Origin of the sequence: Rhodococcus sp. 21391 (genome assembly GCF_016772255.1) — a bacterium.
GTDB classification, from domain to species: Bacteria; Actinomycetota; Actinomycetes; order Mycobacteriales; family Mycobacteriaceae; genus Rhodococcus_F; species Rhodococcus_F opacus.
Map to the genome: position 1 here is coordinate 1 of NZ_CP063782.1, position 115,343 is coordinate 115,343.

General features: G+C 64.6%; 95 protein-coding genes and 14 pseudogenes (1 of these 109 running past the window's edge). 61 read left to right on the forward strand and 48 right to left on the reverse strand.

The window, feature by feature from the left end:
- Positions 1 to 799 precede the first annotated feature (799 nt).
- Positions 800 to 1,459, reverse strand: coding sequence for a DUF6308 family protein (locus tag GO592_RS34695; protein WP_202715285.1), 660 nt, complete (start codon positions 1,457 to 1,459; stop codon positions 800 to 802).
- A gap of 155 nt (positions 1,460 to 1,614) precedes the next feature.
- A complete protein-coding gene (locus GO592_RS34700) occupies positions 1,615 to 1,806 on the reverse strand; it encodes a hypothetical protein (protein WP_237737273.1) in 192 nt (63 codons plus the stop codon).
- Positions 1,807 to 1,926: 120 nt separating this feature from the next.
- Between GO592_RS34700 and GO592_RS34705 the strand changes: the two genes are divergently transcribed.
- The gene (locus tag GO592_RS34705) at positions 1,927 to 2,169 is read left to right on the forward strand and encodes a hypothetical protein (protein WP_157234175.1); all 243 of its coding nucleotides are present in this window, start codon (positions 1,927 to 1,929) and stop codon (positions 2,167 to 2,169) included.
- Positions 2,166 to 2,735 carry a hypothetical protein gene (locus GO592_RS34710; RefSeq protein WP_157234176.1) on the forward strand — a complete coding sequence of 190 codons (570 nt, stop codon included), beginning with the start codon at positions 2,166 to 2,168 and terminating at the stop codon, positions 2,733 to 2,735. Before GO592_RS34705 ends, GO592_RS34710 begins: the two co-directional genes overlap by 4 nt.
- A gap of 207 nt (positions 2,736 to 2,942) precedes the next feature.
- On the opposite strand, the gene GO592_RS34715 is transcribed toward GO592_RS34710, so the two are convergent.
- From GO592_RS34715 to GO592_RS34750, 8 genes are all read right to left on the reverse strand, one after another.
- Positions 2,943 to 3,881, reverse strand: a complete 939-nt coding sequence (locus tag GO592_RS34715; protein ID WP_157234177.1) for a DUF6615 family protein — start codon at positions 3,879 to 3,881, stop codon at positions 2,943 to 2,945.
- A 105-nt stretch (positions 3,882 to 3,986) separates the two neighbouring features.
- The gene (locus GO592_RS34720) at positions 3,987 to 6,932 is read right to left on the reverse strand and encodes a DUF499 domain-containing protein (RefSeq protein ID WP_007295669.1); all 2,946 of its coding nucleotides are present in this window, start codon (positions 6,930 to 6,932) and stop codon (positions 3,987 to 3,989) included.
- Complete coding sequence (locus GO592_RS34725) at positions 6,929 to 9,688, reverse strand: DUF1156 domain-containing protein (RefSeq protein WP_007295670.1); 2,760 nt, start codon at positions 9,686 to 9,688, stop codon at positions 6,929 to 6,931. Before GO592_RS34725 ends, GO592_RS34720 begins: the two co-directional genes overlap by 4 nt.
- On the reverse strand, positions 9,685 to 12,813 hold the full coding sequence (locus GO592_RS34730; RefSeq protein ID WP_157234178.1) for a helicase-related protein: 3,129 nt from the start codon (positions 12,811 to 12,813) through the stop codon (positions 9,685 to 9,687). The genes GO592_RS34725 and GO592_RS34730 overlap by 4 nt, the downstream gene beginning before the upstream one ends.
- 223 nt (positions 12,814 to 13,036) lie before the next feature.
- Positions 13,037 to 13,357, reverse strand: a complete 321-nt coding sequence (locus GO592_RS34735) for a type II toxin-antitoxin system PemK/MazF family toxin (RefSeq protein WP_039950319.1) — start codon at positions 13,355 to 13,357, stop codon at positions 13,037 to 13,039.
- Positions 13,354 to 13,665, reverse strand: a complete 312-nt coding sequence (locus GO592_RS34740) for a hypothetical protein (RefSeq protein ID WP_157234179.1) — start codon at positions 13,663 to 13,665, stop codon at positions 13,354 to 13,356. The genes GO592_RS34735 and GO592_RS34740 overlap by 4 nt, the downstream gene beginning before the upstream one ends.
- Before the next feature lie 266 nt (positions 13,666 to 13,931).
- Positions 13,932 to 15,335, reverse strand: coding sequence for a hypothetical protein (locus GO592_RS34745; RefSeq protein WP_157234180.1), 1,404 nt, complete (start codon positions 15,333 to 15,335; stop codon positions 13,932 to 13,934).
- Positions 15,336 to 15,530: 195 nt separating this feature from the next.
- Positions 15,531 to 16,049: a hypothetical protein gene (locus tag GO592_RS34750; protein WP_157234181.1), complete on the reverse strand. Its 519-nt coding sequence runs from the start codon at positions 16,047 to 16,049 to the stop codon at positions 15,531 to 15,533.
- Between the two features lie 106 nt (positions 16,050 to 16,155).
- Here GO592_RS34750 and GO592_RS34755 point away from each other — a divergent pair, with 106 nt between their 5' ends.
- Positions 16,156 to 16,530 carry a hypothetical protein gene (locus tag GO592_RS34755; RefSeq protein WP_007295676.1) on the forward strand — a complete coding sequence of 125 codons (375 nt, stop codon included), beginning with the start codon at positions 16,156 to 16,158 and terminating at the stop codon, positions 16,528 to 16,530.
- Positions 16,531 to 16,792: 262 nt separating this feature from the next.
- On the opposite strand, the gene GO592_RS45025 is transcribed toward GO592_RS34755, so the two are convergent.
- Positions 16,793 to 17,266 carry a hypothetical protein gene (locus tag GO592_RS45025; RefSeq protein WP_007295677.1) on the reverse strand — a complete coding sequence of 158 codons (474 nt, stop codon included), beginning with the start codon at positions 17,264 to 17,266 and terminating at the stop codon, positions 16,793 to 16,795.
- A 577-nt stretch (positions 17,267 to 17,843) separates the two neighbouring features.
- On the opposite strand from GO592_RS45025, the gene GO592_RS34765 reads away from it, so the two are divergent.
- Positions 17,844 to 19,730: a hypothetical protein gene (locus GO592_RS34765; protein ID WP_007295678.1), complete on the forward strand. Its 1,887-nt coding sequence runs from the start codon at positions 17,844 to 17,846 to the stop codon at positions 19,728 to 19,730.
- A 340-nt stretch (positions 19,731 to 20,070) separates the two neighbouring features.
- Here GO592_RS34765 and GO592_RS34770 read toward each other — a convergent pair whose 3' ends face one another.
- A complete protein-coding gene (locus GO592_RS34770) occupies positions 20,071 to 20,418 on the reverse strand; it encodes a hypothetical protein (protein WP_039950333.1) in 348 nt (115 codons plus the stop codon).
- Between the two features lie 412 nt (positions 20,419 to 20,830).
- Here GO592_RS34770 and GO592_RS34775 point away from each other — a divergent pair, with 412 nt between their 5' ends.
- On the forward strand, positions 20,831 to 22,093 hold the full coding sequence (locus GO592_RS34775) for a pentapeptide repeat-containing protein (protein WP_007295680.1): 1,263 nt from the start codon (positions 20,831 to 20,833) through the stop codon (positions 22,091 to 22,093).
- 178 nt (positions 22,094 to 22,271) lie between these two features.
- Positions 22,272 to 23,036 carry a phosphoadenosine phosphosulfate reductase domain-containing protein gene (locus GO592_RS34780; RefSeq protein WP_007295681.1) on the forward strand — a complete coding sequence of 255 codons (765 nt, stop codon included), beginning with the start codon at positions 22,272 to 22,274 and terminating at the stop codon, positions 23,034 to 23,036.
- Positions 23,037 to 23,160: 124 nt separating this feature from the next.
- On the opposite strand, the gene GO592_RS34785 is transcribed toward GO592_RS34780, so the two are convergent.
- The 5 genes from GO592_RS34785 to GO592_RS34805 all read right to left on the reverse strand — a co-directional run bounded on the left by GO592_RS34785 (position 23,161) and on the right by GO592_RS34805 (position 26,455).
- On the reverse strand, positions 23,161 to 23,340 hold the full coding sequence (locus GO592_RS34785) for a hypothetical protein (RefSeq protein ID WP_007295682.1): 180 nt from the start codon (positions 23,338 to 23,340) through the stop codon (positions 23,161 to 23,163).
- A gap of 152 nt (positions 23,341 to 23,492) precedes the next feature.
- Positions 23,493 to 23,735: a hypothetical protein gene (locus GO592_RS34790; RefSeq protein WP_007295683.1), complete on the reverse strand. Its 243-nt coding sequence runs from the start codon at positions 23,733 to 23,735 to the stop codon at positions 23,493 to 23,495.
- Positions 23,736 to 23,744: 9 nt separating this feature from the next.
- The gene (locus tag GO592_RS34795) at positions 23,745 to 24,620 is read right to left on the reverse strand and encodes a hypothetical protein (RefSeq protein ID WP_039950323.1); all 876 of its coding nucleotides are present in this window, start codon (positions 24,618 to 24,620) and stop codon (positions 23,745 to 23,747) included.
- A 305-nt stretch (positions 24,621 to 24,925) separates the two neighbouring features.
- The gene (locus GO592_RS34800; protein ID WP_007295685.1) at positions 24,926 to 25,984 is read right to left on the reverse strand and encodes a zeta toxin family protein; all 1,059 of its coding nucleotides are present in this window, start codon (positions 25,982 to 25,984) and stop codon (positions 24,926 to 24,928) included.
- Positions 25,985 to 25,987: 3 nt separating this feature from the next.
- The gene (locus GO592_RS34805) at positions 25,988 to 26,455 is read right to left on the reverse strand and encodes a hypothetical protein (protein ID WP_007295686.1); all 468 of its coding nucleotides are present in this window, start codon (positions 26,453 to 26,455) and stop codon (positions 25,988 to 25,990) included.
- 199 nt (positions 26,456 to 26,654) lie between these two features.
- Here GO592_RS34805 and GO592_RS34810 point away from each other — a divergent pair, with 199 nt between their 5' ends.
- The gene (locus GO592_RS34810; RefSeq protein ID WP_039950342.1) at positions 26,655 to 27,269 is read left to right on the forward strand and encodes an Rv1733c family protein; all 615 of its coding nucleotides are present in this window, start codon (positions 26,655 to 26,657) and stop codon (positions 27,267 to 27,269) included.
- Between the two features lie 132 nt (positions 27,270 to 27,401).
- Here GO592_RS34810 and GO592_RS34815 read toward each other — a convergent pair whose 3' ends face one another.
- Positions 27,402 to 27,572, reverse strand: a complete 171-nt coding sequence (locus tag GO592_RS34815) for a hypothetical protein (protein WP_007295688.1) — start codon at positions 27,570 to 27,572, stop codon at positions 27,402 to 27,404.
- Positions 27,573 to 27,928: 356 nt separating this feature from the next.
- A complete protein-coding gene (locus GO592_RS34820; RefSeq protein ID WP_007295689.1) occupies positions 27,929 to 28,276 on the reverse strand; it encodes a hypothetical protein in 348 nt (115 codons plus the stop codon).
- 875 nt (positions 28,277 to 29,151) lie between these two features.
- On the opposite strand from GO592_RS34820, the gene GO592_RS34825 reads away from it, so the two are divergent.
- Positions 29,152 to 29,460, forward strand: coding sequence for a WhiB family transcriptional regulator (locus GO592_RS34825; protein WP_007295690.1), 309 nt, complete (start codon positions 29,152 to 29,154; stop codon positions 29,458 to 29,460).
- Positions 29,461 to 29,496: 36 nt separating this feature from the next.
- The gene (locus GO592_RS34830; protein ID WP_007295691.1) at positions 29,497 to 29,790 is read left to right on the forward strand and encodes a DUF4193 domain-containing protein; all 294 of its coding nucleotides are present in this window, start codon (positions 29,497 to 29,499) and stop codon (positions 29,788 to 29,790) included.
- Positions 29,791 to 29,908: 118 nt separating this feature from the next.
- Here GO592_RS34830 and GO592_RS34835 read toward each other — a convergent pair whose 3' ends face one another.
- The 3 genes from GO592_RS34835 to GO592_RS34845 all read right to left on the reverse strand — a co-directional run bounded on the left by GO592_RS34835 (position 29,909) and on the right by GO592_RS34845 (position 33,529).
- Positions 29,909 to 30,226, reverse strand: coding sequence for a hypothetical protein (locus GO592_RS34835; RefSeq protein ID WP_007295692.1), 318 nt, complete (start codon positions 30,224 to 30,226; stop codon positions 29,909 to 29,911).
- A 281-nt stretch (positions 30,227 to 30,507) separates the two neighbouring features.
- Positions 30,508 to 31,923 carry a Re/Si-specific NAD(P)(+) transhydrogenase subunit beta gene (pntB, locus tag GO592_RS34840; protein WP_007295693.1) on the reverse strand — a complete coding sequence of 472 codons (1,416 nt, stop codon included), beginning with the start codon at positions 31,921 to 31,923 and terminating at the stop codon, positions 30,508 to 30,510.
- 7 nt (positions 31,924 to 31,930) lie between these two features.
- Complete coding sequence (locus GO592_RS34845) at positions 31,931 to 33,529, reverse strand: Re/Si-specific NAD(P)(+) transhydrogenase subunit alpha (protein WP_237737274.1); 1,599 nt, start codon at positions 33,527 to 33,529, stop codon at positions 31,931 to 31,933.
- 1,271 nt (positions 33,530 to 34,800) lie between these two features.
- On the opposite strand from GO592_RS34845, the gene GO592_RS34850 reads away from it, so the two are divergent.
- From GO592_RS34850 to GO592_RS34870, 5 genes are all read left to right on the forward strand, one after another.
- A complete protein-coding gene (locus GO592_RS34850) occupies positions 34,801 to 35,475 on the forward strand; it encodes a FadR/GntR family transcriptional regulator (protein ID WP_202715265.1) in 675 nt (224 codons plus the stop codon).
- 288 nt (positions 35,476 to 35,763) lie between these two features.
- Positions 35,764 to 36,222: a MerR family transcriptional regulator gene (locus GO592_RS34855; protein ID WP_007295696.1), complete on the forward strand. Its 459-nt coding sequence runs from the start codon at positions 35,764 to 35,766 to the stop codon at positions 36,220 to 36,222.
- A gap of 102 nt (positions 36,223 to 36,324) precedes the next feature.
- Positions 36,325 to 37,365 carry an NAD(P)-dependent alcohol dehydrogenase gene (locus GO592_RS34860; protein ID WP_007295697.1) on the forward strand — a complete coding sequence of 347 codons (1,041 nt, stop codon included), beginning with the start codon at positions 36,325 to 36,327 and terminating at the stop codon, positions 37,363 to 37,365.
- A gap of 185 nt (positions 37,366 to 37,550) precedes the next feature.
- A complete protein-coding gene (locus GO592_RS34865) occupies positions 37,551 to 37,712 on the forward strand; it encodes a hypothetical protein (protein ID WP_157234182.1) in 162 nt (53 codons plus the stop codon).
- Between the two features lie 103 nt (positions 37,713 to 37,815).
- On the forward strand, positions 37,816 to 39,075 hold the full coding sequence (locus GO592_RS34870) for an MFS transporter (RefSeq protein WP_007295698.1): 1,260 nt from the start codon (positions 37,816 to 37,818) through the stop codon (positions 39,073 to 39,075).
- Positions 39,076 to 39,337: 262 nt separating this feature from the next.
- On the opposite strand, the gene GO592_RS34875 is transcribed toward GO592_RS34870, so the two are convergent.
- Positions 39,338 to 39,649, reverse strand: coding sequence for a hypothetical protein (locus tag GO592_RS34875; protein ID WP_007295699.1), 312 nt, complete (start codon positions 39,647 to 39,649; stop codon positions 39,338 to 39,340).
- Here GO592_RS34875 and GO592_RS45030 point away from each other — a divergent pair.
- From GO592_RS45030 to GO592_RS46020, 7 genes and pseudogenes are all read left to right on the forward strand, one after another.
- Positions 39,647 to 39,830 (forward strand): annotated as a pseudogene (locus GO592_RS45030) (ATPase); the annotation flags it as partial. The gene GO592_RS34875 and the pseudogene GO592_RS45030 sit on opposite strands and share 3 nt — an antisense overlap.
- Before the next feature lie 65 nt (positions 39,831 to 39,895).
- Positions 39,896 to 41,026: pseudogene (locus GO592_RS34880) on the forward strand (IS701 family transposase); the annotation flags it as partial.
- A gap of 258 nt (positions 41,027 to 41,284) precedes the next feature.
- Positions 41,285 to 42,161 (forward strand): annotated as a pseudogene (locus tag GO592_RS34885) (IS5 family transposase).
- Between the two features lie 57 nt (positions 42,162 to 42,218).
- Entirely contained in the window at positions 42,219 to 43,352 is a 1,134-nt protein-coding gene (locus GO592_RS34890) for an IS701 family transposase (RefSeq protein WP_007295703.1), read from the forward strand.
- Positions 43,349 to 43,510: a hypothetical protein gene (locus tag GO592_RS34895; protein WP_007295704.1), complete on the forward strand. Its 162-nt coding sequence runs from the start codon at positions 43,349 to 43,351 to the stop codon at positions 43,508 to 43,510. Before GO592_RS34890 ends, GO592_RS34895 begins: the two co-directional genes overlap by 4 nt.
- Before the next feature lie 177 nt (positions 43,511 to 43,687).
- Positions 43,688 to 45,304: a hypothetical protein gene (locus tag GO592_RS34900; protein ID WP_202715266.1), complete on the forward strand. Its 1,617-nt coding sequence runs from the start codon at positions 43,688 to 43,690 to the stop codon at positions 45,302 to 45,304.
- A gap of 99 nt (positions 45,305 to 45,403) precedes the next feature.
- Positions 45,404 to 45,538 carry a hypothetical protein gene (locus GO592_RS46020; RefSeq protein ID WP_272943262.1) on the forward strand — a complete coding sequence of 45 codons (135 nt, stop codon included), beginning with the start codon at positions 45,404 to 45,406 and terminating at the stop codon, positions 45,536 to 45,538.
- A 199-nt stretch (positions 45,539 to 45,737) separates the two neighbouring features.
- Here GO592_RS46020 and GO592_RS34910 read toward each other — a convergent pair.
- Together GO592_RS34910 and GO592_RS34915 are read right to left on the reverse strand one after the other, a co-directional pair.
- A pseudogene (locus GO592_RS34910) lies at positions 45,738 to 45,827 on the reverse strand (transposase); the annotation flags it as partial.
- A gap of 48 nt (positions 45,828 to 45,875) precedes the next feature.
- Positions 45,876 to 47,444, reverse strand: a complete 1,569-nt coding sequence (locus GO592_RS34915) for a tyrosine-type recombinase/integrase (protein WP_007295706.1) — start codon at positions 47,442 to 47,444, stop codon at positions 45,876 to 45,878.
- A gap of 202 nt (positions 47,445 to 47,646) precedes the next feature.
- Here GO592_RS34915 and GO592_RS34920 point away from each other — a divergent pair.
- Positions 47,647 to 47,931 (forward strand): annotated as a pseudogene (locus GO592_RS34920) (transposase); the annotation flags it as partial.
- Here the strand turns inward: GO592_RS34920 and GO592_RS34925 are convergent.
- The 13 genes and pseudogenes from GO592_RS34925 to GO592_RS34985 all read right to left on the reverse strand — a co-directional run.
- Positions 47,909 to 48,766: pseudogene (locus GO592_RS34925) on the reverse strand (hypothetical protein). The pseudogenes GO592_RS34920 and GO592_RS34925 sit on opposite strands and share 23 nt — an antisense overlap.
- A 418-nt stretch (positions 48,767 to 49,184) precedes the next feature.
- Positions 49,185 to 49,970, reverse strand: a complete 786-nt coding sequence (locus GO592_RS34930; RefSeq protein ID WP_007295711.1) for an IclR family transcriptional regulator — start codon at positions 49,968 to 49,970, stop codon at positions 49,185 to 49,187.
- Positions 49,971 to 50,220: 250 nt separating this feature from the next.
- Complete coding sequence (locus GO592_RS34935) at positions 50,221 to 50,358, reverse strand: hypothetical protein (protein WP_157234183.1); 138 nt, start codon at positions 50,356 to 50,358, stop codon at positions 50,221 to 50,223.
- A gap of 168 nt (positions 50,359 to 50,526) precedes the next feature.
- Positions 50,527 to 51,702, reverse strand: coding sequence for an aromatic ring-hydroxylating oxygenase subunit alpha (locus GO592_RS34940; protein ID WP_007295712.1), 1,176 nt, complete (start codon positions 51,700 to 51,702; stop codon positions 50,527 to 50,529).
- Between the two features lie 126 nt (positions 51,703 to 51,828).
- Complete coding sequence (locus tag GO592_RS34945) at positions 51,829 to 52,824, reverse strand: PDR/VanB family oxidoreductase (RefSeq protein WP_007295713.1); 996 nt, start codon at positions 52,822 to 52,824, stop codon at positions 51,829 to 51,831.
- 1,128 nt (positions 52,825 to 53,952) lie between these two features.
- A pseudogene (locus GO592_RS34950) lies at positions 53,953 to 54,121 on the reverse strand (IS3 family transposase); the annotation flags it as partial.
- Positions 54,122 to 54,482: 361 nt separating this feature from the next.
- Positions 54,483 to 54,938, reverse strand: a pseudogene (locus tag GO592_RS34955) (IS256 family transposase); the annotation flags it as partial.
- A 37-nt stretch (positions 54,939 to 54,975) separates the two neighbouring features.
- A complete protein-coding gene (locus tag GO592_RS34960; protein WP_237737170.1) occupies positions 54,976 to 57,408 on the reverse strand; it encodes a tyrosine-type recombinase/integrase in 2,433 nt (810 codons plus the stop codon).
- Positions 57,405 to 58,646, reverse strand: coding sequence for a tyrosine-type recombinase/integrase (locus GO592_RS34965; protein ID WP_202715054.1), 1,242 nt, complete (start codon positions 58,644 to 58,646; stop codon positions 57,405 to 57,407). Before GO592_RS34965 ends, GO592_RS34960 begins: the two co-directional genes overlap by 4 nt.
- A gap of 58 nt (positions 58,647 to 58,704) precedes the next feature.
- Positions 58,705 to 59,541, reverse strand: a pseudogene (locus tag GO592_RS34970) (IS256 family transposase); the annotation flags it as partial.
- A 173-nt stretch (positions 59,542 to 59,714) separates the two neighbouring features.
- Positions 59,715 to 61,138, reverse strand: a pseudogene (locus GO592_RS34975) (IS1380 family transposase).
- Between the two features lie 6 nt (positions 61,139 to 61,144).
- Positions 61,145 to 62,188 carry a DDE-type integrase/transposase/recombinase gene (locus tag GO592_RS34980; protein ID WP_202715267.1) on the reverse strand — a complete coding sequence of 348 codons (1,044 nt, stop codon included), beginning with the start codon at positions 62,186 to 62,188 and terminating at the stop codon, positions 61,145 to 61,147.
- 247 nt (positions 62,189 to 62,435) lie between these two features.
- Positions 62,436 to 62,639, reverse strand: a pseudogene (locus GO592_RS34985) (IS1380 family transposase); the annotation flags it as partial.
- Between GO592_RS34985 and GO592_RS34990 the strand changes: the two are divergent.
- The 4 genes and pseudogenes from GO592_RS34990 to GO592_RS35005 all read left to right on the forward strand — a co-directional run.
- A pseudogene (locus GO592_RS34990) lies at positions 62,638 to 62,988 on the forward strand (transposase); the annotation flags it as partial. The pseudogenes GO592_RS34985 and GO592_RS34990 sit on opposite strands and share 2 nt — an antisense overlap.
- Positions 62,989 to 63,001: 13 nt before the next feature.
- Positions 63,002 to 63,820, forward strand: a pseudogene (locus tag GO592_RS34995) (IS1380 family transposase); the annotation flags it as partial.
- 220 nt (positions 63,821 to 64,040) lie between these two features.
- The gene (locus GO592_RS35000) at positions 64,041 to 65,021 is read left to right on the forward strand and encodes a quinone oxidoreductase family protein (RefSeq protein ID WP_007299704.1); all 981 of its coding nucleotides are present in this window, start codon (positions 64,041 to 64,043) and stop codon (positions 65,019 to 65,021) included.
- Positions 65,022 to 65,075: 54 nt separating this feature from the next.
- Entirely contained in the window at positions 65,076 to 65,606 is a 531-nt protein-coding gene (locus GO592_RS35005) for a MarR family winged helix-turn-helix transcriptional regulator (protein WP_007299703.1), read from the forward strand.
- A 672-nt stretch (positions 65,607 to 66,278) separates the two neighbouring features.
- Here GO592_RS35005 and GO592_RS35010 read toward each other — a convergent pair.
- Positions 66,279 to 67,637, reverse strand: coding sequence for a C40 family peptidase (locus GO592_RS35010; protein WP_039952461.1), 1,359 nt, complete (start codon positions 67,635 to 67,637; stop codon positions 66,279 to 66,281).
- 305 nt (positions 67,638 to 67,942) lie between these two features.
- Here GO592_RS35010 and GO592_RS35015 point away from each other — a divergent pair, with 305 nt between their 5' ends.
- From GO592_RS35015 to GO592_RS35090, 16 genes are all read left to right on the forward strand, one after another.
- Entirely contained in the window at positions 67,943 to 69,046 is a 1,104-nt protein-coding gene (locus tag GO592_RS35015) for an NAD(P)-dependent alcohol dehydrogenase (protein ID WP_007299701.1), read from the forward strand.
- A 49-nt stretch (positions 69,047 to 69,095) separates the two neighbouring features.
- A complete protein-coding gene (locus GO592_RS35020; protein WP_007299700.1) occupies positions 69,096 to 69,890 on the forward strand; it encodes an MlaE family ABC transporter permease in 795 nt (264 codons plus the stop codon).
- Positions 69,891 to 70,022: 132 nt separating this feature from the next.
- Positions 70,023 to 70,808, forward strand: a complete 786-nt coding sequence (locus GO592_RS35025) for an MlaE family ABC transporter permease (protein WP_225927779.1) — start codon at positions 70,023 to 70,025, stop codon at positions 70,806 to 70,808.
- Between the two features lies 1 nt (position 70,809).
- Positions 70,810 to 71,973 carry an MCE family protein gene (locus GO592_RS35030; protein WP_007299698.1) on the forward strand — a complete coding sequence of 388 codons (1,164 nt, stop codon included), beginning with the start codon at positions 70,810 to 70,812 and terminating at the stop codon, positions 71,971 to 71,973.
- On the forward strand, positions 71,973 to 72,980 hold the full coding sequence (locus tag GO592_RS35035) for an MCE family protein (protein ID WP_007299697.1): 1,008 nt from the start codon (positions 71,973 to 71,975) through the stop codon (positions 72,978 to 72,980). The genes GO592_RS35030 and GO592_RS35035 overlap by 1 nt, the downstream gene beginning before the upstream one ends.
- Positions 72,980 to 73,981, forward strand: a complete 1,002-nt coding sequence (locus GO592_RS35040; RefSeq protein WP_007299696.1) for an MCE family protein — start codon at positions 72,980 to 72,982, stop codon at positions 73,979 to 73,981. The genes GO592_RS35035 and GO592_RS35040 overlap by 1 nt, the downstream gene beginning before the upstream one ends.
- A gap of 17 nt (positions 73,982 to 73,998) precedes the next feature.
- The gene (locus tag GO592_RS35045) at positions 73,999 to 75,195 is read left to right on the forward strand and encodes an MCE family protein (RefSeq protein WP_007299695.1); all 1,197 of its coding nucleotides are present in this window, start codon (positions 73,999 to 74,001) and stop codon (positions 75,193 to 75,195) included.
- The gene (locus GO592_RS35050; RefSeq protein ID WP_007299694.1) at positions 75,192 to 76,331 is read left to right on the forward strand and encodes an MCE family protein; all 1,140 of its coding nucleotides are present in this window, start codon (positions 75,192 to 75,194) and stop codon (positions 76,329 to 76,331) included. Before GO592_RS35045 ends, GO592_RS35050 begins: the two co-directional genes overlap by 4 nt.
- Positions 76,331 to 77,818: an MCE family protein gene (locus tag GO592_RS35055; RefSeq protein WP_007299693.1), complete on the forward strand. Its 1,488-nt coding sequence runs from the start codon at positions 76,331 to 76,333 to the stop codon at positions 77,816 to 77,818. The genes GO592_RS35050 and GO592_RS35055 overlap by 1 nt, the downstream gene beginning before the upstream one ends.
- Positions 77,794 to 78,375 carry a hypothetical protein gene (locus tag GO592_RS35060; protein WP_007299692.1) on the forward strand — a complete coding sequence of 194 codons (582 nt, stop codon included), beginning with the start codon at positions 77,794 to 77,796 and terminating at the stop codon, positions 78,373 to 78,375. Before GO592_RS35055 ends, GO592_RS35060 begins: the two co-directional genes overlap by 25 nt.
- A complete protein-coding gene (locus GO592_RS35065) occupies positions 78,372 to 78,902 on the forward strand; it encodes a hypothetical protein (protein WP_007299691.1) in 531 nt (176 codons plus the stop codon). The genes GO592_RS35060 and GO592_RS35065 overlap by 4 nt, the downstream gene beginning before the upstream one ends.
- A 56-nt stretch (positions 78,903 to 78,958) precedes the next feature.
- Complete coding sequence (locus tag GO592_RS35070; protein WP_007299690.1) at positions 78,959 to 79,999, forward strand: ABC transporter ATP-binding protein; 1,041 nt, start codon at positions 78,959 to 78,961, stop codon at positions 79,997 to 79,999.
- A gap of 66 nt (positions 80,000 to 80,065) precedes the next feature.
- A complete protein-coding gene (locus GO592_RS35075; protein WP_007299689.1) occupies positions 80,066 to 81,511 on the forward strand; it encodes an aldehyde dehydrogenase in 1,446 nt (481 codons plus the stop codon).
- 202 nt (positions 81,512 to 81,713) lie between these two features.
- Positions 81,714 to 83,381 (forward strand): AMP-binding protein, encoded by a 1,668-nt coding sequence (locus GO592_RS35080; RefSeq protein ID WP_007299688.1) that lies wholly within the window; start codon positions 81,714 to 81,716, stop codon positions 83,379 to 83,381.
- Between the two features lie 200 nt (positions 83,382 to 83,581).
- A complete protein-coding gene (locus GO592_RS35085) occupies positions 83,582 to 84,904 on the forward strand; it encodes a cytochrome P450 (protein ID WP_007299687.1) in 1,323 nt (440 codons plus the stop codon).
- A gap of 16 nt (positions 84,905 to 84,920) precedes the next feature.
- Positions 84,921 to 85,241 (forward strand): 2Fe-2S iron-sulfur cluster-binding protein, encoded by a 321-nt coding sequence (locus GO592_RS35090; protein WP_007299686.1) that lies wholly within the window; start codon positions 84,921 to 84,923, stop codon positions 85,239 to 85,241.
- 1 nt (position 85,242) lies between these two features.
- Here the strand turns inward: GO592_RS35090 and GO592_RS46025 are convergent, their stop codons facing one another.
- Together GO592_RS46025 and GO592_RS35100 are read right to left on the reverse strand one after the other, a co-directional pair.
- The gene (locus tag GO592_RS46025) at positions 85,243 to 86,445 is read right to left on the reverse strand and encodes a LuxR C-terminal-related transcriptional regulator (RefSeq protein ID WP_272943286.1); all 1,203 of its coding nucleotides are present in this window, start codon (positions 86,443 to 86,445) and stop codon (positions 85,243 to 85,245) included.
- Complete coding sequence (locus tag GO592_RS35100) at positions 86,442 to 87,701, reverse strand: helix-turn-helix transcriptional regulator (protein WP_237720558.1); 1,260 nt, start codon at positions 87,699 to 87,701, stop codon at positions 86,442 to 86,444. The genes GO592_RS46025 and GO592_RS35100 overlap by 4 nt, the downstream gene beginning before the upstream one ends.
- Before the next feature lie 160 nt (positions 87,702 to 87,861).
- Between GO592_RS35100 and GO592_RS35105 the strand changes: the two genes are divergently transcribed.
- The 10 genes and pseudogenes from GO592_RS35105 (at position 87,862) to GO592_RS35150 (ending at position 99,946) form a co-directional block, all read left to right on the forward strand.
- Complete coding sequence (locus GO592_RS35105; RefSeq protein ID WP_007299683.1) at positions 87,862 to 88,842, forward strand: quinone oxidoreductase family protein; 981 nt, start codon at positions 87,862 to 87,864, stop codon at positions 88,840 to 88,842.
- Between the two features lie 108 nt (positions 88,843 to 88,950).
- Positions 88,951 to 89,481 (forward strand): MarR family winged helix-turn-helix transcriptional regulator, encoded by a 531-nt coding sequence (locus tag GO592_RS35110; protein WP_007299682.1) that lies wholly within the window; start codon positions 88,951 to 88,953, stop codon positions 89,479 to 89,481.
- A 197-nt stretch (positions 89,482 to 89,678) separates the two neighbouring features.
- A complete protein-coding gene (locus GO592_RS35115) occupies positions 89,679 to 90,833 on the forward strand; it encodes an acyl-CoA dehydrogenase family protein (RefSeq protein WP_007299681.1) in 1,155 nt (384 codons plus the stop codon).
- Between the two features lie 26 nt (positions 90,834 to 90,859).
- On the forward strand, positions 90,860 to 91,657 hold the full coding sequence (locus tag GO592_RS35120; RefSeq protein ID WP_007299680.1) for an SDR family NAD(P)-dependent oxidoreductase: 798 nt from the start codon (positions 90,860 to 90,862) through the stop codon (positions 91,655 to 91,657).
- Positions 91,658 to 91,807: 150 nt separating this feature from the next.
- A pseudogene (locus GO592_RS35125) lies at positions 91,808 to 92,053 on the forward strand (IS1380 family transposase); the annotation flags it as partial.
- Positions 92,054 to 92,438: 385 nt separating this feature from the next.
- Complete coding sequence (locus GO592_RS35130; RefSeq protein WP_007299678.1) at positions 92,439 to 95,912, forward strand: serine/threonine-protein kinase; 3,474 nt, start codon at positions 92,439 to 92,441, stop codon at positions 95,910 to 95,912.
- Positions 95,913 to 96,097: 185 nt separating this feature from the next.
- Positions 96,098 to 96,256 (forward strand): hypothetical protein, encoded by a 159-nt coding sequence (locus GO592_RS35135; RefSeq protein WP_157234311.1) that lies wholly within the window; start codon positions 96,098 to 96,100, stop codon positions 96,254 to 96,256.
- 690 nt (positions 96,257 to 96,946) lie between these two features.
- Positions 96,947 to 97,867 (forward strand): LLM class flavin-dependent oxidoreductase, encoded by a 921-nt coding sequence (locus tag GO592_RS35140; RefSeq protein WP_007299677.1) that lies wholly within the window; start codon positions 96,947 to 96,949, stop codon positions 97,865 to 97,867.
- Between the two features lie 34 nt (positions 97,868 to 97,901).
- Positions 97,902 to 99,239, forward strand: coding sequence for a PucR family transcriptional regulator (locus tag GO592_RS35145; protein WP_007299676.1), 1,338 nt, complete (start codon positions 97,902 to 97,904; stop codon positions 99,237 to 99,239).
- On the forward strand, positions 99,236 to 99,946 hold the full coding sequence (locus tag GO592_RS35150; protein WP_007299675.1) for an SDR family oxidoreductase: 711 nt from the start codon (positions 99,236 to 99,238) through the stop codon (positions 99,944 to 99,946). Before GO592_RS35145 ends, GO592_RS35150 begins: the two co-directional genes overlap by 4 nt.
- Before the next feature lie 9 nt (positions 99,947 to 99,955).
- On the opposite strand, the gene GO592_RS35155 is transcribed toward GO592_RS35150, so the two are convergent.
- Complete coding sequence (locus tag GO592_RS35155; RefSeq protein ID WP_007299674.1) at positions 99,956 to 100,741, reverse strand: SDR family NAD(P)-dependent oxidoreductase; 786 nt, start codon at positions 100,739 to 100,741, stop codon at positions 99,956 to 99,958.
- Between the two features lie 122 nt (positions 100,742 to 100,863).
- Here GO592_RS35155 and GO592_RS35160 point away from each other — a divergent pair, with 122 nt between their 5' ends.
- Positions 100,864 to 101,913, forward strand: a complete 1,050-nt coding sequence (locus GO592_RS35160; protein ID WP_039952446.1) for a phosphotransferase family protein — start codon at positions 100,864 to 100,866, stop codon at positions 101,911 to 101,913.
- 5 nt (positions 101,914 to 101,918) lie between these two features.
- Here the strand turns inward: GO592_RS35160 and GO592_RS35165 are convergent, their stop codons facing one another.
- Both GO592_RS35165 and GO592_RS35170 read right to left on the reverse strand, forming a co-directional pair.
- On the reverse strand, positions 101,919 to 102,911 hold the full coding sequence (locus tag GO592_RS35165; protein WP_039952498.1) for an NADPH:quinone oxidoreductase family protein: 993 nt from the start codon (positions 102,909 to 102,911) through the stop codon (positions 101,919 to 101,921).
- A 20-nt stretch (positions 102,912 to 102,931) separates the two neighbouring features.
- Complete coding sequence (locus GO592_RS35170; protein ID WP_039952495.1) at positions 102,932 to 103,384, reverse strand: MaoC family dehydratase; 453 nt, start codon at positions 103,382 to 103,384, stop codon at positions 102,932 to 102,934.
- Positions 103,385 to 103,535: 151 nt separating this feature from the next.
- Here GO592_RS35170 and GO592_RS35175 point away from each other — a divergent pair, with 151 nt between their 5' ends.
- The 3 genes from GO592_RS35175 (at position 103,536) to GO592_RS35185 (ending at position 107,212) form a co-directional block, all read left to right on the forward strand.
- Positions 103,536 to 104,798 carry an acyl-CoA dehydrogenase family protein gene (locus GO592_RS35175; RefSeq protein ID WP_007299670.1) on the forward strand — a complete coding sequence of 421 codons (1,263 nt, stop codon included), beginning with the start codon at positions 103,536 to 103,538 and terminating at the stop codon, positions 104,796 to 104,798.
- 129 nt (positions 104,799 to 104,927) lie between these two features.
- Positions 104,928 to 106,199 carry an MFS transporter gene (locus GO592_RS35180; RefSeq protein ID WP_039952443.1) on the forward strand — a complete coding sequence of 424 codons (1,272 nt, stop codon included), beginning with the start codon at positions 104,928 to 104,930 and terminating at the stop codon, positions 106,197 to 106,199.
- A complete protein-coding gene (locus GO592_RS35185) occupies positions 106,196 to 107,212 on the forward strand; it encodes a DUF7064 domain-containing protein (protein ID WP_007299668.1) in 1,017 nt (338 codons plus the stop codon). Before GO592_RS35180 ends, GO592_RS35185 begins: the two co-directional genes overlap by 4 nt.
- A 65-nt stretch (positions 107,213 to 107,277) precedes the next feature.
- Here GO592_RS35185 and GO592_RS35190 read toward each other — a convergent pair whose 3' ends face one another.
- Positions 107,278 to 107,829, reverse strand: a complete 552-nt coding sequence (locus GO592_RS35190; RefSeq protein WP_007299667.1) for a TetR/AcrR family transcriptional regulator — start codon at positions 107,827 to 107,829, stop codon at positions 107,278 to 107,280.
- Positions 107,830 to 107,874: 45 nt separating this feature from the next.
- On the opposite strand from GO592_RS35190, the gene GO592_RS35195 reads away from it, so the two are divergent.
- The 5 genes from GO592_RS35195 to GO592_RS35215 all read left to right on the forward strand — a co-directional run bounded on the left by GO592_RS35195 (position 107,875) and on the right by GO592_RS35215 (position 112,689).
- Complete coding sequence (locus GO592_RS35195; RefSeq protein ID WP_007299666.1) at positions 107,875 to 108,396, forward strand: thioesterase family protein; 522 nt, start codon at positions 107,875 to 107,877, stop codon at positions 108,394 to 108,396.
- A 398-nt stretch (positions 108,397 to 108,794) separates the two neighbouring features.
- Positions 108,795 to 109,601, forward strand: a complete 807-nt coding sequence (locus GO592_RS35200) for an enoyl-CoA hydratase-related protein (RefSeq protein WP_007299665.1) — start codon at positions 108,795 to 108,797, stop codon at positions 109,599 to 109,601.
- An 89-nt stretch (positions 109,602 to 109,690) separates the two neighbouring features.
- Positions 109,691 to 110,827 (forward strand): acyl-CoA dehydrogenase family protein, encoded by a 1,137-nt coding sequence (locus GO592_RS35205; protein WP_007299664.1) that lies wholly within the window; start codon positions 109,691 to 109,693, stop codon positions 110,825 to 110,827.
- Between the two features lie 29 nt (positions 110,828 to 110,856).
- Complete coding sequence (locus GO592_RS35210) at positions 110,857 to 111,753, forward strand: SDR family oxidoreductase (protein ID WP_007299663.1); 897 nt, start codon at positions 110,857 to 110,859, stop codon at positions 111,751 to 111,753.
- Between the two features lie 72 nt (positions 111,754 to 111,825).
- Positions 111,826 to 112,689: a PaaI family thioesterase gene (locus tag GO592_RS35215; RefSeq protein ID WP_007299662.1), complete on the forward strand. Its 864-nt coding sequence runs from the start codon at positions 111,826 to 111,828 to the stop codon at positions 112,687 to 112,689.
- Here GO592_RS35215 and GO592_RS35220 read toward each other — a convergent pair.
- The 3 genes in view from GO592_RS35220 to GO592_RS35230 are tightly spaced (at most 36 nt apart) and all read right to left on the reverse strand, a layout consistent with a single transcriptional unit that may run on beyond the window.
- Positions 112,649 to 114,178: an acyl-CoA synthetase gene (locus GO592_RS35220; protein ID WP_007299661.1), complete on the reverse strand. Its 1,530-nt coding sequence runs from the start codon at positions 114,176 to 114,178 to the stop codon at positions 112,649 to 112,651. The two genes, GO592_RS35215 and GO592_RS35220, sit on opposite strands and share 41 nt — an antisense overlap.
- Before the next feature lie 36 nt (positions 114,179 to 114,214).
- Positions 114,215 to 115,249 (reverse strand): phosphotransferase family protein, encoded by a 1,035-nt coding sequence (locus tag GO592_RS35225; RefSeq protein ID WP_039952440.1) that lies wholly within the window; start codon positions 115,247 to 115,249, stop codon positions 114,215 to 114,217.
- 36 nt (positions 115,250 to 115,285) lie between these two features.
- Positions 115,286 to 115,343, reverse strand: partial view of an enoyl-CoA hydratase/isomerase family protein gene (locus GO592_RS35230; RefSeq protein ID WP_050998682.1) — the 3' portion only. It continues 794 nt past the right edge of the window; the window shows 58 of its 852 coding nt (coding positions 795-852); its start codon lies beyond the right edge, outside the window; it ends in the stop codon at positions 115,286 to 115,288.

The window sequence follows — 115,343 nt, forward strand, 5'->3', positions numbered from 1 at the left end:
TCGGTCTCCCCACATAATGCCGCCGGCGCCAACGCCGGTATTGCGATGTCGAAGTTCCCGCACGTCCGCATCGATCGCTCCCCGCCAGGGAGCCGCTGCGCGGCTCGCAGTAGGCCTGTCCCGTTGCCGTCGATCGAGTCGCTTCGCTCCTCTGGGTTTCGCAGATTAGGCTCTCACCTGTGTTTTCCATCGTCCCGTTCGATTCGGTACCCGACACCCGAACGAGGCTGGGGAGGCGGGAGGGTGCGCCGGACCCATCGGCCGTTCGCCTTCCCACACCGCTCATCGTCATACCCACAGCATACCACCCACCCCAGGGCACCCCAAACACCACAAAATCCGCAATTACCCAAATATATTGATGAACAACAGATTCCATACATTCAAGTCCTACTGCTGTGCATAGTCAACGAAACTATCTCAATAACAACTGATTACCCAAACATGTTGTAAAACAACATATTTCAAAACTCTCTCAAAACGGGCGAAACGGGCACCGGCGCACCCCGCACCCCGGCGCCGGCACTCCCCCACGAGTGTCGCCGGCCCCCACACATCACAAACCGGGGACATGTCATCACACCAGGTCACAGCCCCATCACAGGCAAGGATGCTATGCCCACAGACGGGCTATCACGCTGATGATTGTCGCCGCGCCTTTCACATGGGCGCCGATCGCAGTGGCGAGCCTGCCCATGCCGAGATCATGGCAACTTCGCAGACATCGCCCCCTCGTCCGCGGTCGGGTCCACGCCGGTCCCGGACCCGACCGCGGTTCTCTCGCGCACCCCGGGACGGGTCATCTTTCCTGGTCAGCGCGCTGCCCGAGGCCCCGGGTCTTGCCGTCCATCCACGCGATCACATCGAAGACTCGCAGCGCCGAGATCTCCTCGGGCAACCCGGCCGCGGCCCGAATCTTCAGCAACCGCCCGTGCAACGCCGCGTCGTCGGCGCGCAACGCTTCCCGCACCGGGTTCAGGTGGGCGCGTGCGGTGCCCACAACGCCCATCACCACCGAGTCCCAGATCGGGTACAGGCGGGGACGTTTGCGGGCGATCAGCTTCGTAGCTTTCGTGCGGCCGATGCCCGGCAGCGCCCAGAGGGCGGTTTCCAGGTCCCAGGCGGGCCACCCCGGGCCGAGCGGGTCCGATTCGTCGACCAGGTCCCGATCCGGGCCTATCGCCCGCAGAAGCGTGTTCAGCGCTTCCGCGTCGGTGTCGAGGATCGCCCGCGCCGCGGTCGGCGGGATCTGCACCGACAGGAAGGTCACCGCGACCAGATCATCGGCGGTGAACCGGTCCGCCTCCCCGGCCTGGTCGCCGGTGCTGGACCAGGAGTCGAAGTGTGCGCCGACGTAGGCGCCCTCGCCCAGGTACGGGCGACCGTAGTACCGGGTCAGCGCCGCGATCGCCGCAGCGTCCGAATCCGTCGCGAGAGTGGTCGGCAGCCGGAAAGTCATACCCCGCACCCTCTCACCTCCGGGCGCCGACTGCCGGGAACCGGGGCTGGAGTGGGTCGCTACACGCCGGTCCGAAATCGGTATCGGTGCCGGTGCCGGTGCCGGCCGCGGCGCGGCGCGGCCGACTGCAGTCTCCGGCAGAAGCGTGCGCGCCTTCACCGCCAGATCCGGCAGCCCAACGCCTCGAGCCAATCCCCGTTGGCCCGCGCCGGCGCGGCCAGAGCGAGTTCCTCATCTACCAACACCACCGGGCCAGTGAGGTACGCGACCCGGGCCACGAACCGGGAGACCTCGCCGGCGGTCAGGATCTGCCCGAGCGGCGGCATGGCTGCGGCACTCCCGGTCATGGCACCTCCCCCAATGGCGAGCCAACTGGACGTGGTGCCGACAGAATCGCGTTGCGGACCTATGTCCTTCGGACGTCACCGGGACATGTCATCGGCCCAGTTCAGTGAAAGGAATGCGCAGTGATCGATGCGGACAAAAGACGGCCCAACGGCGAGGACACCACCACACGATTCTTCGACGGCATCGACCTGATCTCTGGTGACAACGAAGCCGGGCATACAGGTCAGCGCCGCCTTCACGTGCTCGGCTATCTTCCACAACATCTCGCCGACTTTGCGCTCTCGTGTGCTGTCAGGACCCTCTCCAGCGCGAATCACGTGGACTGCCTCGCATGCCGGCGTCTGGGTATTGTCCGCCTATGACTATTGAATCGCTCTCTCGAGGTGTTGCGCCGTGCCCACCATCGTCAAATTTTCGCTGGGCGTGGGTGGGCGTTGAGAATGGGACTGCGGTGGCGGTGTTAACCGCTGCCCTCCGCTTGGAGGAGGAACGTACCGATCCCCCATTTCCGGAATGCGCACGAGTCGAATTTGTCTACTCCATGCGCTCCGGCTGGGGTGCACAGCTTGCTCGCCACGCGTCTACGGCACTCAGTAAGAGCCACGGGTTGACGCTCTACCGAAGCGGATACGCCACGGCCGCGGGATGGAACCTGCTCGCGCGCCGCGTGAAGATGGAGATCGACCCTCTTGCTATCTATCAACATTCGCACTATCTCGACACACTTGAGAGGTGGCAGGACCACGCGAGTCGACAGCCTCCTCGTACAAACATGCCGGCTCCTCAACCTCCGATCCGTCCGTACGACCCCAAGAGCGCCAAACAGAAGGGACGCGAAATCCTCGTCACCGCCGCCAGCTACCTATCCCTCCCGGTACCCGAGCAGACTGCAAACAGTGCCGACGATACGACCATCGACCGTCGATGAATGTACCTTCCTCGGTACATGACGACCCTTCGTTGGAGCATCAGCAATGCGAACACCTAACCGCCGCAGCGTGACGGTCGCGCCGAGCGTGTCGAGCGACGCACTTGCAGGTGTCCCCGTCCCATTACGATGCCCCAAGGAGCCAACCTGTCACGGGCGTGCAAGCGGGCGAGGCGTCGTCTCACGGCCCGCAGGGTTTCGGCGAGTCTACTCAGGGGCGAAAGCGGCGACGTACCTAGGTGCCATACCTAATTCCGCGAGCGGATGGCGACCACTATCCAGCTCGACGTTCGCGTCGTCGACGGGTACGTAGTCTGGCGGCTCACGGAAGACTCCAGTCTCACCCAAGTACTCGTACGCCCAATCGAGCGGTGCATCGGCCGGGGTCTCGCTGCGGAGTAGCATCAGCCTCCATACATGGCGCGCGATCGACACGCCGAGTCCTTCGTCGGCGGAGTCCCCGCCCCGAAGCCCTGACGAGCCGACCATGTCCGACAGCATTGAGTCATAGAGAACAGCTCTGCGGCCTGGGCAATGGGCTAGACATGACCACGGCAGCGACAACCATTGAACATCTTCAACGGCGGCTGGGTTTGAGCCGAACGCCTGCTCAACGGCTTTGGCCGCGATGACGGTGACGCCTTGGCCAGCTGTCGGGGTTACGCAGCCATGGATGTGGCGATGCGCGCTGTATCGGGAGCTTCCGGCCTGGTTATAGAGCGCATATACGGCGGGAATTCCGTCGATGCGTGCGGTATCGATCAAAGTCTGCAGCTGGGACTTGCTCGTCGAATCGACCTTGTAGGAGAAGTCGTACTTGCCTCTACCGGTGCTCGAGTTGAGGAGCTTCTTCGCCTGTATGCGGAACGCGAACCAGCGTCCCGTCGCCGTCGGAATCCACCATTCCCAATCGGCACCATTGGCGGCTTCCCGCTTATGCGTGAACTTGGTGATCTTCAGACCGGGGATCTTGCGGCACAAGTCCAGTAGCACCCGGTCTGTAATTCCTTCTTCGCCTTGGCGGAGGCCGAATCGTTCGCCGTCCCGGACATCCACGCCTATCATTCTCGCGTTGTTGTACAGCGCTCCGGCAAGTTCACGACGTGTTCCAGGAGCGCATCCCGCGAGCCATTTCGGGTTCGTCATCTGTCTTCTCCAGTTGCGCGGATTATCCTGACGCCCTTCACTGCACCGAGGAGAGCAGGGAAGGGTGCCGGGCACGAGACATTGATTTGACCGGAAGCTCGACGTTCAGAAATCATCGTCCTCGACGCGGACCTTGGCACCAATCTGATTCGCCTTGGATTCCAAGGCGCCCTGGTCGCCCTCGGCGGTGGTCAGGGTCAGCGTGAGGTTCAGCAGCTGATGATCGAGGTCGCTGTTGGCGGGGTCGACCACCTTCGATAGTTCCTTGAGTAGTTGCCAGATCTGCTCGCGTGTTTCTGGAGCGGTGATGCTTCGGTTGGCGATCTCGACCGTGTACCGCTTGTACGACTTTGGCCCCACCTGCTCGTCCGTGGCCGGCTGCCCACCTGCATCCGTGCGCTTACCCGGAGCGGGCTTCCCTGTCGCGCGAGGCTTGCCTCCCGGCACCGTGCCGCCGAATAGTCCTTCGTCGTCGTGATCTTCGTCTTCATCCTCAGCGGAGGTTTCGGTCTCGTCAGCGTTGGTGTCGGGCTGCCGTGGACGAAGGGTCTGGCTGATCGAGTTGATTTGGATCTGCCCTGGAGAGCTCAGCGCTAACGGGCTTCCCTCGGCATCGACTAGTTCCCAGTCATCGCTGATCAGGCTGAACATGGCGCGACGTATCTCGTCCGTCGAGGGCACCAGAGGGAAGCCGGGGTTCTTGTAGAACGATTGAACGACCTCGCGTGGAGTGAGCGCGCGAGCGAATGTCGTCAGGAGTGCGGCCAGGTATGTGGCGGAGAGGGTGCCGGATGTTGTTGCGCGACTGTCGGCCACGAGTTGTGTCCATACTTGGTCCCCTCGAAGTGATGTCAGGCTGTCCGAGTCGAACCGCTTGAACTCTACGACCAGTTCGTCTCCCACTCGGATGAGATAGGCGTAGTGCTGGAATGCCTTGGCGACGTCCGTGCGGAGCTTCTTTTCCGCAGCCGCGAGTTTGTCTTTGGCTTCGGTGAGCTCGCCGTCCGTGTCATCATCGATTTGGTTGATGACGTATCGCCAGGCGAGGACATCTCGTGCTCGTTGGTAGGCGTTCTTGCGAAGTTGTGTATTGACTGAAGCGACGACACAGCTCGCTGCGTTGTCGACGGTCAGCGGGCTGACCCCCTGGCCGAGTAGCGCCTTGATTTCCTCCCTGGTGGCGGAGTCCTTGCCGTTGAGCAGCGTCCACCGCCGCGGATCGAGTATGACAAGCCTGTTGGTGGTGTTGTTGTCGATGCCGGCGAAGATCTGTGACACCGATGCGTCGGGATTTTCCGGGCGCTCGATGTGCAGTACGTCGTCGAAGGTGCCCTTGTTCGAGAGGTTCTGGGCGAAAGTCCACACTAGTTCTTCGCGAGCATCGGAGGTTACCTGGGCGGCGGCCGCCGTGAAGTACATCCGTAGTGTCTGCTTGATCGAGAGGTAGTAGCGCGCGGGCGCGTTCGGGGGTGTGGTGATCTCCAATGCCCCGAGCCCTTCTTCCCCGGTCAGTGTGTTGAACACTTCCTCTGCAGCGGTGAAGGTCGTTCCGCCGGGCTCGAAGACGCAGGAGAGAAGTTCGGCCTTGGTGGCGCCGCGTCGCCCTTGCGCTCGACCGACCAACGAGTATGCGAAGAGTGCGGTCGCCATTCGGACTGCAGGGGTGGGTTGTCCGGCGTCGACACCGGCCGCTCTCAAGGCGCTGTCGACGTTGACTGCGCGCCCACCGCTGGTGTCGGTACTGGTGATGTCGGTGCTGGCTACAGCGCGGTAGCCCTGGATCGCTCGATCGTTGCCGAGTAGCAGGCCCGAGGAAAGTACTTGCTCCAGGACAACCGCAAGCGGAATGTCTCCGGAACCGATCAGTGCGGGAGCCCAGCGGCCGGCTTTGTGCTCGGTGACCCAGTGCAGTGCTGTGCGCGCGAAGATTGCCACGGTGGACCGGACCCGCTGGAACCCTTGAACCTGTGCCCATTCCTCTCGCACCAGCCTCATCAGCTCCGGGTGGAATGGGTAGACGGCCTCGACACGATCGGCAAAGCCAAGGGTCCCGCGCTGGGGACCGAGCCGGTCGAACACGCTGTCTTTCCACTGCTGGTCGACCGCTTTGGTGAAGGCTGACGCCAGCGCTTTGGTGGGCAAGGTCTTGTGTTGCTGTTCGAAGAGTCGCCGGCGAATGATGGATGCAAAGTCCTGCGGCTCGGTGACGGCTGCGGTGCGCCCGTTGCGAACCAGCCGGGATGCGATGTACTCGCGGAACTCGGTGGCTTGGAAGGGGTATCCGCGCTCGTCGAGTTCCGACTTGATCATGACCACGACGAATGCCACCTTGGGCACGTCGTCACAAGCGTCCATCAGGGCGTTGAGGAATGCCTTCTCGCTGGGCATCGAAGCGACGTGCTCGGCATCGGAGAGGTGGAGTGCATAGTCCATCAACTCGTCGAGCAGAATGAGCACCGGCCGTGCGGTGTCCATCAGCGCTTGCTGCAGCGTTGCCTTGTTAGGTCCCATGGCTACGTAGTGCTGGTAACGATCCATGTCGGCGTCGACAAGACCCCAGATGAACCGCTCGAAGAGATTTGTGGCCGGGCCGAATACTTCGTTGCGGGCACCGGGCGAAAAGTGGTCGGCGGTCAGAGCCACTACTCGGGTGCCTGTCAGGTCGATCTCTGCGCCACCGCGTTCCGCTTCGGCGAGGATCGTCTGCCCGAGTGGGGTGGCAAAGAACTCGTGCGGGCTGTTCGCAAGATGGTAGAGGCCCACAAGTGCGTGCGACTTTCCACCACCCATTCCCTGGTCGAGATGGAAGAGGGCGACGGCCTGATCACCGCCGCCCAGCCGGCTGGTGATTCGACTGAAGAATCCGATCAGGTTCGGCGTCGGCTCGGTGATGTCGGCGTAGTAGTCGACTTTGCGGTAGGGCACGTCGACCGTCTGGTAGACCGCCTTGTGCAGCGACATCTGCAGGTCGCCGATCGAGCCGTCCGAGGCACGGACCTCCGGCCGAAGTGTGAGCCAGTCGGCCCAGTGCGGCACCTGCTGCGGACTCATGGGTAGATCTCCTCGGTGGTCTCGGGCAGCGTGAGCTGCCCATCTTTGCCTAGGCCAGTTTCGGCGGCTCGGTAGACGAGATTGCCGATGGTGCCGGCATTACGCACGATCGCGGCGAGCGCTTTTGCGATCTGGTCGCTGTCGGGAAGCTGTCGGTTGATCTCGGCGACGACCGCCCACAAGTGGGCGTCGTTCGGATTGCGTTCTGCTGTGGCCATTGTTTCGGCGACGGCTTCGGTGCCACCTGCATCCCAGGCTGCTGCCATCGCTCGTACAGTCTCGAAGGTGGAGGATCTCGGCGATATCTGGGTTGGCTGATCGAGGCGTAGCCGGAATCCTGCTTTCGATTCGGTGAGAAGTGGCCCGCGGAGGTCCTCCAAGCGGAGGTTGTCTGCCTGCGCTTGGAATCGGGCTTCGCCCTTGGGAACGACGGCGCGTGCGTAGAGGCGTTGCCAGAAGACCGCGAATCTCGTTGTTGCGTCGAACGTTTCGAGGGGAAGTTCATCCAGACGGAGGGCTGTCGCGTCTCGGACCGCAGCTCTGGCCAAAGTGAGGTAACGGTCGAGGTCTGCACGAGTGCCGTCCGGCTTCAAGACAGTGCTGTACCGGCCGTACACGGCCATTGCGGGACCGTAGGACGCCATGAGCTGATCGGTGAGAGCGAGGTCTTCTCGATCCCATTCGCGACACGCTGCCTTGACTGCTTCGGTGACCTCGCGGTCGACCTGGGCTGCGGTGGCTACAGACAAGGTGGATGGTGCGACGCGGCATCCTATGGTGACGGTGACTTTGATGCTGGCGACACCGGTTGAGGCGTTCTCGGACCTGGACGGCCACGAGCTTGTCACCACGAATCCGGCTTCTTGCAGGGCACCGAGCAAACGCAGCCATGCGTCAGGGTCCGAGTGTCCGAAGACGACGACGAGATGTCCGTCTGAGCGCAGGACCCTCCGGGCTTCGGTGAAGGCGCGGCTGAGCATCTGCTCGTAGAAGTCGCGGGTGCGGTGTTCGTCGGTTGTGCCACCGCGCTTGACGATGATCTCTTCGGACTTGTCTTGTAGGCCGTCGTCATCGAACAATTCGGGGAGCACGTCGTAGAGGCAGCGTTTGAGCCAGACGTGGAACAAATCCGACGCGTCCGAGTAATCGATCATGTTGTAGTACGGCGGGTCGGTGACCACGGCATCGACGGTGCCGTCGCGGAAGGGTAGTGCAACCGCAGACGCTTTGCGTATGCGGCCGGGAATGCCGAAGGGGGACTCCTCGAGAACCTTCTTCAGAGCATTGACTCCGCTGGTACTGACGCTCGACCATGTTCCGGGCCCGCCGCCGGGGCCGGCTTCGAGATAGTCGAAGTTGAACGATTGCTTGCTTTCGTCCGAGAAGACGTCTCCGACCTGGACGCGGTTCTGTTTGGTCCCGTTGCTCTCACCGTGCGAGAGCAACTTTGCGCCGCGTGTTGCCCTACGCAGCTTCCGGGGCAAGTTCGCCGCCGCGTACGCCGTCAGTACATTCGCGTAGTTCTCGGAATACCCGGCAACAAGGAGCTCCTCTCTCACCTCCCTGATAGTGCGGACCGTCTCCACGAAGTGGATGGTCTGCCGAGCATTCATGAGGTCGCCGTAGGTGGAGTAGCCGTAGGCGCTGGCGCGGATCGTGTCCTGATTTCCTGAAGGGATCCGTTCGGATGGGACGGCGGTGAGTCCGCCGAACGGCTCCTGCTCGCCGAGCACCACACCTTCGGCGGCTGCGATCTCATCAACCCGGGGACTACGCCACTCCTTCTTGGGCGTGTCCCCGCCGTCTGCCACTGCAACGAGGGCGTCCTGGAACTCGCCGATGGCACCCTTGGCTTTGACGGCATCGAGACCGTGGACGTGACCGCAGAACAGACAGTGCGCGCTCTTGCCCTTCTTGCCTGGTGCGGCGGCAAAGGTGGGCGCCTGAGTGGCGACTCCGTCGTGAATTTCCACGTGCCAGGATTCGTCCTCGACGATGAACCGGAACGACTGCCCCGAGTCCTTGGTCTTCTTGTACGGGTGACGCAGCGTTGTGTTTCCTACCAGCGGAAACGGGCGCTTGCATTGGTCGCAGGGGATTGTGACGGCCCACAGGTATGCCCAGGGAAAGGACCCGGTGGCGTCCTTGGGGAAAAGTGATGCCACTTTGTCGGCAACACGTTGCCCGACCTCCGCCAGGACCGTGCGTACATCTCGAAGCAGCCGGGGTTCCTGGTCCGCGAAGAGGGTCTGGTCCGTGTCCAAGGCATCGACGAAGGGCAGCGGCGGTTCGGCGGACCAGTCGCGAAGGGGATAGTCCGTCAGCAGACGCCCGCCGAGAGTGGCCACTGGACTGAGGTCCGTTCCCACGGCGGTGATCCCGAGACGGGCGGCCTCCAGGGGAATGATGCCGCGCCCGGAGAACACGTCGAGAACCACGGGTCGTCCTGCCGGGTACTGTTCGCTGATCACTTTGCGGAGCCGCGCCAATGCGGAGGGGTCACCGGACCGCACGGCGGCTTCCACGTCCTGCTGCAGCCCGTTGTCGTCGGGGAGGAGCGTGGCGAGGACCGCCGCCCGTGCTTGGGCGATCGGCCGTGAGGCGAACCAGGTGAAGAGTGCCTTCTCACTGCGCCCGGAACCGGCGGGTGTCTTGATTGCCTTGTCGACGACGGCGCAGGGAAACCAGCGGTCGATCAGTCGGGAGGCCATGTCGGCGGGTGCATCGGCCTCACCGAGGGATGTACGCGGGGTCACTGTTCGCCTTCCATCAATTTCTTCAGGTCCTTGACCTTGATTTGGAACCGCTCGATGCGGCGCGGTCCTTGGGAGAGCTTCGAGGCCGGGTCCTGTGCGCGGATCCGCACCGTGGGGGACGATGCGCACCCGTCGACGACGTACAGCCAGTAGTCGGCTCCGCGTTGCTGGGCTTGGGCCCATTCATGTTGCTCGAGCCAGACGGGTCGCAGCTCCGTATGCAAGCCTTTGACCTCGATGAGTCGCTGTTCGCCCGAGTGCCGGTGGCGGGCGAATAGGTCGTATCCGACCTTTGCCGTCTGCCGGTCGTCGACGATGAATCCGAGCTTTTCCAGTTCGGTGAGAACGGTAGCGACGGCGATCTTTTCGCTGTCGGGGTCGTATCCGAGATCGGTGACACGTGCGCCGGCAGCCACGGCGACCCATCCGACCAACCGTGGCGCAGTCGGGTTGACCTTCTCGATCTGCATCAGTTGCTCGAGCCGTTGATCCTTCAATGCAGCGAACTGGGTCATGCCCTCTCGACGCGCCGCGAGGGGAAGTTCCTCGAGCTCTTCATAGTGCCGGTACTCGACCTGATCGAGTTGCTCGCGGGCCTTCGCGACCCATGCTCGGCGGTCGTCTCTCTGGCGTTCCACTTCTCGCGACAGCGCCGCCTGCGCTTCGCGGATTCCGTCGTGTTTCATGGCTGGTGTCAGGCCTGCGACCGACTGATCGCTGCCCGAGACGGTAAGGGTCATCAGCGACTCCCACGCAACCTCGAACGCCCCCGCGCCCGAGTATCGCACCAGGATCGGGGCCTTGCGCCGATTTCGGCGGAGGCCATCATGTGCTTCTACCTCGGCGTCGAAGATCAGAAGTGTGTATCCGGTGAGCGAGGCGGTATCGGTCATCACCGAACCACGAATCAGCTCCGTCTCCCCATCGCGCATCGCCAAGTGAATCAGGTCGGCGAACGGCTCCTCGGTCGGGCCGAGAACAATGACGGCTTCCAAGTCGGGGTCGGTTGCACCGTCGTTGATGGCTTGGCGAACCGAGGAACCGTCGGCGGCGACGAGTCCGTCCCGACCACCTCCTAGGGCTTCTGGCAGCAAGCCACCGGTTGAACGGATACGGCGAATGCCCTTCGCCGGGCCGGGCGAGAGCGTCCAGTGCTGAGAACGCGCGAGGGTGTCGAGGAATCCGTCGACGATGACCGGGTTGATGGACTCGAGGCGGTCGTCGCGGAATCGAGCCAGCGCTGCCTCTGTGTTCGCGGGGGTATGGAGGCGGTCTTCGTCGCCCACCAGCTCCCGGGCGGCCGCCACCAGTTCTTCCGGCCCGGGAACATGGATTGCGGCCGGCGACGCGGTTTGAGCGCTCAGGAGGGCCTGGGTGTAGTTGAACCCGGACCGCACGGCGACGGCGTCCAGGAGGTCGAAAATGCGGCCGCTCAATGCGCTTCCGGCGGTTTCCAAGTTGGTCAGCATGACCTCCTGGACTCGCCCTTCGCGGGTCTGGGGTGCGACCAGGTGGTAGATGTGGACCGGTTTGGTCTGCCCGATTCGATGCAGGCGACCCATGCGTTGTTCGAGCCGAACCAGCGACCAGGGGATATCCCAGTCAATCATCACGTTCGCGGACTGCAAGTCGATGCCCTCGCCGCCTGCATCGGTTGACACAAGAACTTGGAAGTCTCCAGCCAAGAACCGCTGCTGTAGGTGATCGCGGGCCTCGTGCCCTACGGAGCCCTCCAGGGTCTCGACGGTGAAGCCGGCGTCGGCGAATTGCGCTGCGAGCCAGACTGCGGTGTCGGTGAACTCGGTGAAGACGAGGAGCTGGCCTTGGCTGGGGGTGATGCCGTGGTCGGCGAGAATCTTTTCAGCGGCTTTCCATTTGGACGAGATGCTTCCCTTTTGTGCGGCCTCGATGGTGGCCAGCACGCCGTCGACCGCGTCGAGTTCTTCGGTTTTGTTCCTCGATTTGGCACCGATCACGATGTCCTCGGCACGCGCCCAGGCATCATCGTCGTCGACTGCTGCGGTGAAGCCTCCGCTGTCAGGGTCGACGAATTCCTCGGGGGTCAGTCTGTCAGTCCGCCCGCTCGCCGGTCCTTTCAGTGCCTCGTGGCGCCGTCGAATGGTGGCGCCGACAGCGGTGAGGGAGGACGCGGCGCGTTTTCCATAGATGGAGCGGGCGAGGGTAGCGCTGTCGGCGTAGAACGCATCCACATAGTCCATGGCAGCGGTGTACGCGGCGTCCTCGGCCGCGGTGAGATCTACCGACACCGTCTGTGCGTATCTGGGCGGGAACAGATTGTTGCCGTCGAGGTCGCGCAGCTCTTCCTTCATCCTACGGAGGAAGGACAGGGCGCCGGGGCGCAACGCCGTCTCGTACTCGCTTTGCCGTGGATCCCAGGGGTAGAGCGTGGGATCGAGGAGGTTCATCAACCCGCGGAAGTAGTGTTCCTTCCCGCGGTGCGGGGTCGCGGTGAGCAACAGCAGATGGTGAGTCCGCGCGGCTACCTCGCGGGCGGCACCAAGATACTGCGAGGTCGGGGTGAGGCGGTGCGCCTCGTCGAAAACGGTCAACGACCAGGATGCACGCGAGCCGGCGATCTTGCGTCGCACATCGGGGTTGTAGGTGTACAGGTCCACACTGACCACCCACACCGTCACGCGGGGATCGAGATCTTTGGGGTCGCGCGCTATCTCTGGGGTGAGTCGCTCGGCGACGATGCCGAAGTACCGCCGAAGGTCGCGGCGCCACTTCTCCACCAGATGTGCAGGCACGATGATGATCGTGTTGCCGGGGATGAGCCCTCGCCGCGTTCCCTCGGCGAGGTACATGCCGGTCATGATCGTCTTACCGGTTCCGGGCTCATCTGCCAGCAAAAACCTCAGCCTCGGCTGCGCCAGCATGTGCGTGAAGACTGCCTCGTCTTGGTGAGCGAACGGGCGCAGCGGGCGAGTGGCAAGGACGGCGGAACGGATCCTCGGAACCGCGTACTGCATCCAGCGGGCCCACATGCCGGACAGAACGCGGTTCGGTTCCCCCCCGGCATCGTTGATGGGAACTGCCGACGAAGCGAGATCAGCGTGGGTGACTGCGGCATCGCCGAGTGAGCCGTCGCCCCGTCGAACCACCAGATCAGCACCGTTTGATGTCTCGGTTACAGCGATCACGACGACCAATTCACCATCGATCGTGATCTGTGTGCCGACGACTGGTATCCGGCCATCATTGTCCGCGTTCACCCAGTACGCCTTTCTAACCTGCTTGCCTCCAGCAACTTTTCACGCCGCCCGTTCACCATTTACACACTGTGCCCGCACCACCTGTGCGGGCACAGCGTTTCGAGCCGCGCGGTCACGGCAGGGCGAGCGCGATAGCCAGGGCTTTGTTCAACTCGACAGTCGTCGACGGCGACAGTGCGCCGCCCGACCTGCTTGCTTTCAGCTCGTCGTCGAACAGTTGAGCGAGGTCATCGGCAAGTATGGATCCGACCAGCGGATCATTGGACCCGAGCGGGACGGCAGTGGGGATACCCGGCTTCGGGGTGGTGGTGATTCGAGCGGCCAGCACTGTGTTCAGGTTGCGGTTTCGAAGGTTGTTGGAGACGACGACCCACGGCTTCTCTCCATACCCCATATCGACCCAGAAAATCTGTCCACGCAATGCCGTCGTCATTCGGCGTACGAGCGATCGACCCGGTTCGCGTACCGCTCACGATGAGCACGCCGGTCTTCACCACTCTCAGCCTGCTCCTCGGCGAGCCTCGCATAACCAGCTTCGAGAGCCTTTTCCCGCAGGGACTCAGCCCCAGCACGCAACAACGCACGGGCAATGCCGGACTCGGAGTTGTCCCGGACCGTGATGTGATGCTGCTGCGCCCATCGCTTCAGAATGTCCGACTCAAGGCGTTCGGGATCGCCGAACACAGCGAGTTCCGCTTGATCCTCGCTGTCTAAAGTGACCGGCAACCGCTTCACATCCACGCTTCACATTATGACTCAAATAGTGGATCACTACAACCCAACTTACCCACAACCGCCACCCTGCAAAGAACGCCCGGCTCACACCCAACTACGTCGAGCCCAACGCCCGTTTGGTCAGACCAATCGTGAGCCAAACAAATCGCCGTCACCTCGCAGGCCGAGTACAGCAGGGTCACGACCTTCTAGCTTCACTTCATTCAGACAGATTTCGACCAGGCACTGCCAGACTTGGTCCTCAGCGGCATCCCAGAGGCCCACCCCAAGCCTCAAGGCTTCAGCGCGACAGGAACCTCCGAGTCTCTCGTATGTCCCGCGATCCAACCCTGCGCGTCGCGAAGCGTGAGTTGCCCAGATTTTTCGCGGAGCAAGTCTCGGACCGACTCCGATGAAACAGCACCAGACTTGATTGCATTGTTGAGGACGAACAGCGCAGGCGTATCAATGGCTAACCCCTGACTGTCTTCAAAGGGACCGAGAACGTCCGACCGAAAGATGTCCTTGTGACGAGCATTCGGGTCCTTTTCGAGCTCTCGATTCACCAACAGCCACCTGCGGGGGCGAAGCCGCGGCCGCTCCTCGAACAGGTAAGCTTCCACATGCGCTCCGAGAATCTGCAACTTTCCGCCCTTGGCTCCCTTCGCCACCCCTGTCGCGTCGGCGATCACTAGCCAACCTTCACAGCCAGGTTCGGTGATGCGGTAGTCTTCGCGACGCGCTCGTTCCTCCCACTTGTCGTCCATCTCGGCTACGTTGTAGCCGAAATTTCGCAGAGCATTACAGACAGCGTCTTCGAGGGACTTGTCCTGACCGGTGAGCAAAACCCGCTCGCCCGCATCGGCCGCCTCACGAGCAGCCGATAACCGTTCCTTCAGGCCGTTGAGGCGTGTTTCATACTCACTGGCGATCCGCGCAAAATTCGCTTCTTCGGAGCGGATCTCGTCAGCGATGACTCGCTCTTCATGCGTCATCCACTCCGCATTCTCCGTCCACCGTGGCAGCGCGGGAAATCGTTCAGGGTGACGCTCGTGCCAGTCGCGAAGAGCTTCTTCGAACCACGGTTCAAAATCTGGTAGATCACGGGGAACAATCCACACGGATGCACCGTCCGGACGCCTGTAGTTGGCGGCCAGAATCAATTCTTTCGGTCCTCTTAAATGAATATCAAAGTTTTCGACGGGCTCACGGCTGAGTCGGCCACCAAATTGATAGCTTCGCTTTTCAACTACGGGGATCAGAGTTCGTTTGACGAGATCCTCGAGGCGGTCCGAGATGCGGCTGGCCATGTGGACTTCGTGGCCAGGGATGTGACCGACCCCTTGCAGCCAAATCGGCGATGAATCGGGATCCGTGCCATCAACCTGATCAACTGCCTCCGATCCTGCAACATCACCGAAAAAAGTGAAAACACATAGATGCTCGGGAACAATCCGTGGTTGATTGTTCAGAACCGCTGCGCCGAGGGCCGACGTGCCCCTCTGCGGACGGCGGGCAAGTGGTGCGTTTGTAATCAGCGCGTCCCACTCCGAAAGTTCCACGTCGCCCAGTGATGCGATGTCCCGATAGGTTCCGGGCAATGACTCAATGAACTCGAAGCGACCACGCAGATCCAGCGGGAGCATGATGAGTACTCGTGGATGCTCCCGACGATTCAAGACAATTGGTTGCTTCAACGGGGTTCCTCAGGAAACTAGGGCAGCTTGAAAACATATGAATTTGGTTGCGTTGTTTGCGATCGCGGCCAAACGTGAGATCTCACGAAGCGTCCGCCCAGGCCCGAGGGAGCGGAACGGCATCTCCCGTCTTACCGGTCGAACACGTTGGGTACGGTTGCCCTGGCTGCGTCACGACGTGCCTCGGGCGGAAGATCACGATCCGAACATCGAGCCCCGCGCTCCCCCACTGCCCGAGCCCACAGTAAACGGCTCCAATGTCAGAGACCTCGAAACCGGACCGCCATTAACGGCGCTGACACAGTGAATCCCAGCAACATAGTCACCATCGGCGATGACCGGAACATTGGCTACGCCCGTCTGGCCCTTGTTCAGATGGATGTAGACATTCCCGCCCAGTTCACCACTTTGATATCCCAAGGCCGGGTGTACAGGCGGACCATTGAACCAGTGCTCAGGATGGTTTTTCAGATCGAGCAGCGGACTCGCCTCAATGAGGGCCGCAGTCGCCGACGTGTGCACCCACGGCCCCGAGCACTGCATATCGCCCTCAGGTTCCGGAACACTGATGGTGACCGTCGCAGAGTTACCATTCACGCCCACCTTCGCATCCGCCCTTTCCGCCGCCGAAGCAGACCCCGGAAACGTAAGAGCCGCGATGGCGGCGATAGCGACCACTGCGGCCCCGCGTTGATCAGTCTTCGACGTAATCATAGATATCCCCTCCGCATCAGAGCACCTCAGCAAATGTTGAGCATCCTATCCAGCGCTCCGAGAGGCGATTTTCGGTACCGCCGTGAAGGGGACTCGACGATGGTCCGTGGTTGTTTCCGAGGGCGGACTCAATCAACTGGGCCGCAACATCGCCGGCCGCATCCACCTCTGCCTCGCCGTCGACCAGATCGACGCCCACCTGCGGCGACCGGTCGAGCACCTCCACGAGATCACCCTCGACGACATCCAGGTCACCGCCATGCAATTGACCTACGCCCGGCACGGCGACCTCGAAATCCTCACCCCTCCGCCTACGCGGCGAGATCGCCGCAGCCGAAGCCTGCACCTCAGCCAGCACCACCACCCGATGGACGAAGGCAGCCCACACCCGGTACGTCTTATCGACATTCTCGTGGCGCCGTTGCGGGTCAGCGTCATTCGCCTGAATGACACCAACCGTCGGCGCGGAGCTTCACGCTGATCATTGGAACACGTCGATGCGCGCGATCGCGCAGGAGATGACAGTACGTACGGGACGCCGCACTCTGCGAAAACGCTACAACGTGACTGCGGTTTCACCCGCCGCCTCCCCGATCCGGTGACGTGGGCGTCCTTCCCGCGCCGATACGTACAAGGCTGGTCGACGCGGTGCCGGCCGTGTCGGCGAATGGTTGCGGTGGTCGGCGGCCGAGCATCCGAGTCGACCAGGAAGCGAGCGGCGGATCAGGCGCGATCGTCTTCCGCTACCGGTTGCCGACGATCCGTGCGACCACCCAGGACGAGGCGCTCAACGCCGCCGCCGACAGGAGCACCACCCACAGTCCCCAGCCCACCCCAGTCGAGACCATCGTGTTCATGAACTCGACCTCGTTACCGTTGACGTCCACCGCATCGACGACTCCGATGACCAGAATAACCACGCCGGCCACCGGCGCAATCCAACGATCACCGAACTTCGTGAATCCGCCCCGCGCGTAGATCGCGAACAACGCAGCGGCGGCCACCGCAGCCAGCACCAACGTGATCACCCCGTCGCCCTCGGTGCCCGCCACCCCATAACTGAGAGATGTCGCCCACGGACCGAGACTGCCGACAACGATCGCCAGACACGCAACCAATCCGGCGACGACGTTCGGCGTATAGTTCGCGGGGAGCGGCGACGGTGGTCGCGGCGGCGGCACACCGACGAAACCGCCCGGAACCGTCAAGTCCACCAAGGGGACGGATGGGACAAAAGGCTCCGGCTCGCGTGACTCGAGGGGCCTACTACTGGCCAACCATCGCTCCACCGGACTCAATTCGGCGTCACCGCCGGGTCCGCTCGCTTGATCCGTCACGTCATGCACCGCCCCTCTCTAGCAACCAGCACGAAGCCGCCCCTCCGAGCGTAAATGGAGTGTAAGGAACATTCGAACTCGGCACAGACGGAATCTGGCGCCAAGGGTGGTTCGGATATTGTTTGGTGGTGGCTCTTAATCACCAGGTGTCATTCGCTGTTCGATGGGCGTGCCTTCGTCGAAAACGTGAGCAACAGGTGAGCGCAATCGACAGCAGTCGACCATGCAAGGACCTCAGATCCACGGGCAGTCATGGCACCCTGGCTTGACGATTCGCGTAGTGCACGCAAGACCACGTTGACACTTCTGCAATTGTTCGCCACGAAATCTGCTCGTTCGTAGCTGCGCTAGGGTTTGGGCCTCTTCCCCGAAACTCGCCCCACCGCGCAGACCCCGACGGCATACCGTGCACAATCGTCACGACCAACACCTGCCATCCACAGCAGAAGAGGCCCTCTTGGCGGACACCCTGACCGAAGACGAGTGGTTCGAGCGCTTGAAAGCAGCCGCGCAAGAGGGCGAGATCGTCAATCTGGTTCCGGCCGACGCCCGACCCACCTTCGCCAATCCGGAGCACGCCGATCTTTGGGACATCACCCGCACAATCCCCTCCAATGCCGTTCGCCGCGTCCTTGCGTTGCCCGAGTCCACGGTGAGGACATTCGCCCCTCGAGGGCTCCAGATCCGAGGGGCATATATCCGTGACGACATCGACTGGAACCACATCGTCTTTCCTAGACCTCTTATGTTCACGCGATGTGCGTTCGCCTCATCAATCGCACTTACCGGCGCACGGATCTCAACCCTGTCCTTGTCGGAATGCGCTGGCCAGGCACTCAGGCTTGAGGGCGCAAAGATCGAGGGAAACCTGAATGCTGACCAGCTAACCCTGACAGGAGACATACGCGCGATCGGACTCCACGTTGGAGAACGGTTCGTCTTAAACAGCACTATCCTCACAAACCCCGACGACGTCGCTCTCAACCTCGATGGCGCCCGACTTGACGATGGCCTGTTCGCTGAGAGAGTGACCGCCACCGGCGAAGTTCGTGCGATCGGTGCTCGCATCGGCGAACTTGTCTTGAATGAAGCCACCCTCATGAATCCCGATGGGGACGCTCTCGACCTAAGTGGAACTCACGTTAGCGACGGCCTCCACGCCTATCGGTTGATTGCCATCGGACATGTCGCAGCGAACGGCGCTCAATTCAATAACGGCCTCCATTTGGATGAAGCGACATTTTCTGTAGCCGCAACCAGTGGGTACACCGCCTTCGATCTCAGCAATACCCGGATTACCGGAGATGTGGAGGCTCGTGACCTAGCCACCTGTGGCACGCTCTCGATGTTGGGCGCCCGTACTCACGGGCGGCTGCTTCTGGACGGTGCCACGTTGACCAACCCATTTGGATACGCACTCGAACTCGACAACGTCCAGATCGATGGAAGCTTGTCTGCGACTCTTCTGACGGCCATCGGTGGAATTCGCGCCGAAGGCGCCAAGATAGCCGATGAGTTTGGCCTACTCGCCACGACCCTGAGCGGCAATAGTCACGAACCTTACGAGACTCCAACTCTTAGGCTCTATTCCGCGACTGTCGGACGATTGACCCTTCTCCCCCAGAAAATCTCAGGCACTGTCGACCTCTCCTCAAGCACAATCAAGACCCTCACGTTGCCGCGAAAGCACAACACGGAAGATGATTGGCAGCCAGAATCGTTCGCTGACGCAGTACTGCACGTAGCGGGGTGGTCAGTTGTCGACATCGAGGGACCAATCCGGAGCGACTGGACAGCTATACGAGACCACCTCTCAACGACCTCATCTACCGAATTCATACCCCAACCCTGGTTCGAGATCGCGAACGTCTATGAGCGCAATGGACACCCCGACCAAGCCCGTGCACTGAGGCTCCACACCGAGAGCCAGATCACCAGAAATACGCGCGGGACAACGAAGGCAATTCGGCGGATATATGCAGCGACTGTCGGATACGGCTACCGCCCCTTCCTTCCAGTGCTGTGGTTGCTCGGAGTCTTAATCATCGCAGGGTTGCTCATCTGGACCAACCATGCGCACTTCCTCAACGTTAACCAGCTGCCGACGACTGCGAACGACGTCTGTACCGACTCCAGCGGGCACGCGTGCTTCAACACCATTGGATACACCCTCCAAAACGTCGTTCCTGCGGCATCGGGGCCGCTCAGACCCGATTGGATTCTGTCGACCAGCGGGTGGTGGCCGATCACCCTGGGTGTCGTACTGGCAGTACTCCGCTTACTGGCGTGGGGTTTTGCCGCACTGACGCTGACTGCGATGACCGGCCTACTGCGCAGGCGCTGACCCTGGGGAAGCTGCAAGGGCGGCTCAGAACGATTCGCTGAAGCAGCGGACAGGTCGTGCCGCCGCTGCTCGTGCGTTCTACCGGTGCCATGGTCGGGTTACCCCTGGAACGCCCACGGCATCCACCAACGCCGCATCGCGCACCCCCACCACCCGGATCACCGTCGCCACGCCCCAGACAACGACAACGGCAACGGTATTGGGGCAACAGCGCCTCACAATCCCCTCACCGTCCCAGCAGGTGAGCTATCGTCCCATCCACCGCCCTACCCGCCCTCGCGGGCCTGGCGATGGCATCTCCACACCGCTGAATGCATCTCACTCGTGTCCAGGGCAGTCGTCACACGCGGCCGAAGAGCTGCCGCACACCACCGTCCTCATCGACCGCATACAGCGCCATCCCCAACAGATCGAGAATCCTTTGAGGCGCCCGCACCGCCGCCTCAACCGACCCCGGCTCGTCCCGCACGACCAAGGCAAACGACACCGACCGATCCGCCTCACTCGGCATGCGCCGAACAAGCTGCCCGATCGCGGTATCGACATCCAACCCCGGCACGGTCGTCACACCTTTCACCTCGACGCAGAGCCGACGACCGTCCTTCTCAGCCACGATGTCAACGACATCCACCTCGGTACGCACCGTCCACCCCTGAGACGACAACCACCCCGCAAAAGCCTCGACCACGCGAGCCTCGTCACCTCTCATACCGACACCGTAAGCCAGACCGCCGATACGGGCGGCATCGCGAAGCACCCGGACCGCCGGTGCACGACCATCTAGCACCGGCCGCGCCTCACTCGCTAGCAGCATGGCCAGCTCTGAGCGTTGTTCGTCGGTGCGCGGGGCCGACCCCAACCTGGCGGCCGACGCGGTCCACCACTGGTACAGATCCATGCTGTTGTAGGTGGCCAACTGCACCCGGGTGGGCAGGAGGTTGTCCCAGTGGTCTCCGCCAAGCTCGAATCGACCGATCACCAGAAATGGGACCATGGCTTGCACTTGGGGCGCGTAATCGACCAGTCGGGGCAATTAATTTCCCGATCTCAGTGTCGGAGTGTTCCCCCGAGTCACTCGACCCAGGTGACATCATTTTCCTGTGATCCTTCTGTTTACTTTTACCGGGGCGCTCTACGGGCTCTTGGCGGCTGCCACCTTCCTCATGCTCTTGTCCACAGACGATCCACCCTACGATCTCGGGGGGTGGGTCATCGCTGCCATATCTCTTGAAATTGTCGTGGTCAGCTCGCTTCTGGGCGCGGGGATTGGGGCACTTTCCCGCCGCCTCGGGTTGCTCGGCGAAAGGCTCAAACCCTCACCGATGACCACAGTTCGGCTAGCTCGAGCCGGAATCGGATTGGTTGCCCTACTTCTAGTGGTCGCTGTGATAGCCGGGGCGATCTTTGTCCATTCGAAATGGGACGAAGAAATCAAACAACCTCAGGCAGTGCTCGGCGCGGGAGTGTGTGCCGTGGTCGCAGCGAGTTTGGCGTTCATTGCGGCGGTCCTTAATGCGGTGGAGACTGGCGCAAACCGAGTCCAGACACACTCGCGGGAGGTCGAACGCGCGTTGCACGAACGATACTCGGATGCGGCCGACCAGCTCGGAGACGCGAAGGCGACCTTCGCCAAGCGGATCGGTGGCGTATACGCCCTGGCAGCAGTAGCTGACGACTGGCTTGAATACGACCCCACCCGCACCTTTGAAGCAGAAGTAGCCGTCGACCTCATGTGCTCCTACCTGCGCGCAAATACCACTTATCGCGACTGGAAAGACGAACTGTCCAAACGAGGCGAAGAATCCGTTCGCGAAGCGCTCATCGTGCTATTCCGAGAGCACACCTATCTTCCGGAAATCAGAGAGAAAGAACAAAAAGGCGGACGCCCTTGGCCATCGCCCGACGTGAGTTTCAATCTCGACGGCGCCGATCTCACTCAGATCGACTGGACAGATCTGCGGCTGCACAGCATCCAACTGCGCGCCAGCGATCTCACCCAGGCGTATCTGAGCGGTTCGGAATTAGTAGACGCGGACCTGACCGGGGCGAAACTCATTGACGCCGAGTTGATCAACTGCGATCTGTCCAATTCCGTAATGGAGTATGCCGATCTGCGGGGAGCAAACCTGACCGGAGCAACGCTAAAAGCCGACCAGCTAACGCACGTCTACTCGGGCCCATCACCGGGGTCGGGCAAGGTCACCATCTGGCCAGGGGGACTGACGCCACCAGCACCACGCAACCCTGACACCGAGACCAAGACCAAGACCAAGACGAGCCCATCACAGCCCCCTCAACCTCACGGAAAAGCTACTCGTCGCTACCACAGAACTCAGACTTCCACCAAAATTGATCCGACCTGAATTCGTGATCTGGGCGAGACGCGCCGCTCCGTGTGTCGGTCTACCGGCTATCAGCACCCATATGGGCTATAGGGTCCTCGTGTCGACGCGGGAGCGGTTCGGTGCTGTGCGGTGGCGGGGTCGTAGCCTGGGCCGCTGTGGTGACGACACCGGACCCAGGCCTGAATATCTCGCGGCGTTGCGCGGGCTCCGGGCACCGTCGGCCAAGAGCAGTGCCGCAGCCATTACGGACATCACCGCCCGGATCGAGGCGCACCTCGCCGCCCATGACGGGTACGTCGCGTTCTCCGGCGGCAAAGACTCCCTCGTCGTCCTCGACCTCGCCCGCCGCGTCGAACCCGATGTGCCGGTGGTGTTCTTCGACTCCGGCCTCGACTACCCCGAAACCTACGACTACCTCACCGAACTCGCAGACCGGTGGAAACTGGACCTGCACCGCATCCCCGCCGACCCGCCACTACTCGACGTGCTGGCGGCTTCTGGTCTCTGGGACCACGCCGCCCCCACCGACGCCGCGGCCGAACGGGTGGACCTGCAGCAGGTGCTGATCACCGAACCCGCCCGCCGCGCCCACGCCTTGCTCGGGCCCGGTGAGCTGTGGGGTATGCGCGCCGACGAATCCACCGCCCGACGCCACCTCTACACCCGCGGCGGCCGCCGCGACGGGACCATCACCCGCGCCGACGGCACCATCGCGTACGGGCCGATCTGGAACTGGACCACCGCCGACGTCTGGACGCACATCGCCCGGCATCGGCTTCCGGCCAATCCGGTCTACGACAGGCTCACCCAGCTCGGCGTTCCCGACAGCCAGCATCGCCTCTCCCACCTGCTCGACGGAAACCACCTCGACCGGGGACGGTTGACGTGGCTGCGCCGCGGATGGCCGGCGCTGTTCGAGGAACTCGCGCACGTCCTGCCCCGCCTCCGGCAACTCACCTGACACCAGGACCCCCGGGCGTGCCCTACGGTGAGGCAGGCGACACCGACAGCTGTGCGGACCTGCGGAGACGACACGTCCCCCGGCGGTCAACGACCGAGACCGATGGCGCCGGCGAAACCCGAGATCACATCCCCGCCCTGCGGAGCACATCGTCGGGCGCTTCCGCGTCGTCGAATCCCTCCCGCACCAGTCGAATAGCCGGGGCGACGACCGTGTCCTCGACATGGTCGATGTGAGCACGCGCCCAGCCGGTGACCCCGCCAGGTCCGGTGGTCTCCGGACCGAAGAGCTGGTCGATGCCCACAGCGCTGTAGCCCCAGTCGCGCAGTTCCGCACGGGTACACTACTCCTCACGGTTTCGGGGCCGAGGGGATGGATGTCCTCATTCGTTGCCGGTCGTTGATCCACGGACCGCACCTGCTTTCTAGTGTTTTCGCGATGCGAGGTTAGAATCAGCTACTGCGGTTGCACAGGATGAGCCGGAGGCGTTCGGCCCTTCTCGGGGTCGGTGTCTCCGGTTTTCTCTTTCGCCAGCCGTTCGGCGGTCACTCGCCGCAGTTGCTCCCGCCGGGCCCGTTGCCGGGGTGTCTGCTCCACCGGCTCGCTCTCGTCGACAGTCCGGAACGTCGCTCGCCCCAGCTTGATGTCCGGGTGCACGACCAGTTCGGGGCGGCCCTTGTCGTCGGTGAACAGTCCCATCCCAACCTCCTAGTCCTCGGTGACGTCTCGTAGTTGCACGATCATCCGCCGGCCGATGCTCCCGTCCGGGCGACGGTACCGACCCTCACCGGCTGAGACGACCTCGAAACGCATCCCCCGCGGCAGCAGATGGGCGGTGTCGTCGACCGAGTCCGACCGGCCCAGATACATGCCCCGGCCGGTCTCGATCTCGAACACCACATCCCGCTCCCCCAGCGTGCTGTCGAGTTCGTGGACGGCGTGGGTGGCCATCGTGTGCCGGTCGAAGTCCAGCCGCGAGCCCGGCTGCAGCGTCGAGGGCAGATTAACCGCCTCCCTGGGCACCGCATGTGGGAGCGAGACGGCGCAGTACACGATGTGACCGCGGTCATTGAACCGTTCCGCGGTCTGAATGGCCCGGTCCACCCGCTGCACCTGCGAGCGCATCGTCTCCTCCAGCTGCTGCGCGTCACCGCGCGCCGTCGACAACGACTCCCCCACGGTGTTCCAGCGCTCCAGGTCGTCGATCAGAGTCCGCACCGCGGTGTAGCCGACCTTCGGCAACGACGACTGCGCCCGGTGCTTGTTGACCGACCGGACCTTCCGCTGACGGGAACTCAGGCCCAGGCGAATCGAATCCGGAATCGGCAACGCCCGCCGCTTACGCTCGGAAACCTCCGGCACCGTCGCTCGCGGGAACGCACGCTCCAGATCCTTCCGAGCTCGAGTGAACTCCGCGTCCTCGACCATCCGGTCCAGCTCCCGCGCCGAATCCCGCTCCACAGCCCGGTCAGCGTACGTGGCGGCCGGACGGTAGCCGGCCGACTTCGACACCGGTGTGATGCTGGCGCCGGCCTCCGGATCCAACCGGGACGGCGGCGCATCCGGGCTCACGCTGTACGCCAAAAGCATTCCTCCCCTTGCCGATCACACCCCCGATATGACGAAGCGTGGCAGGCATGATGTCCCAATTGACGGCCTGCCACGCTCGGACCCAACCCCGGAAGGCGGGTCTACCGCGGAAGCAGCAAACCGGTGACCAAACCAGCAACTCGCTCCCGCGTGTACTTCCGGCGTCTTCGCCGGCGCCTCGAGCTTACCGAACGACTCGGCGGCAGCACTCGAGGCTGGTCACAAGCACATTAGAAGAGCGTTGAGAACGCAATTGCCGCCATCAGACCACACAAAAAGGACCGGCGGCCCTTGGGGTGTCACCGATGGTCGATGTCGGGCTCCGATGTGCGCTCTACGCTCTCGGGGTCCTGCGTCTCCGATGCAGCCCACGTACGTTTCAACTGTCCACCAGCAGTGCGTTCCCGGCGTTCAATGTGCTCCGGTCCCCGGTCCACCGCAAAAGTGCGGTACAGGTCGTAGCGGGTCACTGCTGGCGATTCCTCGCTGACCTCACGGGCATTGACCTCACTGACAGATACTCCGTGCAGCGGAGAGGCGACGGTCTGCGCCTCAGCCTGTGATAGCCCGGGGACGGTATTCCCGTCGGGCAGCCGCGTGTCGGTGAACAGCCGGTCGACTGCCGAGACCGGCAGCCACCGCCCACCCATCCTGGCTGCCGGGTCGTCGCCGGACGCAGTCAGTGCGGCGGTCAGGCCCTGCTGCCATCGGTGCACGATCCGGGCGGTAGCAATCTCTCGGGAGGATTCGACGTCGGCGATGTGAATTGTGTAGCGCTCCCGCTCGAGGCGGGTCACCAGCTCGGTCGCCCACGGCTTCCAGGCCATGGTGCCGTCGATGATTACGTTCTCCCCCACCGACAATGACTGCGCAACAGCTGTTTCGAGCAGCAGATTCGATTCGACGTGCACCAGCGCGGACAGCTCGTTCGGATAGAACCGGCTCGGCTGCCCCGGCGTTGCCCGAAGCTCCTCGGGCAGCAACTGCTGCAGCGACCCGTCGGCGACGGCCGCCGCGAGGAGGCGGAGTTTGAACTCGTCCGCATCCAGATGCCGCCACCCCTGCGGGTGCTCTCCCACCAGATGTGCTTGGGCGGTGGATTTGCCGGCGCCGGGCGGGCCAGCCATCAGGATGGACACCCGGTTCCGCTGGATCTGCGTGCGGGAGCTGCGCCAGTCCGCGAGGATCCGCTCGTGCAGCCGCACCCGTACCCGGGTGGGGACCGGGTCACCCTGGATTCGGCGGAAGTACCGGTGGTCGTTGATCGTGGCGTGCGGGGCGTCGATCGTCAGCGGGCCGCCGGGGGTGGACAGTGAGGCGAGGAAGGCACGGCGGTCCTCAAATTCGTGGGTCGGCACAGGTCAGTCGGCCAGTGCGTCGAGGATCAGGTCGTAGTCCTCATCGGTGAGGAAGCCATGGGTGAGCGCCCGGCCGACCTGGTGGTTGAAGCCGCCTTCGGCGTGGGGGCGGACATCGTCGACGTCCGGGTAGCCGGTCAGTGCCATCGGCGTCTCGTAGTCCCAGCCGATCAGCTCGGCGCGCATCGTCGCCGGATCGATCTCGCCGGCCGCGCACCGGGCGGCGATCTCGTAGGCGGTGCCGCCGTGGGTACCCGGACGAACATCCGGGGCCTCGACGCGGGCCCGCTGGAGCATCTGGCTGATCGCCGGCTGACTGACACCATTGACTTGCGCCAGCCGTGTCTGGGTGACCCCGCCCTCGTACAGTTGCCGCAGGTTGCGGAGGAACCCGATATGCGCGACCACCTCACGCGCCCGGTTCTCGGCCATGCCCCGGAACAACCGGTCCCGGTCGATCATGATCGTCATAACCCGCACCTCCTCTATAAGCAACCTTATACCCGCAGTTCCAAGCCGTAAAGGCGGCTGTATCGGCTGCGTGCGAGCACCCCGCCGACGCTGGCGGTGAGCCTTGCCCGCACCTGCGAGCCGACCTGCGCACACGGCCACCTCGGATTCCGACGCACAATCGAAGGAAAGGGGAAGCGCAATCGCGTTGGAGGTGACCATGCGTCGGGAGGAACCAGCACCAGCACCGGTGACCGCACCGATTCGGTGGTGGCGGCTTCGCCCGTGGAGCCGCAACCAGCTGATGCGCGCCAGCGACCGTTTCGAGGCCATGATCGTGCTGCTGACCGCGGCCGTGGTTCTGTTGCTGATCCCCGTCGCCGCCGCGTTCGGCACCGCGACGCACACCCGGCTCGAACACCAAACCGAGGCACTGCGCGCCGGCATGCATCAGGTACCGGCGGTCCTGCTCGAGGACACCTACCTCGCCCCCGAGACCCCCGAGTACGCGATTCGTCCCGTCGGCACCCAGAACACCGCCCGGGCCCGCTGGGCCACACCCCACGGGGAACGCACCGGAGCCGTCCCCACCGACACCCCGGCGAAGGCCGGTCAGACCGTCACCATCAGCGTCGACGCCGACGGCAACCTCACCGGCCCCATCCCCGACAGCCGGGAAAACGACGTGGTCGCGGTGACCGCCGCCTGCGGGGTCTGGGCTCTCACCGCCGGCACCGTCCTGTTAATTGCAGCCCTCGCCCACAGACTGTTCCACCGAAACCGGCTGCGGCGCTGGGCACACGAATGGAAACAGTTCGACACACCATCGAGATAGCCTCGAGCGACGGGGTGCGCACTCCACCCCCTGTCGGGCGGACCGACCACATCACCCGGCGTCATTGTGTCAGCGGGATCACGAGGCACCCGCGGGACGGCGTGTCATCTCGGCCCGCATACTGCGCGGAGATCAGTTCGGATTTTGCGGCGATCGTGCAAGACTGCTCAGCTCGTCGAGAACCTGATCGACGACGGTCGTCGGGAGACGGACATCATCGCCCTCCGACGCCCGGAGACGATCACGAACGAAGGCAAGCATCGCGAGTTCACGCTCGAGATCGGCTGCAGTCCGGGCGCTCACGCCTCTCATCCTGCCCCGAGATCGCCATCACAATCGTGCCACCCTCGGCGACGTCGAGACGGCCGCTAGCCGCGCAGCATGCGCGACCACATGCCTCGCTGAAGGGGACATGCCCTCTCCGCTAGTCACCAGAGCAGCGGCCAGGGCACGACCGCTCGCCGCATCGCGCACCCCCACCGTCGCCACACCCCAGACAACGACAACGACAAATCAGCATGGGGCAACGGCGCCTCCCAGCCCCCGCACCGCCCCAAAAGGTGAGCTACCCGTCCCATCACCGCGCTACCCGCCCCCGCGGGCCCGGCGATGGCCACTCCACACCGCTGACCGCACCTCGCTCGTGCCCAGGGCAGTCGTCACACGCGGCCGAAGAGCTGCCGCACACCACCGTCCTCATCGACCGCATACAGCGCCATCCCCAACAGATCGAGAATCCGTTGCGGCGCCCGCACCGCAGCCTCCACCGACCCCGGCTCGTCCCGCACGACCAACGCGAACGACACCGACTGATCCGCCTCGCTCGGCATCCGCCGAACCAACTGCCCGATCGCAGTATCGACGTCCAACCCCGGCGCCGTGGACACACCCTTCACCTCGGCGTAGAGCCGGTGGCCGTCTTTCTCGGCCACGATGCCGACGGCATCCCCCTCTGTACGGACCGTCCACCCCTGAGACGACAACCACCCCGCGAAAGCCTCGACCACGCGAGCCTCGTCACCTCTCATACCGACACCGTAAGCCAGACCGCCGGTTCCGACGGTATCGCGAAGAACCCGGACCACCGGTGCACAATCGACCGGCACCGGCCACCTCACCACTCGAGCATGCCCGCACAGCAGCCATGCGGTGAGAGGGATGCCCAGCAGCCACGACCGGACCCAATCCGATCCCGCTCAGGTAATCCACTATCTTCCAACGATATTCGTGCACACCCTGTCGTGGGCGCCGCCCAAAAACCGCTGCGCAGAAACAACCAGCCGTGGCCCTCACGCGCCATGACGGTTCGGCATCACCACGACTGGGACCGGCCGGGCCTGCTGACACCGTGTCGGCGCGGGCTCACCCCACAGCCGTGCCGCGATAACCGACAACGGCTGACAAACGCCGCGGCACCGAATGTGACCGCAGTTACTTTCCAGCGATTCCCTTCATCACCCCGCGTCGCGTCACTCCCCTGGACACCACACACCCTGCACCGCTGCCAGGCGGCACAGGTAGGGAGCATCCGGGAATCCTCCCGGTCTCACCGATGTCGAGCCCAGGCATCACCGCACCCACCTGCCACTGCTGTGGATACGGCAGCTTCCGGCCGAACCCCCCGGAATTCGGGCTGACGCCGCCCCATCCGGCGAAGACGGCGCGAATGTGCACGCGATGTGTCGAGGGGTCATCTCGCGCAGCACTTTTCCGGACCACAACAGACCGGGTGCGTAACCCGGCCCTATTCCACACACAGTTCAGGAGGCCACCGACCCCTACGCCAACGACCACCCCGCCCGCCAGCCGCCCCGACCAGTGGGCCGGCACCTGACGGGCAGATCGCCACCCCGTTCGACTGCCGAAAGCGACCCACCCCACCATGCTCGACCACTCGCACCACCCCACCGACCAGGACTGGCAGCACCGCGCCTCCTGCCGCGGCACCGACACGAACATGTTCTTCTCCCTCGACGGAGAACGCCGCAGCGGCCGCGCCCGCCGCGAGCGCGCCGCCAAACAGATCTGCCAGGACTGCCCCGTCCTCACCGACTGCCGCGCCCACGCCCTCACCACCACCGAGCCCTACGGCATCTGGGGTGGCATGTCCGAAGCCGAACGCGCCCGCACCCGACGAACCCGGCACGCGACGGCACGGCCCGCACGCGGGTGGGAGCGGCGAACCCCTTAACATGGCGGATCCGAACACCCAAAGGACGCAGCAAGCATGGCCACCGACTACGACACCCCCAGAGTCACCGAATCCGACGAGACCTCGGATACGTCCCTCGAACAGCTGACCGCCAGCCGGAAGGACACCCAGTCCCCCGCCGTCGACGTCGAGGACACCGACACCGCCGAATCCTTCGAACTTCCTGGCGCCGACCTGTCCGGTGAGGAACTGACCGTCCGCGTCCTCCCGAAGCAGGCGGACGAATTCACCTGCACCAGTTGCTTCCTGGTCCACCACCGCAGCCGACTCGCCGACGCTGCGCAGCTGATCTGCCGGGACTGCACCTAACCGAACACCCGGGCCCGGCCGGTGCCTCGGATCCCTTCGGGCTTCTCACCGCTCAGGGAACCGCACATCCCGACATCTCGGGGGCAGACTCATCCGCGGGCGGCGTGATCTGCCGCCGTTATTCTCCCCGGCGCCGGCCGGGTGCCCGCACGGCCGCCCCAGGGCCCGGGTTCGGATTCGGGGCGGAGCGGTGAAAGCCCGGATCGATCGTCAGGTCTTCGGTGTCGGCAAAGACCAGCCGCCCGTCGTCGAGCGCGACCGCCCACCGATGCACTGGCGCCCACGCGTGCCCACCACCGCCCGGATCGGTCACCGCCGCATAATCCTCGACCACCTCACCGGTCAGATCCGCCCCGGCGCTTCTGCGGACCAGCACCCGGACCCCGACCGTCAACTCCGGGCCCTCGACCGGCCGGTTGCCGCTGTTTCGGGCCATGCTGATGCACCTCTTCGCTCGGTGAAACTCCCGAGATCGAGCATAAGCACCGCCCGGCCCGATATGCGACCCGGTCTGCACGAACACCATCCGCGATCGGACCGCCACGGACAAGGTCCACGGGCACGTCAGGCCGACCAGGACGCGACGATCCCCTTCCCGAGAAGGCCAGGTGGTCGGTGCATGTCCCCAATTCGGGCACAGCACCGACCACCTGGTCGAGAGCATCGATGTCGACAATTATCTGCCGCAGCGAGGTTTCGACGCAATCCTGAGAGCACTCAGACCTTCGCGTGACTCTTCAGGGCGGCGAGGATGTCCTGCACCCGCTCCTTGGCGTCACCGAACAGCATCTGGGTGTTGTCCCGGAAGAACAGCGGATTCTGCACGCCCGCGTATCCGGTGGCCATGGATCGCTTGAACACCACGACGTCGGCGGACTCCCAGACCCGCAGCACCGGCATCCCGGCGATGGGACTGCCCGGGTCCTCCGATGCGGCCGGGTTCACCGTGTCGTTGGCCCCGATCACGAGAACGACGTCCGTCTCGGCGAGGTCGTCGTTGACCTCGTCCATCTCCAGGACGATGTCGTAGGGCACCTGCGCCTCGGCGAGGAGCACATTCATGTGCCCGGGCAGCCGCCCGGCCACCGGGTGCACCCCGAACCGGACCTGCACGCCCTGCTCCCGCAGGCGACGCGTCAGCTCCGCCACCGGGTACTGCGCCTGCGCCACCGCCATACCGTAGCCGGGGGTGATGACCACCGATTTCGCTGCGGTCAGCAACTCGGCCACACCCTCGGCGTTGATCTCCCGGTGGTCCCCGGTGACCTGCGCCCCGCCGGAGGAGGTGGGTGCCCCGAAGCCGCCGGCGATGACGGAGAGGAACGAGCGGTTCATTGCCTTGCACATCACATAGGACAGGTACGCACCCGAGGACCCGACCAACGCGCCGGTGATGATCAGCAGGTCGTTGGCCAACAGGAAACCCGACGCCGCCGCAGCCCAGCCGGAGTAGCTGTTGAGCATCGACACGACCACCGGCATGTCCCCGCCGCCGATCGAGGCGACCAGGTGAACACCCAGGCCCATCGCCAGGACCGTCACCGCGGCCAGCAGTCCCACGGACGGGTGGAGGACGAAGAGCACCGTGAGCACGACGAACCCGGCCAGCGCACCGAGGTTGAGCAGATTCTTCCCCGGCAGCTGCAGCGGCGTCGACGGGATCTTCGCCGACAACTTCAGATAGGCGACGATCGAGCCGGTGAACGTCACGGCGCCGATGAACACCCCGATCACCACCTCGCCGTGGTGGATCCCCAGCAGGGACCCGGCCAGCTCCGTGTGGCCGCTCTCGACTTCGAGGAAACCGTTCCAGCCCACCAACACCGCGGCAAGGCCGACGAAGCTGTGCATCAGCGCGATCAGCTCCGGCATGCCGGTCATCTCGACGACGCGGGCCCGCCAGAGCCCGATTCCGCTGCCGACCACCAACGCGATCAGCAGCAAGGCGATCCCGAGACCGGACGCTGTCTCGAGTGCGGTCGCCGCGGTGACGACCAGCGCGATCGTCATGCCGACCAGACCGAAGACCACACCGGAGCGGGAGGTTTCGTGCTTGGACAGTCCCGCGAGACTGACCACGAATAGCAGGGCGGCGATCAGATAGGCCGCCGCCGTCCATGTCGAAACGCTCATGCTCTTTTCAGCTCCTCGAGAACATCGACAGCATGCGGCGGGTCACCGCGAAGCCACCGACGATGTTGATAGCGGCCAGCAACACCGCAACCGCGGCCAGCCCGGTGACCAGTTCCCCGCCGGCATTCGCGCCGCCGGTGCCGATCTGCAGGATCGCACCGACCACGATGATTCCGGAGATGGCGTTGGTGACCGACATCAGCGGGGTGTGCAGGGCGTGATGGACGTTGCCGATCACATAGAAGCCGATCACCACCGCCAGCACGAAAACCGTCAGGTGCCCGGCCAACTCGGGCGGCGCGAATGCGGTGGCCAGGAACAACACCAGCGCACCGATGATCCCCACCGACGCTCGCGCCCACCGGGAGGGGGCCTTCGTCGGCTCGGTCTGGGTGTCGGCGGTCTGCGGAGCCGCCGCGGGGGCGGCGCTCACCGACACCGGCGGCGGCGGCCACAGCGTCTCGCCCTGGTGGGCGACGGTCAGTCCGCGCTGCACCACGTCCTCGAAGTCGAGCGCCAGGTGCCCGTCCTTGCCCGGGGTGATCAGCTTCAGGAGGTTGACCACGTTCGTGCCGTACAGCTGCGAGGCCTGGGTGGGTAGCCGGGCGGGCAGGTCGGTGTAGCCGATGATCGTCACACCGTTGTCGGTGACCACGATCTCCCCGGCCACTGTGCCGGCCACGTTGCCGCCCTGCGCGGCCGCCATATCGACGATCACGCTGCCCGGCTTCATCGAGGCGACTTGCTGGGCGTCGAGCAGCCTCGGGGCCGGACGGCCCGGGATCAGGGCGGTGGTGATGACGATGTCGACGTCGGCGGCCTGCTCGGAGTAGATCTCGGCCGCGCGCCGGTTGTATTCCTCCGAGGTCGCCTTCGCGTAGCCGTCGGTGCTCTTCTCCTGCGCGACCTCGACCGCCAGGTACTCCCCGCCCAGCGACTTGACCTGGTCGGCAACCTCCGGCCGCGGGTCGGTGGCCCGCACCACGGCGCCGAGGCTGTTCGCGGCCGCGATCGCGGCCAGCCCGGCCACCCCGGCACCGGCCACGAGGACTTTCGCCGGCGGTACCTTGCCCGCGGCGGTGACCTGGCCGGTGAAGAACCGGCCGAACGCGTGCGCCGCCTCCACCACCGCCCGGTAGCCGGCGATGTTCGCCATCGAGCTCAGCACGTCCATCGACTGAGCTCGCGAAATCCGCGGAACCGCGTCCATCGCCAACGCCGTGACCCCCCGGGCGGCCAGCGCGGCCAGCCGTTCAGGATCGAGCGCCGGGGCCAGCATCGCGATCACCACACCGCCGGGTCGCAGGGCGGGGATCTCGTCGGGCTGCGGGGCGTTGATCATCACCACGACATCTGCATCCCAGACTGGGCTCGTCGAGATCTTCGCTCCGGCGTCGAGGTAGGCGGCGTCGTCGAATCCGGCGCGCTCACCCGCCCCGGATTCCACGTCCACGGTGTAGCCGAGGCTGACGACCTTGCGCACCGCATCCGGGGTCAACGCGACACGCGTCTCGGCCTTCACCGTCTCCGCGACCAACCCGATCCGCATCACGGATGTGGGGGGAGATCCGTCGTGGGACAGGATGACTGGTGGACTCTCGCTCATTCATAGCTCCTTGCTCAGCGGGTGCGCATCAACGCTCGATCCGACACGCCGCGACCTCTGCGGCCGCGGCGATGCCGGCGGATAGGTGATGATCAGAGGTGCCGTCGACGACGATCACACCTCTGCGGAAAGTCGATGACCAACCAAGCCGGACACCAGCGTGTGGTGAACGGCTTCGCCCGCGATATAGGCCACGCTGCGTATAGGGTGGCGCCTGGACTTGTGGTCCCGGCCGCGTCCCCTCGTTTGCCTCTAAACCAGGTCGGGTCGGACCGTCGTGGCTACATCAACAATGACTCACCGGCAGTGTGTCGTCCTCATAATAGAAGGTCGGCCGACGTATCGCGCGGCTGGCAGCAGCACACCACACGGCGCTACCCCGACGATGCTCACAGACTGCGAGGGCGAAGACTGCCAGGTGTGCGCGACACCGCCGAAGCCACGTAGCGAGTGTCACCCCTTTTGCTTCGCTCCGGATCCATGGACGCCCGGTCGGGCCACAGGCGGGCGCGTCGCTCTTCACGACGAAAACCGCTGAACGACAATATTTTTTATCGATGACCTGGCAGCGCTCGCGCCTTGGTGCGGGACGGAGTGGGGCGGCCCCGACACCGCACACACGGTGTGGCCCCGCCGATACTCAACGTGACGAGGAAGGGACGGCACAGGAAGAACGGTGCCGAGACGGCCGCAGAGCGCGGACGCTTCCAATATGCAGCGCGGATCCCTCCAGCTGGACGCACGAACCGCCATGCATTTGAACGACGGAACCACGCCGGGTTCGACCTTCATTCGCAGTCCACGACGGACGCGCGATCTCGGCGCAGCTCTGGTAGGTCACCAGAAAGGGGCGACGGCGAGCGCGCGCACTGCACCTCCCGCCACCACGCGAATGGAGACGCGGTCAGCGACGATCCTTGGATCTGATCAACTCTGGGACGCACGCCGACGAATGTGAGAATCAGAGAGCCATAACTCGACCCACCAGCGACCGGCCACAACGCTGCATCACCACACTGAATGCAGAAATGGGCGGAGTCGGCATGGCGCCAGTTCCTGCCCGTGTGTGCATACCGTTGTCCAATATTGGGCTGTTTATTACAGTGGTTATCAGCTACTGGACTCGCGTCGGGGCGCTGGAACGTCCCGATTTTCGGCCTCCGCGCCCTCGGCCGCCGAGTTCAATTCAGTACTTTGGTCGAATCGACAAGACCGGAGGCGATTAGCGCATGAGCTTGACCTCGCCCGCACGAGACCGGCGAGGCGTGAAGTTGGCCGAGCAGTTGGCGCAGGAGATCGTGGCCGAGATCTCCAGCTCGGGAATGAAGCCCGGAGATCGGTTACAGCCGGAAGTGCTCATGGCTGAACAACGCGGCGTGAGTCGTGCGTCGCTCCGAGAGGCCCTCCGCATCCTGGAGATCCATGGCCTCCTCACAATCCGCACCGGACCCAACGGAGGCCCGGTCTTGACCGAACTCACTGCCCGCGACTTCGCCCGGATGGCTACGCTCCACTTCAACGCCGCCGGCGTCACTTTCCGCGAACTGCTGGACGCGCGAGTTGTTCTCGAGCCACGCATGGCCGAATTGGCCGCCGTCAAACATACCTCGGAGCAGTTGCTGGCACTCCGCTCCAACGTGCGAGAACACCGTCGCGCCACCGACCTCGAAGATCTGGTGCGCTACGCGCACTACTTCCATGAATTGGTTGCGGACATGGCAGGCACCAACAATCGAGCACTCTCCCTCATGACGGCATCGATCCATGGGATTTTCGATGTCTACCTCCACCGTGGGCGAAGCGTCGAGGCGATGCTTCACACCGCGGAAGTGCACGGCGAATTCTCCGACGCGATCGAGGAGAGAAACGCCAAGCGGGCCGCGGAGCTGATGGACACCATATGCAAGCGAGCTCTGACACTTTCGCCCGAGAGAATCCGACTCTGATCGATCAGACAGTTTCCTGGCTGTCGACCTGATCGATCGGTGGACGGTCGTCCTACGTGGGCGGTCCGCAACATCCTCCACCCCGTTCTCGAAACCGCACACGACGCCGAGATGTGTGGATACCCCGACTACGAGGAACACCGATCGAAGGTCTCGCGCGGCGGGAAAGGCACTGTCTCTTGAGTGAGTGATATCCGTCGCGAGTGCGCCGATCCGCCGAGGACAGCGAGCGGGTGTGACTCATCTGACCTTTGACTTCAAGTACTTGAAGTTCCTAACGTCGATGACGTGAGTGCACGAACCACCCCACGCGACTACACCATCAAGGACGCGGCCGCCCTGACCGGACTTCCGGCCAGCACACTGCGCTACTACGAATCGGTCGGGGTGATCCCGCCGATCAGCCGCGGGGAAAGCAGCAAACACCGGGTCTTCGACGAGGACGACCTGGGCCAACTGCTCGGGATCGCGTGCCTGGCCGCCACCGGCATGTCCGTCAGCGACATGAAGGAGTACGTCGCCAACGGCCACCACGGGGCCGCGGCCGCCGCCGCGCAGATCGAGCTGCTCACCGAGCGCCGGCAGCAACTCGCACTCGAGGCCCAGCAGATCGCCCTCCGGCAACGCTACGTCGACCTCAAGATCGACTACTGGCACGCGATCGACGCCGGCGACGAGCCCCGCGCCGAGCTCCTCGCGGCCGAGGCGAGTGCTCTGGCCGACCAACTCCGCACCAAGAAGCGCTAACCCCACCCACCACACCACCTCCCCGGTGCGCGCTCACTGCGCCCCGGCAGTCTGCCCCGCCCACCACCACTGGGACCACCACAGAAGTAAGGAACATCCGCCATGCGCGTGAACGCGTACGCCGCCCCCGCCGCCGGCCAACCACTGGCCCCCACCACCATCGAGCGCCGCGACGTCGGCCCGAACGACGTCCTCATCGACATCCAGTACGCCGGCATCTGCCACTCCGACATCCACACTGTCAACGGCGACTGGGGACCACAACCCTTCCCCGTCGTCCCCGGCCACGAAATCGTCGGCACCGTCACCGCGACCGGCGCCGACGTCACCCGCCACCAGGTCGGGGACCGCGTCGGCGTCGGCTGCCTGGTCAACTCCTGCGGTCACTGCACCCACTGCCGAAACGGCGACGAACAGTACTGCGAAAACGGCATGGTCCCCACCTACGCCGGCCTCGACCGTGACGGCACCACCACCCAGGGCGGCTACTCCACCCACGTCGTCGTCGACGCCGACTACGTCCTGTCCGTCCCACAGAACCTGGACCCGGCCGCCGCGGCCCCGCTGCTGTGCGCCGGGATCACCACCTACGCCCCGCTGCGCCGCTGGAATGCCGGCCCCGGCACCAAGGTCGCCATCGTCGGCCTCGGCGGCCTCGGGCACATGGCCGTCAAGATCGCCCACGCCCTCGGCGCCGACGTCACCGTGCTCTCCCAAACCCTGAAGAAGCAGGAGGACGGCCTGCGCCTCGGCGCCGACGCCTACCACGCCACCTCCGACCCGGCCACCTTCGAGCAACTCGCCGGCCGGTTCGACCTCATCGTCAACACCGTCAGCGCCGGCATCGACCTCAACGCCTACCTCGGTCTCCTCGCGATCGACGGCACCCTCGTCAACGTCGGCGCCCCCGCCGACCCGCTCAGTGTGAACGTGATGTCCCTGATCAGCGGTCGCCGCAACTTCGCCGGATCGATGATCGGCGGCATCGCCCTCACCCAGGAAATGCTCGACTTCTGCGCCACCCACAACATCGGATCCGACATCGAAATCATCCCCGCCGACAAAATCAACCAAGCCTACGAACGGGTCCTCGCCTCCGACATCCGCTACCGCTTCGTCATCGACACCACCACCCTCAACTGACCCCGGCGTGAACGGCTGAATCCACAGCGCGACAGGGGTTTCGGCGGAGGATTCGAGCACCTCATCCGAGTGAACGGAGAAGCGGAAATCTCTCTCACTGCACGCGGCCTGGACTCCGGTCACCGTTCGCCCCGGGCCACTTCCTGGACGGCGCCGGCGACGGGCTGATCTCCGCAGGACTCGCATTGCGCGAGAGGGATATCCAGCGCGAGAACCTGGCCGGGTTCGTCGTCGAGGCCCCGCCCAACCCCGGCCTCAAGCGCACCATCGCAGACGCGACCGGTGGGCAGACCCCGATCGCACAGGCGGTCACCGCACTCGCGCGTTCCGTCGGGCCCCGGCGCTAATCGCAGCCGATCTATTTCGTGGCCGGGGTCCCGCCCGGTCACAACGCAATGCTGCCCGCGCGCAACGACACCCACTATCTATTCGAAACATCACGAGGCTTACATGCAGGACCACACCGTTCTGACCGCCCCCGACCCGTCCGGCAACGACACCGCGGCGACCGGTTCCCCCCGTCTCCCGCTCGTCGTCTACATCCTGGCGCTGGGAACATTCCTCATGCTCACCACCGAGTTCGTCGTCGCCGGCATCCTCCCCGACATCGCCGCGGACCTGCAGATCTCACTCGCCCAGGCGGGTTCGCTGATCACCGTCTTCGCGATCGGGATGGTCGTCGGCGCGCCGGTGATGACGATGCTGACGTTGCGCCTGTCCACGCGGCTGACGCTGATCCTCGCGCTCGCCATCTTCGTCGCCGGACACCTCTTCGTGGCGGTCGGCGCCGACTTCACCCAGATCATGGCCGCGCGCGTCATCACCGCCCTGGCGACGGGTGCCTTCTGGGCGGTGGCCGCCGTCGTCGCCACCCGCGCTGCCGGGCCCACGCTGGGGTCCCGCGCGGTCGGCATCGTCGGCGCCGGCGGCTCGCTGGCCACCGTGCTCGGCGTCCCGCTCGGCGCCTACCTCGCTCAGATTGTCGGGTGGCGGGGCACCTTTTGGGCGTTGGCGTTCGCCGCCGCCCTGGTGACCGTTCTCGTCATTCGCCGGGTGCCGGCCGACGCTGCCGACCACACTCCGTCGTCCCTCGGCTCCCAGCTCGCCGGTCTTCGCTCCGTCCGGTTGTGGCTCGTCCTCCTCGCCTGCGCCACCACGAGCGGCGGAGTGCTCGCGGTCTACTCGTTCATCACGCCGCTGCTGACAGACCGGGCCGGCGTGCCCGCATCCATGGTGCCGCTCGTGCTCACCGGGTTCGGTATCGGCTCTTTCATCGGAACCCTCCTCGGCGGACGCCTCGGTGACACCCGCCCGCAGGCCGTCACGATCGTCACTCCCGCGATCACCACCGTGCTGATGCTCGCCATCTTCCTGCTCTCCGAATCGTCGGAGGCGATGATCGCCGCGGTCGTACTGCTGGGATTGTTCGGCCTGAGCGCCAACAGCGTGCTGATCCACCTCGCCGTCCGATTCGCCGGAACCGCGGCCACACTCGGCTCCGCGCTGAGCGTGGCCGCACTCAACGTCGGCACCGCAGTCACCACACCGATTGCGGGCGCCGCACTGACCTCGCCACTCGGCCTCGACGGCCCAGCAGCCGTCGGCACCGTCATCATCGCGCTCACCCTGCTCCCCACCATCGCGCTGGCGCAGATCCGGCGCCGCGAAGCATCGGCAACGCACACCCCTGCCCGCGCGCCGTCGAACTGACCGCCGTTCGCTCACAGCCTGACCCGCGTCCTGGGTTTCTCACCCCCAACCCCAGAGAATGGCCGGCGGCCGCCGTAGGAGGACCGGCGTCACCCGAACCCAGCCGCGCCAGCTGATCGCCGGTCAGGATCGGAGCCCGTGGCGTGGGGGCGCCGCGAAGCGGACCATCGTGCCGATGCCGGATTTGGTGTGCAGCGGCCCACCGGGTACGGACATGGCGGCCAGCTGCGCGGCGACCTTGCCGCAGCCGGATCCGGAGAGTTCACGCAGACCGCGCCGCCCGCTGCAGGGCGTCCTTGTTGCGTTCCATCAGCCGGCCGATCTCCTCGTCGGTCAGCAGTCCTCGGCAGTAGGCGCGTTCGATCTCGTCCCAACTGCCGGGCTCGTACGCATCCGCCGAGATGCCGCCGCTGACCGGGACCCGGCCGAAGGTGCAGTTCCAGTCCAACAGCACCTGCATCATCTCGGTATCGCTGATCTCGCTGGCGGTGCGGCGGTCGACGACCTCGGTCGGGGTCCGATCGAGCATGGCAGGGTTCTCCAGCACGGTGCGCAGCATGCGGTGAATCGTCATCCGTCGAAGCTGGAGCTAATCGACGAAGCGCACGCACAAGTACACCGTCGTCGTGCATGTGGTGATGATTCCCGAGGAGCTAGCGGTCCGGCGTGTTCGCTACCGGGTGCGAGCCGACGGACACGATGTTCCGGAAGACAAGATCCGCCAGCGAAACCAACGATTGTGGGGACTCGCCGCTTAGTACTACAGTCGCGTTTATTTTGATCTTGTCGGTGTGTCGGCGCAGGTTCCGAGAGTCGCAGGATGCATGGTCCGGGTGTGGGCAATGATGTGTGCGTGGCTGAGGTGCGGGTGTGGGCGGAGGGGCTGGCGGAGATCGATGCCTTGATCGGGCATCGTTTCGCCAGGTCCGAGCCCCGCAAGCATGCGGTGGAATATGTGCAGGGGTTGCTCTCGGGTGAGGAGCGGAAGAATTCGTGGACCCTGTCCGAGCGCGCGGGTGATCGGTTGCCGGACGGGATGCAGCGACTGCTCTCGACGGCGGACTGGGATCCCGACGCGGTCCGCGACGATGTCCGCGATTACGCGGTCGGGCACCTCGCGGATCCGTCCGGTGTGTTGATTCTCGACGAGACCGGGTTCTTGAAGAAGGGCACCCGCTCGGCCGGGGTGGCCCGCCAGTACTCGGGGACCGCGGGCCGGGTCGAGAATTGCCAGATCGGGGTGTTCTTGACCTATGCCACTGCGGCGGGTCGAACGCTGATCGACCGAGAGTTGTACCTGCCCAAAGCCTGGACCGACGACCGGGACCGGTGCGCGCAGGCCGGGATCCCCGCCGAGCGCGAGTTCGCGACCAAACCCGAGCTGGCGATCGCGATGCTCGAACGCGCCGTCGCCGCCGGCGTGCCGGCACGATGGGTCACCGGAGATGCCGTATATGGGCAGGTGCACCGGCTCCGTGCCCGTTGCGAGGAACTCGGATTGTCCTACGTGCTGGCTACTTCGGTGAACCAACGCGTCATCACCGTCGACGGCGCCGAGCTCCGGGCCGACGAGGCGATCGCCGGGTTGCCTGCCCAGGCGTGGCGGACCCGCTCGGCCGGTGACGGCGCGAAAGGTGCCCGGCTCTACGACTGGGCGCGCACGCCGGTGCGCGGGGTGAACTGGCCGACGGCGGTGTACTGGCTCCTGGCCCGTCGCAGTCGCACCGACCCGGAGGATCTGGCGTACTACCTGTGCCACTGCCCGGCGCGCACTACCTTGACCGAATTGGTCACCGCCGCCGGAACACGTTGGGCGATAGAGGAAACCTCCCAGACGGCGAAGGGCCAGACGGGCCTCGACCACTACCAGGTTCGGCAGTACGCGGGCTGGTACCGGCACATCACCCTCTCGATGCTCGCGCATACCTTCCTCACCGTCACTCGGTCAAAAAGGGGGCCCGAGACCCGGCGACGACAGCGAGTTGATCGCACTGAGCGTCCCCGAGATCCGACGGCTGCTCTGCCACCTGATCTGGACGTATCTACCCGATCCCGACCACGTCCTCGCACGCTCCCAGTGGCGCCGCCGCCATCAACACAGAGCCCGACAATGCCACTACCGAGCCCGAGGACACCTGCCCTAAACGCGACTGTAGTATTAGAGCGTGTCTGCTTAATGTTCGGGGATTTGATGGGTGATGCTGGGTGAGTGTTGCGCGCCGATGAGATCTCCGATGACCTGTGGGCTGTGATCGAGCCCGTCCTCCCTGCTCTGGCAGGTCGTCGGGGGCGGCCGTGGAATGACCATCGGCTGACGCTGGAAGGGATCGCGTGGAGGTTCCGAACCGGGTCACCGTGGCGCGACCTGCCCGAATACTTCGGTCCGTGGCAGTCCATCTGGGAACGGCATCGTCGCTGGTCGGACGACGGCACCTACGTGCGGATGTTCGCCGCCGTGCGGGCGGCAGCACCCGAACGAGAGGAACAGCTCGAACGGCTGCTGTCGATCGATTCGACCGTTGTCCGCGCCCACCAGCATTCGGCCGGTGCCCGGACCGATGCGCACACAGGGGGCTCGGTCGAATGACAAGAATCTGGCCAACGAACCCGCCGACCACGCACTCGGCCGCTCCCGGGGTGGGCTGAGCACCAAGATCCACGCCCTCACCGACACGTTCTGCTGCCCGCTGACGCTGCTGCTCTCGCCGGGACAGGCGGGCGACAACCCCTACCTGGCGCCGCTGCTCGAAGCACATCGCGCCCACGACACCGAAAGGTTCCGGCTGCTGGCCGACAAGGCGTACTCGCACCCGAGCACTCGAAAGCATCTGCGGGAACGCCACATCTCGCACACCATTCCCGAACGCCGTGACCAGATTCGACGTCGCAAGGCCAAGGGGCCGGATGGAGGTCGACCGCCGGCGTTCGACAAGGACCTCTACCGCGAACGCAACACCGTCGAGCGTGGTTTCGGGCGACTCAAGCAATGGCGTGGCATCGCCACGCGTTACGACAAGTACGCCACCACCTTCCTCGGTGGCGTACTCCTCGGCGCGATTGTTATTCATCACCGTGTCCGCAAATAGCAGACACGCTCTAGTACTGCAACGGCACTTGCTTGACGGGTACGCGATACTGATTGTGTGGTCCTCGATTTGGTTGCTGCCGAGTTGGAAGCGTTGCATGAGCGGATCTCCGGTCGGTTCGCCCGGTCGGAACCGCGGTCCCGGGTCCGTGAATATGTGACGGGGTTGGTTGCGGGTCTGGAACGCAAGAACGGGTGGACCCTCGCCGAACGCGCCGGCGAGGTGAGCCCGGATGGGATGCAACGGTTGCTGCGGCGGGCGGACTGGGACGTCGACGGGGTCCGCGACGATGTGCGTGACTACGTAGTCGAACGCCTCGGCGATCCGGCCGGCGTGTTGATCGTCGATGACACCGGATTCCTCAAGAAGGGCACCCGCTCGGCCGGGGTGCAGCGCCAGTACTCCGGCACCGCGGGGCGGGTGGAGAACTGTCAGGTCGGGGTGTTCCTCGCCTACGCGAGTGCGGCCGGGCACGCGTTGATCGACCGGGAGCTGTACCTGCCCGAATCCTGGACCTCCGACCGGGACCGGTGCCGTGCCGCCGGGATCGGTGACGAGGTGGAGTTCGCGACCAAACCGAGACTGGCACAACACATGATCGAACGCGCCCTCGACGCACAGGTCCCGTTCTCCTGGGTCACCGCCGACGAGGCCTACGGGCAGGTGAAGTACCTGCGGGTCTGGCTCGAGGAACGCGATGTTTCGTATGTGTTGGCTACCCGGTGCAACGACGACGTGTTCACCCCACACGGCCGCTCGGGCCGCGCCGACGAGATGATCGCCGCGGTCCCGGCGAAGCAGTGGCGCCGGATCTCCGTCGGCGACGGCGCACACGGGCCGCGCGAATACTCCTGGGTGCGGATCCCGATCCGGATCGCCTGGGCGCCTGGGCGAGGGCACTGGCTGCTCGGCCGCCGATCCCTCTCCGATCCGACCGAGATCGCGTACTACATCTGCGCCGGACCCCGCCGCACCACGCTCACCGAACTCGCCACCATCGCCGGCTCCCGGTGGCGGGTCGAGGAATGCTTCCACCAGGCCAAGAACGAGGCCGGCCTCGACCAGTACCAGGTACGCACCTACCGGGCCTGGTACGCCCACATCACCTTGTCGATGCTCGCCCTCGCCTGGCTCGCCGGAACGAAAACCGAAGCGGTAAAGGGGGAATCGGGATCGAAGATCAGGGCATGATCGGCTACACGCTACCCGAGATCCGCCGCCTGCTCGTGCAACTGATCCTGCGACACGCCCACCCGGACGAGCACATCTGGTCCTGGTCGAACTGGCGACGGCGCCGACAACACCAGGCCCGCACCTCCCACTACCGACGTCGCGGACACCTCCCATAAGTGCCGTTGCAGTACTACCGGGGCTGCGCCCCAGCCCGACGAGTCGTGTGGCGGCCGCTGGGGTCCGGGGGCTCCGGCCGGTCGGGGTGATGACCCTGGTCGACGACGTCGATCGGGTGTATGAACCGTCGTAGCGGTTGGTTGGCCTGCCGGCCGCCCGATCGTCCGGAGCTCATCATGACCATACCGCGCAGCGTCGCCGACGTGTTGACCACGCACACGCTCTTCGAGGTGGAGTGCATCGACCGGATGTACCTCAACGTCTACGTCCCCGGTTTGCAGTACGCCCCAGGTCTGGTCGCCTACGTGCACCGACAACTCGGGTTGCCGGTCGCCTCCACCGCCCCGCTCGCCAGGATCACCGACCGCTTCTCGGCGGCGGTGCACCGCTTCGCCGACACCCGACACATCCCATGGGTCGACTTCGTCAGGGGCCAGCGCAAGGACGACGTCATGCACGAGCACCTGCGGCAGTTCACCGCACCGGAAGGAGTGGTGTTCGTCGGCCGGGCCCAGGAAAGGACACCGTTGTTCCGCACCGAGAAACGACGCGACGCCGTCGGCAAGAGTTATCCGTGGATCGTCAAAACCACCGGCATCGTCAACCACTACTACTTCTACTGCGTCGACGCCGACTTCGGCCCGTTCTTCCTCAAGTTCTGCTCGTACTTCCCGTACAACGCCAAACTCTGTATCAACGGCCACCACTGGGCCCAGCGTCAGGCTTCGAGGGCCGGGCTCGAGTTCACCGCGCTCGACAACGCCTTCGCCGCCGTCGATGACCCCGACTCGCTGCAAGCGATCTGCGATCGGCTGACCGGTCCACGGATCGACGCGCTGCTGCGCAAGTGGCTGGCGATTCTGCCGGACCCGTTCACCGACGCCGATCGGGAGGCCGGCTACCGCTACGACCTGTCGGTGTTGCAGGCGGAGTTCTCCCTGACCCAGATGCTCGACGCCCCGGTCTCTGGGCGGGTGTTCTTCGAACAGGTCATCCGCGACAACCTCGATCTCGGCCGCCCCGATCAAGTCACGCTGGTGTTCGACCGGCGGTTGATGCGCCGGGGGCCGCGTGCCACCCCGGGCCGATTCCGCACCCGGGTGATCACCGAGGGCGTCACCCCCAGCCTGCACGTCGACTACAAACACACCACCATCAAGCAGTACCACAAACAGGGACGCGCCCTGCGCACGGAGACCACCATCAACGACACCCGCGATTTCCACCTCGGGAAACGACTGACACATCTGCCCGCACTGCGGGAGATCGGCTTTCACGCCAACCGACGCCTGCTGCGCGTCCAACGACTCAGCCACGACCCGATCACCGGCGCCGACGCCCTCGCAACCATCACCGGCCCGGTCACCACCGCCGCCGGCACCCGCGTCCCCGGCCTGCGGTTCGCCGACCAGCGCAGCCATGCCCTGCTCTCCGCACTGCTGGTCTTCCGGCTGCACCCGAACGGCTTCACCAACAAGGACCTGCGCACCCTCACCGGCGAGCTGCGCGGACTCGACCCGGACACGGTGTCCACCGGGCAGATGACCTACGACCTGCGCCGGCTCAAAACCCGCAACCTCATCACCCGGATCGAGGGCACCCACCGCTACCAGGTCACCGACCTCGGACTCGACACCGCGAAGTTCCTCACCTGTGTCCACGACCGGGTCCTACGCACCGGCCTGGCCGAACTCGCCACCCCGACAACCACTCCCGGAGGCCTGCGAGCAGCTGCCACCGCGTACCGCACCGCCGTCGATACCCTCACCGGCACAGCGCAACTCGCAGCCTGAAACATCAAGCACGCAAACATGACCCGAACTCCTCAAACTTGACTCAATAATCTGGCTACGCCGCTTTTAGCTACCTAGGCGTTCCCACGTTGTGATCACGTGAGCGTGTACGACTCCAGCGCGAGCACCAGCCCGCGCATCGTCGCCCAGTTCACCGACGGACACCTCGTCGGCGAAGCCAACTGGCTCGCATGTGCCCCCACAGAACTGACCTCGTACACCAGCCCGGGGTAAGCAACCACAGTCGCAGTAAACCTTGAAGCACCGATTGGGATGAGCGATTGAGAGTGTCATAAATGCGAAATCCCCTGCCGTAGTGGCAGAATAAGACTTCTCTAGGGTCAGATTCAGCCACACAGAAGGACTCCTGCAACAGATGCAGCAGTTCGTCGACCGTCTCACCGAGGTTTTCTGGCGGGATTCGGCAATCGCCTACCGCCCCGACGAGCCGGATCAACGCGGTGCGATCTGGGAAGATCCCGACCACATCGGTTCTCCTGCGGATTTCTCTATTGAGGCGCTCCTTTAACCGGCCCTCGCGTGTGGGTCAACTCCAGGTGGTCGATTTGGGTCAGCGGTCGAGACGGTGGACGTGGTCGGTCAGGGCGTCTGCGACGCGGTGGTGGCGGGCAGCTTCGTCGGACCAGCCGCGGTCGCAGGCGTCGGCTTCGAGGGCCCGGATGTCGGTGCGTTGCGCCTCGAGCGTGTCGCGGAACTCGGGTCCGGTGACGAAGTTGTTGCAGGTTTCGCAGATGTTGGCATAGGGGCAGGCTCCGGCCGCCTCGTGCCGAGAGCAGTAGCCATGGGCGAGGCGGGTTTTGAGCATCTCGCTGCCGAGCCAGCTGACGGTGTCGGGGACGATGGGTTTGCCGACCGGGGTGAGGGTGAACCGGCGGCGCACCTTGCCCATGGCCTGGTCGTAGGCGTCGCGCAGCGTCGGCGATGCGAGCGTGGCGTAGCGGAGGGTCATCTGTGGAGTGACGTGCCCGAGCAGCGCCATCAACGCCTGCAGGCTCATTCCGGCATTGGCGAGTTCGGTGGCCCAGGTATGCCGCAGCTGATGCGGGGTGACAATCAGCGGCTTGCCGCCGGCGCCGCGCAGCCCTGACTGTTCGACGGCGGCGAGTAGCCCATTGCGCAGCCGGGTCTGGCCGAGGCTGCGGCCGTGCGCGACGAACAGGAAATCGGTCAACGCTCCGGTCCGCGGATGTGGCAGCGGCCGGCAGACGCCGCGCCCCCTGGTCCACTCGTCCAACGCCGAGACCGTGGCCGCCGACAGCGGCACCATGCGCTCGGTGGCGAGTTTGCCCAGCGGCACCTTCAACCAGGTCCCGGCCGGACCGTAGTCGACCACGCTGCCGAGCTCGAGGTCGAGCAGTTCCCCGACCCGCAGTCCCGCCCCGCGGAGCACCGTCAACCCGATGCGGGCGAACGGATCCTCCAACCCGGCAACAGCGTTCATCACCACACCATCGACGTCGGGTGCCAGTGCGCGAGGCAAGGGTTGGTCGAGTTTGGGGACGTCGGCGGCGAAGACCAGCCGGCGTGGCGGTGCCTGCTCCCAGCCCCATTCGGTGAGGTCATCGAGTACGTTGCGCAGACTCAGCACCGTCGATTGGATCACCGCCATCGAGATAGTGCGTCCGGCGCCGGCGGCGGCGCGTTGCCCGCGCCAGGTGCGGGTGCGGTTCCAGACGAGGAAGCCCTCGATGTGACTGCGGTCGAGACCGTCGAGGGAGGTGACCTCGGGGTGGTGTGTGGTGAGGTAGTCCGCAAATGGCAGCAGGTCGTTGATCAGTGATTCGACGGACTTCGGGCGAAGCACGGCGGCTCGGACGGTGACATAGCGCAACAACGTCGCGCGGATCGCGTCGGCCATCGGAACATCGGCGAACCGTTGGCTATAGCTGCGGGCCCAGACCCGGCGCCGCGGTGGTGTGTCGACAATCCGGGCCTCGAACAGCACCTGCCGCAGACCCGCGATCCGATTGCGGTAGGCCCGGCGCGACGACGACGGAATAGATTGTGTTGCAGCCAATGCGGCGTCGAAATCGTCGACGATGTCGTTGGCGAGGCCGCTGACGGATCCGCCGTGCCAGGCGAGCAGCACCGCCAGGCACTCGCCGAGAACGGTCTCCACCCACGACGGTGTCCAACCCAATGCCAGTCCGGCGGTCCGGGCCGCGGCGAACCCGTCCGGGTCGCGGGCCTCGATCGCACTGCCGAGTCCGGTGAGGTTCTTGACGGCGGCGAACTCGAGGTCCAGTCGCAGCTCGTCTCGGCCGATGACGTGACACAGCAGCGGCCACGCCCCGGCACTGCGGAGTTCGGTGAGCCGGTCCTATGCATCGGCCGAGTTCGCCGACCTCTGCTGCGGGTTGGGGGTGACCAGATCGCGGGGTGCGGTGGGAACGTCGGCGGACAACGCCGCGGCCGAGTCGCTGAATGCGACGTTGAAACGGGAGACACTGCAGGGCAGGAAGCGCTGGAACAGCCCAGGTGAGGCCCGTGCCGCCGTCTTCCGCTGGATCACCTGCTACAACACGAGACGGAGGCACTCCACTCTCGGCCAGATCTGTCCGATCGACTTCGAGCAGCAATCGGCTACGCTGGCCACCGCAGCATAGGAACTGGTGTCCACATCTCGGGGTGAAGCCCCCGCTTCTGCCACGGCCAGTGGGCGGGCAGGTGCAGGACGGGTTTGCCGGCGGGCCGGGCGAGCCGGGCGGGGACGTTGACTAGGTGCCGACGCAGCATGGCACCGCGAGCGACGGCATGGTTGCCGCCGGCGAGGGTGCCGGCGGCGCGGAGCAGGTTGTGCGCGATGGCCGCACAGTTCACCCAGTCACTGTTCGCGCCGAACCGCCCCGACGGGATGTGCGCGAACGGTCCGTCGATCAGGTCCGCGAACACCGTCTCGACGATGGCGTGTTTGCGGTGAGTGAGGTCGGCGTCGACGGTCCGCAGGTCGGAATTGGTTTGGCGTGCCCATAGCTTGCACCCTCCTTGGCTTACCCGTAGAACGGGAAGTCGATGTCGAGGAACGCCCGGTCTTCGATGCCCGGCAGCAGGGGTGTGCGGGCGGCGAGGGCGATCAGGTGTCGGTGCAGCACCGACCCGCGCTGCAGGCTATGCCCGAAGGTGAACTCGCGCAAGAAGACCCACAACGTCGACGGGGGCGTAGACCTGGTCGAACAGGGCGGGCATCCCACCGGCCCGGAGCAGGTTCATGTCGTCGATGACGTCCGCTCCGGTGCACATCCCGGCGATGACCGAGGTCAGTTTCCCGACCGGGTTGGCCGCGCCCGACTTCACCCGGGCACTGTCGATGTCGACATGGACGTCGATCAACTTTGATCGTCCCGCCTGCTCGGCCAGTTCCAGCACCGGGACCAGACCCGCCGACGACACGAGATTCCTCTCATCGAAGACAGCGGAGTCTGCGCGAAGGTGTGCGATGATTTCAACGCGAAAGTGCCTCGTGGTGTGGTGGACAATCAGGACCTAGAGACTCCCGATTATCCCAGCTCACAAGGCGCTTTCCTCATCTCACACGCCGATCCACCACCGCGATCATCCACGGATTCAAGATAAGGCCGCCGCTATCTCGGACTCGACTCCTGGCCTGTTCCCACACCGGCAGGGCAGCCGAGACCGTCACCGAGCCCTCCGAGGAGGTGACACCAGCCTTGACCGTCTGATCGGTTGCCGAGGTATCACGAGACGACCTCGCACACCACCTCACGGGGCTTGACCTGAACCGCCCCCAGGGATCGTCGGTTCAGTCACCTGTGTAGCGCCAAAAACCGGCCGCAAGCGACCGCATCGCGTCACGTGTGAGACGCTGTTGATTCAGCGCGATGTCAGCTCGATACCTCAGTCAGCGAGGCGGAGGCGCGCTACCCAACTGTAGGCTGAGACGTAGTCCGCCCGCGCGGACCGCCTCCACTACTTCGACGTGCCGCGACCCGAATATGCGTGCCGTTGGTCCTGAGACGCTCAACGCAGCAACTAAACCGCTGCTGTCAAAAATCGGGACTGCGGCCGCGCTGAGGCCGACTTCCAGTTCGTCGCGGCACAGAGCAAGGCCGGAGGTGCGAATCTCGGACAGCTGGTTGATGAACTCTTCACGCGTGAGTGTGGCCGGCGTGCAATTCGTAACCAGTTCGGGGAGTATATCTTCGAGTTGGTCGTCCGAGTAGCCGGCCAATAGTATCTTCCCTGCAGCCGTGGTCGTGGCTGGCGATCGTTGACCAAGCCAGTTGAAACCAGTCAGCCCCGACGGCCCTATGCTCTGCTCTACGGTCAAGATGCTCAGCTCGTCGTTGACCAGCACGTTGACGCTGGCGGACTCACCCGATGTCGACGCCACGTCAGAGAGCACCGACCTCGACACCTCGGTGAGGGATCGTGGCCGCGCCGCGCTCGCGGCGAGCAGTGCGATCCCATTGCCCAATACGAAGGTGCTTCCGTCACCTACTCGGTCCACCAGGCCACGGCGCTCTAGTGTCGAGAGTAGACGCGAAGTCGTCGACTTATGCACACCCATCTGCCTAGCGAGTTCGGTAACACGCACCGGCCCGCTTGCGGCCAACAGTTGCAGGGCCGTGACCGCTCGATCCACCGATTGCAGACCCGCGGATGAGCGGGCGTCATCGTTGCGCACGGAGCAACCTTAGCGTCCTTTTCATCAGCGATGAACAGTTGTCGGCACGCGCATCGAGATCGGGCAGTAAGCGCCAACGCGGATAGCACTAATCCTTCCGACGACATGATGTGGCGCAACCGGGTCCACGAGATCGCCCCGTCGGCAACGAGTTGCACAGCAGCGCGCGAATGGTTCGGCCACATCGGCCAAAGCCCACTGGACGTCGAAGAGGTTGTCGATCACCTCCATGCGGGCGGCAAGATCCGCCTCACCAACCGGTCACCTTCGGCGGCCACCAGGGCAGCGAGGGTGCATCCAAACCGAACAATTCGTCGCGGACCTGCGGTACCGCGCGGGCGAGCTTGCTCGCCCGCGCGGTCAACCGGGGCGCCTGGTAGGTGGTCATCGGGGCTCCGCCTCTGCAGTGGCCACGACGCGGGTCCGGTCAGCAGGCACCGACACACTCGACGACCGCAACGCACGCGTCACCCACCGCGCGTCGCGTGGCGATCCGGAGCTTCGATACATTTGGGTGACTGGCCAGTCAGGAACCGATCTGGCCAGTCACCAACTGCTATAGGTCGATCCCCATCAGCTTCTTGTACAGATCGATGAAAGCCAAAAGTGCTGGTTCACGCGCGACACTCAGGGGGCCGGGCTCGAAGGCTTCTGAGCAGACGCCCGCATACGTCCCAAGCACCAGGTCCATATCCTGGCGATTGGTGGCGTCCCACACCGCCATTAACTTATCGACGTCATAGTCACCTTTGGCCGCATCCTTGTGAACGTACCAACGCGTCGTCCATTCAACCCGGTCATGCCTCAACGGGCGAGCGGTCTGGATAGTGCCGTGGTCGGGGCTGAAAATACCCTTGGTGAGCATGGGCCAAATTGCGAAGCCGGCGTTGAAGGCCTCCGGAGTGGGTCGGCCGCGGCCGTATTCGCCCAGAAGGGGACGCGAACCAGGCTGGCCATCCATGGTAAGGGAGACCATTCCCGGCCGCACCGGAGCACCGCCACCGTAGAACTGCGTTAATCGATCGGGGTTGTTGGTTTCCTCGTACATTCCGTCTAGGTCCATCGCGCCGTTCAGTTCGGGATGGTTTCCGGCGCAGTGGTAGCACTCGTGGTAGTTCTCAACGAGAACCTTCCAGTTCGCATTCATAACGTGGGTCGACTCGGCCACCTTTCGCACGTTCTCGAGTTCCAGGGGCAGCATCTGCGGCGCCACCGCGTCCAGACGCGCGGAGAGCGACTTCTCCATCGGCTCACGCAGAGCGATAAACACGCATCCCCGCCAGACCTCGACGTAGACCTTCTTCAAACCCCAATCCGAGTAGTCGATGTGCGTGCCATCGTCGAGCGAAGGAGCCGCGATGAGCTTACCCTCCAGGTCGTACGTCCACGCGTGGTAGGGACAAGTCAGTCGCCGCTTGTTGCCCTTCGGCTCGACGCAGATGCTGTGCCCGCGGTGCCGGCACACGTTGTTTACCGCTGAGATCCTGCCGTCACGGCCACGCATCACAATGACGCTCTCCCCCAGAAGTTCGACCACGACGTAGTCACCCGCCTTGGGAATGTCGGAGACATGAGTTGCGAAGTGCCAGTGCTGCAAAAGGAAATTCTGCTTCTCCTGAATGAAGATGTCCTCGGAGATGTAGTACTCGCGGGGGAGCAAAGTGAAATACTTTTTGCTTGCGTCCGCCTGTACCGAATCGATGCACTGAGGGCTGTTCTCGGTCAGTGTCATGACGAGATCCTTTCTACTGTCAGGAGTTTTACATTTAAGCGGGACAGAAGCTCTCGTTGTCGATTTCTTACTCTGTGACCGACTTCAGTTCGAATCCCGTAGTCAATGCACCAGCTCTGGGTACGGCTACAAGTCCAGCCTCAACTTGAGGTCACTTGCCCGTGACACACAGATCATCATGTAGTTACCTTCATCCTTTTCGCCCGGGGTCAAGATGCTGTCGCGATGATCGACCGCTCCTGACAGCACGGGTGTCTCGCAAGTTCCGCAGAGACCTTCACGGCACGACGACTGCACGGTTACGCCGGCGCGACGTACGGCATCCAGAATTGTCTCATCCGCGCCAACCTCGACCGATCGGCCAGTTTTCTCCAAGTAAACCGTGAATGGGTGGTCACCCTCACTGACGGTTTGCGCGGAGGAGAAGCGCTCCAGATGTAGTGTGGACGGCTCCCACCCTGCAGCTAGGGCCTCAAGCTCATCCATCATAGTTACCGGACCGCAGCAGAACACCTTGAAACCGACCTGCAGAGTATGGACGACCTTAGCTAGTTGGAGTAACTTCCCCGCGTCATCGGCATATACCGTCATGGCGCCATTGGGCAGCGCCCTCAACTCGTTCTCGAACGGTACTGCTGCAACATTTCGTATGGCGAAGTGCAGTTCCCACGGAAGTCCACGGAACGCCACGTCTCGAATCATCGGCAGAAGCGGGGTGATCCCGATTCCCCCCGCAATGAATAGGTACCTTTCTGCCGACACAAGTCGGAAGTTGTTCCGCGGCATGCGCGCCTTGACGACATCGTCGATGCCGAGCGAGTCGTGGATGTACTGCGATCCTCCGCGGCCGTTCTCGACCCGCTTGACAGCAATCCGCCACCGGGTGTGGCTCGACTCGCCACAGAGCGAGTACTGACGCTCGATTCCCGGCGGGAGCAGTATGGAGATGTGCGCCCCTGGCTCCCAGGGCGGCAATTCCAGGCCATCGGCATGCTCAAGAGTCACTACGACGATATCGGGACCCATCGAGGCCTTACCGACCACTCGCAACGCCAGCAAGTCAACAGACGAGGACAGTTCACTCTCTCGCCATACGGGTTCGGCCGCAGCTACATCCATCATGAGTTCTCCATTCGGCCCGAAGTGGGGCGCAGTGAGGACCGGCACGTATCCATGTCATCTCAGCCAAAGGCGTATTAGGCAGGCGGCATCATGATGCCAAGATCGCTCAGTTGCCGTCAGCTCTCAAGTCGCAGACCAATCGCAACAAGCGACCGATCCCGATACGTAAGCAGTCGCACGAAGCCGCTCTCGATCGCCAAGTCTGACATCGTCACTCGGCACTGTCAAGAATTTCGTTGCGCTGAGTGGAAATGTTGCGTAGAGCGCAACGTTTGATTTTTGCCTAATCACCAGAAGCCGGGCGTTGACCGTGGAACGCAACTACCACCGATGTGCACCTCGGCTTCTCACCGCCGTCGACCCGACCGACGCCGCCGTCCCCTGGGCGCGGCAGGTCGTTGCCTTATCTCCGGCCGGGATGTCGCACCCTCGAAGAACCGGCCAATCCGCCTCGCGACACCCGAGCTGAGTTGCAGCGCAACACTCTCCCGCATGATCGTGGCGGCTATGACGCGACTCTGGCGCACGCACGCGCAAGGGGCGGCTCGATCCGACCCCGCCGGGGTCACCTTTTCGACGACTTGAAGCTTCGTGCGAAGGTGCAGGAGAAATCTCGAGCTCGGTTGAGTCCGGAGCAGATCGCTGCGTGGCTGCGGGCCCAGTATCCGCTCCGCCCCAGCTGGCACGTCTGCCATGAAACCATTCACAAGGCCCTCTAGAACAGTGCGCGGTCGGGGTTGTGCCGCACGCTGACTCGCAAGCTGCGGATCAGGTGCCCGCTGCGTCGACGGCGACGCAGACGGACGAGCGTCGGATACGACTCGTCACTCGGTCTCAGTCGATCGATGCGCGTCCGGAGGTGGCTGAAAACGCAGCCGGACTGGGGATTGGGAGGAAGATTTGGTGCGCCACTAAGCGCTGTCAACCGAGCGGAAGTGAAAGACCTGCGACGGTGTGCTGTCGCGGCAGCATAGCGAAACTGGGGGCAGCCTGAGCCAGGAGACGACGGTGAGGGTGGCAGACGGCCCCGACAACGACGGGATTGACCAGCACTACCGGATGGTCCGGGTCCGGCAAGCATGAGGAGAATGCGTACTGAGGTTGCCCCTCGGGAGTGGACACCGGATTTCATGCGGCGACTGACAGTCGTAGACGACGCGATCAGCCGTTGTTCGAACTCGACTGGTGTGAGATCGCCGAGGGCGGAATGACGGCGACGCCGATTGAAGTACGAGAGCCAGTCGAACACCTCCAGCCGTGCCTGCGACTTCGACGTCCAGCTTCGTCCGTGCAGCCAAAGGGCTTACATTCGAGGCTGATCAGGAGGGCGTGCACGCCCACAAAAGTACGGCGAGCACACTTCCCGGCCGCGCCCTCGCGCTTCCAATCGACCTTCGCCGTAGACACCCTCGAACAAGCCCGAGCCTTCCGCACCGCATTCGACCGGGCGCCAAAATATGGGAACTGGAAAACGCCGAACACCGGATTCCGCGCGAACATGGAACTGCTCCGCACCCACGTCTCCGCACTCATGACATCCCACCACGCCCACTGCTACTGGTCCCAACAGCACCCCGACTACGACGTGCCCGTGACATGGTAAGTTCTTCTCCGCTCACGGGTCTGTCAAGATAACGGTGTAACTGGTTGATTTCTAGCTACTTTCGTCCGGCGGACAGGCGTCCGTCAAAGGTGATCTCGAAGGCGTTCAGTGCCGCCTTCCAGCGATTGGACCAGCGTTGGCGGGCGGTGCCTTTGGGGTCGAGGCTCACGATGGCCAGGTACACGCATTTCAGGGCTGCGGCCTCGGTCGGGAAGTGGCCGCGGGCTCTCACGGCCCTACGGATCCTGGCGTTGACGCTCTCGATGGCGTTTGTCGTGTAGATGACCTGCCTGATCGCGTGGTCGAACTGCAGGAACGGCACGAACTCGGCCCAGGCATTGGTCCAGAGCCGGATGATTGCGGGATAGCGTTTCTCCCATTTGTCGCTGAACTCGGCGAACCGGTCCAGTGCGGCCTGCTCCGACGGCGCGGTGTAGATCGGTTTGAGGTCCTTGGCGATCTCGGCCCAGTCCTTGCGGGAGGCGTAGGCGTAGGTGTTGCGGAGGAGGTGTTCTCTGAACTACGACGTTTTGCTTGGGATCTGTTCGTCATCGGACCGTTCGGCCGACGAGGTGGGAGAAGTGGGGTAGTCCCAGGTGCACGGTAGCTGCGCGGGTGGTGAGTTCGCCGAGTTGTGCGAGTTTGTGTTCGGCTCCGGCGAGGCTGATGCGGAGTCCGTCGACTTCGCCGAGCCAGCCTTCGCGGTGGGCTTCGTCGATACGGGCGAGCAGGTTGTCGCGGACCTCGGTGAGTCGGCGGCGTTGCTGGGGGTCCGGTCGCAGTAGCGAGCAGCGCAGACAGGAGTGCTCATGAATGCAGGGCGTGTTGTATGCGCGCCCGCAGGTTCCGAGGGCGACCTTGCGGTGCTCGAAATGCCCAAGGAACTCGTTCCATTCGGTGTCGGTGGGAGTGCGGTATTCCTCGCCGGGCCGCAGGGCGCGGCGGCGGGCAAGGAAGGCGCGGTGGCCGGTGATGACTTCTTCGGGGTAGACCGCCTTGTAGCCCATGGTGGTGTTGATGTCGCGGTGGCCGACGACGAGTTGGGCGATGTGGGGTGGCATGCCGTTCATGATGGCGTCGGTGATGAAGATTCGGCGGAAGTCGTGCGGCAGGAACCGCAGTGGTTGCCCGGTGGTGTCGGTGAGACCGGTTTTGACCAGCGCCGCGTTGAGCAGTCGGCGGACGGCCGGTGGGTTGATGGGGCGGCGTTCGCCGCCGTAGTGCCGCTGGAAGAGCAGCGGGATCGTCGGGTTCCAGACCTTCTCGTGGTAGTCGTAGGCGGCGACCAGCGGAACCGCGCCGTCGTCGCCGCGGACACGGCAGACGATGGCCGACAGGACGTCGGCGAGCTCGGGGCTGATGACCAGCAGCCGTTCGCAGTCGGTCTTCGACGGCGCGACGTGCAGTAGCGGGATGAGCTCGCCGGTGGTGGGCAGGGTGTATTGGACGAAGCTGTGGTGGCTGAGCTCGCAGAGTTCTTCAATGCGCAGCCCGGTGTGGTGCAGCACTTCAACTACTGCCCATGCCCAGAATGCTTGGTGCTCTTGAAAAGTCAAGTCGAGTCGGGGCCCGCCGGTAGGGTCCTCGGACCAGATCTTCGTGCCACCGTCGCGGGCGGCCAGGATGCTGCGGCGTAGGGTCTGCCCGGCCGCGGTGAACGTGTCGCCGGGGCGAGCAGCTTGGGCTGCGTGGAGCAGTTCTGCTGCCTGGCGTCGCTCGGCGTTGACGGCGGCGACAAGGTTGGGCAGGACAGGAAGTCGTTCGCGGGTGCGCTGATCCATGCGGGATTTGCGCTGCCGCAGGGTTTTCGTCCGCGACATTTCGTCGCTGCGGATCGGGCACGGCGCTGCCCACGGACCCCATCGTGTGGGTTCTTCCATCGCCCACTGCGCGATGTCCAGATAGAACGCCCGCACCATCGCCAGGGTGGACAGGCCCGACTCTCGGGTGAGGACGCGCTGCTTCCAGGCCGCGGCGACCTCGGGGGCCAGTCGCGGCGAGTCGATGCCCGGGTGGTGGTGTTCGAGGTCGGCCCAAAACAATTTGCCCAGAGTTCCGGCCAGTCGTTGCAGAGTCACATAGTCGACAGTGGATTGGCGTTCGCGTAGGTAGTCGACCAGCAAATCCCGAACGGGGCGGCATGATATGCCGTACCGGTCGATCAGCTGCTCGACGCTGACCTGCCCGGTGGTGCCGAACACCCGCACCGTGGACGGAGCGTCTGCGCCGAGGACGCCGATGGTGCGCAGCAAGTGATAGAAATAGCCGCTGGTGGTGGTCTTGCCACCCCCGATCCGCTGGATGGCCTGCAGCAGCTCGAGGCAGTCGCCGACCGTGATGTCGGCGACTGCGCCGCCCTTGGCGGCCATGATGACCGCGATCCGACACAGCGCCCTCGTCTTCGTGGAGCGCCCGGCCGGGTCGGCGTCGCAGGCTGCGCGCAAGGCCGCCCACCCGTGCGGATCACGCGCCTGCTCCAGACGCATGGCCAGGTTCTTCGGCGTTCTGGGGCTCATCAACCAGTCCACCGGGGGCCGCAGCACGTCCGCACAGATCAACGAGGCGGTGCCGATGGCAATCAGGTTGATGCCGTTCTTGACCGTCGTCGGTTCTGGTCGTGTACTCGACCACCATTGCGCTGCAGCGTGTTTCCAGCCAATGTTGTCCGCAGGCGTCTCAATACTGTCGAGGAACCGTTCCTGCCAGGTGACGCCAGGGAACTCGGTCAGCCAATCCAGGACCGCCCGCAGACCGCGGTGATGTCGTGACTGCTCGTGCCGGTCGGCGTCGAGCAGCGGCTGCACGAGTGCCCGCGCAAGCACCTCGCCCCGTGAGTCCCGTGTCGCGTCCCAACTCACCGGCAGGGTTCGCGGTGGGAACTGGTGCAGCAGCTGCGGGACCGTCTGCAGACTCGACGGCTTATAGCGTGGATCGCGCAGGGCTTTTGTCGGCAACGGTGCGGCGATGAACGGCTCGATCACCGGACGCCTCTGCCGAACAGCACGTCCAGCGACTCGGGTCGGTATCGCTGGGTTGACGTGTCGTCGCCGGCACGTGGTTGTTCGTCGGGGTTCGCGCGGCGGACGTGGTGGGCCAGCACCGAGGCGATCACCTCTTCCGGGACGGGGTTGGTATAGATCTGCGTCGTGGTCAGCGACGCGTGGCCGAGCACCCACTGGACATCGGTGATCGGCATCCCGGGATCACGCGCCATCCGATAGGCGGCGGTGTGACGGAGGTCGTGCAGCGTCCAGTTCGCGTCCAGCAGCGCGTTGACCCGAGTGAACATACGATGGGCCGCGTGATAGGTCAACGGCCGGAACGGCTTGCGCAGCGTCCACCACAACGGGTCATCGCCTCCGGCGGACACCAGGCCATGCATCTGCTGCTGGTAGAGCCGCAACCACACGAATGCGTCAGGTGACGCGGGCACCTGCTGCAACACCCTTGATCCCTTGCGCACCACGGTGATCAGCTGCCGCCCCGTGTCGGCGTCGGCTCTCTTGCAGCCCAGCAGCTCCGAGGCGCGGGTGCCGGTGGAGACCCAGAACGCCACCAACGCCCGGTCGCGATGCGATCCCAGCCGCACGAACAGCTCATCGAAACAAGAATCCGGAATACTGCGCGGGATTCTGGGCACCAGCCGCGGTCGATACTGCCCCGAGCGTTCACGCCGATACGGCTCCATCGGATTGTGATGCGCATTCGCGCGACCATCCCGGCGTCGCCCTCGCGACAGCGGGAACGGGTTGATCATCGGTCCGCTGCCAGATTCTCGATGGAACTCGTAGAAGTTGCGCAGCACCGTTTCCGAATGCGCTCTGGTCGAGGACGCGTACTTGCGTCCCGGACCGACCTTGCCGGTCACAGGGTTCGGTTTCGGCTCCGGCGCGCCCTCTCGCCGACTCGGCTTGTCAAACGATCGAATCCAGATACTGAAATCCCGGGCTTCGACCTGGGTCGCCTCGTTCCACGGCACCTCGACTGCCCACAGAAACCGGAACCAGCGCAGCAAGGCCATCCCATACGACCGCTGCGTTGCCGCCGATCGGCCCGCTGCGCTCAAGTCACTGAAGAATGCGGTCACTGCTGCGACCGGCGCTCCGTCCGGATCAAGCAGCCGCCACGGCCGCCACCCCTCGCCCGTGTCCACCAGTGAACCCCGGCGACCCACCACCAGCGCGACCAGATCCCGCGGACTGCCATCGGATTCGATCATGGCAACGAACCGTATCCGCACCAGTCATGACCTGCAAGAATTCCGGCGGTAGTTCAGTCAATAGGTGGACCACGCAGGTTTGCACGATGGTCTGCGGCCATACCTGCCCGATCGAGTCGGGCAGATGCTTGAGCCCGTCGCACACGACGATCAGAACATCCTGCACACCACGATTTTTCAGCTCCGATAACACCCGGAGCCAGTACTTCGCTCCTTCCCCGTCGCCGTGCTCGCCGGCCCACAGGCCCAGAATGTCTCGGGTGCCGTCCACCGTCACGCCCATCACGACGTAGATCGGCCGGTTGGCCACGTTGCCGTCGCGGATCTTGACGTGGATGCAGTCGATGAACAGCACCGGGTACACCGGGTCCAGTGGCCGGTTCTGCCACTCGGCCATGCCGTCCATCACTCGTTCGGTGATCGTCGAGATCGTCTGTTTGGACACCTCGGCGCCGTAGACCTCGGCCAGGTGCGCGGAGATCTCACCGGTGGTCAGTCCCTTGGCCGACAGCGAGATCACCATGTCGTCCACCCCGGTGAGCCGCCGCTGCCGCTTGGCCACGATCTTCGGCTCGAAACTCGACTCCCGATCGCGGGGCACCTCCAGCTCGACCGGCCCGGCCTCGGTCAACACGGTCTTGGCTCGCCTGCCGTTGCGGGAGTTGCCGCTGCCCCTGCCGGCCGGGTCGCTCTTGCCGTAGCCGAGGTGGTCGTCCATCTCGCCCTCGAGCGCGGACTCCACCACCAGCTTGGTCAGTTTCGCCAACAACCCACCGTCGCCGGTGAGCTGCAACCCTTCGGCCCGCGCCTGCTCGACCAGATCCTTCAGCCGCGCGTCGCTGACACCCGGCTGAACCGAGTTCGTCTCTGTCTCACGATCAATCACATCAGTCATGATGGCGCATCTCCTTTCAGAGTTACACCGTTGTTCTTACAGTCCCGGCCTGATCGCTGCGAGTTTCGTTAGGTGGCATGGAACGGTGTGTGGGTATGGTTGATCGTCCGACCTGACGTGTCGGGTTGTTCCACTGGGTCTTTCGGGTCGAGGCTGGGCAGGTTGAGTGGGTGTTAGGCGATGATTGGCTGATTGCGACGGAATGCGTTGCCGAACAGAGTTGTCCATGCGGTTTCCCAGTGCCAGTGTGTTGGTAGGTGCAGCGTCAACCGCCGGGCCGAGGAGGCGATGCGGGCGGGGACCGACACGATGGTGCGCCTGATGGTGCCGGTGGTCGCCTTCGTGAGCTTGGGATCGCCGGTGAGGGCGGCGGCGGCTCGGGTGAGGTTGAACGCCATCACCGCGCAGACGAGCCAGGCGGCGTTCGCCGGAAACGAGTTCGACGGGAGGTGCGCGAGGGCGGAGTTCTTCAGGTCCGCGTGGACCTGCTCGATGACGGCGTGCTGACGGTGGGTTTTGTCGGCGGCGACGGTGTCGAGGTCGGTGGTGGTGAAGAAGGCGTGGAACCGCCACACGTCGAACAACGTGCCCTGGCCCTGGTCCTTGGACGGTCGCAGGTCGGGGATCCGGCGCACCACCAGCCGACCCGGGATGTGATGGGCCTTCTTCTGGGAGGCGAACGCGGTGAACGGTATCTCGGCGACCTCGGCCCGCGAGATCCAGGTGTCGGTGGCCTCGTCGTAGACGGCGTCGGTGTACTCGATCGGCGTCCAGGCGGACTTGTCGTCGCCGATGGATGCGATCGCACGTTTGATGGTGGAGGTCAGGCGCACGGTCACCGAGACGTCGGCGTCGGCGCGGATCGCGGCCCCGATGGTGGGATGCCCGTAGAAGGCGGAATCGCACCGGACCAAGGGATTCACCGGGCTGTCACCGCTCGCTCCGCCGGCCTGGGTGCGCAGCCGGTCGACGGTGGCCAGCGCGTCGGTCACCATCCGGCGGCCCCACGTGCGGAGCCGCACGCCCCGCGCCGCAATCGCTGTCCGATGATCACCGGCGCAGCGGTCTCCGTGGTGACGGTGGTGATCAGGGCGTTCAACCCGCGGACGCCGGAGTAGCCGTATTCGGAGCCCTGCTTGCCGTGCCCATGTACCTCGATGATCGAATCGTCGATATCGACCAGCACCCGCCCGGTGTCGATACCACCGACCAGGGACGTTCCGTCGGCGAGAGCGCACAGGAATCGCGAGGCGACGGCATCGAGCTGGCGGACGTGCCCGAAGCTGAACTGGCGAAGAAACGATCCCAGCGTCGACGGTGCATGGGGGCGGTCGAAAACGGTCCCCATCGCCCCGTGCCGCAGGATCGCCAGGTCGGCGATGCTGTCGGCGCCGGCGACCATCCCACCGATCAGGGACCCGATCTTGTAGCCAGCGTTGGCACCTTTGTCGGTCGGCACGCTCAGGTACTGATCGGCGAGGGTGAGCAGGCCGCTGGCCTGCGCCAATGCCATCACCGGGCCCAGCCCCGCGGTCGACATCAGATTCGGGTCGTCGAACCTCGCCGCGGCGGAATTTTTCAAGGCGGTTGAGTCCATCGGGTGTTAAGCGGCGACTTCCTCGGTGTCCGGTTCGGTCGCTTGGTCTTGGACGGGTTTGTTGATCCAGGCGTCGGTGGGGAGGTCCAGGATCTTCGGGCATGGGTCCGTCGCGCCGAAGCGCGCAGGGTGGGTGCGGCGGGCGTCGGCGAGCACATGCGCACGCTCAGCCGCCTTGGTTGCCGCGCGACCAAAGTGCACATCGGCGGCGGTGTGCAACCCGATCCCGGTATGCCTGTGTTCGTGGTTGTACCACCCGACGAATGAGTCCATGAACTCCCGCGCGTGGTGCACCGATCCGAACCGCTCCGGGAACTCGGGCCCGTATTTCAGTGTCTTGAACAATGATTCGGAATAGGGGTTGTCGTTGGAAACCCGCGGCCGCGAGTGCGACCGGACCACGTCCAGGTCCGCGAGCAGGGTGGCGACCGACTTGCTCGTCATCGACGTGCCCCGATCGGCGTGCACCACCTCGGGGATGCCGTGGGTGGCGAAGATATCGGTCATGAACTCGGCGGCCAGCAGCCCCGACTCGTGGGTCTGCACGTGCGCGCCGACGATGTATCTGGAGTAGATGTCGACCATCACGTACGCGTAATACACACCCTTGGCCGGGCCGGGCAGTTTCGTGATGTCCCACGAGTACACCTGCCGCGGAGCGGTGGCCACCAACTCCGGACGCACCCGCGCCGGGTGCCGCGCCTGCCGACGCCGGTCGCTGACCTGCCGGTTCTCCCGCAGAATCCGGTACATCGTCGCCACCGAACACAGATAGACGCCCTCATCCAGCAGGGTGGCGTACACCTCGAGCGGCGCCCGGTCGACGAACCGATCCGAGCACAGCACCTCCGCGACCCGGCGACGCTCGGGCGCGGACAGCTTGTTCACCGGCGCACCCCCGACCGCCGAAACGGACGAGACGGAGGTGGCCGAGCGTTCCCGGGCGCGGGTCGCAGTCGAGCGGGCCACGGCGGTCAATGCTGTTGCGGCACGGGTAGAGACCCCGGCCGCGGTGAGTGCGTGGTGGGCGGCGATCAACGCTTCTTCCACGTCTCGTCGGCATCCGCGCTCTCGGAGAGTTGTTCCAAGAGCGCCGAGGCTTTTCCCATGATCGTCAGTGCGGTTTCGGTGGTGGCCAGCTTCTTTTTAGCCTGAATTCACCGATTCGCTGACCTGATCGCTGCGAGTTTCGTTGGGCGGCATGGAACGGTGTGTGGGCATGGTAGAGCGTCCGACCTGTCGTGTCGGGTTGTTCCACTGAATCTTTCGTGTCGAGGCTGTGCAGGGATCGCGGGTGTTAGACGATGATCAGGTAGGAGCGCCCGAACGCGTTGTCGAACAGAGTCATCCATGCTGTTTCCCACGGCCAGTTCTGCGGGAGGTGCAGCGTCAACCGTCTCGCCGAGGAGGCGACGCGTGCGGGGACCGAGACGAGGGTGCGGCGGAGGGTGCCGGTGGTCGCTTTCGTCAGCTTCGGATCGCCGGTGAGGGTGCCGGCGGACGGCGAGCCGGTTTATGTGATCCTGGATAACCTTTCGGCGAACAAGACACCCAAAATCCGTTCCTGGGCGACGGAAAGCAACGTCGAACTGTGTTTCACGCCGACCAACGCGTCCTGGGCGAACCCGATCGAGGCCCAGTTCGGGCCGTTGCGCACCTTCGTGATGGGCGATTCGAACCACCCCAACCACACCGTTCTGGCTCGGCGCCTGCAGGACTACCTGCGCTGGCGCAACGTCAACGCCCGCCACCCTGACGTCCTGGCAGCACAACGCCAAGAACGCGCCCGCGTCCGCAGCGAACGCCAACAACGCTGGGGCCGACCACGGGCCGGTACAGCCGCGGCCTGACCGGTGAACGTTCATGGCCAACGCACTAGCCACCGTCGACCGGCTGCGCACCCAGGCCGGCGGAGCGAGCGGTGACAGCCCGGTGAATCCCTTGGTCCGGTGCGATTCCGCCTTCTACGGGCATCCCACCATCGGGGCCGCGATCCGCGCCGACGCCGACGTCTCGGTGACCGTGCGCCTGACCTCCACCATCAAACGTGCGATCGCATCCATCGGCGACGACAAGTCCGCCTGGACGCCGATCGAGTACACCGACGCCGTCTACGACGAGGCCACCGACACCTGGATCTCGCGGGCCGAGGTCGCCGAGATACCGTTCACCGCGTTCGCCTCCCAGAAGAAGGCCCATCACATCCCGGGTCGGCTGGTGGTGCGCCGGATCCCCGACCTGCGACCGTCCAAGGACCAGGGCCAGGGCACGTTGTTCGACGTGTGGCGGTTCCACGCCTTCTTCACCACCACCGACCTCGACACCGTCGCCGCCGACAAAACCCACCGTCAGCACGCCGTCATCGAGCAGGTCCACGCGGACCTGAAGAACTCCGCCCTCGCGCACCTCCCGTCGAACTCGTTTCCGGCGAACGCCGCCTGGCTCGTCTGCGCGGTGATGGCGTTCAACCTCACCCGAGCCGCCGCCGCCCTCACCGGCGATCCCAAGCTCACGAAGGCGACCACCGGCACCATCAGGCGCACCATCGTGTCGGTCCCCGCCCGCATCGCCTCCTCGGCCCGGCGGTTGACGCTGCACCTACCAACACACTGGCACTGGGAAACCGCATGGACAACTCTGTTCGGCAACGCATTCCGTCGCAATCAGCCAATCATCGCCTAACACCCACTCAACCTGCCCAGCCTCGACCAGAAAGACCCAGTGGAACAACCCGACACGTCAGGTCGGACGATCAACCACGCCCACGCACAGTCCTATGCCGCACAACGAAACTCGCAGCGATCAGGTCAGCAGATCGGTGAATTTGGGGTAAGAGGCACCACCGGCGAATGCACACCAAAAATATGCTACCGTACGAATGGTACGACCGAAAGGACCTTTTGTGGACGCCGTCGTGTTGCGAGAATTCGGGGAGCCGGATGTCTTGAAGGTGGAGTCGATTTCCGACCCCGTGGCGAGCTCGGGTTGGGTCACCGTCCGCCTGAAGGCGGCCGCGCTCAACTGGCACGACGTCCTCGTCCGCCAGGGCAAGTATTCGTCACCGCTGCCGCACGTACTCGGCGCCGACGGCGCAGGTATTCGCACCGACACGGGCGAGGAGGTTCTCGTCCTCCCGTCGCTGTGGTGGGGCGATCGTGACTCCGCGCCGAGCGCACAATGGGAGATCCTCGGCGATCACCAGCGAGGCACCTACGCCGAGTTGGTGCACGTTCCCACAGACTGCGTCGCACCCAAACCACGCGGGCTCAGCTGGGAGCAGGCCGCCGCGCTGCCCCTCGTCGGACTCACCACCTACCGCGCCCTGTTCACGCGCGGCCGCCTCCGCGCCGGCGAGAACGTGCTCGTCCTGGGCGCAGGGGGCGGCGTCGCGACCATGGCCGTCATGCTGGCTTCCGCAGTAGGAGCGAACGTCACCGTCACGTCCTCCACGGCGGCCAAGATCGCGCAGGCACAGGAACTCGGCGCCTCGAACGGCATGCTCTACACCGACCCCGAATGGCCGGACGAGGCTCGCCGGCTCACCCCGGACGGGCAGGGATTCGATCTCGTCCTGGATTCGGTGGGAACCTGGGAGCAGTCCATCGCCGCACTGCGGCCGGGTGGCCGCTTGGTCGTGCTGGGCGCGTCGCGCAGCGAGCTCGCCACCCTCGACGTCCGGCCCTTCTACTTCGGCCAATACGAACTGATCGGGACCACGATGGGCAGTCCCCGGGACTTCGCGGGGCTACTGACACTACTGGACACCGAATCCGTCCCGCCCGTACCCATCAGCGCGGCATTCCCCCTCACCGAAGCGGCCGCCGCACACAAGCATCTCGAACAGGGAAGCGGGTTCGGGAAGGTCGTTCTCTCGCACGGCTGACCGCGGTTCTATGATCTACCTCGACGCGGTTCGGTGACGACGAGAGGACGCCCAGTGGCGAGTGAGCGCCCGACGCCGGCCGAAAGCGAGCGCCACGACGTGGTCGACTGGATGCGAGCCGAATGGTCCCAGCGGCGCGATTCGGCCGATCTGGAGTTCGGAACCACCATGGCGTTGCTCCGCACGCACCAATGGATCGTGCGCGCCATGGACCAGGAACTGCGTTCACTTCGACTGTCGCGCAACGCCTATCTCATTCTGACGTCATTGCAACTGTCGGAGCAGCGCACTCGCACGCTCGGCAAGTTGAGCAAGTACCTCATGGTGCACCCCACCACCGTGTCGATGGCGGTCGACCAACTCGTCAAGGCGGGCCTCGTCGAACGCAGAGCCCACGCGACGGATCGCCGCACCGTTCTCGCAACCCTCACCCCGGCCGGCCTGGAAGTGGTCGAGGAGGCGAACGACCGCCTCGCCGCAGTGCGCTTCGGCCTTGCGCCCGTCGACACCGACACATTGGAAGCCTTGATCGAGCAACTACAACAGGTACGTCGCGCCGTCGGTGACGTCGAAACCGGGGACTGAGACACCGCCGGCGGTCATCCTGCGGTTGAGGTATGGGCGGGGCAGTCGCATCTCCCACGCATTATCCAACTCCAACGGCTTCAGTCGCATTCACCGATGACTTCACTGTGGCATTCCAAGGCAGACCACTCCCCCGGCCACCTGCCTGCACGAGAACGGCACCCTCAGCGACTTCCACCACGTTAACAAGGAGAATTGACCCTCGGAGTGTGACTGTCGGTGCCAATCGCCGATGGGCGAACAAGTGCTGGAAAGACGAGGAATCCGTTCACGGTCAGTGGATTTCACTTCGTACACCAGACCCTGCGATGCACGTCGTGTGAGATGTCTCGTGCACGGCGGGTTTCATAGACCACTTCGGTCACCATCCGAGACCTGGGAGAGCGACGACGGCCTCGTCGACTGAGTCCTCGACTTGCTCGAGTCGAAGTCCTATCGGGCGCGATATCCGCCGTCGCCGGGGATGACCGATCCTGTGATGAACGATGCGGCGGGGGCAATGCCAAGCCCGCGCTACGACGGCCTCGACGTACTGGCCCAGTCCCGCGGCACTCACCACGACGTCGATACCGAACCCCCCAGGAGGTGACACCCGCGGCTCCGACCGCTTGACCGTCAGGTAAGGAAGGCGCATGACACCGTACATCACTCCGCGGGACCAGACCGCGCGCATCACACAACCCGGCGAGCCTTCATACCCTCGAAGACCGGCGCGACGCGGACCACATCTCCCGTAGTTGGAGCGTGGACCATCTGCCCGTTTCCGATGTAGATCGCAACATGACCGGGACCCGCGGGGCCCCAGTTCCCGAACAGCAGATCACCCGGCATCGCGTCGGCCAGGGGTACCTCCGTACCGACATTCCATTGGGTCTCGGAGGTGCGCGGAAGGGAAATCCCGGACGTGGCGGCATAAACGGCGTACGACGTCAACCCGGAACAGTCGAAACCGCCCGCCGAGGGACCGTGTACATTCCCGCCACCCCACACGTACGGGAGACCGAGGTACCGAATGGCGGCTTCGACGATCTTGCCGCCGATCCCGTCCGCCCCGCCTCCGAAGACTCCGAGAAGCGAGGCGTATCGCGATTCGGATGCGCGGATCTTCGCAACGTAGGGCTTCGTCTGGTTCTCGTAATCCGCTTCGCCTGAGGGCATACCGTGATGCGATCGAACTGCGCCGACGCCCGCGTTGTATCCCGCGATCGTGAGGTCCAGCGTGTCTCCAACCACCTCGCCCTGCGATTTCCACTCTTCGATCTGGTTGTACATGTCGCAGAGGAGGTGGCCGGAGGCCATCACCGAGTCTGCGACGTCGAGGATGTCGGCCTTCCCGTCGCCGTCGGCGTCCTTGCCGTACGCCGCCCAGGTCGCAGGCATGAACTGCCCTGGTCCGCGAGCACCCGACGGTGACACCGGAGCGGTTGCGCCATAGCGGAATCCGTTCTCCGCGGCGTACAGCGCAGCGAGAACCGGTGCCTTCACGCCGTCGCAGATGGCGCCCGCCTTCTGGAACCACGGAACGAAGACGGCAATTGAACCGATGGCCGACGAAGTTGCGGCGGGAGAATCGAGCACCGACGGCACCAACCTCGGCAACGCGCCGTCACTCGCGCCCTTCGCGAGCGCGTCCCCCGTCATCTGCGACGGCCCCAACGACGGGGAATACGGCTCCGTCGCGACCGGCTCGGAGGGCTGGGGACTCGCGTTGTCCTGAGGTTGTGGCTCCCGGGGTGGCAACGGATTCTGAGGCGGCGACTGGTCGGCCACCGGGGGCAAATACGGCGCTACAGCGTCCTGAACGGCAACGGCCGCAGCGTCAACGGCTCGACGAGCCGGATCCTGAGCTTCGGGGGGTAAGCCCGCGATGGACTCGTCGATCTGCGCGCCGAGCGCCGGTGCGGCTTCCACGATCGATTGAACCTGTTGCGTCGCAATGCCTTGTGCGGGCTCCGGGAGATCGGCGCCATGCACGAAGCCCCCGATTGCCGCGGCTACCCCGACGATGATCGCCGAAGGATCAACAGACATTCGCTTCCTCCTGATTGTGAGCCAGACCCACTTGACCCCGAGATGTGACTCGAGTCTCTCGCGCCTGCTTTCCTCGCCGCGTCGCACCAGATGGTGGTTCGGATACTTCTTCGGAGGTACGGACCGGTCGGCAGAGATTGGACCGCTGTCCCCCACCTCCCCCCACCGGGGGGGTGAAGAGGGAGATTGGAGCGAACTTGTCCGTCAGCCCTATTTTTCGCCTTGTGACCTACCTAACATCACCCCTGAGCAAGTGATGCCCGACAACGGGTAGAGCCAGCAACAAATCGAAGCTAGGAGCAATCGTGCAGATCAGCGCCGCCGTAGTCCACGAAGTCTCGGGCGACTTCGCCATCGAGACCGTGTCCCTGAGCGAACCCACGGAACACGAAGTCCTCGTCGCGATCGCCGGCGTCGGCCTCTGCCACACCGACCTGGCAGTCAAGGAGGGCCATCTCCCGTTCCCCCTCCCGGGTGTTTTCGGCCACGAAGGCAGCGGCACGGTCGTGAAGGTCGGATCCGGGGTCACCAAGGTCGCTGAAGGCGACAAGGTCGCCATCAGCTTCAACAGTTGCGGCCAGTGCGCCCACTGCGAGAAGGGTGAGCCTGCCTACTGCCACAATTTCATGGCCTACAACTTCGGGGGCGTGCGCCCGGACGGCAGTTCGGCGATTACCGCCGGTGACACTGGGCTCGGCAGCAACTTCTTCGGACAGTCCTCCCTCGCGACACATGCCATCGCTCATGAGCGCAATGTCGTGAAGGTTGCGGACGACGCCCCGCTCGAACTCGTAGGCCCGCTCGGCTGCGGAATCCAGACCGGCGCCGGTGCGGTGTTTAACTCACTCGACGTCGATCCTGGTTCGTCACTGGTGGTCGTCGGAGCAGGTTCGGTCGGCCTGGCATCCGTGCTCGCCGCCGTAGTCCGTGAGGTCGGTGTGATCATCGTCGTCGAACCACACGAGTCGAGGCGCGAACTCGCGTTCTCCCTGGGCGCCACACACGTCGTCGATCCCGCGGATGGCGTTCTCTCCGAGCAGATCCGGGCAATTGTTCCCGACGGCGTCGACTATGCGATCGACACGACGGCGCTCCTTCCCGTGCTGGACCAGATCCTGCAGTCATTGGGTGTCCGGGGGTCTCTCGGCCTCATCGGCGTCCCGGCCGACCCCACCGCCACACTTCCGATCGGAATGATGGCGACCCAGCTGTTCGGTCTCACGATCCGAGGGATCGTCGAGGGGGATGCCGACCCCGACACGTTCATTCCGTACCTCCTCGATCTGCACCGTCAGGGCAGATTCCCGTTCGACAAGTTGATCACGACGATGCCGTTCTCACAGATCAATGAAGCTGTGGCCGTCCAGCATCGGGGTGAGGCGGTGAAGGTCGTCCTCGTTCACGAATGATGGCCGGCTCCCCCTCGGATGCTCCGGAAACAGTGAGAAAGGTTGTTCGATGTCGGTAGATCTGAAAGACCGCCCGCCGAGGGCGAGCGCTGTCCGGAAGGCCATTCAGGTCGCGCCGACGGCTGTCGGGGCGTTCTACGCGACGTCGATGGAGACGTTCCGGTGCATGTTCAAGCGCCCCTTCCATGCTCGCGAGTTCGTTCAGCAAGCATGGTTCATCGCCGGCGTCTCAATCATGCCCGCGTTGCTCATGGCGATTCCCTTCTGCATGATGTTCGTCTACCAGATCAACATCCTGCTGGCGGAGATCGGCGCTGTCGACCTCAGCGGTGCAGGCGCGGGTGTGGCGATCATCCGTGAAATCGGCCCGGTGGTAACGGTTCTCGTCGTTGCAGGTGCCGGGTCGACCGCAATCTGCGCCGACCTGGGTTCCCGGACGATTCGCGAAGAGATCGACGCGATGAAGGTGCTGGGGATCGATCCGATTCAACGCCTGTGTGTGCCGAGGGTGTTGGCGTCGACTCTGATCGGGATGTTTCTGAACGGACTCGTGTCCGCGGTCGGCCTTGTGGGCGGTTACATCGCGACGGTGTACATGCAGGGTGCGTCTCCCGGCCAGTACGTCACGGCGATCTCGATCTTGACCGGACTGCCTGATTTCCTCGTCAGCGAGGTGAAGGCGGCGGTGTTTGGGATGCTTGCAGGGCTTGTCGCATGCCATCTGGGGCTCAACGCCAAGGGCGGGCCCAAGGGCGTCGGCGACGCCGTCAACCAGACCGTCGTGTTCAGCTTCCTGCTTCTCTTCCTCGCCAATTCGGTTATCACGACTCTCGCGCTGCACTGACAGCGCTCCACCATTAGCCGCGAAGTCGGCTGTCAACGGGAGAATTCTGTGTCGAAAGCTACTCGGGCCACCGGCGCGAGACCCAGGGTTGCCACGATCGCGCTCCGCGTGGTCGATGCACCGGTCGGCCACATGGAGGAGATGGGCAGGCAGCTCCATTTCTACACTCATGCTGTCACCGCCATTCCGCGCACCTTCCGGCGGTACCGAAAGGAAACGATCCGGCTGCTCGCCGAGGTCAGTATGGGCACCGGCGCCCTGGCGGTGATCGGGGGAACCCTTGTCGTCATTTCACTGCTCACCACCGCAGTGGGGTACGAGGTGGGCCAGCAGGGCGTGACCTCGCTCGGCCGCATCGGAATCGGCGCGCTGTCCGGATTCATCTCGGCATTCTTCAACACCCGGGAGGCGATCCCCGTCATCGCAGGAATCGCGCTGACCGCGACGGTCGGTGCGGGTTTCACTGCGCAACTCGGTGCGATGCGAGTGAGCGAGGAGATCGATGCCATGGAGACGATGTCGATTCCGTCGCTGCCCTACCTGGTGACGACTCGCGTCACCGCCGGGGTCATCGCGGTGATTCCGCTCTATGCCGTGGCGTTGTTCGTCGGGTATGTCGCCACGCAGCTGGTTACCGAGTACCTCGGTGAGGCGAGCGGAACCTACCAGCACTATTTCAACGTCTTCCTCGTGCCGAGTGACGTCGCATGGTCGATGGTGAAAGTCCTCGCGATGTCCGTGGTGGTGATGTGTGTGCACTGCTACCACGGCTACAACGCGAAGGGCGGGCCTGCAGGAGTCGGGGTCGCGGTTGGGCGTGCGGTGCGCACCTCCTTGATCGCGATCATGGTGATCGACCTTCTCGTCGGAATCGCTGTCTACGGTGGCTCGGCCGGCGCCGTGAAAGTGTCGGGCTGACATGGGTGGCCATATCGAAGAGCGGAGCCGCCTGGTCTATGTGCTCCTGGGTGTGTGTCTGGTGACGCTGATCGCGATCGCGACGGCCGTCTCCGTCGGCATCTACCGCGGATCGTTCCACTCGACCGTCCCGGTCAAGCTGTACTCGGCGCGGTCGGGCCTGATGCTCGAACCCGGGTCCGACATCAAAATGCGAGATGTCGTCGTCGGCAGGGTGGCGAAGGTGCAGTTGGTGGACGACCAGGCCGAAATCACCATGGACATCGACGGGAGCCGGACTTCGGCGATACCGGAGAACATCACGGCCGTGATCGATCCGACCACGCTGTTCGGACGCAAGTTCGTGACCCTCGTGCAACCGGAGCATCCCTCGGCGACCACCGTGTCGGCCGGATCCGTGGTTCAGGGCACCGCCGTGGCCACCGAGGTGAACGATCTCCTCGACTCCTTGGTGACAGTGCTGCGGACCGTGGAACCACAGAAGGTCAACGCGACGTTGAGTGCGCTGTCCACCTCGCTGCAGGGCCGCGGCGACCAACTCGGCGACATGATGGTCGAACTCGACACCTACCTGTCCGAATTCAACGGCAGCCTTCCCACGTTGCAGCGCGACCTGGTCAAGGGCGCGGAGGTCTCCGACATCCTCGCCGACGCCGCTCCGGATCTCCTCCGGACCGTCGACCACGTCAGCACCACGGGTGACACGGTGACCGAGAAGGAGCAGCAATTGAGCGCCTTCCTGCTCAGTTTCAGCGGTTTCGGCAACAGCGGGCGCACCTTCTTCGAAGCCTCCGGTGACCCGTTGGAAAAGTCGTTGGATGCGTTGGAACCGACGACGGCACTCCTTGCACAGAATGCGCCGATGTACCCGTGCTTCCTTGCGAGTATGGATCAGACAAACAAGTACCTCGAGCGCACCGTCGGTGGAAGTGATCAGGCGGGCCTGAACATTCTCGGCACTCTGCTGATGGGTGATCCGCCGTACACGTACCCGGAGAACGCGCCGAAGAACGGCGCGGACGGCGCACCGCGGTGTTACGACCCCGCCCAGGCTCCCGGGCATACCGATTTCGACGACGGCAGCAAGGCATACCAGGCGGCGCACGGTGTCGAGGATCTGATTGGTAACCCGTTCGCGCAGTTCATGTTCGGAGGTGTTCGCTGATGACGAAGGCACCGGGTATCAAATTGCTGATCTTCGTGCTGGTCACCTCGTTGACGGGGTTCGGTGTGGCGACGGTGGTGGGAAATATGCGCTTCGGCAGCACACACACCTATCAAGCCGTTTTTTCGAATGCGTCCGGGCTGGGCAACGGCGAAGACGTCAAAGTTGGCGGCGTGCCGTTGGGCAAGGTGAAGGGGGTGGAGTTGGCCTCGGACGGCACGGCAGTCGTGTCGTTCTCTCTCTCCACCGAACGTCCCCTGACTGAGGGGACCACGGCCCGGATCAAGTACAAGAACCTGATCGGTGACCGCTATGTGGAGCTGTCGAACGGGCCCGGTGCCATCGGCGCGCTCGACGGTCCGATTCCACTCGCGCAGACCACGCCGGCGCTCGACCTCGACCAGGTTGTCAACGGTTTCCGGCCACTGCTGCAGGGGCTTGACCCGGATCAGACCAATCAGTTGTCCGCCTCGCTGATCGAGGTACTGAACGGCCAGGAAGCGAGTATCGGGCGTCTGGTGACTCAAATCGGGTCCTTGAGCAACACATTGGCGGACCGTGATCAGGCGATCGGTCAGGTGGTGAGCAACTTCAATACGGTAGTCGGGACGGTGAACAATCGCGGTGACCAGTTCTCGGCATTGATCGACCAATTGCAGCGGCTGGTCGCGGGCCTCGACGGTGACCGTGATCTGATCACCAATTCCTTGGGGAACATCGATCGTGTCACGAACAGTCTCGCAAGTGTTCTCGATCAGAATCGGCCGGCAATCGCGCAGGATGTCGTCGCGCTGGGTGATCTCGCGGGCAACCTCAACGCGAATACCGACACGCTGAACATGGTGCTGTCCACTCTGCCCGAGAACTACCGACTCATCGGCCGCGTCGCGGGTTACGGCAGCTTCGTGAACTTCTTCGTCTGTGGTCTCGCTATCAAGTACGCGTCCGGCCCAGGTCCCGGCGGCGTCACACCGATGTTCAAGGCTCCCGCAGAAAGGTGTCAGTGATGGCTCAGAAGTCCTTCCTCGAGCGGGATTCGTTCCGCATGGGCCTGATCGGAACAGCGGTGTTGATCGGGCTCCTGTTCCTCGCGCTCAACTTCAACTCCATTCCCGGTATCAACAGGGCAACCACATATCACGCCGAGTTCGCCGACGCCAGTGGCCTCGCGGTCGGTGATACCACGCAGATTGCGGGTGTAGAGGTCGGCAAAGTAAAGGGGCTGTCCATTTCCGGGGGAAAGGTTGACGTCGAATTCGACGCGGACAGCGGTGCGGTTGGGCTCGGCGAGGACACGACCGCCGCGATCAAGGTCGAAACCGCTCTCGGTCGGCGGTACGTGGAGATCACTCCCGGACGACACGGCGAGCTCGCCGACGGCGCGACCATCCCCCTTGCCCAGACCAGCTCGGGATACGACATCACCCGCGCGCTCGAGGAAGTCACCGACAAAGTGTCGGAGACCGACACCGTCAACCTCTCCGGCGCACTCGAGCAGATCTCCTCGGTCGAGGACGAGCTTCCGCCGGACCTTCGGTCCTCCCTCGACGGCCTCTCCCGCCTGTCCGACACAGTGGCGAGCCGGGACGAGGAACTGCGTCAGTTGCTCGCGGGGGCGGCCAACGTGTCTCAGATTCTCGCGGACCGGGACACCCAGGTCTCCGCGCTGTTCGGCCAGGGCCAGTCGCTCTTCGCCGCGCTGAACAGCCGGGCGGACACCATCCATCGGGTGCTCGTGCAGTCACGTCAGGTGGCCGATGCGCTCACTGGCCTGTCCCGCGACAACGCATCCACGCTCGGACCCACTCTCGAACAGTTGAAGACCCTGGTGGCGACATTGAACAGCAATTACGACAACATCAACGCCTCGCTGACCGGCCTCGAACATTTCGCTAAGCAGGTCGGCGAGGCGGTGGGCAGCGGACCGTTCTTCGGGGTGCTGCTCCACAACATCGTCCCGGCCAATCTCTCCGGGCAGCTTCCGGGCAGTTTCGGGGGGCCGCGCTGATGGCATCGGTACGGGAAATGGCACGTGCACTGCCGGCGAAACTGCTCGCCGTGGTGATCGCGGTCGCCCTCGTCGGGCTGGTGACCGCCGCCTGGATCGAAAACCACTCCGTCAACCACGTCACGGCCTACTTCCGGAACACCACCGGCATGTACGTCGGAGACCGAGTGATGATCCTCGGCGTCGAGGTAGGCCGCATCACGACGATCGAACCGGACGGCGAGCGGGTCCGGGTGGAATTCGACTACGACAACGATTACGACGTTCCCGCGGACGCGAAGGCCGCGGTCGTCGCCCCGACCTTGGTGACCGGCCGCTACATCCAGCTGGCACCGGCATACTCGGGCGGACCGACCCTGTCCGACGGCGACGAAATCCCCCTCGACCGCACCGCCGTCCCGGTCGAGTTCGACGAGATCAAGAAGCAGGTGGTCAAGCTCGCCGAGGACGCCGGCCGCACCCCGGAGCACCCGGACGGTTCGCTCAATCGCTTCGTGAGCAGCACCGCCAGGACCCTGGACGGGACGGGCACGGCGCTGCACGACTCCCTCACCCATCTCTCTGACGCCGCCACCACGCTGAACGCAAGCGGCGAGGACCTGTTCGGCACTGTTGAAAACCTGCAGAAGTTCACGACCGCCCTCGCTGCCAGCGACCAGCAGATCCGGGCGTTCAGCAGCGAATTCGCGAACGTATCGGGGTTGCTCAACGCCAACCGGACCGAACTCGACGCGATGCTGAGCAGCATGCTGACCACGTTCCAGGAAGTGACGAAGTTCATCGAAGACAACCGTGGGGCGCTGGTCGAGAACGTCGGACAGCTCGAGGACATTACCCGGTTGCTCGTCGACCGCCAGGACACCCTGATGTCGATCCTGCACTCGGGACCGACGGCGCTGTCGGACTTCTACAACATCTACGATGCCGACGCCAACTCGCTCACCGGTGCCCTCGCCGTGCCCGAGATGCCGGACCCGCGCTCGCTGATCTGCGCACTCTTGACCACGGTCGACGCACCCGCAAATGAATGCGCTACGGCTGCAGGAGCTTTTGCCGCACCGTTGGCCAATGCCGCCGTGCGGCAGGCGGTACCTACACCTGCCACCACCCCGGCTGCGCCGGGGGGTATGCCGGGCGCACCTGCACCGACCGATCCCGTCGCCTCCATCACCCAAAGTCTCCAGAACCTCATCCTTCCGGAGGGACCACGATGACGAACTCTATTCGGAGGTCGGCGCTCACGGCGACCGTGCTCGTCGGCGTCGTGGCCGCGGCGGCCGGGTGCCGATTCGACGGGATCAATTCGATCGGACTGCCCGGCAACGCGGTCGGCGGTGACACGCACGAGGTGACCGTCGAGCTGGCGGACATCCAGAATCTGGTGGGCAACTCACCGGTGAAGGCCAATAACGTCATCGTGGGAAACATCAGCCACATCACCGGCGACAACTGGGGTGCCGAACTGACACTCGAACTCGACCCACAGGCCGAGATCCCAGCGAATGTCGGCGCCAAGCTCGCGCAAACCAGTGTGCTCGGCTCCCAGTACCTCGAGCTCACCGTGCCGCCCGGCGAGGACGCAGTCGGCCTCCTCGCCGACGGTGACGTGATTCCCCTTGACCGCACCAGTCAATATCCGTCAACCGAGGAGGTGCTCTCGGCGCTCGCTCTCGTGCTCAACGGCAGTGGGTTGCAGCAGATCCGAACCGTGACCTCCGAGCTCAACCGCGTACTCGGTGGCCGGGAGGAATCGCTGCGAAGCCTGTTCGGCAACCTCGAGGAGTTCGTCGGCGGCGTCGACCAACAACGCGAGGACATCGTCCGGGCCATCGACGGGCTCGATCGCCTCGGTGCGGAACTCGCCAGTCAGAATCAGACGATCGACAGAGGGATCACCTCGATCGAGCCGGCTATGCAGATCCTCGACGAACAGCAGAAACAACTCACCACGATGCTCGACGACGTGGGGCGGTTCGGTGAGGTCGCCACCGAGGTGCTCGAGAGCAGCCGCGAGGATCTCGATGCGAATCTGCGGTCATTGCAGCCGGTGCTTTCGCAGCTCGCTGCGGCCGGTGATCACCTGCCGGAAGCGCTGAAGATCGCCGGAACCATACCGTTCCCGGTCACGACCACCCAGCGCGCCGTCCGGGGTGACTACATGAATCTCTTCCTCACCCTCGACGTCAGCGCCGAGACGGTCGGCGGCAAGGTTCTCGGCAGTATCCCGCTCGACGAGTTGGCAGGACTGAACCCGGCCCGCCAAGCGGTGAATCCTCTGTTGGCACCCACAGGCGCAACAACATCCGGCGGACCAGCGACGTCCGCACCGCAGAACGGAGCACCGCGCTGATGAGATCGAAACTCGTCCGCTTCCAGCTCATCGTCTTCACAGTGGTGGCTGTTCTCGCCGTCGGCAACGCCGCGGTCAACTACCTCGGGCTCAAGCGGGTCACCGGGATCGGGATGTACACGGTCACGGCGGAATTCGACCGCGCGGGTGGCCTCTATGTGAACTCCCTGGTGACCTATCGCGGCGTCGACGTCGGCGTCGTGAAATCGATCGACGTCGGCCCCGATCGAGCGTCCGCAGAATTACAGCTCGATTCGGACTTCGCGATTCCAGCCGACAGCCAGGCGTTCGTCCGCAGCGTCTCGGCCATCGGCGAGCAATATCTGGACATGGTTCCGGCGTCGTCCGAAGGCCCCTTCCTCGCGGAAGGTGACGTGATCACCGAGGCGAACACCGAAATCCCGGTGCCTGCCTCCGAGGTCGTCGACAAGGTGAACGTTCTCCTGTCCGAGCTGCCCAAGGACGACCTCCGCGTCACCGTCGACGAGGCCTACACTGCCTTCAACGGAGCGGGACCGGCGCTGTCGCGGCTCATCGACTCCTCCCGTCCACTCATCGAACTCGCGCAGGCGAAGATCGGGACGACCCAAACCCTGCTCGACGACGCCGAACCGGTCCTCGCTGCCGGTGTCGACTCCCGCGCCGACATCGCGAGCTTCTCCCGCGATCTGTCCTCGTTCTCCGAGCAGTTGGTGATGAGCGACGCACAGGTCCGTGGCGTCCTCGACAATGGGTCACAGTTCTTCGACACGGTCAGCGGCACTCTCGACGACGTCCGCCCCACCGTTCCGCTGCTGCTGGCGAACCTCCAGACAGTCGGTGAGGTCGCTCGCGTCAACATCCCCGGGATCCAGCAGATCCTGGTGATCTACCCGGCTGTGTCGGCGTCGATCAACTACATGCACCGAGGAGTCCAGACCGACGACCGGGTGTACGGTCAGGGCGCCCTCGACGTCAAACTCGGCAACTCCGCGAACCCGCTCCCCTGCACCGAGGGGTACCAGGAAACGCAGCGCCGCGACCCCAGCGATCTCAGCGCGGTCCCGGCACCGGAAAATTCCTACTGCAAACTCCCGCCGGCCGACCCCCGGGTCGCCCGAGGGGCACGCAACATCCCCTGTGCGACCGATCCCACCGTGCGAACAGCCGAGATCGAGAACTGCCCGGGCGGTCTGCCGTCCACCTGGCCGGGAATGCTGGCCCGGCCCGGACAACCGTACTCGCCGCCGCCGACGGACACCGGTGCACCGAACGCGGGCCCGATCGCGAGCCAACCCGCTCCCAGCGGTCCCGAACCCCTGACCGTCGCACCGGCCTCATGGTCGAACCCGCAGGACTTCACCAGCGGCAACGGCAACACCAGCGTCCCGTACGACCCGATCACCGGGAACTTCCGGGCACCGAACGGCGATCTGTACTCGATCGCCAGCGTTTCTGCACCAAAGTTAGAGGAGGAATTGACATGGCAGGCACTACTGCTCCGGTAGAGGTCGAACCAGACCTCGATCAAGCCGGGAACGATGCCGCGGCCGCGATAGCCGACTCCGAAGTGCGTAAGAGTGCCCGAGGGTTCATCGTGACGACGGCGGCAGTCGTACTCGTCGCCGTCGCCGCCCTGGTCGTCGGCGGGATCTCGTGGACGAACCTGCGCGCCGAACAGACCGCACAGTCCCGAGACCAACAGGTCCTCGAGACGGCCCGCCAGGTGGTAGTCAATCTGGTCACGCTGCGGCATCAGAGCGTGGACGAAGACATCCAGCGCGTCGCCGACGGCACCACCGGGCCGTTCCGAGACCAGTTCACCAGCGCATCGGGAAGTTTCGGTGACGTGCTCAACCAGGGCCAGGTGGAGTCGACCGGCGAAGTGAAGGAAGCCGGCCTCGTCAAGGCGGACGACGACCACGCCGTCGTCCTCGCCGCCGTGACATCCACGGTGAAAAACACCGAGGCACCCGACGGGGAGATCCGGGTGTACCGCATGAAGGTCTCCCTCGATTCGGTGGACGGCCGCTGGCTCGTCTCAGATGTGGAGTTCGTGGCATGAGAAACACACTCGCCCAAATACCCCAGGCAGTCGCAACCTGGTCCCTCGCACGTCGGCGGGCCACCCGCTATCTCGCCGTGCTCGTCGCCGGTGGCCTCGTCGCGGTGGCCGCCGCCATCACCCTCCAGGTGCACGACCACCGCCAGGTCGACGCCGCGCAGACACAGGCGCGCGACCGCGCCACCCAACTGCTCGGCGACGTGTTGTCGTACGACTTCAACACCATCGACGCGCACTTCGCCGACATACTTCCCAGTCTCGGCGGCGACCTCCGCGGCCAGTTCGACAGCGTCGGCAAGGAGGTCATCATCCCCTCGGCGAAACAACGCCAGGTCGTCACGTCGGCGACCGTCGTCGAATCCTCCGTCGTCTCCGCGTCGGAAGACGCAGTGACACTGCTGTTCTTCGTCAACCAGTCGACCACCAGCACCGACAGCGCCGCACCGAAATTGGACGGCAGCCGCGTCCGAGTCGGCATGACCGAGCAGGACGGGACATGGGTCATGACGGAGATGACCCCGGTCTGACCAATTCCCCGAAACAAGGGGATCAGTCGATGTTTTCGCAATCGTAGGAGGTAGTGGTGGGTGTCGAGGTATCCGTCGAAGGACTGACCAAGTCGTTCGGCTCGCAGAGAATCTGGCAGGACGTGTCGTTGACCCTCCCCACCGGCGAGGTCAGCGCGTTGCTCGGACCGTCCGGTACGGGAAAATCGGTGTTCCTGAAGTCGCTTATCGGTCTGCTCCGTCCGGAGCAGGGCTCGATCGTGATCGACGGCACCAACATTCTCGAGTGCTCGAGCAAGGAGCTCTACGAGATCCGCAAACTGTTCGGGGTGCTGTTTCAGGACGGTGCGTTGTTCGGATCGATGAATCTCTACGACAACGTCGCGTTCCCGTTGCGCGAACACACCAAAAAGTCCGAATCCGACGTCCGCAAGATCGTCATGGAGAAGATGGAACTCGTCGGCCTCCTCGGGGCCGAGGACAAACTGCCCGGCGAAATCTCCGGCGGTATGCGCAAACGCGCCGGACTCGCCCGCGCCCTGGTCCTCGACCCGCAGATCATCCTCGTCGACGAGCCCGACTCCGGTCTGGACCCGGTCCGCACCACCTACATTTCCCAGACGCTGATCGACATCAACGCCGAAATCGACGCAACGATCCTGATCGTCTCGCACAACATCAACCTCGCACGCACGGTGCCCGACAACATCGGCATGCTCTTCCGCCGGGAACTGGTGATGTTCGGACCCCGCGAAGTGCTGCTCACCAGCGACCAGCCGGTCGTCAAACAATTCCTCAACGGCACCATGATCGGCCCGATCGGAATGTCCGAGGAAAAGGACGAAGCCACCATGGCCGCCGAACAGGCGATGGTCGACGCCGGCCACCACGCCGGCGGCGTCGACGATGTCGAAGGCATCGTCCCGCAGATGAAAGCCACACCCGGCATGCCGTTCCGGCAAGCCGTCGCCCGCCGCCAGGAACGCGTCCGGCACATCATGCACACCCTCCCCGAGAACGCCCAGATCGCGATCCACGAAAGTTTCGAGGAGAGCCTCGGCTCCTACGACGACACCGAGGAATTCCCGCTCTACGAGGAGCCGCTCGAATCCGTGTAAGCCACCGTCCGAGTTCACGACTCGGCAACAAAGCACCGCAACCCAGATAGACGAGAGGAACCAGTCATGACCACGAACAACAATGCCTTCTTCATCGGAGGCGAATGGCATGCGCCCACCTCGAGTGGCGTGATCACGGTGGTCTCACCCAACGACGAACAGGTGGTCGGCCACGCCCCCGACGGCGTTGAAGCCGACATGGATGCCGCCGTCGGCGCCGCACGCCGCGCATTCGACGACCCGGCCGGATGGTCGCAGTGGGAGCCGGCGCGGCGAGCACAGGCGCTGGGGCGCCTGGCCGATGCGCTGGACAAGCGCGCAGCCGAAATGGTCCAGGCGGTGAGCTCCCAGAACGGCATGCCCGTCGCCGTCGCCGAGAAGTTGGAGGCGGTCTTCCCACAAATCCTCCTCCGCTACTACGCCGGACTGATCGAAAACGACAGCTTCGAGGAGACGCGGCCGGGTCTCCTCGGCGGATCGACGCTCGTCACCAAGACCCCGATCGGCGTCGTCGGCGCCATCGTCCCGTGGAACTTCCCGCAGGCTCTCGCCGCCTTCAAATACGCTCCGGCTCTCGCTGCAGGGTGCACGATCGTCATCAAGCCGTCCCCCGAAACAGTCCTCGACAGCTACGTCCTCGCGGAAGCAATCGAAGAGGCGAACCTGCCGGCCGGCGTGATCAACATCGTTCCCGGCGGTCGCGAACTGGGCGCGTATCTGGTCTCACACCCCGGCATCGACAAGGTGGCGTTCACCGGGTCGTCGGCTGCCGGTCGTAACATCGCCGAAGCGTGCGGTCGGCTACTTCGCCCGGTCACGCTGGAACTGGGTGGAAAATCGGCGGCAATCATCCTTGACGACGCGAATCTGGATCTCGCCACCGTCGGGGAACAGCTGTTCGGTGCAACCATGTTGAACAATGGGCAAGTCTGCTACCTCGGCACCCGCATTCTGGCACCGCAATCGCGTTACCAGGAAGTGGTCGACACGTTCAGCGCCCTCGCCGGGTCACTGACCGTAGGAAGTTCCCTCGACCCCGCCACGATGATCGGGCCGATGGCGAGCGCCCGGCAGCGCGAGCGGGTGGAGTCCTACATCGCGAAGGGCAAGGGCGACGGCGCCCGCATCACGGTCGGTGGTGGGCGCCCCACCGACCTCGACAAGGGATGGTTCGTCGAACCGACCATTTTTGCGGACGTCGACAACAACTACAGCATCGCCCAGGAAGAGATCTTCGGCCCGGTGCTGTCGATCATTTCGTACCGCGACGACGAGGACGCCGTCCGCATCGCGAACGACAGCGACTTCGGCCTCGGTGGCACCGTCTTCACCGCCGATCACGACCACGGGGTCGCTGTTGCTCGGCGCATCCAGACCGGAACGGTCGGTATCAACGGCTACCTCCCCGACCCGACGGCACCCTTCGGTGGTGTCAAGGCCAGCGGCCTCGGTCGCGAACTGGGTCCGGAAGCTCTGTCCGCCTACCTCGTGCCGAAGTCGATCTACCTGTAAAAATTTGGTGCGGGTGCGGCGCTCGGGGCGCACCCGCACCGACAGACCACTCATCCCCACGGGGTATCTCCCTCACCCCCGAGGACGAGAAGGTGTCCGTTTTATACCTTCCCTCCCCACTTAGATCGGTATTATGGTTAGGCCAATTACTCCCGGGCCTGTCTCCTGTCGAGGAGAGGCACCTGAAAGCAAGGATCCGCACATGGATGTCATGGAACACGCGGGAGCCATTCTCCCCGAGGACCGCTACAGTGCCAGCACGCTCGCGGCGTTCCGATCGAACGGCTACTGGCGTGACGAGAGCCTGGCCGAACATGTGGACCGCTGGGCCACGATCGACCCGGACTTCGTCGCTGTCACCGATGGCTACGGCGTCCTCACCCGAGGAGAGCTTCGCGGGCAGGCATACCGCCTTGCGGCCTCTTTGAAAAAGCTCGGAATCGAGCGGGGTGACCGCGTCCAGGTCCAGTTGCCGAACTGGAACGAATTCGTCGTCATCTATGTGGCGCTCGCCAGGATCGGCGCCGTACTCGTGCCGACGATGCCCGTGTACCGGCACGATGAGGTCCGATACGTTCTCGAGCACTCCGGTGCCAAGATCTCCTTTGTCACAGAGGAATTCCGGAAGTTCCGGTACACCGACATGCTGGCCGAGGTCCGCCCCGAGGTTCCCGGACTCGAGCACGTCGTCGTCGTGCGCGGAAATGCGGGCGCCGACGAGATCGCGTTCGATTCACTGACCGCCGGTGAAGGCGTCCCCGGTGACGACGAACTCGGGCCACCTCCATCTGCCGATGCGGCCCATGCCATCATCTACACATCGGGGACAGAGTCGCGACCAAAAGGGTGCCAGCACACCTTCAACACACTCTCTTTCACCGTCTACGGACTGGGTGGGCAGGTGATCGGTCTGAATCCTGACGATGTGATGTTCATGCCCTCGCCCGTCACGCATGCGACCGGGCTGGCCGTGGGCGTGGCGACGCCGTTGATCCTCGGCAGTGGGATCCATCTCCTCGACGTGTGGGAGCCGAACGAAGGCCTCCGGCGTATCGCGGAGTTCAAGACCACGGTCAGCATGGCCGCGACACCGTTCCTCCAGATGGCACTCGGAGCCATCGAAGATGGTGCCGACCACGACGTGACCTCGATGCGACTCTGGGTCAGCGCCGGCGCACCTATTCCTGAAATCCTTCTGACGGAATGGAAGACGGCTCTGCCCGACTGTACGCTGCTCCCGGTCTATGGCAGCAGCGAAGGGCTACTGGTGACGGCGGTGCGTGTCGACGACCCCATCGAAAAGGTGCTCTCCTCCGACGGGAGCGCCTTCGATGGTGTCGATCTCGAGATCCGCGACGAGGAAGGTGCCATCGTAACGGCCGGCGAGGAAGGCCAGATCTTCTACGGAGGGCCGGGAATCTTCCTCGGATACTGGCGCGACCCCGAGCGCACGGCTGCATCGGTCGACGATCGAGGGTTCCTCTCCTCAGGTGATCTGGGCCGCGTCGACACAGACGGATATCTGCGGGTCACCGGCCGGATCAAGGACCTGATCATCCGTGGTGGAATGAACATCTCGGCACGCGAGGTGGAAGAACACCTACTGGCGCATCCGCAGATCATGGGAGCGGCCGCGGTGTCCATGCCCGATCCCCGCCTCGGCGAGAAGGTGTGCGCCTTCATCGTCGTCGACGGTCCCGCGCCGACACTCGAGGACCTGGCGGACTTCCTCCGGAACGAACGCAAAGCAATGATGCAGAAGATCCCCGAGAAGGTGGTCGTCGTCGACCAACTTCCCACCACCGCTACCGGGAAGATCCAGAAGTTCTTGCTTCGCAAGCAGGCGGCCGAACTGACCGGCAACGAGTAAGACCAAAGCTACCCGAAACAGGGGCTGCGCAACAATGTTGCAGCAGCCCCTGTTTCGCTGATTCCAGCTACTTGATCACGAAGCGATCTCGCCCTAAGGGCGTACGAATATCTCTCGTAGAGATGACGTTTCATCGGGCGGCCTACGAGAGACTTGGATCACAGTGAAGATGTAGAGAATTCAAACTGCGAGGAGTCAGTGTGACTACCGTCGAACACGTATCGAGCGTTCCGATCCCGAAAAGCATCGCCGAGCAGATCGTCCTACCTGAGGGCCATAGGGACGAAGTTTCACTTTACGCGGCCTACGAGTGGTTGCGAACCAACAACCCGCTCGGGAAGGTGGAGGTCGAGGGCTACGATCCTCTGTGGCTGGTGACCAAGCACGCCGACATCATGGAAATCGAAAAACAACCCCAGATTTTCAACAGCGGTGGCGGAGAGGACAAGGGCTCCCACAATCCGATTCTCACGAATCAGGCGGGTGATGCCTTCACCAAGAGCCTGACCGGCGGCAGTCTCCGGATCCTCGACACGATCACCTATCTGGACCCACCTGAGCACACCGCAGTGAAGGATCTCGCCGCGGACTGGTTCCGGCCGGCGAACCTGAAGAAGTGGGAAGGCATCATTCGGGAGCTGGCACAGGAATCGGTTGCGGAGCTTCGCCGATCGGGAACCGAGATCGACCTCGTCGAGAACTTCACCAAGTCCTTTCCGCTCCACGTGATCATGAGCCTCTTCGGTGTCCCGGAAGAAGACGAGCCGCGGATGATGGCGTTGACTCAGGACTTCTTCGGAGTCGCAGATCCCGACGAGCAGCGTGACGACGTCGAACCCCTGACCCCGGAAGCGGCAGCGCAACAATTTTCGGCTGCCATCGCGGATTTTTACGCCTATTTCGACGCACTCGTCGAAGACCGTCGCGCGAATCCCCGCGACGACCTCGCGACTCTGATCGCGGCCGGGAAGGACGAGAACGGCGACTACTACCCGAAAACCTTCGCCTACGGCTGGTTCATCGCCATCGCAACCGCTGGTCACGACACCACGTCGACCACCTTGGCGACCGGTCTGCATGCATTGATCGAGAACCCTGACCAGCTCGCCCGGGTACAGGCCGACCCCTCTCTGATCCCCGATCTGGTGAACGAGTCCTTGCGCTGGGCATCGCCGGTGAAGCAGTTCACCCGCCAGGCGTCCGTCGACTACACACTCCGTGGACAGCAGATCAAGAAGGGTGATCGACTGGTGCTTCTCTACCAGTCAGCGAACCGCGACAGCGACGTGTTCGACTCACCCGACACTTTTCGCTTCGACCGGAAGCCCAACAAGCACATCGCTTTCGGGTACGGGCCGCACATGTGCATCGGACAGCACCTTGCGAAGATCGAACTTCGAATCATGTTCGAAGAGCTGCTGCCGAAGATCGCCAAGTTGGAGCAGATCGGTGACGCACGCGTGCTCCAGACGAACTTCGTCGGCGGCCTCAAGAATCTGCCCGTCCGACTGGAACTTCACTGACTTGAAGGAAACGCAAATGAGCGAGATCACCTACGTACTGCCCGATGGAAGTGAGTCGACTATCGACGTCCCGTCCGGTCAGAGCATCATGGACGGCTCGGTCCGCAACAATCTCCCGGGGATCGTCGCCGAATGCGGTGGAAGCTGCTCGTGCGCAACTTGTCATGTTTTCCTCGACGAGGACTCCCAGGGGCTGTTCGACGAGGCCACGGACGAGGAGCGTGATCTACTCGAGTACCTCGATGGGGTGCAGTCACACTCACGCTTGTCGTGCCAGTTGATCGTCAACGATCGATGCAATGGACTCCGAGTCGTCGTACCCGACACGAACGGTTGATCTAGGTGGTGCGGCCGGACGAGGCGTCAGACTTGGCCATCTCCAAGTATCGGTAGATCGCCTCGGACCGGTTCATCGCTCCCAGCTTTCGCAGGATCTTCTTGACATGCGATTTCACTGTGAAGACACTGATCACAAGTACATCTGCAATTTCTGTGTTGGATTTGCCTGCCGTCAGGAGCTGGAACACTTCGCGTTCACGCCCGGTAAGTTCTTCCAAGCCCGGTGCGTTGCAGTGTGAGGGCAGCGCCGCCGGTGAGAATGATGCGGCACCGGCGGCACGCGGCTTTCCGAGCGCAACTTCTGAATTCGAGAGCACTTCCGCCTCGCGACTCTCCTGCTCCAGGCGTTCGACGATCAACCGCTTCTGCTTGGTCAATCGTTCGGACACCATTGCTCGTTCGAAGAGAGTTCCGAAGCTGCCGGCGAAAGCATCGAGCAGGTCGCGTTCGGCGATACTCGGATTTCGGTCGTCTGCACGACTCGCGTGGATCAGGCCGATAACGCCGGTGGAGACGGCAATCGGGGCTACAACGTACCCTCCGGCGCCGAAGTATGATGCACTCGCGAGGTTGATGGGGTTCGCCGCAGGCGACTGCCGATCCGGTAGCACGAGGACTGCGGTGCGCTTCTGCACGGCCCGTCCCTCCGGTGAGTCAGGCTCAATCGGTGCCGTGGCGAGTGAATCGATTTCGGGCGCAGCGCCTCTCTCGAACTGGGTCTCCACAATAGTCCAGGCATTGCTGTGGACCTCAGAGAGCAGCACTCGGTCAAGACCAGTCATCGCGGCGGCCTCGGCGCACACGCTCCTCGACAGGCCGGCCACTGTCTCAGCACCCCGAAGACGTCGAACAGCGCCTGCGAAGTCGGCGGCACCGACGACTGCCGACGAGGACGGTGACGAGTGCAGACGGTGGCGGACATCGCGGATTTCGACGAGAAGCCTTCCGAACGACACCTTCTTGTCCGACACGATCGTCGACAGTGCACTGAGCGCCGCTTCGGTCGCCTCGTCGAGCAGGGCGAGGACAAGACCGGGAGACACCTTCCGGGTGTCACTCGGAGGTTCGGGCCCCAGTCCGAAGTCGTTCCGCAAACGACCGAGCAGGGACACGGCCGCCTTCATGGCCTCGGCGTCGCCTCGCGCCTGAGCCGAGCCCTGTATACGAGATTGGCCATCGTTCACGGTTTTGATATCCATCATCGTCGGATCTGGTGGGAATAGAGTACCGCCGCCGCAGCCCGGGTCGGGACGCGCAGCTTCTTCAGAATGTGCTTGACGTGCGACTTCACGGTTCCCTCGGAGATCACCAGTGTCTGTGCGATTTGACTGTTGGTGGCGCCGGTGGCGATATGGGAAAGAATCTCGCGCTCACGGAACGTCAACACCGCGCTGACCTCTACCGCGGACGTCTGGTCGACTGTGGGCCGAGCGATGTGAGGATGCTCGTCAGGCTGGGGACGCAGGCCCAGCTCCGCCTTCTGAATGCGTTCGAGCAGCACATCGGTGGAATCGAAGGATGCCGCCAATCGTGATCTCTGCGCGCTGATTCGCTCCCTCAATACCGCTTGCTCGTACACGAGTGCGAAGAAGGTCGCGAACGCGTCCAGTCGGTCGCGATCGTCCGGATCGAGAGGGTCCCGCGCGCCGGGACGATCGGCATGGATCAGTCCGATTACCCGGCCTCTCGAGACGATCGGTGCAGCGACATAGCCCGAGGAGCGTGACGCGACCACTATTTCCTTCATCGTGCGTTCGTCTTGCGCTGGCGCTGCGACCAGGGCAGGCACACGACGGCGAACCAGTTCGGTCTCCAGTCGCGCTTCGGACAACGGAAACTCCGCGGAGTCCACGAAGTCCGAGAAGTCCATCGGTGACCCGTCGAATTCCGGCCGGACGTGAAGTCGCTGCGGTTGCCAGAGCGATCCGCTGATCGCCGAGATCATGGCGCGCGCGAAGGGAAGCGTCGAACAAATCGCCTCTGGTGCCGATTGGACGATGTCGCCGGATGCGAGATCACGCAGTCCGGCAGCGGCATCGTGTACAGCCGCCAACTCGGCGGCCCGGCGGATCGCCGCGCTCTCGGCGCATTGCTCCCGAAGATCTTCCATCCGGACCAGGAGAACACAGGCCTCCTCGATGTCGGTCTCTGGCAATAGACCCTCGGTCAGTGCGTTCCCGAGTTGATGTCGGGCTCCCGCGAGTGCGGCATACGCATCCTCTGGCCCGGACGCCTGGTATGCGGCCCCGAGGATCTTCGAAACGAGGTCTGTGCATTCGTGCGCGTCCTGAATAAGACCCTCATCCCGCACTTCGACTGATTGCTCTCTCCGAATCATTGCGCTCCGTAGTTCGGTCACCTCGCCGACGCTGATTGCGCCACGGGGCAGACGTTCCTCACCCAAACATACAGTGTATGTGACTGGCATCACTAAACACGAATCGCACGCGGCGGGCAAGCGTCGAGCAGACACGACTTACGAACTGTGTTGCGGCCAATCACGTTGGCGAAGTGGTGATTCTGGAATTCACAGCGTCCAGTGACGCCGGTGACCGGCGGTACGACACCCGACATCGAAACAATGATACCATTGAAAAGGTACGACCGAATGGAGCGTCATGGATGCCGTAGTTTTGCGAGAGTTCGGGGAGCCGAACGTCCTGAAGATCGAGTCGATCGCCGATCCGGTGGCGAGCCCGGGCTGGGTGACTGTCCAACTGAAGGCTGCGGCCCTCAACTGGCACGATGTTCTCGTGCGACAGGGTAAGTACTCGTCGCCACTGCCGCACGTTCTCGGCGCGGACGGTGCGGGCATCCGCGCAGACACGGGTGAGGAGATTCTCGTCCTTCCCTCACTGTGGTGGGGCGACCGCGAAGCAGCCCCGAGCGCGCAGTGGGAGATCCTCGGCGATCGCCAGCGGGGCACCTACGCCGAGTTGGTACGGGTGCCGGAGGTCTGCGTTGCCCCGAAACCGCGCGGGCTCAGCTGGGAGCAGGCCGCTGCCCTCCCCCTCGTCGGACTGACCACCTATCGGGCGCTGTTCACCCGCGGACACCTCCGCGCCGGCGAGAATGTCCTCGTCCTGGGCGCAGGCGGGGGAGTTGCGACCATGGCCGTCATGCTGGCGTCTGCCGTGGGGGCAAACGTTACAGTCACGTCCTCCTCCCCGTCCAAGATCGCGCAGGCAGTAGAACTCGGTGCCGCGAACGGGGTGCTCTACAGCGACCCCGAGTGGCCCGAAGCCGCTCGTCACCACTCGCCCGACGGTCAGGGCTTCGATCTCGTCCTCGATTCCGTGGGGACGTGGGAACAGTCCATCGCGGCTTTGCGTCCGGGGGGCCGATTAGTCGTGCTGGGCGCATCTCGGAGCGAACTCGCCACTCTGAATGTCAGACCCTTCTACTTCGGCCAGTATGAATTGATCGGCACCACGATGGGGAGCCCGCAAGACTTCACCGGCCTTTTGGAACTGATCGATGCGGCCACCATTCCACCGGTGCCCATCGATACCGTGTTCCCGCTCGCAGAGGCGGCGGCCGCACACAAGCATCTCGAACAGGGAAGCGGGTTCGGGAAGGTCGTTCTCTCGCATCGTTGACAGTGGTTCTCGCGCACTGGGCTGGTACGCATGCGGTCTATCATTTACCGCGACGCGGTTCGGTGACGACTACCGCGACGCGATTCGGTGACGACGAGAGACCGCGCAGTGGCGAGTGAATTTCCGACGTCTTCCGACGACGATCAGCCCGACGTGATCGACTGGATGCGCGCCGAATGGGTGGAACGGCAGGATTCGGCCGAACTGGAGTTCGTCACCACGATGGCGTTGCTGCGCACCCACCAATGGGTCGTCCGTGCGATGGACCAGGAGTTGCGCTCACTCCGGCTGTCGCGCAATGCCTATCTGATCCTGACCTCGCTACAACTCTCGGAGGGACGAACTCGTCCGCTCGGCAAGTTGAGCAAGTACCTCATGGTCCACCCCACCACCGTGTCGATGGCGGTCGAGCAACTCGTCAAGGCGGGACTCGTCGAACGCCGCGCACATACGACGGACCGCCGGACCGTTCTCGCCACTCTCACACCAGCCGGCATGAAAGTGGTCGAGGAAGCAAACAACCGGCTCGCCGGGGGCCGCTTCGGCCTTGATTCGGTCGACGCCGAAACCCTGGAAGCGCTGATCGAGCAATTGCAACTTGTGCGCCGTGCCGTCGGCGATGTCGAAACCGGACACTGAGTCAACACGCACTTTCGGCGGCCTACATGCGGCGGCGAGACCAGCCCTGCACCCCTTGCCCTATCAAGTTTTACGTCCTACTATTCAAACCTAGAATAGCTCTTACTTGGCGAGGACCGGGCAGTCCAGCTTCTCAACGAACGACAACGCTCCCTCGCCGTGATCCCCCAGCCGAGTCACGCACAGGAGCAATCCCCATGGTTTCATTTGCATTCACCGACGAGCAGGAAGAGTTTCGGAAGACGCTGGCAGCGTTCAGTGATCGAGTTCTCCTCCCGGGTTATCGCGACCGGGCAGCATCAACCGAATTCCCTTTCGACATCATGAAGAAAATCGGCGACCTGGGTCTGCTGGGCATCGGCCTGCCCGAGCAGTACGGCGGTACCGGTACCGAAGATCCCGTTCTGCTCGGAATGGCCACCGAAACCCTCGCCTACGGCGACGTGAACATGGCGTCGGCGCCCGTCCAGATCGGGCTTGTCGCCTCCCAACTGGCGCTGTGCCGGGACGAGATTCAGGAGCGCTACCTTCCTCCCCTCATCAGCGGTGAGCAGACCATCGCCATCGCCCTGACCGAACCCGGGTCGGGGTCCGACGCGAGTGCACTGACCACCACCGCAACGGCAGTCGAGGGCGGCTGGCGTCTCAACGGCGAGAAGACTGCAATCTCCTGGGCAATGAATGCCACCGCGGCACTCGTCTACGCGCGAGAGCCCGGATCCAGCCGTTCCCGAGGCGTCAGCTGCTTCGTCGTCCCACTCGATGCGGAAGGCGTCAGCGTCAGCCACATGCCCGGTATGGGCTGCCTGCCTCTGGGCTGGGGAAGTATCCACCTGTCGGACGTCTTTGTTTCCGATTCTCACCTCGTCGGCGAACTCGGCAAGGGCTTCCACTCGGTCATGGACCACTTCGACTTCAGTCGAGCTGCCCTCGGCCTGATGTGTTTGGGCGCCGCAAAGCAGAGCCTGGAGGAAGCCGCCGCGTACGCTCAGCAGCGGGAAACGTTCGGTCAGCCACTTTCCGAGCACCAGGGGCTTGCGTTCCAGTTCTCCGAACACGCAACCTATCTGGAAGGTGCACGCTGGATTTGCTACCGCGCATTGTGGCTGCGTGAGACCTCCCAGCCGCACACCGCTCTGGCCTCGATGAGCAAGTGGTGGCCGCCCGTCGTTGCGAAGAACGCCATCGAGTTCGCGATGCGCGTACACGGAAATCTCGGGTACTCCACGGAATCACCACTGCAGCAACGCTACCGCGACGTCACCGCTTACCTCGTCGCGGACGGCACCGCAGAGATCCAGAAGCGCATCATTGCGAAGGACATCTTCGCTCGCGGCACAGTTTCCCTCTGACATCACCCCCTGAACGGAGTACACGAATGGGTACGCATGAAATCGCGCCGCCGAAGGAACTGAAGGAAAGCAGTGCCCTGGTCGTGGGCGGCACGGCCGGGATCGGTCTCGCGACCGCGGTCGGCCTCGCCCAGGCCGGCGCTCCGGGCGTCGTAATCGTCGGACGCGGGGCGGAACGCGGAGAAGCTGCGCGAGAGCGTATTTCGTCCGTCAACTCGGCCTGTGAGGTGACCTTCCTCTCCGCCGATGCGACCACGGTTGAGGGCGCGGCGTATGTCGCATCCGAGGCGGAGCGGATCCTCGACGGCGTGGACATTCTGGTGTCCACAACGGCCGCCGACGTCCGGCCGGAACTCTTCGCGAACATACCCACGGACGATATCGCAAGGACATTCAACCAATTGGCGTTGCCGTGCATGTATCTCGCGAGCGAGATCGTGCCGCACATGACGGCGAGGAAGGGTGGCGTGATCATCAATGTCGCTTCGGATGCGGGAAAGACCGCGACGCCGGGCGAATCGGTGATCGGTGCAGCGAAGGCGGCAATCATCATGTTCACTCGCACGCTCGCCATCGAAGCCAAACGAAGCGGAATTCGCGCCAACGTCCTGACTCCCTCGCTCGTCAACGGGACCGGGTCGACCGCGCGGATCACCTCCGACGGATTCAGCGCCAAATTGTTCGCCAAAGCAGCCCAGCAAGCGCACCTCGGCGTTCCCGAATCCGAAGACCTCGCTGCGCTGGCGGTCTTCCTCGCCTCCCCGGCGGCACGCCGACTCACCGGGCAGGCGATCAGCGTCAACGGCGGAATATCCGCAGCCTGAGTCCGATCTGCCTCGGCCCTGACCGGCACTACGAGTACACGGCAAATGCTTTGCTGGAGCTGTAGACGTCGGTCGCCACGAGGTCCGACCATCGATGCCGGGTGGGGTTGGGTGAGTCGAAACGGCGAGATGCCCTTGCGTGCGGAAAGAATTGGACTTCTCACAGAACCAGTTCGATCGACACGAAGGGCATCTCTAGGTCGCAACTATTCCCACACCCGCCCGGTGACGGCCGCGGCGTTCGACGACCGCAACCTCCTCGCCGCGGCTGGGCTGATCCCGGTACTCGGGTTGGCGCAGCACTGCGGCCTCGCTCACCTGGCGGACGAGCATCTGTCGGTGCCCACCGACAAGGGCGCACATGCCGGCCGGAAGTTGACCGCACTGGTCGCGGGCGCCCTCACCACCCTCGGCCACACGGGCCCGCGGATGCCGCCGGGGTCGGTGCTGTCTGAGACCACACACCGACCGGTGGATCTCCCGCGCCGAGGTCGCCGAGGAATCAACAAGGCGCCGTCGGGGTCGATCCCCGGCGGCGCCCGGTTCCAATCCCATCGGCCGATACCAGCCAGTTCGCGGGAGAAACATGCCATGAGTGCTGAAATTGTCCGCGTTATCGCGGGCGTGGGAGACAGAGATGGGTAACTCACCGTTCCGGAACGGTGCACCGAGTACGCTGAACTTCTGGGAACCCGCTCCACGGTGGTCGGCACGCTCTGATCACATTTTCCGGTAGCAGTTCCCTTCAGCAGAGGCGCGTCAATGGAGTCAGGCTTCGGAGATGGCGGATGTAGACCCGGCGGGCACTGAACGCGACGTCGCTGCCTCGGTCGTCTCCGAACTGGAAGCCGAGGGGTTCGACGACGCCCACGAGGTAGGTCGGGGCGGCTTCGGCGCGGTGTACCGGTGCGTGCAGACCTCACTGGATCGCACAGTCGCGATCAAAGTTCTCGAGGGTGTCGAGCGTACCGACCGCGAACGCTTCGTCCGAGAGCAACGCGCTATGGGCCGGCTGTCCGGGCATCCGAACATCGTCCAAATCTTGCAGGTGGGCGTGCTGGCCGGGGGACGTCCATACATTGCGATGCCCTACCACGCCCGGGACTCGCTGGAAGCGTGGGTTCGCTGTCACGGGCCCTTGCCGTGGCCCGACGCTTTCCTGATCGCAATCAAGCTCGCCGGTGCCCTGCAAACTGCTCACGCCCTCGCAATCCTGCACCGAGACGTGAAGCCTGCCAACATTCTGATCACCGACTACGGCGAGCCTCAATTAGCTGATTTCGGTATCGCGCGGGTCGGTGGGGCCTTCAAAACCTCCACCGGAAATGTCGCGGGTTCGCCCGCCTACACCGCCCCCGAGATGCTGCACGGGCAGGCGCCCGCACCGGCATCCGACATCTACGGTCTCGGATCGACACTATTCACGCTGATTTCTGGGCACGCTGCCTTCGAACGCCGAGCCGGTGAGGGCATGGTCGCCCAGTTCATCCGAATAACCAGCGTGTCGGTGCCTGATCTCCGAGTACAGGACTTTCCACGCGATGTGGTGACCGCGATTGAGCATGCGATGGCCAAATTGCCGGCTGATCGGCCCCCGACCGCTACAGCATTGGGTGACGAACTACGCGCGGTCTGCGAGATGCATGGGTTCACGGGGACGGCGATCGTGCGTCCCCTTGCTGAGTCCACCGGGTCCGCGCAACCGTCTCTCGAACAACCGAGGAAGGAGGTGAGTGATGCCAGACGGTCGACCGTATTGACCCCGCCGAGCGCCGCCACGAAGTTCCGGCCGCCGACCCCCAGTCGGCCACTGGTTGGACGCAGCAGACTGCTCGACACTCTGCGCGCCGGCGGGCTCCGCAGACTCGTCTTGATTCATGCGCCCGCCGGGTTTGGCAAGAGCACCCTGGCAGCACAGTGGCGGACTGAGCTCGAGACAACCGGCGTATCCGTCGCCTGGTTGAGTGTCGATCATGACGACAACACCGTTGTCTGGTTTCTCGCGCATCTGCTGGAGTCGGTCCGCCGTATTCGACCCGCCCTCGCACACGAACTGGGGCAGATTCTCGAGGATCATCCCCCGGATGCGGCCCGTTATGTCCTCAGTTCATTGGTCGACGAGATACACAACTGCGGCGAGCGGTTGGCGATCGTCGTCGATGACTGGCATCGCGTAAGCGCCGCTGAAACGATCAGCGCCATGGGTTTCCTCCTCGACAATGGATGTCACCATCTGCAGCTCGTGGTTACCAGCCGCAGCCAGGCGGGGCTACCGCTGAGCAGGATGCGAGTGCGCGACGAGTTGGTCGAAATCGATGCTGAAGCGATGCGTTTCGACGCCGACGAGGCAAAGGCGTTCCTCCTCGATGTCAACGCCCTGCAATTGAGCGGATCGGAGGTTGCGGACCTGGTGGATTCGACAGATGGTTGGGCTGCCGCCCTGCAGTTGGCGTCGTTGTCGCTGCGCGGCAGGGATGATCCGGCAGAGTTCATCAGACATCTGTCCGGACGGCATCATGCGATCGGCGAATACTTGGTGGACAACGTCCTGTGCACACTCGAGCCTGATCTCCTCGACTTCATCATGTGTACAGCGATCACCGCGAAGGTCTGCGGTGATCTGGCGACCCAGCTGTCGGGCGTCCGGTCCGGCCAGGCGTTGCTCGAGGAAGTCGAAAGTCGAGATCTCTTCTTGACCAGCCTCGACGATGACAAAGAGTGGTTTCGATATCACCACCTGTTTGCCGAGTTCCTTCAACGCCGACTTGAGCGAGACAATCCGACCAGGGTTCGACGATTACATCATGTCGCGTCGCAGTGGTTCGAGCTGCACGGAATGCTCAGCGAGGCTGTCGATCATGCAATGGCCGGCGAGGATTCCGAACGTGCGATCCACTTGGTCGAATCAGACGGACGGGAATTGATCGAAAACTCGAGGATGGCTACTCTGCTCGGCTTGATCGCGAAAATTCCACCTGCCGAAGCCCGTCTGCACTCGGAGCTCCAACTCCTGGTCGGGTGGGGAAACGTGCTGTTGCAGCGCCCAGCCGCCACGCACTCCGCCCTCGACTGCCTCACTTCCGCCCTTGATACGGAGTTGAGATCCGCTGAGGAGCAACGTATGGTCCGACGCGAGGCTGACCTGATACGCGCGGTGGGGAGGATCTTCGCTGATCAGGTTGAAGGCGTGTGGGATCTGATCGACGATATCCTGCAGCATCCGGACGAAGTGCGTCCATTCGTGACCTCCGGCGCGAGCGGTGTGGCGTCCTTCCTGGCGGTGCACAGTTTCGACTTTGCAGCCGCGCGCCGATGGCAGGACTGGGCACGCGATTACCACGAACGGACAGTCGGACCGTTCAGTGTCATGTACGGACATTGCATGGCCGGAGTGGCGGCCTACGAGGTTCTCGAGGTCGGCGAGGCCGAGCGCAAGTTCCGTACCGCATTGGATCTAGCCCGACAGACGGGTGCGCACAGCTACGCCGCTCGCCTCGCAGGCGCACTCCTGGGTTCCCTGCTCTACGACATGGGCGATGTCGATACCGCCGAGGAGTTGCTCGATCGCAGCAATGAGCTCGGCTCCGAGGGGGGCATCGTCGATATCCTGCTCGCGACCTACGGGGTGGGCTCCCGGATCAAGGCGCTTCGCGGTGATCGCGCGGCTACAGAGCAGCGCTTGGAGGAGGGAGAGGCAGTCGCTGCACGGCTTGGGGTTTCGCGGTTGAGCAAACATATTGTCAATGAACGAATCCGTGCCGGACTCCCAATCGATCCGGTGACGAGCGCGAGTCTCAGACACTCCAGCCTCCCGGTAGAGCAGGGCGGCATCGCAGAGGTCTGCTCTCAACTCGACGAGGAGTCGTCGATACGGCTACTTCTTTCAGACCGATCGGACGCCGCAGCGCAACAGGCGTTGAGGCGGAGCCGTGTGCTGGCGGCGCGGGTCGCAAATCAGAAGAGACCTCGGGCTTTGGTCGTATTGACAGTGTTGGAAGTGTGCTGCCTTGCTTCGGCAGGACGGATCGACGAAGCCAAACAGACCCTTGCACCGTTGGTTTCGCAATGCGCTGCACTCCGCTTGCCTCGCATCCTTCTCGATGGCGGGCCAGCGGTCCTGGAGATTCTGTCAATATTGCTCGCTGACATACGTGCGGGTGAACCCTGGATACAGCGATGGCCCGACCTGACCGAGCCTCTCCTCCTCGGCATCCTTGGCGACTACGTGAACGGCACGCAAGGTCCACCTCCCTGAATTGCGGCGGCGTAACCCCTTGTCGTCGTATCGGGAGCATACGACGCGCTCTCAGCCGTACTCGCCCGCCGCGCCCGATTCGAGTCGATCTACCTTTCCGGATCCGCCGCTCAGAATGTTCTCGACCTCGGAGTCGCGATTGTCGTGATGCCATTGGACCTCGCTGAGGCGGCGACATCGGCCTCGTGAGCTACTACAAGCAAGTTCACCGCAACAGCACTGCGGAGCAACACTTTTCACGCCATCCGAAGCGTCTGACTGCCGATCTCGAGATGATGCGTGTGCTGGGATTGGACGACTACCTCAAACGAGAGGCGGTCGACGACGCAGCCACCGTCCGATAAGACTCGTTCTCGTTCGCGCCGCAATTGGCAGCACCGTCGAGCGGACGACGACACCGTCGGGCAAGGACCGAATGTAGTCGATGAAGGAACGCTTCATTCCCCACCGCAGCTCGTTCGACGACCAGTCGCGATCAGGATTACCCATCTGCAGCGGCTCCTGACGAGGTCTTCTTCTCGCGTCGGGTCACCCAAGGATTGGCGACGTAGTGTGCCGCGGCTTCCGTCAGGGGTGCTCGCGGCGCGCTTGCTCATATTGTCGACAAGGTCTACCTGGCGCTGTTTCCATTGCTCCAGTCCGAGTTGATCGAGCCAGTCGAGTGACTGCACCCGACAAAGGCCGCTCGGGCCAGCTCACGTCCTCGGTAGTATCAAGGACTCGCTGCAGCGAGTCGCGAACCCCCGCACTTGGCATAATCACCGTTCTGCCACGATTTGATACGCGGTCGACTCCAGACTTTGGCGAAGCAGAAGGATGTCCTCGTATTCTGCTCGGTCGAACACAGGGACTGACCAGCCGCGATTTCTCGGTAGACCACGAGGCCCACGGCCTCGAGGCGTGCAGAGTATGGCGGTGTTCGGGTCCCAGGGGATGTGTCAACGGTGGCAGTTCGATGCTGTGACCACAGAATGCCTTGCCATCCACGGGGTGAGAAGTTTATGGTCAGTCCATTAGCATGAGAGGAGATCAGGATGCCGATCAGAGTGGGATTGTCGGTCACGGATGCACTCCTCGTCCCGAAACCCGCAGATCGGCGACTGCTCCTCGGTTCCGCCGCGGAGGCTGGTCTCGACCACATCACCGTCGGGGACCACATCAGCTTCCACGGCGGAACCGGGTTCGACGGCATGGTGTCCGCGACGTCGGTGCTGTCGACCCACGACACGTTGTCGGTGGTCATCGGCGTGTACCTGCTCGGACTGCGACACCCGATGCTCGCCGCCCGTCAGATCGCGACGCTGTCGCAGATCGCGCCCGGCCGATTGGTCCTCGGCGCCGGCGTCGGTGGTGAGGACCGCTCCGAGATCTCGAACAGCGGGGTCGACCCCAGCACCCGCGGCCGTCGCCTCGACGAAACCCTCGAGGTGCTGCGCGCCGTCCTCAGCGGCGAAGAAGTAACCCATCACGGTGAGTTCTTCACCGTGGACCGGGCACGCATCCTGCCTGCGCCGCAGCCGGCGGTGCCGATCCTCATCGGCGGCCGGGGCGAATCCGCCATCCGCCGCACCGCCCGCTACGGCGACGGCTGGCTGGGCATCTTCTGCACTCCGCGCCGGTTCGCCGAGACCCGTACCGCCATTCTCGATGCGGCAGCAAAGGAAGACCGGGCACCCGCCTCGTTCGGCGTCAACGTCTGGTGCGGGCTCGACAAGGATGCCGCGCTCGCGGACCGGCTCGTCGGCGAGAAGATGCAGGCGTTGTATCAGTTGCCGCGCGACAAGTTCCGCCATCTGGCACCCGCCGGAACACCCGAGCAGGTGGCCGAGTGGCTGAACTCGTTCGTCGAGGCAGGTGCGGACAACATCACGCTGGTACCGGCAACCACGTCGATGGAGGCGGCCATCGAGCACGCGGCGTCCGTCCGCACACTTCTGCTCGCCCATCACAGCTGACCATGGCCCGGTAGAGACGGAAGCGAGGACCACGATGTCCACCTCCGACGCCAATACCGGCCGTAAGCAGATGCCGCTCAGCGTGTTCGACGAACTTCTCGATGATGCCGCGGTCGCGGTCGACTGCCTGTCCGCGATCGTCCGGGTCTGCTCGGAGGCCACCGGCAAGGCGGTGACACTGTTCGACCGCCAGGGACACGTCGTGGCGTCGACCCGCCCGGAGGCCGGCAGGCAGACGATCTTCCCGCCGTTGCGCGACATCGTGCGCGGGCACACCACGACCCCGCCCAGTGCGGACCCGGTGCTACTGCCCGCAGAACTCGGCACCGGGTTGTCTCGCCGGAAGATCCTCAGCGCAGTCGTCGAACGCGGCGAGCACCTCGGGTGGCTCGTGGTGGACGAACAACCGACGCCGTTCCATCCCACGGACGAGTACGTCACGTTGCGCTGCGCCCGCCGCATCGGAGCGCAGTTCCTCACCCAGCGCCGCATCACGCGAGTCGCGTGGAACGCGAGGTCGAACCTCGCGCGGCAACTCGTCCGGGGTTCCGGCGCCTGGAAAGACCTCGCGGCCGGCGCCGAGTACCTCGGCGTGAATGTCTACGCACGCCGCGCCCTGGTGTATGTGCGCGATTCCGAGGGCGCCCCCGAGGATCTCGACCGTTCCCTCGCCGAGTACACCGAGCGCGCACTCGGCCTGGAGGTGCTGTCGACCCGGGGTTCCGAGGGGATCCTCCTGCTGATCGAGGCACCGGCGGGGGCGGCGTCCCCGGCGGTCGTCGGGCGCATCACGTCGACCCTCGAGGCCGCGGCCGCCGAATTGAGCCCGGCGAGCGGACTGATCGCCGGGGTGTCGTCGGTGTACGAACCCGATTCGTTCGCCCGGGCGTACCGGGAGGCGCGGGAGGTCGTGCGCTGCATCGACCGCTTCACCCACGGAGCGCGGCACCGCGTTCTCGCGGTCGACGACCTGGGACCGGCCCGGCTCTTCCTCGCGAACGGCGAGGTCTCCGCGATCCGGCACTTCATCGACGACATGCTCGGCCCACTCCTCGACGACGACGCGGCAGCGGCGACCGAACTGATTCGCACGCTGGCCGTCTGGTTCGAGCAGAATCGCGGGATGCGCCGCACCGCCGCCCGGTTGGGTGTGCACGAGAACACCGTCCGCCTCCGGTTGTCGCGGGTTCACACCCTCACGGGACTCGACGTCACCGGAGACGCGTCCCATCAATTGAGCATCCAGACCGCGCTTCTCGTCCTCCGGTTGCGCGATCACCCGGCCTTCCACCTCGAAAGCCGTTGCGCCGAAGCGCGGGACGACAACACCGTGCGCGCAGACGCGCTCCCGAACGAATGGAGATCCGCATGACCGACCCGCGCCGCCGCAAGGCACTCGTGACGGGCGCCGCACGCGAAGGCAGTATCGGCAAGGCCATCGTGGCCCGGCTCGCGGCCGACGGGATGGACGTCGTCACCCTCGACCGTGCACCCGGGTGCACCTACCAGGCCGACATCGCCTCCGACGAGTTGCCGGACCTCGACGACATCGACGTATACGTGGCCAACGCTGGCCTGACGACGATGTTCGGTGCCGCACACAGCATGTCGATCGACAAGTGGCGGAAGGATCTCGACGTCAATCTCACCGGGACGTTCCGGGTGCTTCAGCAGTGTCTGCAGGGGATGCGCGAACGGCGGTACGGGCGTGTCGTCGTCATCTCCAGCACCGCAGGCACGCAGGGCATGCCGGCGCAGGTCTCCTACAGCACCACGAAGGCCGGCCTGCTCGGTCTGGTCAAGACGGTAGCGGCCGAGAACGTCTCCCTCGGCATCACCGCCAACGCGGTCCTGCCCGGGATGACCGCGAGTTCCGGCATTCTGTCGATGCCACAGGACATCCAGGACGCGTGGCTCACGTCGATGCCCAACGGATTCGTCGACCCGGCCGACATCGCGGACGCCGTCGCCTTCTTCGCCTCCCCCACCGCCCGCAGTGTCACCGGCCAGTTCCTCACCGTCGACGGCGGCGACGGCCTCAACACCCGCACCGTCACCTCCTCGGTGGTACAGCGCTGATCGCGGCGTTCAGTTCACCAGCACGCCGCCGTCGACGGGAAGGCTCACCCCGGTCAGATATCCCGATGCGTCGCTCGCCAGGAACACAACCACCGCCGCGATGTCCTCGGGATCGCCGATCCGGCCAAGCGGTATCCGCGCATCGATGATCTTTCGCTTGTAGTTCTCGCTGTAGTGCGCTGTCGCCTCGGACGGAAACACCCCCGGCAGAATGGCATTGACGCGGATTCCGCTCGGCCCGAGTTGAGCGGCGAGGTCGCGGGTCAATCCGAGAACGGCCGCCTTGCTCGCGCTGTACGCGGCGGCGGGCATCTTCGCCGTCGTGAGAGCCATGACGCTGGAGACATTCACGATCGAACTCCCCCGGCCCATCACCCGCGCGCACGCCTGGATCATCCAGTAGGAGCCGTGCAGGTTGACATCGACGACGGACCGGAAGTGGTCGGGCGGGTCCTGCGTCACGTGATGGTATTCGCCGCCGGTGCCCGCGTTGTTCACGAGGACATCCACCCTTCCAAACGCCTCGACAGCGGCCTCGACCAGGCGATTACATTGATCCGCCTCCGTCACGTCGGTGTGCACCGTGATCACGCGGGGGTTGTACTTTCGCACCTGCTCCGCGGTCGCCGCGAGTTTGTCGCCGCGCCGGGCGCCGAGGACGACGTCCGCGCCCGCCTGTGCGAGCGCGAGGGCGTATGCCACACCGAGTCCGGACGACGCCCCGGTCACGATCGCCACCTTGCCGTGCAAGGAGAATCGCTCCAGCGTGTTTCGGTTGTGGGCGGGATTCGACATACGAAAGCTCTACCACGCACTCCGTGGGGGCCGAAGCAACCGCCGGATCGCCGCTGTGGGTTTCTTCAGCGCCAATCGCTTCCGTGCTTGCGACACCGGCGGACCGGGCCGATCGTGGTCTCGTGACGGAATTCGACGTGAGCCTTCTGACCGCCCGCGCGACCGAGGCGGCCGGTCGCCGATGGCCGGGATCCGCGATATCGGCGCTCTCGGCACTGCCGGGCGGCGTGTCGAGCCTGACCTACCGGGCCGTGCTCAGCCGCCCCGGCCTGCCCGACGCGGGCATCGTCCTCAAGATGGCACCCCCCGGACTGGAACCGGTCCGCAACCGCGACGTTCTCCGGCAGGCGCGGATCATCCGTCTCCTGGGCGCGGCGCCCGGCGTCCGGGTGCCGGCGATCCTCTTCGAGGAGAACGGAACACCCGAACGGCCACCGTTCTTCGGCATGACCCTCGTCGACGGACAGTCGTACGAACCTCTCCTCGACGAAGCCGACTCCCCTCCTTCCGCCGACACGGTTGCCGTCCGCGCCCACGGAGCGGCAGGGATGCTCGCGCGGATGCAGAACCTCGACCCCGTCGCGCTGGGAGTCGGGGACGAACCGGTGGTCACCGTCGCGGAGGAACTTGCGCGCTGGCAGCGCCTGCTCGACACCGTCGACGACGACATCGCGCCTCGTCACGCCGAATTGCACGCCGCGCTGGCGGACCGGATCCCGGCACCGGTCGCTCCCACGCTGCTCCACGGCGACTACCGACTCGCGAACATGCTGTTCGCCGGCGAAAACCTCGCCGCGATCATCGACTGGGAGATCTGGTCCGTCGGCGACCCCCGCACCGATCTGGCGTGGCTGCTGATGCACACCGACCCGGTGCACCGGTTCCGGCGCTCGCGGTCGGCGGCCGACGTTGCGGCAGGGACCGGGATGCCGTCGCGCGGCGAACTCCTGTCGGCCAATCGCGCCGAGCGTGACGGTCCGATTCCCGACCTGGACTGGTTCCTGGCCTACTGCCACTACAAGACGGCGTCGACGATCTCGGTGTTCGTCAAACGCAACCGGCGGCGCGCGGACCCCGACGCCTCCCTGATCGTCGCCGCCGACAGCCTCGCCGAGGTGGTCGAGCGGGGCCTGGCCATCCTCGGCCAGACCTCGATCGCTCCCCCCACCTGATCCCGTCAGGCCGACGCAACCACCTCGACCACGACCTTCCCGATCGCGGCGCGGTCGTCGAGCGCACGCAGTGCGGTCGCCGCCTGGTCGAGCGGGAACGTGGCCCCGACGTACGGCCGAATCCGCCCCTCGGCGGCCAGCGTCTCGACGGCGTCCCGGACCATCCGCAGCGTGCCGGGATACTCGGTTTCCATGTTGTCCATGGTGATTCCCGTGACTGTGAGATTGCGGTGGAGCAGGCGGTTGACCTTGACGGTGGGAATCGAGCCGCCGGTGAATCCGACGACCACGAGTCGCCCGCCCTGGCGCAGTGCACGGAGCGAGTCGGTGAACCGGTCGCCGCCCACCGGGTCGATCACGACGTGCACGCCGCGCCCCTCGGTGAGCTCGCGCACCTCGTCGAGCCACGGCCCGTCCGACCGCACCACCGCGTGCGCGCCGTGCCGGCGCGCGACCTCTTCCTTCCGGTCGCTGGACACGACTGCGATCGCTTTCACCCCGAACGTGTCCGCGAGGTCGAGAGCGGCGGTGCCCACCCCACCCGCCGCGCCGTGGACGAGCACGTACTCCCCCGGCCGAACCTGCGCCCGATGCAGCGCGTACCAGGACGTCGAGTAGTTCATGTAGAGCGCCGCGCCTTCGACGAACGACATCGACGGCGGGATCTTCACCGTGTAGTCGGGTAACGCCAGGGCTTGCTCGGCGAGCGCACCGTGCCACACGATTCCGCCGACCCGGTCGCCCGGCCGGAAGTCGGTGCCGACCGGTGCCTCGACCACGACACCCGCGAACTCACTGCCACATACGTACGGTGTGGGCACGCCGTTCTGGTACTTCCCCCAGGTCTGCAGGGGGTCGATGAACGACAGTCCGGCGGCGTGCACGTCGACGAGTAGTCGCTGACCGTCCGCCCGGGGGTGGGCACCCTGCGGTTCTGGCACCTCTGCCAACGTCACGCCCTCCGGGCCGGTCATTTCCTCGACGACGACTGCTCGCATGAACGTCACTCTCCTCGTGTTCAGTGGAAGTAGGCCACGACCGCGTCCGCGACGCAGGCGGGTTTGTCGTGACCCTCGATCTGAAAGGTCTGCCGGATCGTGAACCGATATCCGCCGTCGATCGGCCGCGCATCCTGCAGTCGCGCCGTCATACGGATCCGCGAACCGACCCGGACCGGGTTCAGGAACCGCACCGTATCGAAGCCGTAGTTGAGTCCCAGCGAATGCCCGGTCATCTCGAAGACCTCGTAGAGAAACTTCGGCCCGAGCGACAGTGTGTACATTCCGTGCGCGATCGTGCCGCCGAATCCGGCCTCCCGGCCCCGCTCGGGGTCGACGTGGATCCGCTCGAAGTCCTCGGTGTCGTGTGCAAACGCCGTGATGCGGTCCTGGGTCACGTCGTACCAGTCCGTCGTGCCGAGGTCGGTGCCCACCCGCGCAACCAACTCGTCGATCCCGTTCAGCTTCAGCATGGCCGCATGCAACCACGGCGACCACGCGCACCACAGGAACCGTCGATTCGGCACTGGAGAAATCAACAGTGCGGCGCGGCGGCCTCGTGGCCGTGGGTGCCGCCGCTCCCTACCGTCCGATGCATCAGGAAACCGAAGCGGAGGACGCCCTATGGACTGGACCATTCCCGACGATGTGCAGCAGTTCGTCACCGACCTCGACGCGTTCATCGATCGCGAGATCACCCCGCTCGAGGCCAAGCACCCGCAGTTCTTCGACCACCGTCGCGAGTACGCCCGCACGGACTGGGAACGGGACGGATTCCCCAAGCAGGAGTGGCGCGAGTTGCTGCTCGAGGCGCGGCGCCGATCCGACGCCGCCGGGTTCTTTCGGTTCCCGTTGCCCCGGGCGCTCGGCGGCAACGACGGGAGCAACCTCGCGATGGCCGTCGTGCGCGAGCACCTCCTCACCCGGGGCTCGGGTCTGCACTTCCCGCACGCCGACGAGGCATCGGTGGTCGCGAACCTCCCCCTTGCGCTCGTGCTGCACGAATACGGCACCGACGAACAGCGGGAGCAGTACCTCGAACCACTGATCCGCGGCGACATCGAGATCGCGTTCGGTCTCACCGAGCCCGGGCACGGCAGCGACGCGACGTACCTGGAGACGACCGCCCGCCGTGACGGCGACGACTGGATCATCAACGGGGCGAAGCGCTTCAACAGTCTCGTCGACTGCTCCGAGGTCGACCTCGTGTTCGCCCGCACGTCCGGGCAGGCAGGCAAGGCGGACGGGATCACCGCATTCCTCGTGCCGACGGATGCCCCCGGCTTCTCGGTGCCGTTCAACCACTGGACGTTCAACATGCCCAGCGACCACTCCGAGGTCCATCTCGACGACGTGCGGGTGCCCGCGGGCGCCGTGGTCGGCGAGGTCGGCCGCGGTCTCGACTGTGCGCAGCTGTTCGTCCACGAGAACCGCATCCGGCAGGCTGCGTCGTCGCTCGGGGCCGCGCAGTACTGCATCGACGAGAGTGTGCGGTACGCACAGGAACGGGTCGTCTTCGGCAAGCCCTTGCACGAACACCAGGGCATCCAGTGGCAGCTAGTGGAACTGCAGACAGACGCCGAACTGATCCGCAACACCATCTACAAGACCGCGGCCATGATGGACGAGCTCGGGAAGACGGCCGTCACCGACAAGGTCGCGATGGTGAACCTGCGCAGCAACCAGCTCGCCTGCCGGGCGGCCGACCGCGCCATCCAGATCCACGGCGGCGTCGGTTACACCCGCCACAAGCACTTCGAGCACATCTACCGCCACCACCGGCGGTACCGCATCACTGAGGGCACCGACGAGCTCCAGCTGCGTCGCATCGCGAGCAGGATGTTCGATTTCGGATCACCGAGAGGAACGGCTGTGGGAACCACGTAGCGTCTTTTGGTCTGTCCTTTACGTTTGGACTGTCCATATGCTCTCATACTGTGACGAGCGCCACTCATTTGGCTCGCCCGCACCCCACGTCCACTGTTCGACCCTCGACATCGATCGACAGGAGCTCCCATGAGCACAGCGTCCACGCGGCATTTGAACCGCTGGTGGTACGTCGTCACAGGCTTTATGACTCTGCTGTTCGGCACGACGGCGGTCAACGTTCTGTTCAACATCCTGGGCAAGCCCATGACCCAGGAGTTCGGCTGGGAACGAAGCGTTATAAGCAACGGTCTGTCCATCGAAACGGTGCTGGTGGGTATCAGCATCGTCATCCTGGGCTTCCTCATCGACCGGTACGGGCCCAAGATCCCCTCGGTTCCGATGTCGCTGGCGTTCGGAATCGGCCTGATGCTGATGTCCGTACTCCCGAACAATCAACTCGCCTTCTACCTGCTCTGTGTGGTGATCGGCGCCGGGGCGGGCGCCGTGAACCCCGTCGCGCACTCGACCGTGGTGAGTGCGTGGTTCCAGGACCGTCGCGGCATGGCGCTAGGCATCCTCATGGCCGGCCTCGGCTCGTGCGGTGTGCTGATGCCGTATCTGGCCAACTGGATGCTCGGCATCGGCGGATGGCGCCTGGCCTTCCTGGTCATCGGCGGCTTGTGCACGGTCATCCCGGCCGCCGTCTACGCCTTCGTCACCCGCATGCCGGCCGAACACGAGGCCGAGCGCATGGCCGCGCGCCTGCAGGGCCGGATGGCCGGGGAATCGCTGCTCACCGTGGCGAGGAAGTACCGGCAGTTCTGGCTGCTCTCCATCGCCATCTTCTTCGTGTCGTCGGCGACGTTCGGGCTGATGTCGCAGATCGTGCCCATGACGACGGACAAGGGCATCAGCCAGGGCACCGCCGTCTCGATCCTGTCCGTCCTCAGCCTGGCGTCGGTTTCCGCCCGCCTGCTGGCCGGCTACCTGTTGGACCGGTTCTACGCCCCCGCCATCGGCTCGGTCATCTTCGCATTGTGCGCGGTCGGCGTCTTCCTGATAATCACGTCGTCGCAGGTCGGCACGTTGTTCCTCGGCGCCGCCCTGATCGGCCTCGGCCTGGGGTCCGAGGGCGATCTCGCCGCCTACATGGTGAGCCGGTACTTCCCCAAGCACTCCTACGGCCGGGTGCTCGGATTCATCTACTTCCTGTACGCGCAGGGGTCGGCGTTCGGCATCTTCCTGCTCGGACAGGTCTACGGCGCCACCGGTTCCTACAGCGCCGGCGCGCTTCCGATCATCGTCCTGGTCGGCGTCGCCATCGCGTGCCTGCTGATGATGGGTTCCTACCGCTTCACGCTGGACCATCGCGAAATCGGCGCCGACAATGTGACCGTAGAACAGAAGGAGCACGTATGACCGACGGATTTCACGACGCCCTGGTGACGCACACCGCCGAGGACATGCCGGAGAAATTCTTCGACCGGTTCATGTTCAATCTCCACCCGGACGGCGCCGCCGCGCCGTCGGTGATCCTCGGCGCCGGGGTCTATCCACCGCGGAACGTCGTGGACGGCTTCATCGTCCTCACCACGGAGACCGAACAGCGCAACCTGCGCTTCTCCACCGAGCACGACGCGACCGACGCCGCCTCCGTCGGGCCGCTACGGTGGGAGACGCTCGAGGACAACACGACCTGGCGAATCCAGCTAGGTGAGAACAAGACCGGACTCGAACTGGACCTGGTCTGGCGTGCCCGGGCACCGTATTGGCTCGGATCGGTGGACGTGGAGAACACCGACGGCAACGTCACGTCGTTCGACCATCTCTTCCAGCCCGGCCGCTACGAAGGCACCCTCACCCTCGACGGAACCACCACCGACGTCGGCGGGTGGTACGGCCTGCGGGACCGCTCCCGCGGGGTACGCACCATGTCCGGCGGGCAGGGCCTGCACATCTGGTACCAGGCTCAGTTCCCGGACCGCACGTTCGGGTTCCTGCTCGTCGAGGACCGCCGAGGTGGCCGAATTCTGCTGGAAGGCGCCGTCATGCACGACGACGGCCGACTCGACGACATCACCGACGTCCGGCACGATCTGGTGTTCACGTCGGGCAACGACCTGGCCTCCGGAACGGTGGAGGTCGTGACGGCCGGCGGTGCGACCTACCGTATCGGTGCGGACGCCTCCGCCGGCGGTGGGTACATGGCGGGCGGTGGCTACGGCGGACACCATGGCAAGGTCCGTGGCCGCGACTTCCAGGAGTTCGACGTCTATCCACTCGACGGATCCGTGGGGCCGACGACACTCGACTCGGCCCTGACCGACCGGTGCTGCACGTTCGAGTGGAACGGGCAGACCGGCTACGGAATCTTCGAGTTCGCCCTGTCGCGGTCGTCGTCCTACACGTACCGCTCCAGCATCACAACATAGCCCGAAGCTGCCACTGCCCCTGCATCCACCGATAGATGCAGGGGCAGTGTGCTATTCGCGGTGTGCTATTGCCGGAAAGCGTCCAGGCCCTCGCTGGCCATCCGCACCATGTGGTCGGCCAGACCGGCGGTGCGGGTCACCTTGGCGGGCCAGTACGCGATCGAGAAGATCATGCCCAGGCACGACTGGGTTGCCACCGAAACCTCCGCCGGTGACGCGGCGGGGATCGCCCGCGTCACCGCGGCCTCCCACCCCTGGACGTACTGCTTGCGCCGGCGGTTGATCGCCTTCCGCCACGGATCGACCAGCGACCGGTCCTCACGCTGGCTGACGTTCACGAGATGGCGGTGCCGGGCAGCATAGAGAGCGTGGTGGCGGATCATCCGCTGGAGATCGAGATCCGCATCCTCGTGCACCGGTTCGGTGGCGCCGATCAACTCGTCCATCGCCTCGTCGAACAGGGTGGCCAGAATCTCGTCCTTGCCCGAGAAATGACGATAGATGGCAGGCCCGCTCAGACCGGCACGGGAGCCCAGTTCGTCGACACTCGTGCCGTGAAAGCCTTTTTCGTAGAACAGCTCTGCGGCGGTGTCGAGAATCTTCCTGTTCCGGTCCACAGCTGCATTCTAGCACTCGCTGTTAACGATCGTTATTGTGGACCGATGACGTCACCAGCCGGAATCCCTTCATACCTCCAGGTGGTTGCCCTGCCCCGCGAGTGCGGGCCCGTACTCGTTCCGTCCGCCTACGAGGACGAGAACGGCCACATGAACATCCGCCACTATTTCGACCTCGAGGCGCAGGCGATCGCGGAAGTGTTCGATCGGATGGGCATCACCGACGACTACCGCACCACCCGTGGCCAGGGGTTCTTCACCGCGGAGCATCACATCCGCTACTACGCGGAGGTCCACGTCGGCGACCGCGTGTCGGTGCACGCTCGGATCGTCGAACGCTCGGACAAGGTCGTCCACGCGATGGCGTTTCTCGTCGACGACACCACCGAACGCCTCGCGAGCACCCTCGAGGTCACCGCAACACACGTCGACCTCACCAGCCGCCGAGTGGTCCCGTTCGCGGTCGACGTCGCGGACGCCGTCGACCGGGAACTGGCACGCACCGACGTCGACTGGCCCGCCCCGGCGTGCGGCGCGATGGGCGTCCGCGCCAGGGCCGCGCGGTGACGGCGCAGGGCTGACGGCTCCCGCGAGGCATCGACGCTCACCTTCTCGGTTCCCGCACTCGCTGTGGGCGCCGACAGGGGGTGCGTGAGCACGGAAGTAGTGCGCCTACCGCAGAACATCCACCCAATTACGTTCGTAATCCACCACATTCAGCACGCAAGAACGTCCTGGAGCCCCGGGAGCCCATCGCGGCCCGCCACACGGGCTCCACGCGGTCGATTTTCGCCGAATCCCATTTTGTGCAGAAAAGAACGAAACCATCGCCGCAGGTAGAAGCATTTTTCGCACTCCCCCTTGAAAACGCTCGTTATCAGCGCTACCTTCGTCATAAGGTAAGACCAAAAGAACGTCGCGGGCGGCTCACGCTCCGCGGGCAACAGGAAAGGACCAACAGGTCGATGAGTGACTTCACGAGTGACTTCACGGATGTGACGTACGAGGTCGAGAACGGACTTGCCTGGATCACGATCAACCGGCCCGAGCGGTACAACGCGTTCCGTGCGCGGACGGTCGACGAGTTGGTGAAGTCGTTCAAGAAGGCGTGGGGCAGCTCCGAGGTCGGGGCGATCGCGCTCACCGGCGCCGGCGAGAAGGCGTTCTGCTCGGGCGGCGACCAGAAGCAGCGGATGGAGACCGGCGACTACGGCCCGTCCGACAGCGGCCTGTTCGAGGTCGAGTCTCTACACCGCGTGCTCCGCGACGTGCCAAAGCCCGTGATCGCCGCGGTCAACGGTGTCGCGGTCGGTGGCGGCCACGTGCTGCACCTGCTATGCGATCTGTCCATCGCCGCCGACCACGCGATCTTCGGCCAGAACGGACCGCGCGTGGGATCGTTCGACGCCGGACTCGGCACCGGATACCTGGCGCGGGCCATCGGCGAGAAGCGGGCACGTGAGATCTGGTTCCTGTGCCGCCGCTACAGCGCCGAGCAGGCCCTCGACTGGGGGTTGGTCAACAAGGTGGTGCCCGGTGACCAGATGCGGGCTGAGGTCCGGGCGTGGGCAGACGAGATTCTGCAGCTCTCGCCGACGTCGCTGAAGGTGCTCAAGCAGTCACTCAACGCCGACACCGAGCACTTCATCGCACAGGGCAACATGGCCTACTCGACGCTCAAGCTGTTCGGTGAGTCCGCCGAGGCCATCGAGGGAATCAGCGCGTTCAACGAGAAGCGCAAGCCCGACTTCTCCAAGTTCCGCGGGGCCTAACCGTTCGGGGAGGCGGGGCGTACGCGCCTCGCCTCCCGCCCGCGCGTAGACCCCACCCCCTCCCCTCACGCGAGAGAGCAGCCGCAGCAATGCGTTTCACCAGAGAGCAACAGGAGTTCGCGGTTGCCGTCCGCGAATTTTGCGCCGCCGAATGCAAGACCCTCCAGCAACGCGACCTGCTGACCGACGGCGGCACACTGGCGAACAGCCCCCTCATCCTCGACAAGTTCGCCGGCCTCGACTGGCTCGCCGTCTCGCTGCCGGAGGAATACGGCGGAGGCGGCGCCGGAATGGTCGAGGAATGCATCTTCCTCGAGGAATCCGCCCGCGGCCTCGCACCCATTACCGCCTACTCCACCGGTCTCACCGCCGCGCAGACCTATCTTCGCTACGGCACCGAGGAGCAGAAGCACACCATCGTCGGCAACATGGCCGCCGGCAAGCTCGAGGCGATCGCCCTCAGCGAGCCCGGCGCCGGCTCCGATCTCGGGGGCGTCCGGATCAAGGCGGAACTGGTCGACGACCACTACGTCATCAACGGGCAGAAGACCTGGATCTCCGCGGCACACATCGCCGAGCACATCCTCCTCCTGGCCCGGACCGACTCCTCCGGCAACAAGCACCAGGGCCTGACCCTGTTCATGGTGCCGGCCGATGCTCCGGGCCTCGAGATCCGCGAAATCCAGACCATGGAGGCCCGGACCTGCAACGACCTCTACTTCACCGACGTCGCGGTCCCGGTGAGCGCGGTCGTCGGCACACCGAACCAGGCGTGGCGCCATCTGATGCGCGGACTGAGCGTCGAACGGCTCATCATCGCGACGATGGCACTGGGCGGCGCCCAGCGTTCGCTCGACGATTTAATCGCGTTCGTCACCGAACGTGAGCAGTTCGGCCAGAAGATCAGCAGCTTCCAGGCCATCCGGCATCGGATCGCGGACCTCGCCACGGAGATCGCCTTCGCGAAGTCCTTCGTGTACGAGGTGGCCGAGCGGATCGACGCGGGCGAGGAAGACAACCTCAACCGCGAAGGGTCGATGGCCAAGCTGAGGTGTACCGAGATCGCGAAGAAGACCGCACTCGAGGCGATGCAGATGATGGGCGGCTACGGCTACACCCGCGAATACGGCATGGAGGAACAGGTCCGCCGCTCCCTGGCGCCGCCGATCTACGGCGGCACCAACGAGATTCAGCGCGAGATCATCAGCAAGAGCCTGGGCCTGTAGCCCACGTTCCCGACCACTAGGACCAGCGCATGACCACTTCTCCCTTCGCGTCCGACGCCCTCGCGGGCAAGCGGGTGCTCATCACCGGCGGCGGCACCGGACTCGGTCGCGGCGTCGCCCGCCACCTCGTCGACCACGGCGCCGAAGTACACCTGTGGGGCCGCCGGCCCGCCGTCCTCGAAGAGGCCGCCGCGGAGGCATCCGTCTCCCGACCGGGCTCGGTGCACTGGCAGACCGTCGACGTCCGCAACGCCGACCTCGTGTCGTCCGCCATGGACGAGATCTGGGCGCTGCACGGCCCCCTGACCGGCGTGATCAACAACGCCGCAGCGAACTTCATCGCCCCCACCGAATCGCTCAGCCCGCGCGCCTTCGAAGCCGTCACGTCGACGGTGATGAACGGGTCGTTCAACACCACCCACGCCGCGGGCCGCCGCTGGATCGAAGGCGGAACCAAGGGCGTCGTCCTGTCGACCCTCACCACCTGGGTGTGGAGCGGCTCGGCGTTCGTCGTCCCGTCCGCGATGGCGAAGGCCGCCGTGCACTCGATGACGATGTCGCTCGCCGTCGAATGGGCGCGGTACGGCATCCGGCTCAACGCCCTGGCCCCCGGACCGATCCCGACGGACTACGCGTGGGAGATGCTCAACCCCACCGAGAAGAGTGCCGTCGGCGCCACCCAGGCCGACCAGGTGCCGATGGGCCGGATGGGCACCATGGAGGAACTCGCCAATCTGACCATCTTCCTGCTGTCGGACGCCTGCGACTACCTCACCGGCCAGACCATCGCCATGGACGGCGGCCAGATGCTGGCCGGCCCCGGTACTTTCGCCGGACTGACGTCGATGAGCAACGAGGACTGGTCCGCCGCCCGGGAAAAGAGCAAGGCCGCCAGCGAAGCAGCCAAGGCCCAGCGCGGCGTCTGACCTACACATCAGGGAGGCCTGCCGACGGACTCGCGTCCGTCGGCAGGCCTTCGCCGTCTGTCCAGGAGGGACATGACCATCGAGGACGTCACCGCACTCCCATTCATCGCATCCGGTGCCGAAGCACTGTTCCGGGTAGCACCCGTCACCGGCGACGCCAATCACGGCACGTCCGTGATGACGACCGGACCGTGGATGGCCGATGAGCGAGGGATGCCGTGCCGCGGCGCTGTCGGTGTCCTGATCGACGACGTGACGGGGTACCCCATCACCGCCCGCGCCCCGGCCGGGCACTGGTCCGTCACGACGGAACTTCACCTCGACTTCTCCCGCAGCCCCGCACTGGACGGTTCTGTCCTGAAGGCGGAAAGCCACATCGTCAGCGTCGATTCGGACGGCGGCCTGGCAACGGGCCGGGTCGTCGACGTGTCCGGACGGGTCGTTGCGCTCGCAAGCGCCCGGCTGCGTTTCGTCTCCGCCGAGATGCCGACAGGTTCGGTGCCCGACGACGTGCGCACCCGAGTGAACGCGAACTCAATCATCGAACTGGTCGGCGCTCACCACCGACGGGACAACGCCGCCGCCGGCCTCGAACTCGAACCGTCGGAATCGCTGCGCAATCCGCTGGGCGACGTCCACGGCGGGGTCCTCCTGTGCGCCTCCGAGATCGCCGGCCACTCCGCGGTGACGCCCGAGGCCGAATTCCAGACGACGTCCATCGCCATGGCGTTCGTGCGGCCCTGCCCGGGCACCGAGCCGATCACCTTCCCCCCGAGTGATCTACCGCGGCCGCACCTTCGCCGTCGTCCAGGTCGCCGGACGCAATCGATCCGGAAAGACCTGCACCACGGCGACGGTCACGTGTCATCGCATATGACCGCCACTGCGCCGGCGGTCAGGCGCCGGTGCCGCTCATGGCACGCAGCTCGTGCTTGAGGACCTTCCCGGTCGTGTTCCGCGGGAGTAGGTCGACGATGCGCAATTCGAGCGGCGACTTGTACCGGGCCAGTGCGGCACCGGCGAACTCTCGCAGCTCCTCCAACTCCAGTCGCGCGCCCGGCACGGGGACGACGACCGCCACCACCCGTTCTCCCCAGCGATCATCGGGGGCGCCGATCACCGCGACCTCGGCGATGGCCGGATGGCCGTACAGCACGCTTTCGACCTCCGCGGGGTAGACGTTCTCGCCACCGCTGATGATCATGTCCTTGAGTCGGTCCGCGATGTAGAAGTAGCCGTCCTCGTCCTGGTAGGCGACGTCACCGGTGCGCAACCAGCCATCCGGGCCGAGTGCGGCGGCAGTTTCCTCGGGCATGTTCCAGTATCCCGGGGTCACGGTGTCGCCGCGCACGCACAGTTCTCCGTGCGCACCGGGCGTCGTCACCACGTTGCCGGTGGCGTCGATCAGCCGGACCTCGTTCAGCATGCCGGCGGTGCCACAGGACCCGAGCTTGTCGAGCGCGCGATCGATGCCCAGGAACGTCGCTCCGGTCGCCGCCTCGGTGAGACCCCAGCACTGGCTGACAGGAATGCCCCGTGCCCCGTACAGCCGCAACATCGGTTCCGGGACAGGCGCTGCACCCGCGACGATGATACGGACGCTGGACAAGTCGGCGGTGTCGAAACGCTCGTGTTTGCTCGTGAACAGCATCATGGCCGGCACCATGAACAACGATGTCACCCGGTGCCGCTCGATGTCGTCGAGCAGTGTCCCCGCGTCGAACTGCTCGTGGACGATGACATGGCCACCGGCCATCAGCGTCGGGAGTGTCATGACGCACATTCCGCCGGAATGGAAGAGTGGCGCCGACGTGAGCGCGACATGCTCGGCGTTGTAGTTCACCGCCAGCATCCAGTTGACGTTGCTGGTCCACAGGTTCCGATGCGTGAGTATCGCACCCTTCGGCCTTCCTGTGGTTCCCGAGGTGTACAGGATCAGGGCGGGCGAATCTGCGTCGACGGCAACTTCCTCGACGTGGCGGGGACGCTGCGTCAGCAGGTCGTCGATTCCTTCCCAGCCGTCCGTGCCCTCGCCGATCCGCAGCCAGCGCTGCACGCCGAGTCCGTCGCGTACCTCGTCGACGGGGGCGGTATGGGCCTCGTCGGCGATGAGCAGGCGGGCGTCGCTGTCCTGAATGTTGTGCGCGAGTTCGCTACCCGTGAACCGGAAGTTGAGCGGCACGAATACCGCGCCGAGCCGTGCGGTCGCGAACAGCGCCACCAGGAACCGGCTGTGGTTGAAACCGACGTAGGCCACGCGGTCGCCCGCGCGGACTTCGCACGCGGCCAGCACATCGGCGAAGCCTTCGATCCGGTTCTGCAGTTCGGCGAACGACAGGGTTTCACCGGCGAAGCTGACCGCCGACCGATCTCCGTCACGCTCGGAGCGGCAACGCAGCCACGTGGCCAGCCCGATCGGATCCATGCACACTTCCCTTCTGAGACGGCCTTGACACAGAGGTCAGACCACGGACGACGCCAGCCCTGCCGCGCGATGGGCGGCGTCGAGGAAGGACCGCACGAGGGCCTCGTCGCGGTAGTACTGATCGCCGACTCCGGCGACGGCGCGGCGGCGCCCGTATTCGTACAGCACCGCCAGCTTCCACAGGGCCAGCGCGGTGTACCAGCTCAGGTTCGACAGGTCGGCGCCGGTGGCGGCCGCGTACCGCTGAGCCAGTTCGTCCCTGGTCGGGTATCCGTCCTCGAGCACGGCGGTGCCGAGGTCCTCGGTCGGTGTGCGTTCCTCCCCCTCGACGGGATACGACGCGAGGAAGTAGCCGAGATCGAACAGCGGGTCGCCGATCGTCGCGAGCTCCCAGTCCAGCACTGCAGCAATACGTCCCGGTGATTCCGGAGCGAGGATGACGTTGCCGATGCGGTAGTCGTTGTGGATGATCGCCGCACCGGATTCGGCGGGCACGGTGGCGCCGAGCCACGCGTCGATGTCTGCGAACTCCGGCGGCGGTGTCCCGTCCTCGGCCGCGACCAGCCCGCCCATGCGGCGCAGGTGACGTTCGTTGAATCCTTCCGGGCGGCCCAGGTCGCCCAGGCCGGCGGCCTGCCAGTCCACCGCGTGCAGTGCGGCGAGCGTGTCGATCAAGGCCTCCCCGATCCGACGTCGATCCGCCGGCGCACTCAGCGCGGACGGGGTCTCGGTGGTGACCACCGGCCCGGCGACGTAGTCCATCACATAGAACGGGACATCGAGCACGTCGCCGGTCTGGCCGACGGCGAGGACGTCCGCCACCGGCACGCCGCTCCCGGCGAGACCGCCGACGAGACGGGCCTCCCGCAGCATGTCGTGGGCGCCCGGTGGAATCGGCGGAGGAGGCGGGCGGCGGACGATCACCTGACGGACCCCGTCCGAAACGAGGAACGTCAGGTTGGAATGTCCGTCGCCTATCCGGGCGGTCGTGAGCGGGCCCTCGGTGATCCCGCGGTCGCGCAGGAACGACTCCAGCGCACCGAGCGTGTCGGGCGTCCATTCCCAGGTCATGCGCTCGCCTCCATCCATGTCGTCATCAGTCGATCCTTACTGGCCGGTGAAGCGTGGCGCCCGCTTCTCCTTGAACGCCGCAAGCGCCTCCGGC

Excerpts from the sequence above, each read along its gene's own strand:
- GO592_RS34830 (WP_007295691.1), top strand. The coding sequence starts at position 29,497 with ATGGCCACCGACTACGACACCCCCAGAGTCACCGAATCCGACGAGACC.
- GO592_RS34715 (WP_157234177.1), bottom strand. The coding sequence starts at position 3,881 with ATGACGAACCCGAAATGGCTCGCGGGATGCGCTCCTGGAACACGTCGT.
- GO592_RS35210 (WP_007299663.1), top strand. The coding sequence starts at position 110,857 with ATGACCACTTCTCCCTTCGCGTCCGACGCCCTCGCGGGCAAGCGGGTG.
- GO592_RS34945 (WP_007295713.1), bottom strand. The coding sequence starts at position 52,824 with ATGATGGATGTAGCTGCGGCCGAACCCGTATGGCGAGAGAGTGAACTG.
- GO592_RS35215 (WP_007299662.1), top strand. The coding sequence starts at position 111,826 with ATGACCATCGAGGACGTCACCGCACTCCCATTCATCGCATCCGGTGCC.
- pntB (WP_007295693.1), bottom strand. The coding sequence starts at position 31,923 with ATGAGCGTTTCGACATGGACGGCGGCGGCCTATCTGATCGCCGCCCTG.
- GO592_RS35035 (WP_007299697.1), top strand. The coding sequence starts at position 71,973 with ATGACGAAGGCACCGGGTATCAAATTGCTGATCTTCGTGCTGGTCACC.
- GO592_RS34895 (WP_007295704.1), top strand. The coding sequence starts at position 43,349 with ATGATCGGCTACACGCTACCCGAGATCCGCCGCCTGCTCGTGCAACTG.
- GO592_RS35225 (WP_039952440.1), bottom strand. The coding sequence starts at position 115,249 with ATGACCTGGGAATGGACGCCCGACACGCTCGGTGCGCTGGAGTCGTTC.
- GO592_RS35170 (WP_039952495.1), bottom strand. The coding sequence starts at position 103,384 with ATGCTGAAGCTGAACGGGATCGACGAGTTGGTTGCGCGGGTGGGCACC.
- GO592_RS35185 (WP_007299668.1), top strand. The coding sequence starts at position 106,196 with ATGACCGACGGATTTCACGACGCCCTGGTGACGCACACCGCCGAGGAC.
- GO592_RS34710 (WP_157234176.1), top strand. The coding sequence starts at position 2,166 with ATGACTATTGAATCGCTCTCTCGAGGTGTTGCGCCGTGCCCACCATCG.
- GO592_RS35140 (WP_007299677.1), top strand. The coding sequence starts at position 96,947 with ATGCCGATCAGAGTGGGATTGTCGGTCACGGATGCACTCCTCGTCCCG.
- GO592_RS35020 (WP_007299700.1), top strand. The coding sequence starts at position 69,096 with ATGTCGGTAGATCTGAAAGACCGCCCGCCGAGGGCGAGCGCTGTCCGG.
- GO592_RS46025 (WP_272943286.1), bottom strand. The coding sequence starts at position 86,445 with ATGATGGATATCAAAACCGTGAACGATGGCCAATCTCGTATACAGGGC.
- GO592_RS35105 (WP_007299683.1), top strand. The coding sequence starts at position 87,862 with ATGGATGCCGTAGTTTTGCGAGAGTTCGGGGAGCCGAACGTCCTGAAG.
- GO592_RS35090 (WP_007299686.1), top strand. The coding sequence starts at position 84,921 with ATGAGCGAGATCACCTACGTACTGCCCGATGGAAGTGAGTCGACTATC.
- GO592_RS34720 (WP_007295669.1), bottom strand. The coding sequence starts at position 6,932 with ATGAGTCCGCAGCAGGTGCCGCACTGGGCCGACTGGCTCACACTTCGG.
- GO592_RS35045 (WP_007299695.1), top strand. The coding sequence starts at position 73,999 with ATGGCACGTGCACTGCCGGCGAAACTGCTCGCCGTGGTGATCGCGGTC.
- GO592_RS34750 (WP_157234181.1), bottom strand. The coding sequence starts at position 16,049 with ATGATTACGTCGAAGACTGATCAACGCGGGGCCGCAGTGGTCGCTATC.
- GO592_RS35025 (WP_225927779.1), top strand. The coding sequence starts at position 70,023 with ATGGAGGAGATGGGCAGGCAGCTCCATTTCTACACTCATGCTGTCACC.
- GO592_RS34845 (WP_237737274.1), bottom strand. The coding sequence starts at position 33,529 with ATGAGCGAGAGTCCACCAGTCATCCTGTCCCACGACGGATCTCCCCCC.
- GO592_RS34870 (WP_007295698.1), top strand. The coding sequence starts at position 37,816 with ATGCAGGACCACACCGTTCTGACCGCCCCCGACCCGTCCGGCAACGAC.
- GO592_RS34940 (WP_007295712.1), bottom strand. The coding sequence starts at position 51,702 with ATGACACTGACCGAGAACAGCCCTCAGTGCATCGATTCGGTACAGGCG.
- GO592_RS35065 (WP_007299691.1), top strand. The coding sequence starts at position 78,372 with ATGAGAAACACACTCGCCCAAATACCCCAGGCAGTCGCAACCTGGTCC.
- GO592_RS35165 (WP_039952498.1), bottom strand. The coding sequence starts at position 102,911 with ATGCGAGCAGTCGTCGTCGAGGAAATGACCGGCCCGGAGGGCGTGACG.
- GO592_RS34965 (WP_202715054.1), bottom strand. The coding sequence starts at position 58,646 with ATGATCGAATCCGATGGCAGTCCGCGGGATCTGGTCGCGCTGGTGGTG.
- GO592_RS34810 (WP_039950342.1), top strand. The coding sequence starts at position 26,655 with ATGCGTCGGGAGGAACCAGCACCAGCACCGGTGACCGCACCGATTCGG.
- GO592_RS35080 (WP_007299688.1), top strand. The coding sequence starts at position 81,714 with ATGGATGTCATGGAACACGCGGGAGCCATTCTCCCCGAGGACCGCTAC.
- GO592_RS34835 (WP_007295692.1), bottom strand. The coding sequence starts at position 30,226 with ATGGCCCGAAACAGCGGCAACCGGCCGGTCGAGGGCCCGGAGTTGACG.
- GO592_RS34805 (WP_007295686.1), bottom strand. The coding sequence starts at position 26,455 with ATGACGATCATGATCGACCGGGACCGGTTGTTCCGGGGCATGGCCGAG.
- GO592_RS35205 (WP_007299664.1), top strand. The coding sequence starts at position 109,691 with ATGCGTTTCACCAGAGAGCAACAGGAGTTCGCGGTTGCCGTCCGCGAA.
- GO592_RS35130 (WP_007299678.1), top strand. The coding sequence starts at position 92,439 with ATGGCGGATGTAGACCCGGCGGGCACTGAACGCGACGTCGCTGCCTCG.
- GO592_RS34700 (WP_237737273.1), bottom strand. The coding sequence starts at position 1,806 with ATGACCGGGAGTGCCGCAGCCATGCCGCCGCTCGGGCAGATCCTGACC.
- GO592_RS34695 (WP_202715285.1), bottom strand. The coding sequence starts at position 1,459 with ATGACTTTCCGGCTGCCGACCACTCTCGCGACGGATTCGGACGCTGCG.
- GO592_RS34935 (WP_157234183.1), bottom strand. The coding sequence starts at position 50,358 with ATGACCACCTACCAGGCGCCCCGGTTGACCGCGCGGGCGAGCAAGCTC.
- GO592_RS35075 (WP_007299689.1), top strand. The coding sequence starts at position 80,066 with ATGACCACGAACAACAATGCCTTCTTCATCGGAGGCGAATGGCATGCG.
- GO592_RS34790 (WP_007295683.1), bottom strand. The coding sequence starts at position 23,735 with ATGGGACTGTTCACCGACGACAAGGGCCGCCCCGAACTGGTCGTGCAC.
- GO592_RS34735 (WP_039950319.1), bottom strand. The coding sequence starts at position 13,357 with ATGACGACGGCATTGCGTGGACAGATTTTCTGGGTCGATATGGGGTAT.
- GO592_RS35010 (WP_039952461.1), bottom strand. The coding sequence starts at position 67,637 with ATGTCTGTTGATCCTTCGGCGATCATCGTCGGGGTAGCCGCGGCAATC.
- GO592_RS35040 (WP_007299696.1), top strand. The coding sequence starts at position 72,980 with ATGGCTCAGAAGTCCTTCCTCGAGCGGGATTCGTTCCGCATGGGCCTG.
- GO592_RS35155 (WP_007299674.1), bottom strand. The coding sequence starts at position 100,741 with ATGTCGAATCCCGCCCACAACCGAAACACGCTGGAGCGATTCTCCTTG.
- GO592_RS35195 (WP_007299666.1), top strand. The coding sequence starts at position 107,875 with ATGACGTCACCAGCCGGAATCCCTTCATACCTCCAGGTGGTTGCCCTG.
- GO592_RS35145 (WP_007299676.1), top strand. The coding sequence starts at position 97,902 with ATGTCCACCTCCGACGCCAATACCGGCCGTAAGCAGATGCCGCTCAGC.
- GO592_RS35220 (WP_007299661.1), bottom strand. The coding sequence starts at position 114,178 with ATGGATCCGATCGGGCTGGCCACGTGGCTGCGTTGCCGCTCCGAGCGT.
- GO592_RS34875 (WP_007295699.1), bottom strand. The coding sequence starts at position 39,649 with ATGACGATTCACCGCATGCTGCGCACCGTGCTGGAGAACCCTGCCATG.
- GO592_RS34900 (WP_202715266.1), top strand. The coding sequence starts at position 43,688 with ATGACCATACCGCGCAGCGTCGCCGACGTGTTGACCACGCACACGCTC.
- GO592_RS35030 (WP_007299698.1), top strand. The coding sequence starts at position 70,810 with ATGGGTGGCCATATCGAAGAGCGGAGCCGCCTGGTCTATGTGCTCCTG.
- GO592_RS35115 (WP_007299681.1), top strand. The coding sequence starts at position 89,679 with ATGGTTTCATTTGCATTCACCGACGAGCAGGAAGAGTTTCGGAAGACG.
- GO592_RS35060 (WP_007299692.1), top strand. The coding sequence starts at position 77,794 with ATGGCAGGCACTACTGCTCCGGTAGAGGTCGAACCAGACCTCGATCAA.
- GO592_RS35200 (WP_007299665.1), top strand. The coding sequence starts at position 108,795 with ATGAGTGACTTCACGAGTGACTTCACGGATGTGACGTACGAGGTCGAG.
- GO592_RS35180 (WP_039952443.1), top strand. The coding sequence starts at position 104,928 with ATGAGCACAGCGTCCACGCGGCATTTGAACCGCTGGTGGTACGTCGTC.
- GO592_RS35150 (WP_007299675.1), top strand. The coding sequence starts at position 99,236 with ATGACCGACCCGCGCCGCCGCAAGGCACTCGTGACGGGCGCCGCACGC.
- GO592_RS35050 (WP_007299694.1), top strand. The coding sequence starts at position 75,192 with ATGACGAACTCTATTCGGAGGTCGGCGCTCACGGCGACCGTGCTCGTC.
- GO592_RS35055 (WP_007299693.1), top strand. The coding sequence starts at position 76,331 with ATGAGATCGAAACTCGTCCGCTTCCAGCTCATCGTCTTCACAGTGGTG.
- GO592_RS34825 (WP_007295690.1), top strand. The coding sequence starts at position 29,152 with ATGCTCGACCACTCGCACCACCCCACCGACCAGGACTGGCAGCACCGC.
- GO592_RS34860 (WP_007295697.1), top strand. The coding sequence starts at position 36,325 with ATGCGCGTGAACGCGTACGCCGCCCCCGCCGCCGGCCAACCACTGGCC.
- GO592_RS35120 (WP_007299680.1), top strand. The coding sequence starts at position 90,860 with ATGGGTACGCATGAAATCGCGCCGCCGAAGGAACTGAAGGAAAGCAGT.
- GO592_RS35175 (WP_007299670.1), top strand. The coding sequence starts at position 103,536 with ATGGACTGGACCATTCCCGACGATGTGCAGCAGTTCGTCACCGACCTC.